Origin of the sequence: Inquilinus sp. NPDC058860 (genome assembly GCF_042743185.1) — a bacterium.
Taxonomy (GTDB): domain Bacteria; phylum Pseudomonadota; class Alphaproteobacteria; order DSM-16000; family Inquilinaceae; genus Inquilinus.
Map to the genome: position 1 here is coordinate 1 of NZ_JBHYMS010000029.1, position 81,137 is coordinate 81,137.

The 81,137-nt window shown below is 70.3% G+C and carries 62 protein-coding genes and 1 tRNA gene; 19 read left to right on the top strand and 44 right to left on the bottom strand.

Features of this window, described 5'->3' with window-relative positions; genetic code table 11:
- Positions 1 to 117: 117 nt before the first annotated feature.
- The 9 genes from ACFW16_RS20015 to ACFW16_RS20055 all read right to left on the bottom strand — a co-directional run bounded on the left by ACFW16_RS20015 (position 118) and on the right by ACFW16_RS20055 (position 9,251).
- Positions 118 to 1,431: an LLM class flavin-dependent oxidoreductase gene (locus ACFW16_RS20015; protein WP_380308201.1), complete on the bottom strand. Its 1,314-nt coding sequence runs from the start codon at positions 1,429 to 1,431 to the stop codon at positions 118 to 120.
- Between the two features lie 10 nt (positions 1,432 to 1,441).
- Positions 1,442 to 2,221, bottom strand: coding sequence for an amino acid ABC transporter ATP-binding protein (locus tag ACFW16_RS20020; RefSeq protein ID WP_380308203.1), 780 nt, complete (start codon positions 2,219 to 2,221; stop codon positions 1,442 to 1,444).
- Positions 2,208 to 2,993 carry an amino acid ABC transporter permease gene (locus tag ACFW16_RS20025; RefSeq protein WP_380308205.1) on the bottom strand — a complete coding sequence of 262 codons (786 nt, stop codon included), beginning with the start codon at positions 2,991 to 2,993 and terminating at the stop codon, positions 2,208 to 2,210. The genes ACFW16_RS20020 and ACFW16_RS20025 overlap by 14 nt, the downstream gene beginning before the upstream one ends.
- Complete coding sequence (locus ACFW16_RS20030; RefSeq protein ID WP_380308207.1) at positions 2,983 to 3,711, bottom strand: amino acid ABC transporter permease; 729 nt, start codon at positions 3,709 to 3,711, stop codon at positions 2,983 to 2,985. The genes ACFW16_RS20025 and ACFW16_RS20030 overlap by 11 nt, the downstream gene beginning before the upstream one ends.
- Positions 3,708 to 4,526, bottom strand: coding sequence for a transporter substrate-binding domain-containing protein (locus tag ACFW16_RS20035; protein ID WP_380308209.1), 819 nt, complete (start codon positions 4,524 to 4,526; stop codon positions 3,708 to 3,710). The genes ACFW16_RS20030 and ACFW16_RS20035 overlap by 4 nt, the downstream gene beginning before the upstream one ends.
- A 20-nt stretch (positions 4,527 to 4,546) precedes the next feature.
- Positions 4,547 to 5,356 (bottom strand): transporter substrate-binding domain-containing protein, encoded by an 810-nt coding sequence (locus tag ACFW16_RS20040; RefSeq protein WP_380308211.1) that lies wholly within the window; start codon positions 5,354 to 5,356, stop codon positions 4,547 to 4,549.
- Between the two features lie 12 nt (positions 5,357 to 5,368).
- Positions 5,369 to 6,697, bottom strand: coding sequence for an MmgE/PrpD family protein (locus ACFW16_RS20045; RefSeq protein WP_380308213.1), 1,329 nt, complete (start codon positions 6,695 to 6,697; stop codon positions 5,369 to 5,371).
- Between the two features lie 500 nt (positions 6,698 to 7,197).
- Positions 7,198 to 8,187, bottom strand: coding sequence for a hypothetical protein (locus tag ACFW16_RS20050; protein ID WP_380308215.1), 990 nt, complete (start codon positions 8,185 to 8,187; stop codon positions 7,198 to 7,200).
- Positions 8,188 to 8,240: 53 nt separating this feature from the next.
- The gene (locus ACFW16_RS20055) at positions 8,241 to 9,251 is read right to left on the bottom strand and encodes a LacI family DNA-binding transcriptional regulator (RefSeq protein ID WP_380308217.1); all 1,011 of its coding nucleotides are present in this window, start codon (positions 9,249 to 9,251) and stop codon (positions 8,241 to 8,243) included.
- Positions 9,252 to 9,391: 140 nt separating this feature from the next.
- Between ACFW16_RS20055 and ACFW16_RS20060 the strand changes: the two genes are divergently transcribed.
- From ACFW16_RS20060 to ACFW16_RS20075, 4 genes are all read left to right on the top strand, one after another.
- Positions 9,392 to 10,750, top strand: coding sequence for an ABC transporter substrate-binding protein (locus tag ACFW16_RS20060; RefSeq protein ID WP_380308219.1), 1,359 nt, complete (start codon positions 9,392 to 9,394; stop codon positions 10,748 to 10,750).
- Positions 10,751 to 11,003: 253 nt separating this feature from the next.
- Positions 11,004 to 11,918, top strand: coding sequence for a carbohydrate ABC transporter permease (locus tag ACFW16_RS20065; protein WP_380308221.1), 915 nt, complete (start codon positions 11,004 to 11,006; stop codon positions 11,916 to 11,918).
- A complete protein-coding gene (locus tag ACFW16_RS20070) occupies positions 11,911 to 12,750 on the top strand; it encodes a carbohydrate ABC transporter permease (RefSeq protein ID WP_380308223.1) in 840 nt (279 codons plus the stop codon). Before ACFW16_RS20065 ends, ACFW16_RS20070 begins: the two co-directional genes overlap by 8 nt.
- A 20-nt stretch (positions 12,751 to 12,770) precedes the next feature.
- The gene (locus ACFW16_RS20075) at positions 12,771 to 13,949 is read left to right on the top strand and encodes a glycoside hydrolase family 172 protein (RefSeq protein ID WP_380308224.1); all 1,179 of its coding nucleotides are present in this window, start codon (positions 12,771 to 12,773) and stop codon (positions 13,947 to 13,949) included.
- Positions 13,950 to 13,953: 4 nt separating this feature from the next.
- Here the strand turns inward: ACFW16_RS20075 and ACFW16_RS20080 are convergent, their stop codons facing one another.
- Entirely contained in the window at positions 13,954 to 14,328 is a 375-nt protein-coding gene (locus ACFW16_RS20080) for a winged helix-turn-helix transcriptional regulator (protein WP_380308225.1), read from the bottom strand.
- Positions 14,329 to 14,467: 139 nt separating this feature from the next.
- Between ACFW16_RS20080 and ACFW16_RS20085 the strand changes: the two genes are divergently transcribed.
- The 3 genes from ACFW16_RS20085 to ACFW16_RS20095 are packed head-to-tail and all read left to right on the top strand — an operon-like array spanning position 14,468 to position 18,084.
- On the top strand, positions 14,468 to 14,977 hold the full coding sequence (locus ACFW16_RS20085) for a (2Fe-2S)-binding protein (protein WP_380308227.1): 510 nt from the start codon (positions 14,468 to 14,470) through the stop codon (positions 14,975 to 14,977).
- A gap of 3 nt (positions 14,978 to 14,980) precedes the next feature.
- Positions 14,981 to 15,970, top strand: a complete 990-nt coding sequence (locus tag ACFW16_RS20090; protein ID WP_380308229.1) for an FAD binding domain-containing protein — start codon at positions 14,981 to 14,983, stop codon at positions 15,968 to 15,970.
- Positions 15,967 to 18,084: a xanthine dehydrogenase family protein molybdopterin-binding subunit gene (locus ACFW16_RS20095; RefSeq protein WP_380308231.1), complete on the top strand. Its 2,118-nt coding sequence runs from the start codon at positions 15,967 to 15,969 to the stop codon at positions 18,082 to 18,084. The genes ACFW16_RS20090 and ACFW16_RS20095 overlap by 4 nt, the downstream gene beginning before the upstream one ends.
- A gap of 34 nt (positions 18,085 to 18,118) precedes the next feature.
- Here ACFW16_RS20095 and ACFW16_RS20100 read toward each other — a convergent pair whose 3' ends face one another.
- From ACFW16_RS20100 to ACFW16_RS20125, 6 genes are all read right to left on the bottom strand, one after another.
- Positions 18,119 to 18,961: a carbohydrate ABC transporter permease gene (locus ACFW16_RS20100; protein ID WP_380308233.1), complete on the bottom strand. Its 843-nt coding sequence runs from the start codon at positions 18,959 to 18,961 to the stop codon at positions 18,119 to 18,121.
- Positions 18,951 to 19,874: a carbohydrate ABC transporter permease gene (locus ACFW16_RS20105; RefSeq protein WP_380308235.1), complete on the bottom strand. Its 924-nt coding sequence runs from the start codon at positions 19,872 to 19,874 to the stop codon at positions 18,951 to 18,953. The genes ACFW16_RS20100 and ACFW16_RS20105 overlap by 11 nt, the downstream gene beginning before the upstream one ends.
- A gap of 23 nt (positions 19,875 to 19,897) precedes the next feature.
- Entirely contained in the window at positions 19,898 to 21,166 is a 1,269-nt protein-coding gene (locus ACFW16_RS20110) for an ABC transporter substrate-binding protein (RefSeq protein ID WP_380308237.1), read from the bottom strand.
- 45 nt (positions 21,167 to 21,211) lie between these two features.
- Positions 21,212 to 22,825 (bottom strand): FAD-dependent oxidoreductase, encoded by a 1,614-nt coding sequence (locus ACFW16_RS20115; protein WP_380308239.1) that lies wholly within the window; start codon positions 22,823 to 22,825, stop codon positions 21,212 to 21,214.
- A complete protein-coding gene (locus ACFW16_RS20120) occupies positions 22,822 to 23,880 on the bottom strand; it encodes a LacI family DNA-binding transcriptional regulator (RefSeq protein WP_380308241.1) in 1,059 nt (352 codons plus the stop codon). Before ACFW16_RS20120 ends, ACFW16_RS20115 begins: the two co-directional genes overlap by 4 nt.
- A gap of 395 nt (positions 23,881 to 24,275) precedes the next feature.
- Complete coding sequence (locus ACFW16_RS20125) at positions 24,276 to 24,527, bottom strand: hypothetical protein (RefSeq protein WP_380308243.1); 252 nt, start codon at positions 24,525 to 24,527, stop codon at positions 24,276 to 24,278.
- A gap of 548 nt (positions 24,528 to 25,075) precedes the next feature.
- Here ACFW16_RS20125 and ACFW16_RS20130 point away from each other — a divergent pair.
- Positions 25,076 to 30,331 carry an SDR family NAD(P)-dependent oxidoreductase gene (locus ACFW16_RS20130; protein ID WP_380308245.1) on the top strand — a complete coding sequence of 1,752 codons (5,256 nt, stop codon included), beginning with the start codon at positions 25,076 to 25,078 and terminating at the stop codon, positions 30,329 to 30,331.
- A gap of 110 nt (positions 30,332 to 30,441) precedes the next feature.
- On the opposite strand, the gene ACFW16_RS20135 is transcribed toward ACFW16_RS20130, so the two are convergent.
- From ACFW16_RS20135 to ACFW16_RS20165, 7 genes are read right to left on the bottom strand one after another with little or no spacing between them, the layout of a single operon-like run.
- On the bottom strand, positions 30,442 to 32,547 hold the full coding sequence (locus tag ACFW16_RS20135) for a substrate-binding domain-containing protein (protein ID WP_380308247.1): 2,106 nt from the start codon (positions 32,545 to 32,547) through the stop codon (positions 30,442 to 30,444).
- A 4-nt stretch (positions 32,548 to 32,551) separates the two neighbouring features.
- Positions 32,552 to 33,826, bottom strand: a complete 1,275-nt coding sequence (locus ACFW16_RS20140; protein ID WP_380308249.1) for an amidohydrolase family protein — start codon at positions 33,824 to 33,826, stop codon at positions 32,552 to 32,554.
- Positions 33,827 to 33,876: 50 nt separating this feature from the next.
- The gene (locus ACFW16_RS20145) at positions 33,877 to 35,007 is read right to left on the bottom strand and encodes an ABC transporter substrate-binding protein (RefSeq protein ID WP_380308251.1); all 1,131 of its coding nucleotides are present in this window, start codon (positions 35,005 to 35,007) and stop codon (positions 33,877 to 33,879) included.
- Between the two features lie 39 nt (positions 35,008 to 35,046).
- Entirely contained in the window at positions 35,047 to 36,045 is a 999-nt protein-coding gene (locus ACFW16_RS20150) for an ABC transporter permease (RefSeq protein ID WP_380308253.1), read from the bottom strand.
- The gene (locus ACFW16_RS20155; RefSeq protein WP_380308255.1) at positions 36,042 to 37,022 is read right to left on the bottom strand and encodes an ABC transporter permease; all 981 of its coding nucleotides are present in this window, start codon (positions 37,020 to 37,022) and stop codon (positions 36,042 to 36,044) included. Before ACFW16_RS20155 ends, ACFW16_RS20150 begins: the two co-directional genes overlap by 4 nt.
- The gene (locus ACFW16_RS20160; protein ID WP_380308257.1) at positions 37,019 to 38,557 is read right to left on the bottom strand and encodes a sugar ABC transporter ATP-binding protein; all 1,539 of its coding nucleotides are present in this window, start codon (positions 38,555 to 38,557) and stop codon (positions 37,019 to 37,021) included. Before ACFW16_RS20160 ends, ACFW16_RS20155 begins: the two co-directional genes overlap by 4 nt.
- The gene (locus ACFW16_RS20165) at positions 38,554 to 39,405 is read right to left on the bottom strand and encodes a sugar phosphate isomerase/epimerase family protein (RefSeq protein WP_380308259.1); all 852 of its coding nucleotides are present in this window, start codon (positions 39,403 to 39,405) and stop codon (positions 38,554 to 38,556) included. Before ACFW16_RS20165 ends, ACFW16_RS20160 begins: the two co-directional genes overlap by 4 nt.
- A gap of 257 nt (positions 39,406 to 39,662) precedes the next feature.
- Here ACFW16_RS20165 and ACFW16_RS20170 point away from each other — a divergent pair, with 257 nt between their 5' ends.
- Positions 39,663 to 45,695: an AAA family ATPase gene (locus ACFW16_RS20170; RefSeq protein ID WP_380308260.1), complete on the top strand. Its 6,033-nt coding sequence runs from the start codon at positions 39,663 to 39,665 to the stop codon at positions 45,693 to 45,695.
- Positions 45,696 to 45,740: 45 nt separating this feature from the next.
- Here the strand turns inward: ACFW16_RS20170 and ACFW16_RS20175 are convergent, their stop codons facing one another.
- Positions 45,741 to 46,490, bottom strand: coding sequence for a response regulator (locus ACFW16_RS20175; protein WP_380308262.1), 750 nt, complete (start codon positions 46,488 to 46,490; stop codon positions 45,741 to 45,743).
- 252 nt (positions 46,491 to 46,742) lie between these two features.
- On the opposite strand from ACFW16_RS20175, the gene ACFW16_RS20180 reads away from it, so the two are divergent.
- The 5 genes from ACFW16_RS20180 (at position 46,743) to ACFW16_RS20200 (ending at position 53,946) form a co-directional block, all read left to right on the top strand.
- Positions 46,743 to 48,317 carry a flavin monoamine oxidase family protein gene (locus ACFW16_RS20180; RefSeq protein ID WP_380308264.1) on the top strand — a complete coding sequence of 525 codons (1,575 nt, stop codon included), beginning with the start codon at positions 46,743 to 46,745 and terminating at the stop codon, positions 48,315 to 48,317.
- A 44-nt stretch (positions 48,318 to 48,361) separates the two neighbouring features.
- Complete coding sequence (locus tag ACFW16_RS20185) at positions 48,362 to 49,975, top strand: flavin monoamine oxidase family protein (RefSeq protein WP_380308266.1); 1,614 nt, start codon at positions 48,362 to 48,364, stop codon at positions 49,973 to 49,975.
- Between the two features lie 28 nt (positions 49,976 to 50,003).
- Positions 50,004 to 51,794, top strand: coding sequence for a thiamine pyrophosphate-binding protein (locus ACFW16_RS20190; RefSeq protein ID WP_380308268.1), 1,791 nt, complete (start codon positions 50,004 to 50,006; stop codon positions 51,792 to 51,794).
- 47 nt (positions 51,795 to 51,841) lie between these two features.
- On the top strand, positions 51,842 to 52,870 hold the full coding sequence (locus tag ACFW16_RS20195) for a hypothetical protein (RefSeq protein WP_380308270.1): 1,029 nt from the start codon (positions 51,842 to 51,844) through the stop codon (positions 52,868 to 52,870).
- Positions 52,871 to 53,220: 350 nt separating this feature from the next.
- On the top strand, positions 53,221 to 53,946 hold the full coding sequence (locus ACFW16_RS20200) for a hypothetical protein (RefSeq protein ID WP_380308271.1): 726 nt from the start codon (positions 53,221 to 53,223) through the stop codon (positions 53,944 to 53,946).
- 21 nt (positions 53,947 to 53,967) lie between these two features.
- Here ACFW16_RS20200 and ACFW16_RS20205 read toward each other — a convergent pair whose 3' ends face one another.
- The 8 genes from ACFW16_RS20205 to ACFW16_RS20240 form a co-directional block, all read right to left on the bottom strand.
- Positions 53,968 to 55,464, bottom strand: a complete 1,497-nt coding sequence (locus ACFW16_RS20205; protein WP_380308273.1) for an aldehyde dehydrogenase family protein — start codon at positions 55,462 to 55,464, stop codon at positions 53,968 to 53,970.
- 2 nt (positions 55,465 to 55,466) lie between these two features.
- The gene (locus tag ACFW16_RS20210) at positions 55,467 to 56,255 is read right to left on the bottom strand and encodes a creatininase family protein (RefSeq protein ID WP_380308275.1); all 789 of its coding nucleotides are present in this window, start codon (positions 56,253 to 56,255) and stop codon (positions 55,467 to 55,469) included.
- Positions 56,252 to 57,220, bottom strand: coding sequence for an ABC transporter permease (locus tag ACFW16_RS20215; RefSeq protein WP_380308277.1), 969 nt, complete (start codon positions 57,218 to 57,220; stop codon positions 56,252 to 56,254). Before ACFW16_RS20215 ends, ACFW16_RS20210 begins: the two co-directional genes overlap by 4 nt.
- On the bottom strand, positions 57,220 to 58,239 hold the full coding sequence (locus tag ACFW16_RS20220) for a Gfo/Idh/MocA family protein (RefSeq protein ID WP_380308279.1): 1,020 nt from the start codon (positions 58,237 to 58,239) through the stop codon (positions 57,220 to 57,222). Before ACFW16_RS20220 ends, ACFW16_RS20215 begins: the two co-directional genes overlap by 1 nt.
- Entirely contained in the window at positions 58,236 to 60,806 is a 2,571-nt protein-coding gene (locus tag ACFW16_RS20225; RefSeq protein WP_380308281.1) for an ATP-binding cassette domain-containing protein, read from the bottom strand. The genes ACFW16_RS20220 and ACFW16_RS20225 overlap by 4 nt, the downstream gene beginning before the upstream one ends.
- 29 nt (positions 60,807 to 60,835) lie before the next feature.
- The gene (locus ACFW16_RS20230; RefSeq protein WP_380308283.1) at positions 60,836 to 61,858 is read right to left on the bottom strand and encodes a sugar ABC transporter substrate-binding protein; all 1,023 of its coding nucleotides are present in this window, start codon (positions 61,856 to 61,858) and stop codon (positions 60,836 to 60,838) included.
- 87 nt (positions 61,859 to 61,945) lie between these two features.
- Positions 61,946 to 62,887 carry a threonine/serine dehydratase gene (locus tag ACFW16_RS20235; protein ID WP_380308285.1) on the bottom strand — a complete coding sequence of 314 codons (942 nt, stop codon included), beginning with the start codon at positions 62,885 to 62,887 and terminating at the stop codon, positions 61,946 to 61,948.
- Positions 62,884 to 63,948, bottom strand: a complete 1,065-nt coding sequence (locus tag ACFW16_RS20240) for a succinylglutamate desuccinylase/aspartoacylase family protein (protein WP_380308286.1) — start codon at positions 63,946 to 63,948, stop codon at positions 62,884 to 62,886. The genes ACFW16_RS20235 and ACFW16_RS20240 overlap by 4 nt, the downstream gene beginning before the upstream one ends.
- A 145-nt stretch (positions 63,949 to 64,093) precedes the next feature.
- Here ACFW16_RS20240 and ACFW16_RS20245 point away from each other — a divergent pair, with 145 nt between their 5' ends.
- Positions 64,094 to 64,858 (top strand): IclR family transcriptional regulator, encoded by a 765-nt coding sequence (locus tag ACFW16_RS20245; protein ID WP_380308288.1) that lies wholly within the window; start codon positions 64,094 to 64,096, stop codon positions 64,856 to 64,858.
- A gap of 164 nt (positions 64,859 to 65,022) precedes the next feature.
- On the opposite strand, the gene paoC is transcribed toward ACFW16_RS20245, so the two are convergent.
- The 6 genes from paoC to ACFW16_RS20275 form a co-directional block, all read right to left on the bottom strand.
- Positions 65,023 to 67,230: an aldehyde oxidoreductase molybdenum-binding subunit PaoC gene (gene paoC, locus ACFW16_RS20250; RefSeq protein ID WP_380308290.1), complete on the bottom strand. Its 2,208-nt coding sequence runs from the start codon at positions 67,228 to 67,230 to the stop codon at positions 65,023 to 65,025.
- Between the two features lie 3 nt (positions 67,231 to 67,233).
- A complete protein-coding gene (locus ACFW16_RS20255; protein ID WP_380308292.1) occupies positions 67,234 to 68,184 on the bottom strand; it encodes an FAD binding domain-containing protein in 951 nt (316 codons plus the stop codon).
- Positions 68,181 to 68,690 carry an aldehyde dehydrogenase iron-sulfur subunit PaoA gene (gene paoA / locus ACFW16_RS20260; RefSeq protein WP_380308294.1) on the bottom strand — a complete coding sequence of 170 codons (510 nt, stop codon included), beginning with the start codon at positions 68,688 to 68,690 and terminating at the stop codon, positions 68,181 to 68,183. Before paoA ends, ACFW16_RS20255 begins: the two co-directional genes overlap by 4 nt.
- 554 nt (positions 68,691 to 69,244) lie before the next feature.
- Positions 69,245 to 69,320 (bottom strand) — tRNA-Glu (locus tag ACFW16_RS20265).
- 71 nt (positions 69,321 to 69,391) lie between these two features.
- The gene (locus tag ACFW16_RS20270) at positions 69,392 to 70,450 is read right to left on the bottom strand and encodes a threonine aldolase family protein (protein WP_380308296.1); all 1,059 of its coding nucleotides are present in this window, start codon (positions 70,448 to 70,450) and stop codon (positions 69,392 to 69,394) included.
- A gap of 28 nt (positions 70,451 to 70,478) precedes the next feature.
- Positions 70,479 to 70,757, bottom strand: coding sequence for a hypothetical protein (locus ACFW16_RS20275; protein ID WP_380308298.1), 279 nt, complete (start codon positions 70,755 to 70,757; stop codon positions 70,479 to 70,481).
- Between the two features lie 74 nt (positions 70,758 to 70,831).
- Here ACFW16_RS20275 and ACFW16_RS20280 point away from each other — a divergent pair, with 74 nt between their 5' ends.
- Both ACFW16_RS20280 and rpoH read left to right on the top strand, forming a co-directional pair.
- Positions 70,832 to 71,827 carry an RluA family pseudouridine synthase gene (locus tag ACFW16_RS20280; RefSeq protein ID WP_380308299.1) on the top strand — a complete coding sequence of 332 codons (996 nt, stop codon included), beginning with the start codon at positions 70,832 to 70,834 and terminating at the stop codon, positions 71,825 to 71,827.
- 89 nt (positions 71,828 to 71,916) lie between these two features.
- Positions 71,917 to 72,801, top strand: coding sequence for an RNA polymerase sigma factor RpoH (gene rpoH, locus ACFW16_RS20285; protein WP_380308301.1), 885 nt, complete (start codon positions 71,917 to 71,919; stop codon positions 72,799 to 72,801).
- Between the two features lie 136 nt (positions 72,802 to 72,937).
- Here rpoH and ACFW16_RS20290 read toward each other — a convergent pair whose 3' ends face one another.
- Positions 72,938 to 73,531: a phosphoribosyltransferase family protein gene (locus tag ACFW16_RS20290; protein ID WP_380308303.1), complete on the bottom strand. Its 594-nt coding sequence runs from the start codon at positions 73,529 to 73,531 to the stop codon at positions 72,938 to 72,940.
- A gap of 116 nt (positions 73,532 to 73,647) precedes the next feature.
- On the opposite strand from ACFW16_RS20290, the gene ACFW16_RS20295 reads away from it, so the two are divergent.
- Entirely contained in the window at positions 73,648 to 74,802 is a 1,155-nt protein-coding gene (locus tag ACFW16_RS20295; RefSeq protein WP_380308305.1) for a PQQ-dependent sugar dehydrogenase, read from the top strand.
- Here the strand turns inward: ACFW16_RS20295 and ACFW16_RS20300 are convergent.
- From ACFW16_RS20300 to ACFW16_RS20315, 4 genes are all read right to left on the bottom strand, one after another.
- On the bottom strand, positions 74,799 to 76,091 hold the full coding sequence (locus tag ACFW16_RS20300) for an adenylosuccinate synthase (RefSeq protein WP_380308307.1): 1,293 nt from the start codon (positions 76,089 to 76,091) through the stop codon (positions 74,799 to 74,801). The genes ACFW16_RS20295 and ACFW16_RS20300 overlap by 4 nt on opposite strands.
- 23 nt (positions 76,092 to 76,114) lie before the next feature.
- Entirely contained in the window at positions 76,115 to 77,284 is a 1,170-nt protein-coding gene (locus tag ACFW16_RS20305) for an ATP phosphoribosyltransferase regulatory subunit (RefSeq protein ID WP_380308309.1), read from the bottom strand.
- Between the two features lie 72 nt (positions 77,285 to 77,356).
- Positions 77,357 to 78,592, bottom strand: a complete 1,236-nt coding sequence (locus tag ACFW16_RS20310; RefSeq protein ID WP_380308311.1) for a trypsin-like serine peptidase — start codon at positions 78,590 to 78,592, stop codon at positions 77,357 to 77,359.
- Positions 78,593 to 78,595: 3 nt separating this feature from the next.
- Positions 78,596 to 79,750: a trypsin-like serine peptidase gene (locus tag ACFW16_RS20315; RefSeq protein ID WP_380308313.1), complete on the bottom strand. Its 1,155-nt coding sequence runs from the start codon at positions 79,748 to 79,750 to the stop codon at positions 78,596 to 78,598.
- A 162-nt stretch (positions 79,751 to 79,912) separates the two neighbouring features.
- Between ACFW16_RS20315 and ACFW16_RS20320 the strand changes: the two genes are divergently transcribed.
- Positions 79,913 to 80,755: a neutral zinc metallopeptidase gene (locus tag ACFW16_RS20320; protein WP_380308315.1), complete on the top strand. Its 843-nt coding sequence runs from the start codon at positions 79,913 to 79,915 to the stop codon at positions 80,753 to 80,755.
- 36 nt (positions 80,756 to 80,791) lie between these two features.
- Here the strand turns inward: ACFW16_RS20320 and ACFW16_RS20325 are convergent, their stop codons facing one another.
- Positions 80,792 to 80,992, bottom strand: coding sequence for a hypothetical protein (locus tag ACFW16_RS20325; RefSeq protein WP_380308317.1), 201 nt, complete (start codon positions 80,990 to 80,992; stop codon positions 80,792 to 80,794).
- Positions 80,993 to 81,137 lie beyond the last annotated feature (145 nt).

Consider the following 81,137-nt stretch of genomic DNA (forward strand, 5'->3'; position numbering starts at 1 on the left):
TTTCTGCGCTTCCGGTGCTCACGGACTTTAACGTCCGCTGCGCGCCGGTTCTCGAAAACCACGCCAGCCGACTCGCCACAGCGAGTTTCAAGACGGCCCCTGAGCGGCTACCGCCCGTCAGACCACCCAGCGGCTCTGCGGTACCGGCAGCCCGAGGTGGTCCCGCAGGGTCGTCCCCACATAATCCCGCCGGAACAGGCCGCGGTCCTGCAGGATCGGCACCACCTGGCCGGTGAACTCCTCGAAGGCGCCGGGGAAATAGGCCGGCATGATGTTGAAGCCGTCCGCGGCGCCGCCGGTGAACCAGTCGGTCAGCGCGTCCGCCACCTCCTCCGCCGTGCCCCAGACGATGCGGTGGCCGCGGGCGCTGGCGACCAAGTGGTACAGCTCGCGGATGGTCAGGTTCTGCTCGCGCGCCAGGCGGGTCAGCAGCTCGGCCCGGCTGCGGTTCTGGTTCGAGGGCGGCAGCTCCGGCAGCGGCCCATCGAGCGGATAGCCGGAGATGTCGTGGCCCAGCCGCTCCGACAGCAGGAACAGGGCGTTGCTGTCGTCCGACCAGCGCTGCAGCTCGGCATACTTGTCCTTCGCCTCCCGGGTGGTGCGGCCGATCACCGGCATCACCCCGGGCATGACATGGACCTGGTCCGGCCGCCGCCCCTGCGCCGCCACCCGCTCCTTCACGCCCTGGTAGAAGGCCCGCGCCTCGTCGGTGCCGAACTGGGCGGTGAACACGACCTCGGCGATCTTCGCCGCGAAATCCATGCCGACGCCGGAGGAGCCGGCCTGGATCAGCACCGGATGGCCCTGCGGTGTCCGGGCGACGTTGAGCGGCCCCTTGACCGAGAAGAACCGGCCCTTGTGGTTCAGCTCGTGGAACTTCGAGGCGTCGAAGAACACGCCCGACTGCTTGTCCTTCGGGAAGGCGTCCTCGTCCCAGCTGTCCCACAGCCCCTTGGCGACCGCGACGAACTCCTCCGCCACCTCGTAGCGCAGGTCGTGCTCGAGATGCTGCTCGCGGCTGAAATTGGTGGCCGAGCGGTCATAGGAGGTGGTGACCACGTTCCAGGCGGCGCGGCCCCGGCTGAGATGGTCGAGCGAGGCGAAGGTGCGGGCGGTGGTGAACGGGTCGCCATAGGTGGTCGAGGCGGTGGCGGCGAGGCCGATCCTGGTGGTGGTCATCGCCAGCGCGGCCAGGAGCGTCAGCGGCTCGAACCGCACCACCCAGGAGGGGTGGGCGTCGCGGCCGGTGGTCAGGCCGTCGGCCAGGAAGACCATGTCGAACTTCGCGTCCTCCGCCGTCCGGGCGATGCGCTGGATCAGGGCCAGGTCCTGCTCCACCGCCTGCGCCTCCGGGTGGCGCCAACCGGCCACGTGGTGGCCCAGCGGCTGCAGGAACAGGCCCAGCTTCATCTCGCGCTTGGTCTCGCTCATTCTCTCTCGCTCAGATCCGGTCGGAGGGGATGGCCGGCGCGCCCGGCCGGGCCCGGTTCACGAAGGCCCGGGTGCGGTCATGGCGCGGCGCATGGAACAGGGCGGCGGGCGGGCCGTGCTCGACCACCACGCCGCCCTCGGTGAAGTGGATCTCGTCGCTGATCTCCTCGGCGAAGCGCAGCTCATGCGTCACCAGGAGGCAGGTCATGCCGCCGCGCACCAGGTCGCGGATGATCGCCAGCACCTCGCCCACCGTCTCGGGGTCGAGGGCCGAGGTGACCTCGTCGAACAGGATCAGCTCCGGCTTCATCGCCAGCGACCGGGCGATCGCCACGCGCTGCTGCTGGCCGCCGGACAGCTCCGACGGATAGGCGTCGGCCTTGTCGGCCAGCCCGACCCGGTCCAGCAGGGCACGCGCCTCGCGCTCCACCTCGCCCGCATCCCGGCCGAGGGCGCGGGTCGGGGCGATGGTGAGGTTCTGCAGCGCGGTCAGGTGCGGGAACAGGTTGAACTGCTGGAACACGACGCCGACCCGGCGCCACAGCGGCCGCTTGGCCTCGTGCTTGCGCAGGGCGTGGACCGGCAGGCCGCAGACGGTGACGGTGCCGCTCTCGACCGGCTGCAGCCCGGCGATGCAGCGCAGGAGGGTCGACTTGCCCGAGCCGGACGGGCCGATCACCGACACCGCCTGGCCGCGCCGCACCGCCAGGTCGATGCCGCGCAGCACCTTGGTGCCGCCGAGCGTGACCTCGACCCCGGCGAGCTCGGCCAGCACCTCAGCGCCCGGCATGGCGCCGCTCCAGCCGGCGGGTCAGCCGGGCGATCGGGTAGCAGTACAGGAAGAACAGCAGGAACACGGTCAGATAGACCAGCAGGGTGAAGTCGGTGCGGTGCACCGAATTGGCGGCGCGCTGGGCCGTGGTCAGCACCTCGGTCACCCCCACCAGCGAGGCCAGCACCGTGCCCTTGGTGATGATGGCATAGAGGTTCATCCAGGGCGGCAGCATCCGCCGCAGGCATTGCGGCAGGATGATCAGCCGGAAGATCTGGGCCCGGCTGAAGGACAGGCAGCTGGCCGCGTCCCACTGCGCGCTGGGGATCGACATGATGGCGCCGCGGAAGATCTCCGCGACATTGGCCGAGGCCGGCAGGGCCAGGCCGACCGTGGCCTTCAGCCAGTCCGGGAACGGCAGGTAACTGCGTCCGATCACGATCTCGAACGGCAGGATGTAGGTCATGAAATAGATGAAGACCAGCCAGGGCGAGTTGCGGAAGAACAGCACGAAGGCCCGGGCCGGCCAGCGCAGCGGCCGCATCGGCGAGATCTGCAGCGCCCCGACCAGCAGGCCGGCCGCCGTCCCCGCCGCGATCGCCACCGCGCCGATCAGGATGTTCTGCAGAAAGCCCAGCAGCAGCACCGGCATCCACAGCGCCAGCAGGGCGGCGTTGTCCGCGACCTGCGGCCAGAACGTCCAGGCGGCCGCGCCCAGGATTGCGGCCGCGACCAGCCACGGCAGGGCGGCGGTGCGGCGGCGCGGCGCCGCGACGGCGTCACTGACCATAGCCGGGCATCCGCAGCCGATCCTCCAGCCACCGCCCGATGCGGTCGACGCCGAAGGTCAGGATGTTGAAGAACACCAGCAGCAGGATCATCAGCTCGGTGACGTTGTCCCGGTCCGACCAGATCATGATCGAGGCGTAGGTGATGTCGCCGACCGCAATGGCCGAGGCGATGGCCGAGGTCTTCACCAGGTCGATGGCGTTGTTCACCAGGGACGGCAAGGCGAAGCGCAGCCCGATCGGCAGCCGCACCAGCAGGAAGGCCAGCCGCGGCGTCAGGCCCAGCGCGGCCGCGGCCTCCAGCGTCACCTTCGGCACCGCCTCGAGCCCGGCGCGCAGCGCCTCGGCGTTGAAGGCGGCCTTGTAGACCGACAGCACGACCACGACCCAGGCGAAAGGCGTCACCACCGCGCCGGCCTGGCCGCTGACGGCACCGATCAGGGCGTTCAGCGCGAAGAAGGCGAAGTACAGCTGCACCAGCGGCGGCGTGTTGCGGGTCAGCTCGATCTGGGCGCGGATCAGCGCGGCCAGCCAGGGCCGCCGGGTCAGCTGCAGCGCGGTGAGAACGAGGCCGAGCACGAGGCTGCCGAGGATCGACAGCACCGCGATCTCGACCGTCGTCACCGCGCCGTCGAGGAACAGGCCGCGGTCATAGGCCGCCTGGATGAAGCTGAAGTCGAGCCCGAGCGCCGCCAGCCGGTCGATCAGGGTGTCGATCATGACCCGCCGTTCAGCAGCTTCTCGTGCATCTGCGCCAGGAACGGCGACGGCGGGGCGATCTCCCACCGCTTCTCGATCTCGATCAGGCCGCCGCTCTTGTGCAGGTCGCGGATCACGCCGTCGACCAGCGCCGCGGTGTCGTCCTGGCCCTTGCGGACCGCGGCGACCCAGGTGCCGAGCCCGATCAGCGGCAGGTCGGCCTTGTAGTCCTGCCATTCCGGCTGCTTCAGCAGGGAATAGATCAGGGTGTTGTCGTGCACCGAGACGACGCAGCCGCCCGCCCGCAGGGTCGACAGCGCCTCGGCCGAGGTCTTCAGCGCCCGCACCTCGGCGCCGTATTCGGTGGCCAGGAGGCGGGCGTAGTGGCTGCCCTGCGAGGCGCAGGCGGTCTTGCCGTGCAGATCTTCCCACGTCGTGACGCCGCTGTCCTTGCGGGTCATGGCGGCGCCGCCGACCTCGTAATAGGCGGTCGGGATGACGCTGGTCTGCTCGCGCCGCTCCGGCGTGTCGGTGAAGGAGGCGACGAGCAGGTCGACCTTGCCCTGCTGCAGGAACTGGACCCGGTTCGGCGGGTCGACGGTGACGATGTCGAGCCTGACCCCGAGCTTGTCGGCCACCGCCTGGGCGAGGTCGACATTGAAGCCCTTCACCGTGTTGCTGGCGGGGTCGAGGAAACCGAAGGCGGTGCCGTTGACCAGGATGCCGGCGGTCAGCACGCCGCGGTCCTTCACCCGGTCGAGCGTGGAATCGGCTTGGGCCGCGGTGGTACCTACGAGGAGGCCGGCGGCGGCGAGCAGGGTTGCGGCGAGGCGCATGGTCTTGTCGTCCTTCCCGGTTACGGCTGGGCCTGGGCGAGCTGGTCGTGCAGCGCCTGCAGGGCCGGCGACGGGGTGATGTCCCAGGCCTTCTCGATCTCGATCAGGCGGCCGCTCCTGTGCAGGTCGCGGATGATGGCGTCGAGCGCGGCGACGGTGTCGTCCTGGCCCTTGCGCGCCGCGACCTTCCAGTCGCTGACCTCGACCGCCGGCAGGATCAGCCGGTAGCCCTGCCAGGCCGGGTCCTTGACCAGGGCGTAGAGCAGCACGTCGTCATGGGCCGAGGCGACGCAGCCGCCGGCCTTGAACGTCTCCAGCGCCTCGGCCGAGGTCTTGAAGGCCTTGATCTCGGCGCCGTGATGCTCGGCCAGGTAACGGGCGTAGATGCTGCCCTGCGAGGCGCAGACCGGTTTGCCGCGGACGTCGTCCCACCCGGCAACGCCGCTGTCCTGCCTGGTCAGGGCGATGCCGCCGCTGGCGTAGTAGGAGGTCGGCACCATCGCCACCTGCCCGCGCCGCTCCGGCGTGTCGTTCAGCGAGGCGACCAGCAGGTCGACCTTGCCCTGCTGCAGGAACTGGATGCGGTTCGCCGGCTCGACGCTGACCAGCTCGACCTTGGCGCCGAGGCGGCGGCCGATCTCCTCCGCCAGGTCGATGTTGAAGCCCTGGTAGCTGTTGGTCCTGGGGTCGAGCGAGCCGAAGGCGGTGCTGTTGATGCGGATGCCGATCGCGACGGTGCCGCGATCCTTGATCCGGTCGAGGGCGGAATCGGCCTGCGCCAGGGCCGGGATCAGGCCGAGCAGCGCGGCGAGAGCGAGGGAGCGGATCATCGGGGTCTCTGATCAGGCGGCGCGGAAGGCGGCGAACAGGACGGCGAGGTCGTCCCGGCTGCGCATGGTCCGGACGATTTCCGGCACCGCGGCGACCGCCGGGGCGGAGCCGGCGGCGTCGCGGAACTTGGCGGCGAGATCGTCCGCCGGCAGCGGCCGGTCGACCCGGCGCGACAGCACGCGGCCATCGGCCAGGCGGATCTCGACGGTCGAGAAGCGGGTGGCGGGGTCGTTCGAGACCGGCGGGGCGTCCGGGTCGATCCGGCGCTCGACCCGCGAGGCCAGGGCCGCGAGCTCCGGCCGCACCGGCGCATCGGCGAAGAGGTCGAGCCCGAGCCGGCCGTCGGTCAGCGCCGCCGCGACCACGTATTCGACGCTGAACCGGCCTTCCAGGCCGGTGCGCGGCCGGCGCACGGTCAGGGCCGCATCGCCGCCGCGGGCGAAAGTGACGGTCGCATCGACCACCGAGGCCGGGTCGATCGCATGCTCCTGCTTCAGCGCCAGGGCGGCATCGGCGGCGAAGTGGGAAGCCGCACAGCAGGCGTAGCGCTTGAAGATCAGGCCGGGGGAGACGATCTGCCACGGCTCGCCCCAGCCCTCGACCGCGCGCTTCGGCTCCTCCCCGCCATAGACGGCGATGAAGCCGGTCGGGCCGTCGAAGGCGTCCTCGGCCGCGCCGAAGCCGGCCAGGGCCAGCCGGGTGGCGAACAACCCGGCGCGGGCGGCGAGGCCGGCATGCAGCGGCTTGGCGTCGCTGCCGAATTGCAGCCGCAGCCCGGCCGACTGGGTGGCGGCGAGGCCGAGCGCCCGGGCGGTGCCGGCGTCGTCCAGCCCGGCCAGGAAGGCGGTGGCCGCCGCGGCGCCGATGGTGCCCAGCGTCGCGGTCGGATGGAACCCGGCCTCGTAATGCTGCCGGCCGAGGGCGAGACCGATGCGCGCCATCGCCTCGACCCCGACGACATAGGCGTCGAGCAGTGCCGCGGCGGTGCGGCCCTGCTCCTCCGCCAGGGCAAACAGCGCCGGCAGGATCACCGTGCTGGGATGGCCGCCGACGCTGCGCTGGACGTCGTCATAGTCGAGGGCGTGGCCGATGGTGCCGTTGAGCAGGGCGGCGGTCAGCGGCGCCGTGCGCTCGCGCCGGCCGATGACGGAGGCCGTGGCCTCCCCGCCCTCGCCACCCAGCGCAACTTCGAGCGGCGCGATGGCCCGGTCGCCGACGCCGCCGAAGGCCGAAGCCAGGACGTCGAGCACGCCGTCCCGCGCGGCGGCAATCGCCTCCGGGCCCGGGGCCGAGGCGCGGATGAGCCTGACGAGGTCGGCGGTGATCGATGGGTCGCCCATGGCACTTTCGGCAGAACGGGAATGCGCGAGGGCACCGGCGATTTGCCGGACAAAGCCCCTCGCGGCGAGTCATACAGATCATCGCGGCGGATCACAACCCAATTCACAGCCAATCAGCCATGCCGGCAACAAATATCACATAAATAATGTATTTATGATGCCCGGCCCCGCCCTGCCTCTTGCCTCTCCCGCTTGCGGGACTTTTTCGGAACAGCAGCCGGTGTCGACGATCGAACCTCGTAGGTTGGGTTCGCGGCACGCGAACCCAACAGGCGACGGTGCAGTGGCGAGATGTGTTGGGTTCGCCAGGGCGAACCCAACCTACGCGATTGCGCCACACACCGGTTGGCGGGGAGAGGCCACGCGTGTGATTCCGGCCACGGCGACCGGTTCTCTGGTCAGCCGTGCTGGTGGATGCGGGTGAGCATCTGCAGGTGGCGCCACCGGGCGTTGCGCTCTTTGTCCTGGTGGCGGCGTTCGGCCCGTTCGCCGTCGGCCGATCATGGCGGCCCGCGGGGCGGCGCCAAATCGCGCGTGGCCGTGGCGGGCGGCCTGGTGTCGCCGAACGGCCGGTCGTCCTTGGGCCGGGTCAGGGCAGGCTCTCGGTGCTGGTTAAGAACCTCGCCGGCGGCGAGGTTGTGGATGGAGCGCTCGCCCTCGGTCCCGCCGGCATCATCGGTCCCGGCTTTCGTCGCGGCAGCGGGGCCGCCGGCCGGAGGAGCCCCGGGGGGCGGGAGGCCGAGGGCCCGGCACAGGCCGGCGATCAGGGCCTCGATCGGCAAAGCGGTGTCGGCGAGGTCGGTGTCGATGCGCTCGTCCTCGGTCAGCCGTTCCCAGAGATCGGCAGTCAGCTGTTCCTTTGCCTCGGCATCGGTATCTGGAGCCCCGGCGATGGCGGCGCCGACGCCTTGGGCGACGGCCTGGCGCCGGTCGTCCTTCTCGTCCTGCCGGGCCTTCTGCCGGGATTCGGCCTTACGCCGCGCCTCCTCCCGCTCCTGCCGCAGCCTGGCCTTGAGCGCGATGGCGCGGCGGATGCCGAGAAAGAGGCTGCCGAAGCGGGACTCCGCATCCCCGCCGCGGTCGAGATCGCCGGCCTTGAGCGCCGCGACGCCCAGGGCCTGGAAGCCGCGGGCCAGCGCCAGCGCGAGCTCCATCAGCTCGGATAGCATCGCGGCCTCGTCCGCGGCCGGCGAAGCGCCGGCTTGCGCCTCCTCCCGCCGCCGGCGCAGCTTGAGCGCCACGGCGCGGCGGATGGCGAGGAACAGGGTGCTGAAGCGGGCTTCGGCCTTGCCGGCGCCGCCGAGATCGCCGGCCGCGAGGGCGGCGAGTCCTTGGGCCTGGAAGGACCGGGCCATCTCCAGGGCGAGCTTCGTCAGCCCGGACAGCACCTCGGCCTCCCGCACAGCCTCGTCCGCGGCCGGCGAAGCGGCGGGCGGAGCCCCGGCTGTGATGGCATCGACCATTCCCGCATTAGAACAAAAGAAGAACATTTAAGCCAGCGGAATCGTGCGGCTGCACGGCCATCGCAATATCAGGAGGCCGGTCAGCCGATCACGCGGCAGGATTCCCGGACCACCAGCTGCGGCGCGAACACGTCGCGGACCGGCTCGGCCGGCGGCGGGCCGGAGAGGCGCGCCAGCAGGCATTCCACCGCCCGCCCGCCGATCGCCTGCACCGGCTGCACCACCGCGGTCAGCCGCGGCGAGAAGGCGGTGCTCCATTCGAAATCGTCGATGCCGGCGACCGAGACGTCGTCCGGGCAGCGCAGGCCCTGCTCGGCGATCGCCCGCATCACCCCGATCGTGGTCAGGTTGCTGGTCGAGAAGACCGCGGTCGGCTGCGGCCGCCGCTGCAGCAGCGCCGCCGCGGCCCGCATCGCGGTCTCGATGCGGAAATCGCCGCAGGCGGCGAGGTCGTCGTCGAGGGGGATGCCGGCCTCCGCCAGCGCCTCACGGTAGCCCTCGAAGCGGTCGGTCGAGATCGAGATCCCCGGCCGGCCGGTGACGATGCCGATGCGGCGGTGGCCGCTGCGGATCATGTGCTCGACCGCCAGCCGCGCCGCGGCCCGGTTGTCGACCGTGACGGAATCGAAATCGGCGAGGCCCCGCAGGGTGCGGTCGACCAGCACCGCCGGCATGGTGACCAAGCGCCGGATCGCCTCGGCATTGCCGGGCTCGACCCCGCTCAGCACCAGGATCAGCCCGTCGGCGCGCTGGGTGCGCATCAGCCGCAGGTGGCGCAGCTCCTTCTCCGGGTCGTCGGCGGTGGCGCACAGCACCAGGGCGTAGCCGGCGGCGTCGCAGGCCCGCTCGATCGTCGCGGCCAGCGCGGCGAAGAGCGGGTTGGTGATGTCCGGGATCACCAGGCCGATGGTGCGGGTGCGGCCGGTCTTCAGGCTGCGCGCCACCCCGTCCGGGGCGTAGCCCAGCTCGTCGATCGCCGCCAGCACCCGCAGGCGCAGCGTGGCGCTGACCGGTGCCGTCCGGTTGATCACCGCTGAGACCGAGCCGATCGACACCCCGGCCCGGTTCGCCACATCCCGCAATGTCGTCATGACGCCCCGAAGCCGTTGCCAAGCCGCGAATCGGATGATAGCGTCTCTGAAACGTTTCAAACAAGCCGGTGGCAGCTGTATTCCGAAACATCGGAGCGGCTCTGCCGGGCCGCGCCTGTCGCGACAAGGGGAGGACCGCCATGACCCGCCGCAACGGCACCGCCACGTCCGGATACCCGCTCGGCCGCCGGACCATCCTGGCCGCCGGCACCGCCCTGGTCGGCGGCAGCCTGCTGCCGATGCCCTATCTGTCCCGGGCGCGGGCGCAGGAGGGGCCGCTGAAGTTCTGGCAGTTCTATGCGCCCGGCGGCGCCGTGCCGGGACAGGTGCAGTGGTTCCAGGACACGGTGAAGGCCTGGAACGACAGCCAGGAGGCGAAGGTCGAGCTGGAGTACATCCCGACCTCGCAATACATCAACGGCACCAAGCTGCAGACCGCCTTCGCCGCCGGCGACGGCCCCGACATCTTCCTGATCAGCCCGGGCGACTTCCTGCGCTACCACAATGGCGGCGCGCTCTTGGACCTCGCCCCCTATGTCGCGGCCGAGGCCCGCGCCGACTATTACGACACCGCCATCGCCACCCGGGTGGTCGATCAGGGCCTGTACGGCCTGCCGATGGAGGTCGAGCCGATGGCGATCTACTACAGCGTCAAGGCCTTCAAGGAGGCCGGCCTGGGCGAGGCCGACATCCCGAAGACCTGGGACCAGCTTCTGGAAGTGGCGAAACGGCTGACCGACGACCGGCGCTTCGGCATCCTGTTCGAGACCAATCCCGGCTATCACCAGAACTTCACCTGGTACCCGTTCCTGTGGCAGGGCGGTGGCGAGATCGTCGGGAAGGACGGCAAGAGCGGCTTCAACTCCGACGCCGCCCGCGCCGCGCTGAAGTTCTGGCAGGACGCGATCGCCCGGGGCGTCGCACCGCGCAAGCCGCTGGGCTACGGCGCCAACGACATCGCCGCCAATCTCGGCTCCGGCTTCTGCGCCATGCAGAATGTCGGCATCTGGGGCATCAGCGCCCTGCGCAACGCCGACCCGAACTTCGAGTACGGCGTGTTCAAGCTGCCGCTGCCGCCGGGCGGGCAGGACCGCACCGTGGCCGGCGGCTGGGCCTTCGTCGCCAATGCCAACGGCCGCAACACCGAGGCGGCGGGCAAGTTCTGCGCCTGGGCGCTGGGGTCGATGGAGCCCGGCTCGGTGCAGCGCGTCGCCGCCTGGTGCACCAAGGCCAAGAGCGACATGCCGCCGCGCAAATCGGCCTTCGCCGAGGCCACCGCCGCCCAGGCCTATGGCAGCGGCGCGATGAAGACCTTCGCCGAGCAGGTGTTCCCGACCGCCCGCGGCGAACCGCGCGTGCCGCCCCAGGTGTACAAGGCGATCTCCGACGCGATCCAGGCCTGCCAGCTGAACGGCGAGGATCCGGGCAAGCGGGCCGAGATGGCGGCGCAGCAGATCGACAGCTTCCTCGCCGGCTACGACGGCGCGCCGATCTTATGAGCGTGATGATGCAGGGTGCCTCCGATCACTTCCTTAGTCCCCCCTCCCCTCGCGGGAGGGGGCTAGGGGGGGGGGGTTCCCTCGGCCAGGACCGGCATTGCTACACAGGCAGCGGTGATCACGGAGACAACCCGACTCATTCGCGCGCGGACGCGCGCAGACCCCTCCCCCTGCCCCCCTTCCGCAAGGGGAAGGGGGACTCAAAAAGATGACGGGCGGTATGCATACGGCCTCGCGAGCCGAAACCCCGCGAGTGGCAACAACCGCGAAGCGCCGCCGCCTGTCCGCCCGGCATCGCGAGTGGATCGCGGGATATCTCTTCGTGCTGCCCGACGCACTGGGCCTGCTGGTCTTCGTCGGCGGGCCGATGCTGCTGTCGCTCAGCCTCGGCTTCTTCGGCGTCACCGGCTTCGGCGGCTATCGCTTCGTCGGCCTGGCCAACTACCGGCGGATGCTGGCCGACCCGCTGTTCCTGGAGAGCCTGAAGGTCACCCTGCTGTACGTCGTGCTGCTGGTGCCCAGCCTCTACGTCACCGGGCTGGGCCTCGCCCTGCTGGTGCACCGGCGCAGCCGCTTCTCCGGCCTGTTCCGGACCCTGTTCTTCCTGCCGCACATGGTCAGCCTGGTGGTGGTCGGGCTGATCTGGCAGGTGCTGCTGATCGACAAGATCGGCGTGATCAGCCGGCTGTCGGCCGCGATCGGCCTCGGCGGGCTGTCCTGGCTCGGCGACCCGGACCTGGCGCTCTACGCCATCGTGGGCGTCAGCGTCTGGTTCCTGATGGGCTACTACATGCTGATCTTCCTGTCCGGGCTGCAGGACATCCCCCGCGAGTATCTCGACGCGGCGCGGATCGACGGCGCCGGGCCGGTCGCCGCCTTCCGCCACATCATCCTGCCGCTGCTGCGCCCGACCAGCTTCTTCGTCCTGCTGGTGTCGACCGTCGCCGCCGTGGCCGGGGCCCAGACCTTCGACCTGGTCTATGTCATGACCAAGGGCGGGCCCGCCAACTCGACCTCGCTGGCGATCTATTACATCTACGAGCAGGCCTTCCAGTTCGGCGAATACGGTTACGCGGCGGCCATGGCCTCGGTGCTGGTGATCATCCTGCTGGCCTTCACCGCCCTCCTGTTCCGGGCCACGCGCGGCGGGCGCTTCGACTATGACTGACACGGCTGCCCTCCCCGCCCGCGCCTTCCGCCCGGCCGGCACGATCTGGTTCCTGGCCTCCGCCATTCTGGCGCTGATGACCGTGGCGCCGCTGCTGTGGATGCTGTCGATCGCCTTCAAGGGGCCGGACGAGATCTTCGACCCCGGGCTGATCCCGGCACGGCCGACCTTGGAGAATTTCCTCTACGTCTTCACCGAGGTCGATTTCCTGCGCTTCCTCTTGAACACGCTGGCGGTCGCCGGGTCGGTGACGGTGATCGCGCTCCTGTTCCACTCCATGGCCGGCTACGCTCTGGCCCGGCTGCGCTTCCCGGGGCGCGAGGCGATCTTCCTCGGCATGTTCTCGACCTTCCTGATCTCGCTGCCGGTGATCATCGTGCCGCTGTTCATCCTGGTGCGGCAGCTGGGCCTGGTGAACAGCTATGGCGGGCTGATCATCCCGGCGATCTTCAACGCCTTCGGCATATTCCTGCTGCGCCAGTTCTACCTGAACGTGCCGCGCGAGCTGGAGGAGGCGGCGTTCATCGACGGCGCCGGCTACTGGCGGGTGTACTGGAGCATCGTGCTGCCGCTGTCGCGGCCGATCCTGGCGGCGCTCGCGATCTTCTTCTTCCTGGCCAACTGGAACGCCTTCCTGTGGCCGCTGACCATCACCACCGACCCCAAGCTGTGGGTGGTGCAGGTCGCGGTCGCCAGCTTCCAGGCGCAGTACTCCGCCTCCTGGAACTACATCATGGCCGCGTCGACGGTGGTGGCGCTGCCGACCCTGCTGCTGTTCGTCCTGTTCCAGCGGCAGATCATCGAATCGATCAAGACCGGCGGGCTGAAATAGCCGCCGCCACGGGAGACTTCATGATGCAGAGCAATGCCGGATTGTCGCCGCTGCGCGGCCTCGCCAAGCTGCGCCAGGCCCGCACCCGGCGCTTCTCCAGCTGGGACCGCACCGGCGGCAACGACGACCGGCTGCACATCGCCCCGGGCGAGACGGTGACGATCGCCGAGACGGCGGGCGCCGGCGTGGTCACGCATATCTGGGTGACCATCAACTGCGCCAGCCGGCACGCGCTGCGCAAGATCGTGCTGCGCGCCTGGTGGGACGGCGAGGCCGAGCCCAGCATCGAATGCCCGCTCGGCGACTTCTTCGGCATGGGCCACGGCCAGACCCGCAACTTCGCCAGCCTGCCGCTGCAGATGAGCCCGCAGGACGGCCGAGGCTTCAACTGCTATTTCCCGATGCCGTTCGGCAGCCATATGCGCTTCGCCGTGACCAACGAGGCCGAGCACGAGCTGCTGTTCTACTACTACATCGATCTCGAGCTGCACGACGCGCTGGAGGACGGCCTCGGCCGCTTCCACGCCCAATGGCGCCGGGCCGCGCCGCAGCCCTTCGACGAGGCCGGCCTGTCCAACGAGGAGGTGCTGTTCGGCGGCGTCACCACCGACGGAGCGAAGAACCACACCATCCTCGATGCCGCCGGCCACGGCCACTATGTCGGCTGCCTGCTGAGCGTCTACTCGCTGCGGCGGTCGCGGGACTGGGACTGGTACGGCGAGGGCGACGACATGATCTTCGTCGACGGCGAGCCGGGCCTGTCCGTGCCCGATGCCGGCCGCAAGCGGCAGATCGCGGCGGAGCCGGTGCTTCCGGTCATCCCCGACCGGCCGGAGAGATCAGCCGGCGCCAACGACGCCTGGCCGCCGACCCTGCACGGCACCGGCACCGAGGACTACTTCAACACCGCCTGGTGCCCGAACCAGGAATACTCCGCCCCCTATCACGGCATCATCGCCGGCGGCGGACCGAACTGGCAGGAGCCGGTGACCCTCTACCGCTTCCACATCGAGGACCCGGTGGTGTTCCGACGGTCGATCCGGGTGACGATCGAGCGCGGCCACGCCAACCGCCGCGACGACGAGGTGTCGAGCACCGCCTTCTGGTACCAGGCCGAGCCGCACAAGCCCTTCCCGCCCCTGCCCGAAGCGGCGGAGCGGCTGCCGAGCTTCCGCGCGCCGTTCGAGGAGAGGGGCTGATCCGCTAAGGCAGCCGTTCCAGCGCGGCACCGTGCGGTTGCCGACGCTGCCGGACCGTGCCGACCCGTTCCGCATGCTTCTCGCCCCAGTCGGCGAGCGGGCCGAGCGCCTGGTTGAGCGAGGCGCCGAGCTCCGTCACCGAATATTCCACGCGCGGCGGCACCTCATGGAACACCTCGCGGTGGACGAGGCCGTCCGCCTCCATCTCGCGCAGCTGCTGGATCAGCATCTTCTCGCTGATTCCCTGCACCAGCCGCTTCAGCTCCCCGAACCGGCGGGGCTCGGCCTGGATCTCCCACAGGATAAGGGCCTTCCACTTGCCGCCGATGACCTCCAGGGCGGGCCCAAGGCCGCAGCTGTAGGGCTGCTCTCCTCTCATGTTCCTGCTGCTCCGTAATTCTTACCATAGGGTAAGTACCTGACTTTTAAGTAGGTACTTGAGGAAAATCAAGGAGCTCATACCTTTCGGAGCGAACGAGCCGAACCCGGCCTCGGGCGCAGCAGGAAGGGCGAGACACATGGACGCCGACCCCACCATCATCGAACATCCCGGGCAGGCGCCGGCCGACGCGACCCTGCTGGTCAACGGCTGCACGCAGCACCTACGGATCGACCCTCGGGTCACGCTGCTCGACGCGCTCCGCGACCATCTCGGCCTGACCGGGACCAAGAAGGGCTGCGACCGCGGCGAATGCGGCGCCTGCACGGTGCATATCGATGGCCGCAGGGCATTGTCGTGCCTGACGCTCGCGGTCATGGCCGAGGGCCGCGAGATCACCACGATCGAGGGGCTGGCCGAGAGCGACCGGCTGCACCCCGTGCAGGCCGCCTTCATCGAGCATGACGCGTTCCAGTGCGGCTTCTGCACCCCGGGCCAGATCATGTCGGCGGTCGCCTGCATCCGCGAGGGGCATGCCGGCTCGGACGACGAGATCCGCGAGTCCATGAGCGGCAATCTCTGCCGCTGCGCCGCCTATCCGCAGATCGTCGCCGCGGTGCGGGCCGCGGCGGCCGCAACCGGGATCTGACCCATGCAGAGCTTCGCCTATGAGCGGGCAGAGACCCTGGCGCAAGCGATCGGGGCCGCGGCCGAGCCGGACACGGCAGTGATCGCCGGCGGCACCGAGCTTCTCAACTGGATGAAGGATGGCATCACCGCGCCGCGGCGCCTGGTCGACCTGAACGGCCTGTCAGGCCTCGACGGCGTCGTGGCCGACGATCGCGGCCTCAGGATCGGGGCGCTGGCCCGGATGGGCGACCTCGCCGAGCATCCGGCGATCCGGCGCGACTGGCCGGCCGTCTCGCAGGCGCTGCTGCAGAGCGCCTCCGCCCAGATCCGCACCATGGCCTCGATCGGCGGCAACCTGATGCAACGGACGCGCTGCCCCTATTTCCGGGCCGAGGTCGACCTGCCCTGCAACCGGCGCCGGCCGGGCAGCGGCTGCGCGGCACTGGCGGGCGAGGACCGGTCGGCCGCGATCTTCGGCTGGACCGAGCAATGCGTCGCCACCCATCCGTCGGACGTGGCGGTGGCCCTGGCCGCGCTCGACGCCGTGGTGCATGTCGATGGGCCCGGCGGGCCGCGCGCGATCCCGGTCACGGAGTTCCATCGCCTGCCCGACCACGGATCGATCCGAGAGACCGTGCTGGAGCCCGGCGAGCTGATCACCGCGATCGAGGTGCCGGCCTCCGCCGCCGCGCGGCGGTCGCATTATCTCAAGCTGCGCGAGCGGGCGTCCTACGAATTCGCGCTGGTCTCGGCGGCGGTGGGACTCGACCTCGACGGCGGTGTGATCCGCGAGGCGCGGATCGCGCTCGGCGGTGTCGCGGCGAAGCCCTGGCGCCTGGACGAGACCGAGGCGGCCCTGCGGGGCGTGACACTGACGAACGAGCCGGCGCTGCGGCGCGCTGTGGACGCCGGCTTTGCCGAGGCGCGGCCGCTGCGCCGGAACGGCTTCAAGGTGGAGCTCGCCAAACGCGCCGTCATCCGGGCGCTGCAGATCGCGGGAGGCATGGCATGAGCGGCGGAATCGGGCAGGCGGTCAGCCGGCGGGACGGTCCGGCGAAGGTCACCGGCGCGGCGCGCTACGCCGCCGATACGCCGGTCGCAGATGCCGTCCATGCCGTGATCGTGCCGGCGACACGGCCGAAGGCCCGGATCACGAAGATCGATCTCGGCCGGGCATCGGCCGCGCCCGGCGTGATCCGCATCTTCACCCATGAGACCACGCCGCGCTTCGGCCACGTCACCGTGGTGCTGGCGGAGGACAACCTGCCGCCGCTGCAGGGCGACCGCGTCCTGTACGAGGGGCAGCCGGTGGCGCTGGTGGTCGCCGGGACGCCGGAGCAGGCAACTGAGGCCGCGCGCCTCGTCCGCGTCTCCTATGACGAGGAGCCGTTCGACGTAGATTTCCTCTCCGATCCGGATCGCGCCGAGCCGGTCGCCGAGTTCTTCGGCCTGCCGCTCGACACCGCCTGGGGCGACGTGGCGGCGGCGTGGAGCGAGGCCGATGCCAGGACCGAGGCCGTCTATGTCACGGCCGACCGGCACCACAACCCGATCGAGCCGGGGGCGATCCTGGCGGTCTGGCAGGACGGGCAGCTCACCGTGCATGATGCGACGCAAGGGGTGGCGGAGGAACGCGAGGCGCTGGCCCAGGCGCTCGGGCTCGATCCGGCGCAGGTGCGGGTCCGCAACGACTTCATCGGCGGCAGCTTCGGCGCTAAGCTCTGGGGCCTGCCGCACCAACTGCTCGCGGCCATGGCGGCGCGGCAGCTGGAGCGCCCGGTGAAGCTGGTGCTGACCCGCGCCCAGACCTACACGGCCTGGGGCTACCAGTCGGCGACCCGCCAGACGGTCGCCCTGAGCGCCCGGGCCGACGGCAGCCTCACCGGCCTCCGCCACGACGTCGTCGCTGCGGGCTCCCATATCGGCCACTACATCGAGGCTGCGGGCTGGGACACACCCGCGATCTACGCCACGCCGAGCTTCAGGATCAGCCATCGCCGCAGGCGCCTGGACCGCGCCAGCCCCTCGGCCATGCGCTCGCCCTTCGGCGGCGTCGGCCTGGTCCCGGTCGAGATCGCCATGGACGAGCTCGCCGGCCGCCTCGGCATGGACCCGCTGGAACTCCGGCTCCGGAACCACGCCGAGGCCCATCCGGCCGATGGCCGCCCCTTCTCGTCCAAACGGCTCAGGGAATGCTATGCGGAAGCGGCGCGGCGCTTCGGCTGGTCCGAGCGGCCGGCGGCGGCGCGGTCGATGCGCGACGGGCGAACCCTGGTCGGCTGGGGCATGGCGACCGCCGTGCTGCGGGCGTTCCGCTTTCCGGCCACGGCGCGGACCGGCATCGGCCGCGACGGCCGGGTGCTGGTCGAGACCGCCACCCATGATGTCGGCCAGGGGCTGAGCACGATCCTCCGGCAGATCGCCGCCGATACGCTCGGCGTGGCGGTCGAGCGCGTGGATCTGGCAATCGCCGACACGGCCTTGCCCAAAACCACCTTCACCGGCGGCTCCTCGACCTCGATGAGCGTCGGTTCCGCCGTGCAGGCCGCGGCCGCGGCCCTGAGGGAGAAGCTGGTCGAGGCCGGCGCAAACGGGCCGGAAGGCTATGCCGGCGCGGTGGCGCGGCTCGGGGTCGAGCGGCTGTCGGCCGAGGGCGAGTGGTCGCCGGCCGACGGCGAGGCGACCCCGCCGATCTTCAGCTTCGGGGCGGTGTTCGCCGAGGTGCGGGTCGACCGGGACATTCCGATCCCCAGGGTCAGCCGCGTCGTCGGCGTCTACGACGCCGGCCGGATCCTCAATCCGAAGACCGCCCGCAGCCAGATGACCGGCGGCATCGTCTGGGGGATCGGCCAGGCGCTGCTGGAGCGCTCGGAGATGGATCCCCGCCTCGGGCGGTTCCTGTCGAAGAACCTGGCCGGCACCCTCGTCCCGGTGAACGCCGATGTGGGCGAGATCGACGTGGCCTTCATCGAGGCGCCCGACCCGCATGCCAGCCCGCTCGGCGCCCGCGGCATCGGCGAGCTGGGCGCCATCGGCATCGGCGCGGCGATCGCCAACGCCGTGTCCGACGCCACCGGGGTGCGCGTGCGCGAGCTGCCGATCCGGCCGGAGCATCTGATGGGATGACAGGCCGCCGTCGCCGCCCGCCGCAGCCGGAGGCTCACCCCTTCAGCCCGGTATGGGCCAGCCCCTCGATGAACTGGCGCTGGGCGATGACGAAGACGATCAGCACCGGCAGCGCCGTCAGCGTCACCGCCGCCAGCTGGACGTTCCACATCGGGCCGCCATAGGCGTCGACATACTGGGTCAGCGCCTGCGGCAGCGTGAACTTCTCGGTCGAGGACAGGAACACGATCGGCTCGAGATACAGGTTCCAGCTGTGCAGGAAGGTGAAGATGGCGACGGCGCCGAGGGCCGGCCGGGCCAGCGGCAGGGCGATGCGCCAGAACAGCCCGAAGCGGCCGAGCCCGTCGATCCGCCCCGCCTCCTCCAGCTCCGGCGGCAAAGTGATGAAGAACTGGCGCATGATGAAGGTCGCCAGCACGCAGGGCGCGCCAAGGATCGGCACCAGGATCAGGGGCCAGTGGGTGTTCACCAGGCCGAGCCCCAGGAAGAAGCGGAACAGCGGCACGATCGTCACCTCGCTGGGCACCAGGAGCGCCAGCAGCACCACCATGAACACCGCGTTCTGGCCCGGGAAGCGGATGCGGGCGAAGGCATAGCCGGCCAGCGAAGCCACCGCCATGGTGCCGAGCGTCACCACCGCGGCGATGTACAGGCTGTTCCAGTACTGCAGGGCGAAGGGCTGCAGCGCGAACACCTGGGCGTAGGCGTCGAGGTCGAGGCGGCGCGGCAGCAGCGCCGGCGGGAAGGCGAAGATCTCCTGCACCGGCTTGAAGGAGGAGGTGACCATCCACCAGGTCGGGAAGATGAAGGGGATGGCCAGCACGCACATCAGCCCGTAGATCGCCAGACGGGCGCGGGGGTTGAGGTCAGCCCTCATGGAACACCCACCGCTTGCGCAGCTGCCACTGCGCGAAGGTCAGCACCGCGACGATGGCGAACAGCAGCACCGCCAGCGCCGAGCCGTAGCCGAAGGCGTGGAACTGGAAGGCCTGCTGGTACAGGTAGTAGACCAGCACGGTGGTCGAGATGCCCGGCCCGCCCTGGGTCAGCACCGCGATCTGGGCGAAGACCTGCAGCGACCCGACGATGGTGATGATCGAGGTCAGGAGAATGGTCGGGCTGATCAGCGGCAGGGTGATGCGGCGGAACTGGGCGAAGCGGCCGGCGCCCTCGATCCGCGCCGCCTCGTACAGGTCGCGCGGCACGGTCTGCAGCGCCGCCAGGAACAGCACCATGTTCAGCCCGACATTCTTGAACACCTGGACCACGATCACCGACAGCATCGCCGTGGTCTCGCCGCGCAGCCAGTTCGGCCCGGTGACGCCGAACGCGGCCAGGATGCCGTTGATGCCGCCGTCCTTCTGCAGCAGGAAGCCCCAGACGATGGTCCAGGCCACCAGCGACACCACGACCGGCGAGAAGAACAGCGCCCGGAACACCGTCATGCCGCGCAGCCGCTGGTTCAGCAGCACCGCCAGCAGCAGCGCCAGGCTGAGGTTCAGCACCACCAGCCCGATCGAGAACAGGGCGGTGGCGCGCAGCACGCCCGGCAGCTCCGGATCCTGCAGCAGCAGCCGGTAGTTGCCGTCGCCGACATAGTCGAAGCTGCCGGCCAGCACGTTCCACTCGTGCAGGCTGTACCAGGCCACCAGCGCCAGCGGCATCAGCACGAACAGCGCGACGCCGGCCAGCTGCGGCGCGACGAAGAGGTAGCCGGCCAGGGCGTCGCGGCGCCGCAGCGTCCAGAACGGCGCCCGGGGGGCGGCCGCGGCCATGGCAGGGGCCGGCATCGTGGACGTCCGCCCTGTCATCGTCACCGCGCCAGCAGCGGCCGGATGCGGCCGCACACCGCCTTCAGCGCCGCGTCGACATCGGCGTCGGGCTGCCACAGCGCGTCCAGCCCGGCCCGCACCACCTGGGCGATCTGGGCGTTGCCGGTGTGGCTGGGCTTCACCGACCCGATCTCGATGCCGCGCACCACCACCGCCTCGATCTGCCCGGGCTTCAGCATCGGGTTGGCCTTGGCCAGCAGGTCGACGCCGAGCTGGCTCTTGCGCGGCGGCGGGAAGAACTGCGCCAGCTTCGCCGAGTTCTCCGGATTGGTCAGGAAGGCCAGGAAGGACGCCGCGGCTTCCGCGTTCGGCCGGGCCTTGAACACGCCGATGCCGGCCTGGCCGATCACCGCGTATTCGCCGGCCGGCCCCTTCGGCAGCGGCACCAGGTCCCAGGCGAAGGCGCCGTCCTTCAGCAGGGCCGCCCGGCTGATCTGGGTGATGGTCATGGCGGCGTCGCCGGCGAAGAAATCGGCCGGTGCGCCGGGGCCCGGCATCGCCTGGTCGGTGAACACCGCCTTGTGCAGGAAGCGCATCGCCTCGGCCATCGGCGGCTGGTCGAAGCCGCAGGCCTTGCCGTCGGCGCTCCAGGGCGCGGCACCCCAGCCGTTCCAGATGGTGGCGAGGTTGTCCCACAGCTTGTAGTCGAAATCGCGCACCACCAGCCCGGCCTTGCCGGTCTTGGCATGGACCGCGGCGGCGTCGGCGACGGCGGTGTCCCAGATCCACTCCCCGGCCGCGATCCGCTCCGCCGGCGCCTTCACCCCCGCCTGCTTCAGCAGGTCGAGATTGACGAAGACGCCGAAGGGCGAGGTCGACAACGGATAGGCGTAGAGCACGTCGTCGCGGCGCCACAGCGCGGTGGCGCTGGGCAGGAGGTCGTCATAGCCGTAGCCCGGCGTCGCCCGCAGCACGTCCTGCAGCGGCAGCAGCACGCCGGAAGAGACGAAATCCGGCGCCGAGTTCTCGAAGATCCAGGCCAGGTCCGGCGCGTTGCCGCCGGCGATCTGGGTGGTCAGCGCCGTGGTGTAGCCGTCGAAGGGCAGCGTCTCGAAGGTGATCGACGCCACCTCCGGATGATCCTTGCGATATGCGGCGGCGATGTCGTCCAGCAGCTGCAGATGCGCCTTGTTGCCGGTCCAGACGGTCATCCGGAGCGCTGTGCCTTCCGCCCGGGCCGGAGCCCCAAGGGCCGTCGCGGCCAGCAGGCCGGCCGCGGCGATGGCGAAGATACGCTGTCCGAGCGTCATGGCGTCCTCCCTTTCCTGTTTATCCTTGGCTGGTTGCGGTGCCGGTCAATAGCCGACGACATCCGGCCAGCGCAGTTCGACACCCTGCCCTTCCAGCCTAGCCTGGAACGCGGCCAGCCGGTCCGGCCGCGCCCGCACCGCGCGCGGCGGCAGGTCGTGCTGCAGGCACCAGGCGGCGAGATGGCCCGCCACCTCGCCGATATTCCACTCCACCGGATGCAGCCGGTAGCAGCCATTGGTGATGTGGGTGGTGCCGATCGCCTTGCCGGCCGGCAGCAGGTTCTCCATCCGCCGCGGCAGCAGGGCGCCGAGCGGGATCTCGAACGGGCAGGAGCCGACATCGATGTAGTTGTCGCCGCCGGTCGAGGGATGCAGGTCGATCCGGTACATGCCGACGCCGACGGAATCGCGGTAGCGCACGGCCCCGCGGGCGCCGCGAACCGCCAGCGACAAATCCTGCTCCACCACCGTGTATTCGGCGCGGATGCGGCGGGATTCGCGGATGTAGGGCGCCTGGGCCAGTCCGTCGAGCGTGCCGGTGACGTCGCTGCGCAGCCTGAGGCCCGGGAATCCCGCGCCGCCGTCCAGCCGCGGCGCCTCGGTCTGCAGCCAGTACAGCACGCAGCGCGACAGCTCCTCGGCGCCGGCCAGGTGGCGTCGCGCCTCGTCCTCGGGCACCTCGAACACCGGCCCCTCGAAATAGTCGATCATCGGCCAGTTCACGAGGGTGATGTCGCTGCCATAGGTGCCGCCGGTGAAGTTGCGGCGGGCGGCGATGCGCCGGAAGGTCCAGAGGTTGCCGTCGCCCGGGTTCAGCCGCTGGTCGGCGTTCACCGCCAACGGGTCGTCGTCCGGGTTCGGGGTGAAGCTGCGCTCGACGATCTCCAGCGTGCGCGGATGCGGCGACCGCCAGCCGAGCAGCGGCCCGCCCCAGAACTCCGGCCGGTAGTCGCGCCAGAAGGCGTAGTTCGCCGGCCGGTCGATGACGTGGCTGCCGTCGACATGGTCGATGGCGAAGCAGATCGACACCGCCTGCATGTTCAGGGGCTGGGCGGCCCAGGGTGCGCTCGGCTCCCCGGTCTCGGTGCGGGATTCGAAGCCGGTGACGTATTCGGTGCCGGTCAGCGGCAGCAGCGCGCCGGTCTCGGTCGCGTCCAGCACGTAGCGGCCGGATGCGACGATGTCCGGCCCGCCGTCGCGATGGGCCAGGCGGACGGCCCGCACCCGGTCGCCGTCGACATCCGCGGCCACCGGCCGGTAGGGCTGCAGCACGCGGAGGCGGCCGGAGCCGCGCCACGGCGCCAGCATCGCCTCGATCACCGCCAGGCCGACCCGCGGCTCGTGGCACAGCCGGCTGACCCAGCCGGCGCCGGGGTTCAGGTCGCGCCAGGCCCGCGCGCCCTCGGTCAGCGGGTAGTGGCGGCGGTAGTGGTCGCGGATGCCGTCGCGCAGGGCCCGGTAGCTGGCGGTGACGCCGAAGCGCTCGACCCAGGAATGCTCGTCCGGGGGCACCGCCTGGCTGGTCAGCTGGCCGCCGAGCCAGTCGTATTCCTCGGTCAGGATCACCGAGCGGCCGGACCTGAGCGCCGCCAGCGCCGCCGCGACGCCGCCCAGGCCGCCGCCCACCACCAGCACATCCGCATCGAATTCCCGGGTCAATTCCGTCGTCCCTTCCGCTTGTCCGGCACCGGGCCGAGGGTCTGCCCCTCGGCCAGCTCGCAGGGCAGCAGCCGCTGCCGCCCCTTCTCCTCCCCGCCCATCACCAGGGTCAGGATCTCGACCGCCTGCCGGCCCATCTCCTCCCGCGGGATGCGGAAGCAGGTGAAGGCGATGTCGGTCGCGACCGGCCGCGTCGGGTTGCCCAGCGCGATCAGCGACAGGTCGTCCGGCACCGCCACGCCCCGGTCGCGCGCCGCCCGCTCCACCACCACCGCGTCGGCCTGGTCCTCGACCAGCGCCGCGGTCGCGCCTTCGCGCAGCAGCCCGTCGACCAGCTCGCCGGGATCGCGGTCCTGGGCGGGCTCGTGGATCCAGTCCACCCCCGTCTCCTCGACCGCGGCACGGAAGCCGGCCCAGCGGTCGTCGGAGGATTCGGCGCCGCAGCCGGGGCCGATGAAGGCGAGACGGCGGTGGCCCAGCGCCACGGCCTGCCGCACCAGCGCCGCGGTGGCGGCGGCGTAGTCGGCGCCGACATAGGGCACCGGGCCGCCGGCATCGTCGCGGCGGCCGACGGCCACGAAGGGGTATCGGCCGGCGACCAGCCGGGCCAGTTCGTCCCGGTCCAGCGTCCGGCCCAGCAGGATGCAGCCATCGGCCAGGCGCAGCCGGTTGTTCTCGTGGAAGATCCGGCGGCGCCCGTCCGTCACCGGCGCGCTGGTGAACAGCAGCAGGTCGTAGCCGAACCGCTCCGCCGCCCCCTCGATGCCCAGCAGGAAGGGCGTGTAGAAATCGGCCTGCAGCGTCGGGAACACCGGCTCGTAGGTGAAGACCCCGAGCAGCTGGTTGCGCCGCCCGACCAGCTTCTGTGCCGCCGGATCGGCGACATAGCCGGTGGCGCGGATCACCTCCAGCACCCGCTCGCGCGTCTCCTGCGGGATCCGGGCCGAGCCATCGCCGCGCCGGTTGAGCACGAGCGACACGGTTGCCTGGCTGACCCCTGCCAGCCGGGCGATGTCCCGCTGCGTCAGCCGCGCGCCTCCTCCCGCTCCCGGCATGGCCTCTTCTCTTGATAATACGTATTATCAGGGATAATAATGGGATCCTGTCGGGTGGTCAATCCCTCGCCGGGGGAAGTGTCTGCTCGGCGGAAAAGGCCCGACCCGGGGCGTGGTGGGGGATCGGCCCCGGGTCGGGCTGGGCGCTCGGAGGGGGTGAGCGCCGATGATGAGACGAATGCGGGAGGCGGTTTATTCCCGATGGTGCGGAGAAACCTGGCGGCTACCGCGAGGCCGCGATCGTCCGCCCAAGCCGCTCCGCCAAAGCCGAGCCGGGGGTGCCCGGCGGCGCGGCGATGCTCATGCGGTTCTCGCCCGGCAGAGGGGTGACGACACGAACGTGATCAGATTGTCCGGTTCGTGAGAACATACGCAGAGTCTTTCGGATCGGGCAATCAGAGGCATTCACTGCCTCTGCGCCGAGCGCCGCATACACGGTTTTCCCCACCTCGATCCGCGCCGACCTCGCGGACCGTGAGGCCCTCCCCGAACGCGGCGAGCATGGCCCGCCGGCGGGCCACGGCCTTGCGGATTTTCCACGAGACGAAGTCCAGGCTGCGCCGCAGCAGACGGACGATGCAGGTTTGGACCGTCGCTTCGGGGGCCTGTTTTGCCGCCTCGCACACAACAGAATAGAGCGAAAGCATGGGGATCTGAACGATAGGCAAACGACTAAATTTTCGCCAAATCCGGATCTCTCTCGCACATTCTTACAAAATCCGTCCTGGCTATCGAAATATGTTGACATAATGTGTATTTTGAAAGGAATTTATTCACGAGAAGGTGACAGGAGATATCTATGACAAATCTGATTATATCCATGAAATATTATAATTTTGTCAGAAATATCGTTGACTTCAATTCGGATCCTAGAAAGAGGACTCAAAATGGATTCCAGGAGCGGCAATGTCCCAACATGCGGCCATCCGCATGAGAGTCCGCTCCTAAAGTTTGTCAATACACCGAAATGAGAACGACGTCTTTCTTGAGACTTTATTGAAATCAATATAATTTACCGGAATTGTATTGTCGTATCTCACCATTTCATTTCTATTTAATGTAAACGATAAAATATAATTACTAATTCAGTTAACAAACATAGCAGAAAAAGAATATTTTTGATGCGATAAAAATAGAAATAAAACTCATGAGTTAATGATGAGAAACGGTTTCTTCACATGAGGGCAAGCTGACCATGAACGAAGTTGCTGAACGCGAACCATTGGCAATCGTCGGGATGAGCTGCCGATTCGCTCCGAACTTGGATGGGCTGGATCCCTACTGGAATTTTCTTTGCAATGGTCAATCCGCTGTTCGAGAGGTCCCTCCCGAACGATGGGCGCCTTATGAGCAAGCAAATCCGGAAGCATCGGCAGTGCTTCGTCGCGCGACGAGGCGCGGCTGCTTTATGGACGGCATTGAAGATTTTGACGCGGAATTCTTTGGGATATCGGCGCGCGAGGCTGAATCCATTGACCCGCAGCAGAGGATTGTCCTTGAACTGGTGTGGGAGGCGCTGGAGCATGCCGGGATACGCCCAAGCCAACTCAAAGGAAGTAAAGCTGGCGTATTTGCTGCAGCTGGATCAAATGATTACGGGCACCAGATGTATGCGGACTTTGCACGCATTGAGCCATGGGCCCTTAATGGCGGAATGCTCTTTGGTATTGCGAATCGGGTCTCCTACGTGCTCGATCTCCATGGCCCCAGCCTGGTTGTAGATACAGCATGTGCCGGTTCGCTCACGGCGTTGCACCTGGGTTGCCAGAGCCTCTGGGACGGCACCGTTCCGATTGCCGTGATTGCCGGCGTGAACATCATGACCTTCCCCGGAGTGCTGCTGGCATTGGATGCGGCAGGAGCGACGTCGAAGGATGGGTGGTGCAAGTCGTTCGACGCCGGCGCCGACGGATACGGGCGCGGAGAAGGGGCTGGCGTCCTTATCCTGAAGCGCCTGTCCGATGCCGAACGTGATCACGACCGCGTCTTGGCCGTCATTCGGACCTCCGGCATTTTCCAGGACGGGCGAACGGCTGGAATGATGGCGCCAAATGGCGATGCCCAGGAGCTGATGCTGCGGCAGCTCTACGAACAGGCCCGCATTCCCACTGAATCCGTTCAGCATATCGAGGCGCATGGGACAGGAACCCGGCTTGGCGACAAGGCGGAGTTAACCGCCCTCTCGCGCGTCTTCGGTCCAGGCCGGAGCAACGGCGCCGAATGCCTGGTCAGTTCGGTCAAACCCAATGTAGGCCACTTGGAGGCCGCTGCCGGCATGGCCGGTCTGATCAAGGCCGTTATTTCACTTAATCGGGGTCTTTTGCCAAAGAACCTCCATCGGACGCTTAGCGGTGAGATTGACTGGGACACAGCGGGGATCAGGATCGTCTCGGAACTAACGAAATGGCCTTCTGCAGCGACGCCCAGGCGGGCGGGGGTCTCGAACTATGGTGTCGGCGGTTCGCTTGCACATGTTGCCCTCGAAGAGAGCCCTGAGGCCAGGCAGACATCAGCGGGCCGAAAAGCCCTCCCCACCGCGAGACTTTTCCCATTCTCGAGCCGCTCGCAAGAAGGCTTGACCCGATATGCCCGCAAGTTCGCGCATTGGATGGAGACGAATCCTCAGGCGGATCTGGACGATATTGGATACACGCTGAGCAGGCGGCGCGATCACCTGAGCGTAAGGTCCGGCGTCATAGCCTCGACAAGGGAAGAGTTGCTGGCCGCGTTGCAAAGCATACCGAGCGGAACCTTGTCTGAACACTACGCAACAGGGCCGATCCTGAACAACAAGAGCCGCGGCGTCGTCTTTGTTTTCTCGGGTCACGGCGCCCAGTGGGATGGAATGTGCCGCGAGTTGCTGCAGAATGAGCCGATCTTCGCTTTGGAATTGGATTCTCTTGAGCAAGTGTACCGGGAAGAATTGGGCTATTCTCCGCGCGAAGCGTTGGAGCTTGGGGGTTTCTCTTCTGTCGAGCGAACCCAAGCGATGGTTTTTGCTGTGCAGATCGCGCTGACCGCCTTGTGGGCCGACAAGGGCCTGACACCGGCCGCGGTGATCGGGTATTCCGTTGGTGAGATTGCGGCTGCCGTCGCGGCTGGGGCACTGGAAAAGATGTCGGCGGCCCGTTTCGTGTGCCGGCGGGCAGCCATCTTGCAGCGGCTTTCCGGACAAGGCGGAATGTTGATGGTCAATCTTCCGTTCGACGACGTGAAAGCGCGTCTCGGCCAAGACGTCCGCGCCGTCGCGGCCATTGCCGCAAGCCCGGCCTCCACGATCATTTCGGGCGACACCGGTGCAATCTCACAAATAGGCGATGATTGGGCGAAGGAGGGCCTCGTCACGCGACGTGTCGCGACGGACGTCGCATTTCACAGCCCGCATATCGACCGAGTTCGAGAAGATATCCGTGCTGCATGCGCCGGGCTGGTTCACCTGACGCCGACGATCGAGATGTACAACACGACATTGAATGATCCGAGAGCCCAAGTCAGCCGCGATGCGGAGTTCTGGGTCAGGAACGCCAGGGATCCCGTTCTCTTTGAGCAGGCAGTGACGGCTGCTATGGAGGACGATTTCAATCTGTATTTGGAAGTATCGACAAGGCCGACGGTCTCGCATTCGCTCCGGGAAACGGCTATTGCGAATGGTAGAGAAGACGTCGTTGTTTATCCGACAATCAAGAAGGATTGTCCGGAGCGGAGCGGCATGATGGTCAGCTTGGCCAACCTCTATTGCCATGGCGCTGACTTGGCGTGGCACGAGTCCTTCCCGCAGGCTCGCTTGGCCGATCTCCCTCCGATAAGCTGGAACCACCGTAAGTACTGGACGAAGGCATCGCCAATCACCTCCGCCGGCGGGCCAGGGCACATTCCGGAAAGTCACACCCTCCTCGGCTCTCGTACGACCGTTCGCAGTACCCCGCCGAGCTATGTGTGGAGATCGCAGCTCGACTTCGAGTCCCGCCCGTATCCGGGAAAGCACCCAGTGTTCGGAGTGGAAATCGTTCCCGCTGCGGTATTGCTGCATTCGTTCATGCAGGCAGGGGCAAGCCATGCGCGGCTGCCTTGCCTCAAGGATATTTTGTTGCATACGCCGGTGGCTGTCGAGCAGGTGCGCGATATTCAATTGGTCAGGCAGGGCAACAAGATCGAGCTCGCAAGCCGACTCGTCGAAGAAGGTGGTCGAGAAAAGGCAGAGGACGATCACTCGTGGACAACCCATACCACCGCGACCTTTACATGGGATATTGATCGGGCTTGGCAGCCAAGCGTCGAGGAGTATAGGGCACGATGCACGGAGCATGTGACACGGGCATCCATTGAAGAACTCTTCCAACGGAAGGGAATCGGCGGATATGGCTTTGAATGGTTGCTGGGCGAGCTTTATCGAGGCAGTAACGAAATAATCGCGACGATGGAAGTGTCGCCGGCTATGGCCGGAGGGAACAGCTGGGCGGCGGTTTTAGACGGTGCGTTGACGATAACCCCTTTGCTGCTGCCTGATGACAGCGCGATGCGGATGCCCGCTCGTGTCGCCAAGGTGGCGGTAGGGACGTGCTTGCCGACGAAATTCACGGTTCTTGCACGCGCCAGAGATGCTGGAGACGGCTCGGAAAGCGCGATCATAGATCTCGTCATATTTGATGATGAAAAAGGAGACATTGCGGCTTGGATAGAAGGCCTCGTGTTTGGCCTTTTGGATAAGAGGAGTGACTTCGGAGTCCTCACCGGTGAGCCTGTCTTCGTCGAGCACTGGGAAGAGCTTGTCGTCAACGGGGAGAAATCGCGCCCATTCCCGCACCTGGTCTTGCTGGGAGAGAAAAACGATACTGCTCTTCGGCTGGCGGGTGGCTTGAAGCAGGCAGGTATCGAACCCGAGCTGTGTCCGTTCGTCGATGCGGTCCCGTTGGAAAAGCATGACATTCTGGTGATCGTGCTCAGCTCCGATTTGATCGCCGGCGAAACTCCGGAAGAAAATGCCGAGCGGAATGCATGGCATCTCATGTCAACGATACGCTGGGCAATTCAGGCCAAAGTCGCCTGTCCCGGCCTCCGAGTGGGTTGTCTGACCATTGGGGTAAGAGGCATGGAAACTCAGGAGAGCCTCGGACAATCAGTGCTTTGGGGTATTTCGCGCATTATCGCGGGTGAGCGGCCGGACCTCTGGGGCGGGCTCTACGACATGGAACCGAAAGATTTGGCGAGCGCCGAAGCGGCGTCTCGCTTGCAGTCCGTTCTTCTGAATACCGAAGAAGACGTCATTGCCGTCACCGCACGTGCCGCGGAGGGCCTGCGTCTGATCCCGGCCCCGGCGGAAAAGGAAGACCACGCGATCGGGTCGTTTTGTACCGCAGAGGCGACCTATCTTGTCACCGGGGGTTTAGGAGCGCTGGGCGTACGCGCCGCGCAATATCTGGTTAACAACGGAGCGCGGCGTCTTGTTCTGACAAGCCGCAGGGGCTTGCCGCCTCGGAGCGAATGGGCGTCGATCGCCGCTCCTGAAACGCGCGCAACGATTGATTGCATCCGTGATATCGAGAGCCAAGGTGTTACGGTCCTGCCCCTCGCGCTCGATGTGTCGGATGAAGGTGCTGTCGCTGCAGCCCTCTCCGAATCCACGCTCGGCATGCCGCCCATAAAGGGCATCGTGCACGCGGCGGGGGTCTTCAAAGGCGGAATGCTGGACCAGGTTGAGCGCAAGGACCTTCGCGATGTGTTAAGGCCCAAAGTGAATGGCACGCTGGCTCTTCATAAGGCCTTTCCTCCTGGTTCGATCGATTTCTTCGTCCTTTTCTCATCTTCCGGACAGATCGGTCGACTGACAGGACAGGGGAGCTACGCTGCCGCAAACTCATTCATGGATGGATTCGCCAAGTATCGGGCGCGAAATGCGTCGGACAAGACCCTGAGCATTGGTTGGATGGCGTGGGAACGCCTGGGGATGTCGAAGACCATCGGCGTGTCGTTGCTAGAGGCAAAAGCGGTCGGTGTCGATGCAATTGACGTGTCGACGGCGTTCAGGTCCTGGGATATCGCGCAAAAAGGATCGGCGGCCTATGTTGCAGTTTTCCGCCCGAACATTTCGGATCCGGCTGCTCGGCCACTGCCGGTTTTGAGCCGTTTGACGAACGAAGTCGCCTCCGATGAAGCCCCATCTGAAACGGACCCGTGGGCATTCGTGCCTCAGGAAGCACTATTGGACTGGCTTGTAAACGATATTCAGGGATTGGTAGCCGTGGAGCTTCGTGGCTCTCCGACAGATGTTCTTCCCAAAAGATCACTGATCGATATGGGAGCGGACTCCTTGATAATGGTCGTATTGCGGATCAGATTGGCGCAGCGATATAAAATTGAAGTACCTCCGACACTTATATGGAACCATCCAACGGTTGAGGCAATCGCCCAGTATGTTCGAGGGTCGCTATGTACTGGTGCAGAAAACGAGTGACCGATGCTTGGCCCGCCATGCGGCAGGCGCTCATGTTGATCCGCCGGGAGCGAACTCGTCGCCCGTGAAGCAATCCAGCTGAATGAGGTTGGCGTGGCCGAGGGGCTGGGTCATGGCAGAGCGGCCTCGGTGACAGGATCGGTCGGAAGAGGGGGCGCGGCGGTGTCCGGCAGATCGAGGGCATCGAGCGCCGACCGGGCCGTCGGCAGGTCGGCGGCCGGCACGCGCAGCAGCAGCACGGCGCGAACCTGGCCGTCGGCGCCGCGGATCGGCCGCGCCGCCTCGCCGAGATCGGGGCCGGCCTCGCCGGCGAGCGCGGCGACGTGCTGGCCGCCTTCGGCCCGGATCGCCGCCACCAGCTCCGGCAGCGTCAGCGGCCTGCACGCGTCGCGCCGCGGCCGGGCATGGGCGGCCAAGAGCCAGCGCAGCCGGCGCTCCGGCAGCTCGGCCACCAGCAGGCGCCCGGCCAGGGTCCAGTTCACCGGCGTGCGGCCGCCGACCGCGATCGGCGGCACCCCGGGTGCCGCCCCGGACGCGGCGCGGGCGAGGGCGATGGTGCAGCGCTCGCCATGCAGCACCGCCAGCGCCGCGGTGCCGCCGGCCGAGCGCGCCAGCCGGTCCAGCACCGGCTCGGCCGCGGCGGCGAGGTCGGCGATGCCGATCGCGGCGAAGCCGGCGGCCCGCGCCCGCGGCCCGGCGCGGATCCGGCCGCGGCCGCCGCGCTGCAGCAGCCCATGCCCGGCCAGGGGACCCAGCAGATCGTGCAGCGAGGAGCGCGGCATCGCCACCGCCTGCAGGAGGTCGGCGATGCCGGCTTCGCCGCCATGGGCCTTGAGCCAGACCAGGATGTCGAGGGTGCGCAGGACCGAGCGGGCGCCGCCGTCCGCCGCCGCGCCCTTCCCGACCGCAAAGGTCGTCGGGTCGTAGTCCTCGCCCATGCCGTGGCCGAGCACCAGGCTGGGCGGCCGGTCCCAGCGCACATGGTCCTCGACGAAGACATCGGCGCGGACTGACGCGGTCTCGCAGCCCCGGCTGATCACCAAGGGCGTGTGCACCTCGATCCGCCGCGGCAGGGTGCGGCCGGCCAGGATGTCGAGCCCGGCCTCGACCGCGCGGATGCCCATGGCCGGCGGGAAGTCCATCGCCGCCAGCTTCACGCCGTGCAGGATCGCCAGCTGGTAGACCGCGTTCTGGTCGCCGCCGGTGTGCGGCGGCACGCGGCCGTCGCGGCCGGCATCGACCCAGGCCTGGATCGACCCGGCGCCGTGCAGGCCGCTGTCGCACCAGACACCGTCGATGGCGTCGCCCCAGCGCTCGATCAGCCCGGCCATGGCGCGGCGGCCGGAAGCGACCGTCATCTCGGTGTGCACGGTGTCGAGGATGCGGATGCCGGGGGAGAGCGCGAACACCTCGCGCGCCGCCCGGGCCCGGCGCAGCAGCGGCCCGATCTCCGGGTCGCCGACCATCATCACGACGCTGCCGCGGCCGCCCAGCGTCTCGACCAGCCACTGCGCCGGCAAGCGGCCGATCACGGTGTCGGGGCCGACGACCTGGACCAGCGAATGCGACGTGTCGCCCAGCAGCCGGTCGACCATGATCACGGGCAGCCCGGCGGCGCCGGCCCGGGCCAGGGCGGGCAGCAGCGCCTCGGTCTCCAGCGGGCTGACGATCAGCGCGTCGACGCCCATGGCCCGGAAGGCGTCGATGTCGCGGGCCTGGGCCGCCGCATCGTCGTCGGCATGGGCGATGCGCAGCGCGGCGATGCGGCCGGCATGCTCGGAAGCGGCGAACTGGACGCCATGGATCAGCCCCTGGCGCCAGAGATTGGCGCGGGAGCCGTTGGAGAAGCCGAAGACATGGGGCGGCGGCCGGGCGAAGGGGCCGGCGTCGACCAGCTCGGTGAAGCCCGGATTCCACAGGAAGGACCGGGCCGGACCGGTCATGCCCTGCAGCCGCGGCCGGTACGGCGCGGCCGCCGGCTCGGCCTCCAGCGCCACCGCCAGGTCGAACCAGGCGGAGCCGAGCCGGACCATGCCGCGCCGCGGCGCCTCGAGCCAGCCGGCGGCCAGCATCGGCCGCAGCACGGCGTAGAGGCTGGAGCGCGGCACGGCAAGGCCCTCGGCCAGGGCGGCGACGGCGGCTCCGCCGGGCGCCTCGATCAGCCGGTCGACGACCCCGAGCAGGATCTCGATGCCCGACTGGCGGCGTCCCCTCACAACGTCACTCGGCCGCCGCCGCCCGCATCGCCCGGCGCGGCGACAGGCGGTGCATCGCGCCGTCCTTCATCACCATGCGGATGGCGCCGTGGTCGTGGATCAGGGTGATGTCCTTCAGCGGGTCGCCGTCGACCAGGATCAGATCGGCCAGGAAGCCCTCGCGCACCTGGCCCAGCCGGTCACCCATGCCCATCAGCTCGCCGCCGATCCTTGTGGCGCATTGCAGCGCCTCGGACGGGGTGTAGCCGAACAGCTTGACGAAATGCTCGACGTCACGGGCGTTGGTGCCCTGCGGCGTCCAGGCGAAGCCGTAGTCGCCGCCGATGACGACGCGGATGCCGCGGCGGCGCATCTCGGCATAGGTGCGCTGGCTGGCCTCCAGGCACAGATGCATGCCCAGCTTGCGCGCCTTCTCCTCGTCGATGCCCCAGGGCCCGGCCTCGTGGATGGTGTTGTAGATCAGGCCGATGGCGGGGCCGACGAACACCCGGTCCTTCACCGCCTCGAGCATGTCCAGCGCCTCGCTGTCGGCCTGCTCGCAATGGTAGATCACGTCGACCCCGGCGCGGATCGCCCGCTTCACCGCCTCGCTGGCCCGGGCGTGGCAGTTCACCCGCCGGCCGAAATCATGCGCCGCCTCGACCGCCGCGGTGACCTCGGCCTGGGACATCACCGACATGCCGCCCTTGGCCGGGTCGACGAAATCGTCGCCGGAGATGTTGATCTTGATGTTGTCGACATCCTCGCGGATGCAGAGACGGACGGCGCGGCGGATCTCCTCCGGCCCGTCGCAGACCATGCCGAAGCTGGCGCGGGCCAGGTGCAGCCGGGTCTCGTCGCCGAGGCCGCCGGTCACCGTGATCTCCGGGCTGGCTGCCTTGATCCGCGGGCCTTTCAGCCGGCCCTGATCGACCTTGTCGCGGATCACCACGTCCAGCCGCGTCTTGGCGCTGGCCGCCGAGTAGCAGCTGGTGAAGCCGTGGTCCAGCAGCAGCTCGGCGTTCCACATCGTCTCCAGCACATGCTCCTCGGTCGGGATGTCGCCGAGATCGGTGTTGCGGGCCGCGCCGCAGAAGGACAGGTGGGCGTGGCCCTCGACCAGCCCCGGCATCAGCGTGGCGCCGCCGCCGTCGACCGCCTCGCAGCCGCCGGCATCCAGCCGCTCCGCCGCCGGGGCCACGGCGTGGATGCGGTCGCCGCGGACCACGACCTGGCCGGGATAAGGCTCCCGGCCGCTGCCATCCCAGATCATCGCGCCGGTGATGTGATAGTCGCCCATGGGATCCTCCGGTCTGGGCGGGGCGGGCATGAGGCCCGCCCCACGTCATCTCACCTGCCGATCCACCGCTGCGGGTAGTCCGGCATCCCTTCGCAGCCGCACATCGCGTAGTGCAGCGGCGGCATCTTCTCGTTGACGTACTTGTCCAGGTTTTCGGCCGTGATCGTCGGCTGCGGCAGCGACCAGGCCGGGCCCGGCACCTTCTCGCCCTTCAGGATGCGCAGCGCGGCGATCACCGGCGTGCGCCACTGATAGGTCGGATAGGTCGGCGCCAGCGCCTTCATGCCCGACTGCTTCCACTTCTGCAGGAAGTCCTGCTGGTCCTCGCCGGTGACGATCGGCACGTCCATGCCCTGGTCCTCGAACGCCTCGATGGCGGCGACGCTGGTGGCGCCGGCGTCCATCCACACGGCGTCGAGCTTGCCGACCCGGGTCAGGGTGTCCTCGACGATCGACTTGGTCTTGGCCCGGTCGCCATCGGTGAACTCGGCGCCGACCACCTCGATGCCCGTCTCGTCGAAGATCCGCTTGGCCGCGGCCCAGCGGTTCTCCAGCACGTCGACGCCGGGCAGGATGCGCAGCGCCAGCACCTTGCCGCCCTTCGGCACGTTGGCGGCGATGTACTCCGCCGCGGCGATGCCGAAGGCGTAGCCGCCGATCGGCTTGATCACGGTGACCGGGCAGTCGGTCAGCACGCCGCGGTCGAAGACGATCACCGGCACCTGCTTGCACGCCTCCTCCACCGCCGGGGTCAGCGCCGCGGTGGTGTTGGGCGACACGATCAGCGCGTCGCAATTGCCGCTGGCCAGCATCGCCTTGATGTCGGAGATCTGCTTGTCGTCCTTGCCCTCGGCATCGGCCACGGTGAAGGACGCGATGTCCGCCTTGTGCAGGTCGACCTCGGCCTGCATGGTGGTCCAGCCGACCACGCGCCAGGGGTTGCCGACGCCGGCGTTGGAGAAGCACAGCTTGTACGGCCCGGCCTTCTTGTACTTGGCGGTGTCGACCATCTGGCTGCCGTAGTGCTGCTCCCACGGCTTGTCGGCCGGGCCTTCCGCCTTGGCCGACATCAGAGCGCGCTGGACCTCGAATTCCTTCGGGTCGTCGAAGCTCTGCGCCTGAGCCGCGCCGGCCGCCACGGCCAGCACGGCGGCGGTGCCGATCATCATCCCGATACGCATTGGCGTTCCTCCCCTTGGTTCTGATTATGGTCGACGGAGCTAGGCCCCTCCCCTGCGGCGCCGCCAGACGCTCCAGCCGACGGCGCCGATCAGGATCAGCCCCTGGGCCGCGTCGCGCAGCGGCTTGGGCAGGCCGATCAGGTTGAGCAGGGTGAACAAGGCGGACAGGCTGAGCGCCCCGGCCACGGCGCCGGGCACGGTGCCGCGGCCGCCCAGCAGCTGGGCGCCGCCGATGACGATGGCGGCGATCGCCTGCAGCTCGTAGCCGTCACCGACATTGGTCGAGACCCCGGCGAAGCCGCCGAGCAGGATGCCGGCGGTGACGGCGGAGAGGGCGGAGACGACGAAGGCGATGGTGCGCACCAGCCGCACCCGCGTCCCCGCCAGCTCCGCCGCCCGTGGATTGTCGCCGACGGCGAGCAGCAGGCGGCCCAGCACGGTGCCGTGCATCAGCCACCACAGCAGCGCGACCGCCACCACGGCGACCACCACCGCCAGCGGCAGCAGGTCGATCCCCGGCAGGCCGCGCCAGGTCAGCCGGCCGAAATCGCGGAAATTGTCGGGCAGGTAGCCCTGCGGCGACCCGCCGGACCAAGCCAGGGCGATACCCTTCAGCGCCAGCAGCATGCCCAGCGTGGTGATGATCGACGGCACCTTGAGCCAGGACACGACGAGCCCGTTGAACAGGCCGACGGCGAGGCCGATGCCGTAAACCAGCGCGATCACCCACCAGCTCTGCGCCGGGTCGCCCTGGATCAGCAGCGCCGACGCCATCACCACCAGCGTGATCAGCGACCCGACCGAAAGATCGAAGCCGCCGGTGACGATGACGAAGAGCTGCCCGGCGGCCAGGATCACCAGCGGCGCGGCCCGGCGCAGGAAGTTCATGTAGCCCTGCGGCTCCAGGAAGGCCGGGCTGGCGACGGCGATCGCGACCACGAGCACGATCAGCACCCACCAGGCCGGGCGGATCGCGGCCAGGCGGCGCAGCGGCGGCATGGTCTTGGTCATCGGGCGCGGCTCGGTGGTCTCGATCATGCCACGTGCCCCCGCGTCCGATAGGCGTAGACCGCGACCGCGGCGATGACGATGCCGCCGCGCAGCACCTGCTTCACGAAGGCGTCGATGCCGACCATGGTGAAGATGGCGTCGAGCGTGCCGAACAGGATCACCCCGGCCAGCGTGCCCCAGACGCCGCCGCGGCCGCCGGCCAGGATGGTGCCGCCGATCACCACCACGGCGATGGATTCGAGGTCGTAGAGGCCGTCGCGCCCGACCCAGGGGGCGCCGGAGCGCAGGCGGCTGGCGAGGTAGAGGCCGGTCAGCACGGCCGCGAGGCTGCAGACGACATGGGCCGCCAGCGTCACCCGGTGGGTGTGGATGCCGGCCAGCCGCGCCCCGTCCGGGTTGCCGCCGGTGGCGTAGAGATGGGCGCCGAAGCGGGTCGAGCGCAGCACGAAGGCGGCGCAGCCGGTCAGCACGATCAGGCCGATCACCGGATAGGGCACCGGCCCGACCTGGCCATAGGCGAGGATTTGGAAGCTCTCCGGCACCGCACCCGCAAAATTCTGGAACGAGGCGCTGAGCAGCCCCTGCAGCACCAGCCCGACGCCGAGCGTGGCGATCAGCGGGTTGATCTCCAGCCGCGTCACCAGCAGGCCGTTCACCATCCCGACCAGGGCCGAGATGGCCAGCACCGCGGCCACCGCCGGCAGCATCATCGCCGGGTCGCCCTGCATCATCCAGGACGCCATGACGGCGGCGACGCTGACCAGGTTGGCGACCGACAGGTCGATCGACCGCGCCAGGATGACGAAGGTCTGGCCCAGCGCCACCAGGCCGAGCGCCACCACCCGCTCCAAGACCGCGATCACGCCGTCGACCGACAGCTGCGCCGACTGGCCGGTGGCCAGCGCGGTTACGGCGAAGCCCACGCCCGAGGCCGCGATCAGGATCAGCGGCACCGGCGGCTCGGCACGGCGGCGCGGCCGCCCGGCGGCGGCGATCACGCTCATGCCGCCCCCAACGCCGCGACGGCGTCGAAGCGGTGGCCGGTGGCCAGCGCCATGACCTCCTCCTCGGTCGCACCGCCCGGCCGTTCGCCGACGATCCGGCCGGCCCGCATCACCAGGATGCGGTCGGCCAGGCCCAGCGCCTCCGGCAGGTCGGAGGTGGCGACCAGGATGCCCCGGCCGCGGCCGGCGAAGTCGCGCATCAGCCGGTAGATCGCGGCCTTGGCGGCGACGTCGACGCCGCGGGTCGGCTCGGCGAAGACCAGCAGCTGCGGGTCGCAGGCCAGCCAGCGCGCCAGGATCGCCTTCTGCTGGTTGCCGCCGGACAAGAGCCGGATCTCCTGCTCCCAGCTCACCGCCCGGACATCGACGGCGGAGAGGATGCCGTCGATCTCGTCTGCCCCGACCGCCCGTCCCTGCGGCCAAGCCAGCAGCGAGGCCAGGCCGCGGCGGGCCAGCAGGCCGTTGTCGCGCACCGACTGCATCAGCGCCAGGCCGTCGCGCTTGCGGTCCTCCGGCACCAGGCCGAGGCCGTGCGAGAGCGCCGCCCGCACCGAGCCGGGCCGCGCCTCCTTCGCCCCGATCCACATCCGGCCGCTGAGGAACGGTTCGGCCCCGACCACGGCGCGTGCCAAGGCCGTCTTGCCGGAGCCTTCCAGCCCGGCAACGGCGACGATCTCGCCCCGGCGCACCACGAGATCGATCTCGGCCAGCAGCGCATTGCCACCGCCCTCGACCCGCAGCACCGGGTCGCCCGACGGCTCCGCCGGCCGCGGCGGGTAGTAGTCGCTAAGCGGCCGGCCGACCATCAGCCGCACCACCTCGTCCGCCCCCGTCTCCTCCCGCTTCCGGGTGGCGACATGGCGGCCGTCCTTCAGCACGGTGACGGTGTCGGCGATGGCGAACACCTCCGGCATCCGGTGCGAGATGTAGACCACGGCGACGCCGGCCGCCTTGAGGCCGCGCACCAGCTGCAGCAGCCGCGCCGCCTCGACGTCGTCCAGCGCCGCGGTCGGCTCGTCCATCACCAGGATGCGGGCATCGGGGATGCGGGCGTCGACCGCCAGCGCCTTGGCGATCTCCACCGTCTGCTGCTCGGCGATGGTCAGGTCGCGCGCCGGGGTGTCGGGATCGATGTCGGAGGACAGGCGCGACAGCAGCGACCGGGCGCCGGCGCGCATGGCCGCGCGGTCGAGCCGGAAGCGGCGCACCGGCTCGATGCCGAGATGGATGTTCTCCGCCACGCTGCGGTCGGGCAGCAGGCTCAGCTCCTGATGGATGATGCTGATGCCGGCGGCGCGGGCGGCTGCCGGGTGGGCGAAGCGCACCGGCGCGCCGTCGACCAGGATCTCGCCGGCATCGGGGGCGTAGACGCCGCCCAGCACCTTCATCAAAGTCGACTTGCCGGCGCCGTTCTCGCCGTACAGCGCATGGATCTCGCCGGCCCGGCAGGCGAAGGAGACGCCGTCCAGCGCGACCACGCCCGGAAAGGCCTTGCGGATGCCGCGCATCTCGAAGCGTGGCGCGGCGCCGCTCATGCAGCCGCCTCCCACTCCCGCCGGATCAGGGCGATGGACTCCGCGAACAGGGTGTCGAGGTCGGGGAACAGGTCGCGCCACACCCGCGTGGCGGCGGCGAGGTCCGGCAGCGCCCGGCCGAAGGCCTCGACCGTCAGCCAGCCGTCATAGCCGATGCCGCGCAGGGCCCGCAGGGTCGCCGGGAACGGGACATGGCCGCGGCCGGGGATGCCGCGGTCGTTCTCCGACAGATGGACATGGGTGATGCCGGCAGCATGGGCGGCGATGACGGCGACCGGGTCGCGTTCCTCGATGTTGGCGTGGAAGGTGTCGTACATGAAGCCGAAATTCGGGTGCCCCACCCGCGCACGCAGCGCTTCCGCCTGCTCCATCGTGTTCAGGGCGTAGCATTCGAAGCGGTTCACCGCCTCGATCGACAGGTGGATCCCGGCCTCCTGCGCCCGGCCGGCCGCCCAGTGCAGCGCCTCCGCCAGGTTGGCCAGTTCGCCCTCGGTCGGCCCGGAGCCGGAGAACACGCCGAGCGGCGAATGATACGGCCCGCCCATCACCGTCGCGCCGAGGGCATGGCCGCAATCGATCGCCCAGGCCAGCCTGTCGCGGGCGCGGCGGCGGATCGCCGGATCCGCGCTCATCGGGCTGTGGTCGGGGTCGGGGATGATCGTGGTGTAGGTGCGGGCCAGGCCCAGCTCGTCCAGCACGCGGCCCAGCGCGGCGCAATCGGCCGCGGTCCCGCCCATGACCGGCACCTCGACGCCGTCATAGCCGTGCCGCTTCAGGGATTCGAGCACCGGGCGGTCGGCGGACGTGATCGCCCCTCCCACCACCAGCAGGTTGAAGCCGATTTGCAAGCGTTCCTCCCAGCTCCGGGCCCGTGATTGCAGTCCGCGCCCTGGATCTGTTTTTTGGAGAGCATGAGGTTCGCCCGCTGTCGGCGTCAACGCAGCGGCGCGGCCCGATGTCCGATATTCTGGACAATCGGCGCCCTGCCCGACCGCCCGGTCGGCCGTCCGCGCCGTCTCCACGGACCCCGCGACGGCGGCCGGGGCAACTGGTATAGGGTTGCGTGATCGAGGGCAGCGCCACGCCTGCCGGGAAGGTGCCAGCCGTGCCGGACGACCCCTATCAGCCCCGCCGCCGCGAGGTGATCCACCGCACCCCCACCACCACGGTGACCCGGGCGGTGCTCGAGGACGGCCGGTCGGTGATCCTGAAGGAAGGCCTGGGCGAGCCGGCGGTGGGCCTGCTGGACCGGCTGCGGCGCGAGCACGAGATCCTGTCACGCTTCGAGTCCGACCTCGTCGTCCGCCCGGTCGGGCTGCAGCCCGACGGCGCGGAGGGACCGTCCCTGGTGCTGGAGGATGTCGGCGGGATCGCGCTGTCGGAGTGGATCGCCGGCGCGCCGCCGGATCTCGCCGGCCGGATCGCGATCGCGGAGGCCCTGGCGCTCGGCCTGGCCCATGTGCATGAGCGCGGCGTGCTGCATGGCGACCTGTCCGCCCACAACATCGTGATCGATCCGGCGACGCGGCGGATCAACTACATCGATTTCGGCGGGGCCGTGGTGCTGGACCGCGGCGCCTCCATCCCGGCCGAGGCCCTGCCGGCGGTGGAGGACCTGACCGCCGTCGCCCCCGAGCGCACCGGCCGGATGAACCGGCCGGTCGACCACCGCGCCGATCTCTATTCGCTCGGCGCCGTCCTGTACCAGCTGTTCGCCGGCCGCCCGCCCTTCGCCGGCGAGGAGCGGCTGGAGCTGCTGCACGCCCATCTGGCCCAGCGCCCGGTGCCGCTGGACGCGCTGCTGCCGGGATTTCCGCCGGTGCTGGCGGAGATCGTGGCGGCGCTGCTGATGAAGGATGCCGCGGCACGGTACGGCAGCGCCGCCGACCTCGTGGCCGATCTGGGGCGCTGCCGCACCGGCTTCGCGCCGGTGGGGGCTGCGGGCGGGCGCATCGCCCCCTTCGCGATCACGGCCGGCAGCGATGGCGACCGCTTCGGCGACGTCCTGTACGGCCGCACCGCTGCCCTGGCCGCCCTGCAGGAGGCGTTCGAGACGGCCCGCGGCGACCGCGGCGGCGCCGTCCTGATCACCGGCGCCCCCGGCATCGGCAAGAGCGCGCTGGCCGCCGGGCTGCGCGACCGCGTGGCCGAGGTCGGCGGGCACTTCGCCGCCGGCAAGTTCGAGCAGCAGCGCGACGAGCCCTATTCCGGCCTGGTCCAGGCCTTCGCCGGGCTGGTCCGCGCCGTGCTGACCGAGCCCGACGCCGTGGTCGCGGCCTGGCGCACCGCGCTGCTGGACCGGCTGGGCCGCAGCGCCGGCGTGCTGGCGGAGCTGGTGCCCGGGCTCGACCGGCTGATCGGGCCGCAGCCGCCGGCCGCGATCCTGGCCCCGGCCGAGGCCGGGCGCCGGCTGGCGCAGGCGGTGCACGAGCTGGTGGCCGTCTTCGCCACGCCGGACCATCCGCTGGTGCTGCTGCTGGACGACCTGCAATGGGCGGATGCCGCGAGCCTGGAGCTGCTGGGCCCGATCTGCGCCGCCGCGCCCGGCGGCGGGCTGCTGCTGATCGGCACCTGCCGCGACGGCGATCCCGGCCCGGCGCTGCCGGACGCGGTCGAGGCGCTCGACGCACAACCCGGCGGGCTGCGCCGTATCGCCCTGCAGCCGCTGGCGCCGGAGGATATCGAGGCCATGCTGGCCGCCGCCTATCCCGGCAGGCCGGATCGGGCGAGGGCCGCAGCCGCCCTGGTGCACGCCAAGACCCTGGGCAACCCGCTGTTCGCACGCCAGCTGCTGGGCCATCTGCGCGAGACCGGTGCGATCGGCCCTTCCGGACGCTGGGACCTGGACCGCATCGCCGCGGTGGATGCGACCGACAACGTGGTCGGCTTCCTGGCCGATCGCATCGGCCATCTGCCGGCGGAGTTGCAGCGCGTGGTGACCACCAGCGCCTGCCTCGGCATGCAGGTCGACGCGCAGGTGCTCGGCGCCGTGCTCGGCCTCGACGACGCACATTTGCGGCGGATCCTCGCCGACGCGGTGGCGGAAGGGCTGATGATCGCCCGCGACGGCGGCGCCGGCTTCGCCCATGACCGGATCCGCGAGGCCGCCTACCGGCTCGCCGCCGAACCTGCGGTCCTGCATCGCCGGATCGCCCTGCTGCTGCTGGAGCGGACCGGCGAGGCCCAGCTGCCCGCCGCTGCCTTCGCCATCGCCCGCCACCTGAACGCCGCGGGCGACCTGAACCACGATCCGGCGCTGCGGGCGCGCTGCGCCGAGATCAACCTGATCGCGGCCCGGCAGGCGCGGGCGGCCGCGGCCTTCGCCCCGGCCCGCGACTACGCCGAGACCGGGCTGCGCCTGACCGATCCCGGTTTCTGGGAGACCCGCTACGCCGACATCGCCGAGGCGGCGCTGCTGCTGGCCGAGTGCCGGATGCTGACCCAGGATCATGCCACCTTCGACCGTGAGGCGGAGGAGCTGGCGACCCGGCTCAGGACCGACGAGCATCGGCTGCAGCTGGCCATGCTGCGGCTTCTGTCCTTCGACGCACGGTCGATGGGGCACGAGGCGATCGAGGCCGGCCGCCGGGCGCTGCGCCTGGTCGGCATCGAGCTGCCGGCGACGGTCGACCAGCAGCGCGAGGCCGTCGGCGCCGAGTTCGCCGAGTTCCAGCGGCTGATGGCCGGCCGGCCGGCCGAGGCGCTGCTGGACCTGCCGCCCCTGCGCGACCGGCGCCTGGCGGCGGCGATGCAGATCCTGTTCCGCCTGGCCCCCGACGCCCACGACACGCTGCAGCCGGAGCTGTTCGCGCTGTTGGCGCTGCGCAACGCCAACCTGATGCTGCAGCACGGCAGCGACGCGCTGGCGCCGGGGATCATCGTCACCCTGGCCCTGACCCTGCGGGGGCTGACCGGCGACAGCGTGACGGCCGACGCGTTGGGGCGGACGGCGATCGCCCTCGACACGCGGCTGGGCCATCCGCTGACCGCCAGCGTCACCTTCGTCTACACCTATTTCCTCCAGCACTGGCTGCACCCGCTGGAGAACGCGCTGCAGCTCAACCTCGACGGCATCCGCGCCGGCTTCGAGATGGGCGACATCCAGTTCGCCGCCTATCACGCCGCCACCTATGTGATCCACCTGGCCTGCAATGGCGGGGCGCTGGCCGAGGTGGTCCGCGCCGGCGAGGACCACCTGCGCCTGATCGGCGACCAGAACCGGACGGCGGCCGTGCATTGCCGGCTCGAGGTGGATTTCGCCGCGGCCCTGATGGGCCGGACCGCGGCGCCGACCAGCCTGGCGCGCGACCGGGTCCGCAGCGAGGCGGAGGAGGAGGACCATCTGCGGGCGCTGGGCTTCGCCGAGCGCAGCCGATATCTGATCCGCCGGCAGCAGCTGGCCCTGCTGTTCCGGGACCTCGACGCCGCCCGGCGGCTGATCGCGCCCACCAGGGCCAACCTGCCCGGCGTCGACGCCAATGTGATCGAGGCGGACGGCGTCACAGCCCTGCTTCTGGCCGCGCTGGCGGACGGTGGCGACCGGGGCGAGGATTTCGCGGCGCAGCGCGACCGGCTGCGCGGCTGGAGCACGCTGAACCCCCGCAATTTCGGCGCCATGGACAGCCTGGTCGAGGCGGAGCTGGCGCGGGCCGACGGGCGGGCCGGCGATGCGCTCCGCCTCTACGGCGACGCCATCCGCCGGGCCGAGGCCGGCAAGCTGACCCATTACGCCGCCCTGGCCAACGAATATGCCGGCCGCTGCTGCCTGGGCCTCGGGAACGAGGTCGCCGGCATGGCCCATCTGCGCGAGGCGGCGACGCTGTACGGCTATTGGGGGGCATCCGCCAAGGTGACGGCCCTGGAGCAGGAGTTCCCGCGGCTGGCCGCACGGTCGCGCACGGGGCGTGCCTCGCTTCGCGAGCCCGGCAGCTCCGCCGGCGAGGACGATATCGATTTCCGGGCCGTGCTTCGCGCCGCGCATTCGATCTCGCGCGAGATCGACCTGCCCCAGCTGGTGCAGCGGGTCCTCGGCGCGATCCAGGAGAGCGCCGGCGCCTCCTACGGCGTCCTGGTCCTGCGGCGCGAGGACGGCCTGCATGTCGAGGCTGTCGGGCGCGACCGGGAGGTCTCGGTTCTCGCCGGCGACGGGTCCGCGCGCCTGGAGGCCAGCGATGCCCTGCCCCAGTCGGTGCTGTCCTACGTGCTGCGCACACGCGAGGCCCTGGTGCTCGACAACGCGCAGCATTCGCCCGAGTTCTTGCGGGATCCTTACATCTGCGTCCATCGCGTCGCCTCGGTGCTGTGCGCGCCGCTGGACGAACGGGGACAGGTCGACGGCCTGATCTATCTCGAGAACAACCTCGCCGCGGGGGTCTTCAGCCCCCGGCGGCTGGAGGTCGTGCAGGTCCTGGCGGCGCAGGCGGCGATCGCCCTGGCGAATGCCCGGCTGTTCACCGCCCTGGACGGCGCCCGCACCGAGCTGCTGCGGGCCAATGAAGGACTCGAGCAGAAGGTCGGCGAGCGCACCGCGGAGCTCGACGCCGCCCGCAACCGCGCCGTCGCCAAGGAGCGCGAGGCGCGCCGGGCCCGGCGCGCCGCCGAGATCGCCAACCAGGCGAAGTCGCGCTTCCTGGCGGTGGTCAGCCACGAGATCCGGACGCCGATGAACGGCGTGCTCGGGATGCTGCAGATCCTCGATCGCGATCCCTTGCCCGAGGAACAGCGCCGCTATCTGGAGATCGCCGAGGAATCGGGCCGGTCCCTGCTCGACCTGATCGATGGAATCCTGGATTACGCCCGGCTGGAGAACAGCCGGGAGGCGCTGGACCTGCACGATTTCGACCTGCACCGGATGGTGGCCGACGCGGTCGAGCTGATCCGCCCCCAGGTCGCCGCCAAGGGGCTGACGCTGACCCTGTCGATCGACGCGCCGTCCGAGGCGGTCCTGCGCAGCGATCCGCGCCGTCTCGGCCGGGTGCTGATCAACCTGCTCAGCAACGCCGTCAAATTCACCTCGGAGGGCGGCATCGCCGTGACCGTCGGCCTCGACCCGATGTCGGGCGCGATGCCGCGGTCGACGCTGCATATGGCGGTGAAGGATACCGGGATCGGCATCGCCCCCGACATGCACGAACGGATCTTCGGCGACTTCATCCAGGCCGATTCATCGATCGCGCGGCGCTACGGCGGCACCGGGCTGGGCCTGGCGATCTGCCGGCGGATCGCCGACCTTCTGGGCGGCACGCTGACGGTCGACAGCGCGCCGGGCGCCGGCAGCACCTTCCGCCTGGCCGTGCCGGTGACGCCGGGCACGGCCAGGCCGGAGGCCCCGGCGCCGGTCGCAGCCGGCCCGGCCCTGTCGGTCCTGGTGGTCGACGACGATCCGATCAACCGGGCCGTGGCGGCGGGGCTGCTCGGCCGGCTGGGGCACCGGGTCACCCTCGCCGATGGCGGCCAGGCCGCGATCGAGGCCGCGGCGGCCGGGTCCTTCGATGTCGTGATGATGGACCTGCACATGCCCGGCATGGACGGGCTGGAGGCCACGCGGCGGATCCGGGCCCTGCCGGGCGACCGCGAGCCGCCGCACATCCTGGCACTGACCGCGGACCTGACCGACGGCAGCCGGCAGCGCTGCGCCCTGGCGGGCATCGAACGCATCCTGGGCAAGCCGCTGCAGCTGGCCACGCTGCAGCGCATGCTGGCCGCCGTCTCCGACTCCCGCTCGCCGGTCGAGCAGCCGGTGGTGCCGGCCGATCCGACGGCCCTGGTCGATCGCGAGTTCTATGACGAGCGCCATGAGATCCTGGGCACCCGGGAGCTGGCGCGGCTGGCGCTGATGTTTCACCGGGTGTCCCGGCCGATGATCCGGGAGATCGGCGCCGCGGCCGGATCCGGCGACCGCCGCGGCCTGGCCCGCCTGGCCCATCGCCTGAGCAGCTCGGCCGGCGCGCTGGGCCTGGTCCGGCTGGCCCGGCACGCCGCCACGATCGAGGTTTGCGCCGGCAACGACGCGCCGATCGACGGACTGATGGACATGGCGGCGGCGCTGGGGCCGCTCCGCCGCCTGTCGGTCGACGCCCTGATGGCGGAGATGCGGCGGTCGGACTCTCAGAGACCGTTTGGAAATGCGCTGGCGTGAGTCGGCTGGCGGTGGTTTCGAGAACCGGAGCGCAGCGCACGTCTCTCAGCCGCGCGCGTCGGTGCGGACGCCCAGCTTGTAGCCGACCCCGGTCACGGTGACGATCACCGGCGGTCCGCCGTCCTGCGTCTGCAGCTTGCGCCGCAGCCGGGCGACCAGCGCGTCGACGGTGCGGTCGCCGACCTCGGTGTCGCGGTTGCTGACCACCTCGACCAGATAATCGCGGCTGAGCGGCCGGCCGTTGGCCTGCACCAGCGCCGCCAGCAGGTCGAACTCGCCGCGGGTCACCCGCACCGGGGTGCCGTCCCGGGTCGTCAGCTCGCGTCGCGTCTGGTCCAGGAGCCAGGAGTCGAAGGTGACCACGGAATTGTGCCGCGCGGCGTCGCGCTCCAGCCCGCGGCGGCGCAGCAGCGCCCGGGATCGGGCCAGCAGCTCGCGCAGCTTCACCGGCTTGGTCACGTAGTCGTCGCCCGCCAGCTCCAGCCCGACGATGCGGTCGACCTCGCTGTCCTTCTGGGTGACGAAGATGATGCCGACCGCGCTGGTCGACCGGATCTCGCGGGCCAGATCGAAGCCGTCGCCGTCCGGCAGCTGGATGTCGATGAACAGCAGGTCGGCCGGGCCGCGCTTCAGGGCCCGCCGGCATTCCGCGCCGGTCGCCGCCTCCTCCACCTCGAAGCCCTCCTCGGCGAAATAGCGCGCGATCATGGTGCGCGTGACCGGGTCGTCCTCCACCACGATCAGGCGATCGCGCCGTCCGGCGCCGCCTGTCCCGTCCGTCGTCCTGATGCTCATCAAAAATCCTGCCCTGCCCCGCAGCCGTTCCTTGTCGAGGCGCGTAGCGGATGAATGCGAACGGCCGTTCAAATCTGGTTTACATCCCGCCCCGCCCGGCATGCTACCAGAGTCGGTAGGATTCGGCATCCGAACGTGTCGCGGCGGCAGGAAAGCCGTCGGGCGGAGTAGGATTCGAAAGCTTTTTCCTAAAATTATATTGCGAACGGGGTGGACCGGTCGGCCCCCTCGCTCGAATCGGCGGAGGCGAGCATGTCCGAGCAGCAGAGCACCTATCCGCATGTCCCGATCGCCGAGATGCTGCAGCGGATCCGGAAGGACAACGCCGGACACGGCACCAAGCACGTGGTGATCCTGGGCGCCGGCATCGCCGGGCTGGTGGCGGCCTACGAGCTGCAGCAGCTCGGCCACATCGCCACGATCCTCGAGGGCAGCGAGCGCGTCGGCGGCCGCATCCTGACCCATCATTTCAAGGACGGCAGCTACAACGAGCTGGGGGCGATGCGCGTCCCGGGCTCGCACGACTACACCCACCACTACATCGATCAGGCCGGCCTGTCGGGGAAGCTGATCCCCTTCGTCAACAGCGTCGACCAGAACTTCCTCGACATCCACGACGTGGTGTGCCGGCTGGGCGAGGACCGTAGCCGGATCTATCCGCGCTACGGCCTGCCGGAGACCCCGCCCTCGCCCGACGGCGCCTATCCGCAGGATCCGGGCGGCGCCATCTTCGGCTGGGTGCTGGCCAATGCCATCGCGCCCTTGACCCCGTACGAGCAGGACAGCCTGTTCAAGGGCGAAGTCACGACCGACCGGCTGCGCTATCTCGACAGCCTGTCGCTCGGCGCCTTCCTCGACACCGTGCTGCCGCAGCCGGTGAAGCAGCTGGTCGGGGCCTATACCAGCCTCGCCGTCTGGTTCGACAAGGCGGTGACGATGTTCATCCGCGACACCATCGTCGGCACCGGCAACAACCTGACCACGCTGCACGGCGGCATGAGCCAGATGCCAGATACCCTGGCGGCGATGCTGCGGCCGGGCACGGTGATGCTGCAGCACGAGGTCACCCGCATCAGCCTGACCTCCGAGACCGGCGTCGAGATCGGCTATGTCGGGCCGGAGGGGCCGCAGCTTCTGGCCGCGGACTATGTGCTGTGCACCCTGCCCTTCGGCGTCATGCGCCGGCTGCAGCTGGACGGCTTCAGCTACGCCAAGCGCCTGTCGATCAGCCAGATGGCCTATGCCGCCTCGACCAAGGTCATCCTCGACTGCCGCGAGCGGTTCTGGCAGTCGCGCTACGGCATCTATGGCGGCGCCTCGATCTCCGACGGGCTGCAGCGCCAGACCTACTATCCGATGGATCACCTGCAGGTCGAGCGCGGCCCGCTGCCGCCGCGGCCCTGGTCGAACCCGCACACCGGCCCGGCGCATGACGAGCGCACCGGCCCCGCGCCGAACGCCGACTCCTCGATGCCGGGGGCGCTGCTCGGCGCCTATTGCTGGGGGTCGGACGCGCTGCGCCTCGGGCTGATGGAGCCGGGGGCGCAGGTCGAGGCCGTGCGCCGCGGCGTCGCCCGCTACCATCCCGAGATCCTGGACGACAAGCTGGTGGTCGATTCCGCGTCGATCTGCTGGCAGTCGCACAAATGGTCGGCCGGCGCCTTCGCCTTTCTGCTGCCCGGCCAGCTCGGCTCGATCTTCCTCGACGGCAAGAAGCCCGAGGGCCGGGTGTTCTTCGCCGGCGAGCACTGCTCGCTCGACCAGGCCTGGATCCAGGGCGCGCTGATCGCCTCGCTCGAGGCGGTCGACCAGATCGTGAGCCTCTGACGGCCCGCAGCCGGGCCCCCTTTCTTGCAGACGGAGTGATGATCATGGGCGCGGACATCGACGGCGTGATCGACTGTGCGATCATCGGCGGCGGCATGGGCGGCGTGTACAGCGCCTGGCGGCTGGCCACCGCGCCGGACTCCAGGATTCCGGCGGCGGACATCCACCTGTTCGAGATGAGCGACCGGATCGGCGGCCGGCTCGACACCGTCCGCCTGCCCGGCATGCCGCACGTGCCGGCCGAGCTGGGCGGCATGCGGATCATGACCTCGCAGCTGCTGGTCATGGGCCTGGTCCAGCGGCTGGGCTTCAAGACCGAGCCGTTCCCGATGGGCGGCAAGCAGAACCTGGCCTATCTGCGCAGCCACCGCTTCCAGGTCGGCCAGTATTCCGATGCTTCGACAGTGCCCTACTGGCTGACCGGGGAGGAGCGCGGCAAGTCGCCGTCGCAGCTGGTGGTGCGGGCGATCGAGACGGTCATCCCCGGCGCCAGCACGATGAGCAGCGAGCAGCTGCGCGCCGCCTGCGCCGCCGCCACCCTGAACGGCTTCCCGCTGCGCCAGCACGGCTTCTGGCAGGTGCTGCTGAACGCGCTGAGCGTCGAGGCCTACAACCTCGCCCTGGCCGGCGGCGGCTTCAACACGGTGCTGACCAACTGGAACGCCGCCGAGGCCATCCCCTGGTACATGGAGGACTGGTCGATCCCCCCGAACCAGACCCCCTATGTCCATCTGCCCGAGGGCTACGAGGCCCTGCCCCGGCGCCTGTGCGACGAGTTCGAGGCGGCCGGAGGCCGCGTCCATCTGCGGCGCGAGCTGATCGCCTTCAGCCGCCGGGGGGACGGGCTGTATGCCCTGACCCTCCACGATCACATCGCCGGGCACGACCGCGTCGTGCTGGCCCGCCGCCTGATCCTGGCGATGCCGCGCCGGTCGCTGGACCGCATCGCCGAGCACCCGCTGGACCAGGCCGGCCCGAGCGAGTTCTTCGCCAGGCCGGGCGTGGCCGAGCTGCTGGCCACCGTCACCGGCCAGGCGCTGTACAAGTTCGCCCTGGCCTATCCGCAGCCCTGGTGGCACCAGCTGGGCCTGACCTCGGGCGATTCCGTCACCGACCTGCCGCTGCGCCAGATCTACTATTTCGAGACCGAGGGCGACATGCCCGGCGGCGACCCGCGGAACCACAACTCGCTGCTGGTCGCGGCCTATACCGACGGCATCTCGGTCGACTACTGGGAGGGCGTCCGCCACAGCGGCCCCCGCTTCGAAGGCCGGACCAACCCCTTCGTCGCGGACGCGGAGGCGCGGCTGCCCGACATCTACGACGTCAGCGCGCTGATGGTGGCCGAGGCGCATCGCCAGCTGAAGGAGGTGCACGGGGTGGCCGACGCGCCGGAACCCTATGCCGCCGCCTTCCGCGATTGGGGCGACGACCCCTATGGCGGCGGCTGGCATTCCTGGAACATCGGCGTCGACACCGCGGCGGTGATGCCCCGCATCGTCAAGCCGGTGGCCGACGAGGAGGTCTATGTCTGCGGCGAATCCTACTCGACCTATCAGGGCTGGGTCGAAGGCGCGCTGCAGACCGCCGAGATGATGCTGACCGGGCATTTCGGCCTGGCCGCCGTCCCGACCGGCAGCTTCGCCTCCGCCGCCTGACGTCCCCCCGCCCCGGAAAGATCCCGCGATGCTGCAGCAGAGCACGACCTACTACCGCACAGTGACCGACCGGACGGTGTCGCAGCTGTTGCTCGACTACCTGAGGCTCGAGAATGTCCGATACCTGTTCGGCATTCCCGGCGGCGGCATCATGTATCTGCTGAACGAGCTGCGGCTGCGCGAGGACGAGTTCACCTACATCGTCTGCCGGCACGAGACCGGCGCCGCCTACATGGCGGACGGGTACCATCGCGTCACCGGGGGGCTGGGCGTGGTCCTGGCCACCACCGGCCCCGGCGCGGTCAATGCGCTGACCGGGGCGATGAACGCCCAGGCCGACCACTCCGCCGTCCTGACCATCACCGGCGAGGTGGCCGAGAGCTATTTCGGCAAGGGCTATCTGCAGCAGGGCATCGACGGCACGCTGAACGTCGACGCGGTCTACCAGGCCTCGGTGCAGTACAGCGCCATGATCGCCAGCCCCGACGATTTCGGCACCCTGTTCACCCAGGCGCTGCGCGACGCGCTGTCGATCCCGTTCCGCGCCACCCATATCAGCCTGCCGGTCGACGTCTCGAACGAGGCGCCCAGCCAGCCGGTCGCCTTCCCGGCGAGCTGGGAGAACTACCGCACCGTGCCGAAGGCCAGCGACCGCGCCCGCACCGGCCGCGCGCTGGACCTGCTGCTGGCGGCGAAGCGGCCGCTGATCATGCTCGGCAACGGCAACCGCTTCGCCCTGCAGGGCGAGCGGCGGGACAGGTTCATCGCCTTCGTCGAGCGCTTCGGCATCCCGGTGATGACCTCGCCCGACGGCAAGGCGCTGTTCCCGGAGACCCATCCGCTGTCGCTGCGCAACACCGGCCTGGCCGGCTGCATCTGGCCCAGCCTCTACATCTCCGCCGCCGGCGGCGGCCCGGCCTATGACGCGCTGATGGTGATGGGGTCGGTGCTGGGCAACCTCGCCACCGGCAACTGGAACCCGGCCCTGCTGCCGCAGGGGCCGTTCATCCAGGTCGATGCCGACCAGTCGGTGATCGGCCGCGTGTTCCCGATCGAGCTCGGCATCGTCAGCGAGCTGGGCCAGTTCATCGACGACCTGTGCGAGCTGGCGGCACAGCGCCGGCCGGACGAGGCCGCGGTGGCGGAGCGGAAGGGCTACATCCGCTGGATCCGGGACAACCACGACCCCTGGTACGACCCGGAGAAGCGCGACTCCCTGGCCAGCCCGATCCTGCCGCAATCGGCGATGCGGGTGATCAACGAGGTGGCCCCGGCCGGCAGCCACATCTTCATCGACTGCGCCAACTGCGTCGGCTGGTCGCTGAACGACCTGGCGATCGACCCGCCGACCCAGATCCATCTGTCGCTCGACACCGGGCCGCTCGGCTTCGGCGTCTGCGCGGTGGTCGGCGGCAAGCTCGGCGCGCCCGACCGGACCTGCATCGCGATCACCGGCGACGGCGCCTTCCTGATGCATGGCAGCGAGGTGTCGACCGCCGTGCGCTATGGCATCGGCGCGATCTGGATCGTCATGGACAACAACGACCTGGCCATGGTCAGCCAGGGCAACGCGCATTTCTTCCCGACGCCGCCCCAGCCCTCCTGGACCGACTACTACAAGCTGGGCGCACCCGACCTGGTCGCCTTCGCCACGGGGCTGGGCGCCATGACCTACACGGTGCACGACCCGCAGCAACTGCGCGCCGCCCTGACCAAGGCAATCGGCCAGGCCGAGCTGCTGCGGCGGCCGCAGGTGATCGTGCTGGAGATCGACCGGGCCGAGGTGCCGCCCTATTACCGCACCCCGCCGCAGGCCTGAGAATGCCGATTGCAGCCCGGGCCAAAATTCCGCGGAAGGACGCTTGAATGGTTGACAACACCGCCCGCATCACGGGCGTCGGTTTCGCGGTGCCGGAGCAGGTCCGGACCAACGATGCGCCGATCTTCGACTGGATCAAGGCGCACAACCCGCCCCATTCCGACCTGTTCAAGGGCTTCGAGCAGCGCCGGGTGCTGGCGTCGGGCGAGACCCTGGTCGCGCTGATGGCCGAGGCCGCCGCCGGCGCCCTGGCCGATGCCGGGCTGGCCGCCGGCGAGATCGACCTGCTGATCGGCGTCGCCTCGGTCTCCGACTACATCACCCCGAATTCGCTGGTGGCGCTGCATCGGACTCTGAGCCTGCCGTCGCGCTGCCAGGTGCTGCCGCTGGGCACCGAATACACCATCTTCAACGATGGCCTGGTGCTGGCCGAGGCCCTGATCCGCACCGGCCGCGGCCTGCGCAACGCCCTGGTGGTGTGCGGCTGCAACTGGAGCCGGCATGTCAGCTACCACGAGGCGACCTGCATCGGCGCCGGCGACGCCGCCGGCGCCGCGGTGATGGCGGTGACCGAGGCCCAGGACCGCTTCGCCCTGGTCGACGTGGTGACCGACACGGACACCGGCTTCTACGGGGCCATGCATCTGAGCGCCCGGCCGGTCGGCACGATCGATCCGCCGCCGCCCTATCTGGCGGAAAGCTTCACAACCCCGCTGATGTATTTCGGCGACGCGGCGGCCAAGGCCTTCCAGGAGTTCGGCGCCAAGGTTCCGCCGCGGATCGTCGACCGGCTGCTGCGACGCAACGGCTTGGCGGCCGACGAGATCACGCTGATCGCGCATCAGGGCTCCTCGGTGCTGAGCGAGACCTGGGGCAAGGCGATCCGGCCCGGCCAGTATCTGACGACGCTGCCCGAATATGCCAACATGACCTCGGCCTCGGTGCCGGTGACGCTGGCGGCCCGCTATCCCGAGATCGCCCGCGACAACCTGGTGCTGCTGACCGTCGGGATGCAGCAGCAGGCCTCGGCGGTGCTGCTGCGGCGGCGCTGCGCCCGGGGACAGGTCGCGGTCTGACCCGGTTTCGGGCACTCTTTCGGATCTCCATGGACGCGGGCTTCGATCGATGCGGTCGAAGCCGTCGTCGTTTCCGGCGGCCGCCGAGGCTTTGCCGCCGCACCAGTCATTCGCCGCCTCATCTTTGCGAATGGTGGTTCATATTCCAGTCACAGCACTGAACGTTGCTGCGACTATACAGGAACATAAGCTGATCCGCGCAATATTGCGTCAGATTCCCCGGATGATCGGCGGAATATTGTCGCATGACTGGACTGCCGGGCAGCAACGGGCCGATCGACGGCCGACAAAAGCTGGAGGCCTCCATGCATGACAGGATAACCCTTGGGGGAGAATCCCCCGCGGACCGGTTGGCGGAACTGTTCGATGCCATCGAGACCCGCGGCGTCGTCCCCGGCGCGTCGAGCCGGGCGATCGGCCCGGACGAGGCCGTCTTCCGCGCCATGTATCTGGACCTGGGCGCGGTCCGGGAGGCGCTTCGGGCGGCCGATCTCGCCCCCCGACTGGTGACCGTCTGCGCCGATGTGCTGCACATCCCCGACCGGTTCGACTGGCCTCTCCGCCGGACCGAGCTGGTGATCGTGGCCCGCCGGATCCAGTCGGACGGCTACGCCACCATCGCTCTCGACTATCGCGACGACACCACGGCGAGCCTGACGGTGTTCACCGACGCGGTGGACGGCCGGTTCCAGGCGATCGCCGCGACCGCCCCCGACGGGCCGCAGCCGGCGGCCTTCATCTTCGACGCCCCGCCCGCGACGGGCGGCGTGCGGATCCATGTCCCGGGCCGCGAGCCCGTCGAGACCGCGCTGGACTGCGCCCAGGACCTGCCGGCGCGCGCCGCGGCGGTCGTCGAGCAGGCGCTGCGGACCGAGCTCTCCTTCGCCTCGCTGCTCCGCGACCAGCACCCCGCCCTGGCCCAGGCGATGCTCGGTTGGATCAGGACCTGTTCCGGCGGTCTTCCCGGCATGGGCTGGGTGGCGGCGGAGCTCGGCAGCCTCGTGGCGTCGCAGGCCGGAACGGCAAGCCCGCCGCGCCTCGCCTGGACGAAGAACGCATGGGCCGCGGCCGGCTGACAGCGGCCGGCCGCATCCGCCTCACCGGCTACCGGCCGTGTCGATGGTCACGGTCTTCAGGTCCGACATCTCCAGCAGCGTGTGGCGGCCGCCGGTGCGTCCGATGCCGCTGCTGGTCCCGGCCGCGCCGCCGGCCGGGATGTGCATCTCCCAATACGGGCTCATCTCGTTGACGTTGACGATGCCGACCTTCAGCGCCTCGGCCCAGCGGAAGGCGTGGCGGATGGTCTGGGTGAACACTGCGGCGGACAGGCCGAGCCGGCTCCTGGCGACGATGCCGTGCGCCTCCTCCTCGTCGCGGAAGCGCAGCACCGGCACCACCGGGCCGAAGGTCTCGTCGACATTCAGCAGGCTGTCGGGCGACAGGTCGGCGATCACCGTCGGCTGGTAGTGCAGCCGCGTCGCCAGGCCCTCGGCGCGGCCGCCGCCGAACAGGATCGAGGCGCCGCGCTGCCGGGCATCGGCCAGGTGGGCGTCGACCTTCTGCGCGTTTGGCTCGTTGTTCAGCGGGCCCATGGTGGTGGCGGGGTCGAACGGGTCGCCCATCCGCACCGCCCGGGCGGCCGCGACCAGCTTCTCGACGAAGGCGTCGTGCACCGCGTCGGCCACCAGGATGCGCTCGGTCGAGGTGCAGATCTGGCCGGCGTTGGCGAAGCAGCCGGCAGCCGCCCGCGCCGCCGCAGTCTCAAGATCGGCATCGGCCAGGACGATGGTCGGGCCGTTGCCGCCCAGCTCCATCATGAGCGGCTTGCCGGCGCCGCGGGTGGCGATGATCCGCCCGGTCTCCGAGCTGCCGGTGAAGGCGACGGCATCGGTGCCGGGGTTGGACACGACCTCGTCGCCGACCTCCGGCCCGTCGCCGATCACCAGGTTGACGACGCCGTCCGGCACGCCGGCCTCGATCAGGCATTCCATCAGCTTCTCGGCGATGATCGAGGTGGTCGGCGCCGGCACCCAGACCATGGCGTTGCCGGTGGCGAGACCGGGGGCGAGGTAATAGATCGACGGCAGCGCCAGCGGGAAGTTCCAGGGCGTGACGATGCCGAACACGCCCTTGGGCTGCAGGAAGCTGAAGACGCGCTTGTTGCGGTCCTCGACCGGGAAGCACGCCGTCTCCAGCCACTTGATCTGCTCGCCGGCGCTGCGGAAGGCGGCGACCGCGGCGCCGACCTCGCCCAGCGCCTCGGCGTGGTAGGGCTTGCCCTGCTCCAAGCACAGGATTCGGGCCAGCGCCTCCCTGCGGCCCTCGATCACATCGGCGACGGCGAAGCACAGCTTCGCCCGGTCCCACACTGACAGACCGGCGATCTTCGGTTTCGCCGCATTCGCCGCGGCGATCGCCCGCTGCGCGTCGGCGCGGGTGCCGAGCGGCACGAAGCCGACCACCGCCCCGGTGGCCGGGCTGGTGACCTCCAGGAACTCGCCGGAACCCTCCTCCCAGCGCCCGCCGATGCGCATGCGGCTGACCGGGGCGCCGGAGGGCGCGGTGGTGACCTTCAGGCCCTTGATCGTCTTCATCGTCATCGTCTCGGCTGGAGAGTGGCGAAACCGTCGCGGAGGCGCAGCACCGCCGCCAGCGACCGGGTGACGGCGGCCTCGTAGAGCTTGGCCCCGGCCTCGGCGGTGGCGTCGGCGGGGCGGCCGATCACCCCGGTCGGGTTGATCTCCTCGAAGCCGCGCCAGACCGTGATCGGGCTGGGGGAATAGAGATGCGGGTCGGGCCAGCAGGAGGGCGTGCCGCCGGCCGGGATCGCCCCTTCCCGGGCCGAGCCCGGGAACAGGTGCAGCATCAGCGAGGTCTCCAGCGCACAGGCATGGCCGCAGCCCTGGTCGGCATCGGGCAGGATCGCCGCCGCGTCCTCGCGGATCAGGTCGAAATAGGAGAAGGCGGCGCTGCGCACGCCGTCGGCGCCGAGCTCCGACACCGCCACCTGCAGCGCGCCGCGGTTGCCGCCATGGCCGTTCAGCACGATCGGGAAGAAGCCGTCGCGGGCGAGCGACCGGCAGACGTCGACGACGACGGCGATGAAGGTCGACGGCCGCAGGCTGATCGTGCCCGGAAACGCCAGGTGATGCGCCGAGGAGCCGTAGGAGATCGGCTCCGCCACCCGGATCGACGAGTCGCGGCCGGCGACGCCGAGCGCCACAGCGGTGGCCAGCCAGATGTCGACGCCGGTGGCGAGATGCGGCCCGTGCTGCTCGACCGCGCCGGTCGGCACCAGCACGGCGCCGCGGGCCTTGCCGAGTTCGCCGAGCTCCGGCGACGGGCTCCAGGCCAGGCGGCCGGGTCCGGGGGTGAGGGGAATCATCCGATACGTCCTTCATCGAGGCGCAGGCGCAGCATCCGGATCCCGGCATCGGCGATCAGCGCCAGGACGATGATCGCGCCCTTGAACAGATCGATGCTGGACGGGTCCACGCCGAAGACGCGGAGGGCATTGGTCAGGAGGCTGACGATGACGGCGCCGACCACCACGCCGAACACCGTGCCGCGGCCGCCGAAGATGCTGGTGCCGCCCAGCACCGCCGCGGCGATGGCGTCGAGCAGCAGCGGCGTGCCGCCGAGATTGGGGGTGACGACCGGCACACGGCTGATCATCAGCACCGCGGTCAGGAAGGTGAAGATCGCGGCGACGACATAGGTCAGCAGCTGCTGCCGCGGCAGCGGCACGCCGGCCAGCTGCGCCGCGGCGGGGTCGGAGCCGATGGCGTAGGTGCGCAGGCCGAAGCGGGTCCAGCGCATCAGCCCCCAGGCGCCGACGGCGATCAGCCCGACCAGCAGCACGGAGTTCGGCACGCCGGCCGTCTGCCCGATGCCGATGTCCTTCAGCGTCGGGCTCTTCAGGATCAGCACACCCTTCTGCGCCGCCCACAGCGTCGCCCCCTGCACCGCCACCATGGTGGCCAGGGTGACGACGAAGGGCGGCACGCGCAGAGTGCCGACCAGGAGGCCGTTCAGCAGCCCGAGCAGCGCCATGGTGGCGAGGCCGGCCAGGAGGGCCAGGGCCAACGGGTCGCCCGCATCCAGCCGCCCCGCCATCACCACGCTGCAGAAGGCCACCGCCACCCCGGCCGAGAGGTCGATGCCCCCGGTCAGCAGCACCACGAAGGCGCCGAGCCCGAGCAACGCCACCGGCGTGGCCTGGGCCAGCACGTTGCGCAGGCTGCCGGGCGTCACCACCCGCGCATCGATCAGGCCGAACGCCGCCACCAGCAGGATCAGCAGCAAGAGCGGCGCGAGGTCGAGGGCGCGGCGGAGCCAGGGGGAGTCCATCAGCCGCGCCAGTCGGCGACCGCCTCGGGCTGGCCGCTGGCGACGCTGCGCCGGATCGCGTCGTTGACCGCGACGGCGCGCAGCGCCTCGGGCAGCGAGATGACGAAGGGTTTGTCCTCGCGCACCGCCTGCACGAAGTGGCGCAGCTCCTCATACAGGTCGCCCATGATCCGGCCGTTGACGGTCGGCCAGTGCAGCCCGTCCGGCAGGCTCCAGGCGCCGCTCGACAACACCCGCAGGCCGTGGTCGCGGACGTCGAGGTCGACCACACCCCTGGTGCCGATCACCTCGGTCCGGGCCCAGATGCCGGTCGGGATGTCGCTGGGCAGCGACCAGCCGAAATAGAGCTGGCCGACCATGCCGTTCGACATCTCGCAGGTGGTGAAGATCGCGTCCTCGGAGCGGACACCGAGGCTGGGCATCAGCTTCGAGACGGCGCGGGAATAGACCCGGGTGACGTCGGCGCCGCTGATCCATTGCAGCGCGTCGACATCGTGCACGCCGAGATAGAAGCAGACGCTGGAGGAGCCGTTCATGCGGGTGCCGATGTCGCGCACCGTGAACCGGCCGGAGCTGGCATGGATCGGGTCGCCGATCCTGCCGGCCCGCACCGCCTCCGCCGCCTGCACATAGCGCGGGTCGAAGCGCAGGATATGGGCCACCAGCAGGCGGCCGCCGCCCTTCTTCTCCGCCGCCGCCATGGCCAGCGCCGCCTCCAGCGTGTGCGCCATCGGCTTCTCGACCAGCACCGGCTTGCCGGCCTCCAAGAGGGCGCAGGTGACGTCCTGGTGCAGCGTGTCCGGCAGCGCCACGACATAGGCGTCGGCGGCATCGGCGGCCAGCGCCGCATCGATGTCGGCGAAATGCCGGGCGCCGTACTGATCGGCGGTCTTCCGGCCGAGCTCCGCCGACAGGTCGACGATCGCCGACAGGGTCGCCGTCTCCAGCCCGGCGATCGCCTGGGCGTGGAACTGCCCCATGAAGCCGGCGCCGACGATGGCCAATCTCATCCTGCTCATCCCGCTACCCTCTCCTGTGTCGTCGGGCGAGGCACCCCGGCGCCGCGGCCGAAGGCCAGCGCCATCACCTCGGTCTCGGTCGCCCCGCGCGGCAGCTCGCCGGCGGTGCGGCCCTCATGCATCACCACGATGCGGTCGGCGACGCCCAGCACCTCGGGCAGCTCGCTCGACACCATCAGGATCCCGGCGCCCTGCGCCTTCAGCTCGGCGATCAGGGCGTGCAGCTCCGACTTCGCGCCGACATCGACGCCGCGTGTCGGCTCGTCCAGCAGCAGCACCCGCGGGCGGGTGGCCAGCCACTTGCCGATCACCACCTTCTGCTGGTTGCCGCCGGAGAGATCGCCGACGCGCTTGCGCGGGTCGGGCGGGCGGACGCCGAGCTGCCGGATCAGCCGCCCGGCCTCGGCCGCCAGGGCCGAAGGCCGCACCAGGCCCAGCGCGGATCTGGCCCGGATCCAGGCCAAAGTGACGTTGTCCTGGACCGACATCGGCCCGACGAAGCCTTCGAGATGCCGGTCCTCCGGCACATAGGCGACGCCCAGCGCATTGGCCCGGCGGGCGTCGCCGGCCGGCAGCGCGGCGCCGCCGATCCGGATCGTCCCGGCGCGGTGGGCGGACAGGCCGGCGATGCAGCGCATCACCTCGGACCGGCCGCTGCCCATCAGCCCGGCCAGCGCCACCACCTCGCCGGCATGCACCGTCAGGCTGGCCGAGCGCAGCAGCCCGCCATCGGCGATGTCCTCGACCGCCACCAGCAGCGCGCCGCGCGGCACCGGCCGGTGCGGGAAGACGTTGCCGATGTCGCGGCCGACCATCATCCCGATCAGCGCCGGCTCGTCGAGGTCACGGATCGCGCGGTCGCCGACGAAGCGGCCGTCGCGCAGCACCACGGCCCGGTCGGCCAGGGTGAAGATCTCCTCCATCTTGTGCGAGATGTAGAGGATGGCGCAGCCGATCCCCTTCATCCGGCCGATCAGCTCGTACAGGCGGTCACGCTCGCGGGTGGAGAGCGCGCTGGTCGGCTCGTCCATGATCACCAGCCAGGCCTCGGACAGCATCGACTTGGCGATCTCGACCATCTGGCGCTGGCCGACGGTCAGGGTGCCGACCCGGGCGTCGGGCCGCAGGCCGAGGCCGAACTGGTCGATCACCTCCTGCGCCTTGCGCCGCATCTCGGCCCGGCGCAGGGCGATGCCGCCGGGCTCGCGGCCCAGGAACAGATTCTCGGCCACGGTCAGGTCCGGCACCAGGCTGAAATGCTGGTGGATCACGGCGATGCCGGCGGCCGCGGCCTCGGCCGGGGTGCGCAGCCGCACCGGGCGGCCGTCCAGGATCAGCCCGCCCTCGTCCGGCTGGTGCACGCCGGACAGGCACTTCACCAGGGTCGACTTGCCGGCGCCGTTCTCGCCCGCCAGCGCCACCACCTCGCCGGCGCGGATGTCGAAGGCCACGCCCTCCAGCGCCTTGACGCCGGGGAACAGCTTGCCGAGGCCGACGATGCGCAGCTCGTGCCGATCCAGCCGGCGCGGCACGGCCTGGGCCGCCTCCTCCGCCGTGTGGGCGGCGCGGCTGCGGCGGCGCCACTTCGCCACGGTCGCAGCCAGCCGGTCGCGCTGGCTCAGCAGCACCGCGAACAGCACCAGCCCGCCGGTGACGATGTAGATCGCCTGCTGCGGCACCTGCAGGAAGGACAGGCCGGTGTTGATGGCGCCGAGCAGCAGCGCGCCCAAGGCCGTGCCGGTGACGCTGCCCTCGCCGCCCGACAGCTTGGTGCCGCCGACGATGGCGGCGGTGATCGCCGCGAACTCCAGCCCGGCGCCGGCCAGCGGCTGGGCCGAGCCGAGCCGGCCGATGATCACGATGGCGCCGAGCCCGGCCGACGCGCCGGCCAGGACATAGGTCAGGGTCTGAACCGTGCGGACCGGGATCAGCGAGGCCCGGGCCGCGTCGGCGTTGCCGCCGACCGCGAAGATCCAGCGGCCGAGCACGGTGCGGTGCAGCAGCCCCCACCAGCCGGCGAGCAGCAGGGCCGCCAGCAGCAGCGAGGCGGGGACGCCGAGGATGTCGGCGCTGCCGGCCCACAGCAGGACCGGGCTGTCGACCGGGATGCTGGAGGCGCCGGACAGGCTGAGCGCCGCCCCCTTTCCCGCCGCCAGCGTCGCCAGGGTGGCGATGAAGGGGCTGATGCCGACGGCGCTGATCAGCAGGCCGTTGACCAGCCCGACGGCGCCGCCGGCGGCCAGCGCCGCCAGGATGCCGAGCAGCGGCGACCCGGTGGCGCCATAGGCCTGGGCGGCGACGATGCCGGCGATCGCGAGCGTGCTGCCGACCGAGATGTCGATGCCGCGGGCGATGATCACCGCGGTCATGGCGAAGCCGACGATGGCGATCACCGCGGTCTGCTGGCCGATCGAGACGAGGTTGGCGAAGGACAGGAAGCCGGGTCCGGCCAGGCCGAAGCCGACCAGCACCAGCAGGATCAGCCCGGCCAGCACCAGGTCGTTGCCGAAGCCCGCGCCGGCCAGCGACAGGCGCCGCGCCGCGGCGGCATCCGTCTTCGGTGCCATGGCCCGCTTCCTGTCCTTCGCCTCTCCGGTCACTGGCCGACGGTCATGGCGGAGACCGGCTGCTTCGGCCCCAGCTGCTCGGTATAGGCCTTGGCCGCCGTGGTCGCGGCCTCGGGGGTGATGTGCTCGACCTTCAGCCCCTTGCCGGCCAGCGCCTGGGCGGTGGCGTCGGAGGTGACGAAATAGGTCGGCATGTACAGGTCCTTGGGCAGGCTCTCGCCCTTGGCCAGCCGCGCCGCCACGGCGATGTTCCAGTAGCCGACGCGATAGGCGCCGGTCAGGACGTCCATCACCATCGACCCGTCCTCGAGCAGCGGGTGCATCTCCTCGTCGCCATCATAGCCGGCGTAGAGCAGCTTGCGGTCCATCGCCTGGGCGACGGCGCTGGCGGCGAGGCACATCGAATCCGAGATGCAGCCGATCGCCTTCAGCTCGGGATAGGTCGTCAGCCAGGTCTGGGCCGCGTCGGTGGCCTTGGCCGAATCCCAGCCGGTGGGCTGGATGCCGACCAGCTTGATGTTCGGGAACTCCTTGGCCAGGGTCTCGGTGAAGGCCTTCTCGCGGGTGTCGGAGACGAAGTTGCCGCGGGTGCCGACCAAGAGGCCGACCTCGCCCTCGCCGCCCAGCGTCTGACCCAGCGCCCGGGCCACCATCGACATGTTCTCCTGGTCCGGATACAGGGTCGAGGTGTTCCAGCCGCCCTCGACCTTGTTGCCCATGGTGATGACCGGGATCTTGGCCGCCTCGGCCTTCTTGATCACCGGCAGCAGGGCGTTCTTGTCCAGCGGGTCGACCAGGATCGCGTCGACCTTCTGGTTGATGAAGTTCTCGATAATGGCGACCTGCTTCTCCAGGCTGCCCTCGGCGCTCTGCCAGGTCGCCTTGACGCCGTAATCCTGGGCCGCGGTGTCGCCCGCCTCCTTCATCCGCACGAAGAAGGAATTCTGCAGGTCGATGGCGGCGAGGCCGAGCACCGGCTCGGCGGCGGATGCGAGGCCCGACAGGGCCAGGACCGCGGTGAACGCCACGCCCGACAGCACATGTTTCATCATGGTCTCGTCCTCTCCTGTGAAGCCTCGATTGCACTGTTCTTGTTGGGAGGGCGTCGCCCTCCGGGCTTTGCCCCCCGGGCCCCGCGCTCAGGCGCCGAGGCCGTCCGTTCCCGCGCCGCAGACCAGGCCGCAGACGACATCGTCGTCGCGCGGCACCACCCGGCCGGATTGCAGCGCCGCGACCGAGGCGGCGCCGCTGAGATCGGCGGCGAGGCCGAGCTCGAACCACAGCCAGCGGGCCGCCCGCTCCATGTCCCGGTCCTCGATCAGCACCACCTCGTCGACGGTGCGGCGGATGATGTCGAAGATGCGCGGATCGGTGCGGCCGCAGGCCATCGTCGGCACCGCGGTGGTGACGGCGTCGAGCGTCACCACCCGCCCTGCGTCCAGGCTCGCGTGCAGGGTCGGGGAGCCGACCGGCTCGATGCCGATGATCCGCGCCTTCGGCTGCAGCGCGCGGATCGCCGTGGCCATGCCGGCGGTCAGGCCGCCGCCGCCGATCGCGATCAGGAACAGGCTGGCTTGCGGCAGGTCTTCGGCGATCTCCAGCGCCACCGTCCCCTGGCCCGCGACCACATCGGGATCGGCGAAGGGATGGAAATAGACGGCGCCGGTCGCCTCGGCGAAGGCGCGGGCGGCGCGGTCGGATTCGTCCCAGACCGAGCCCTCGATCCGCACCTCGGCGCCCCAGCCGGCCAGCTTGGCGCGCTTGGCCGGCGAGGCGTTGCCGGGCAGGAACACGGTGGTCGGCACCCGGGCGAGATGCCCGGCCCGCGCCACGGCAAGGCCGTGATTGCCGCCCGAGGCGGTGACGATGCCGCGGGCCAGCGTCGCCGGATCGGCGGCCAACAGCCGGTTGGTCGCCCCGCGCGCCTTGAACGAGCCGGTGACCTGCAGGCATTCCAGCTTGAGCCAGAGCGGCGCCGCGGCCGGCGCCTCGAGCAGTTGGTCGGCCCGGACCAGCGGCGTCCGTCGGACATGGCCACGGATCCGGTCGGCCGCAGCCTCGATGTCGCCGAAGCCGATCATCCGAGGCTCCCGCGATAGGGCGAGGCGACGACCAGGCAGCAATTGCCGGGCCGCACCCGACCGGGCTGGCGGCGGGCATAGACGATGCCGTCGGCGCCGGTGCGCAGCTCGGCCGGCGCGCGGCCCGGATCGTGCAGGAAATGGATGCGCCCGGCCGGCTGCCCGGCCCGCACCTCGGCGCCGTTGCGGTGATAGGGCTCGAACACCCCGTCATCGCCGGCGAGGACGTAGGAGGCGGCGCCCGCCACCTCGTAGACCTTGGGATCCGGCCGGCGCGGGGCGGCGAAGGACGCGTCCAGCACGCCGAGATGCGCCAGCACGCTGCGCACGCCGCGGCGGCAGATGTCGAGCGCGTCGAGCGACACGGTGCCCGCCCCCGCCATCTCGGTGCCGACCACGGTCAGCCCGGCGGCGACGGCGGCGGCGGTCGCGGTGCGCGGCTCGCCCAGATTGTCGACCACCACGGTGATCGGCGCGTCGAAAGCCAGCACCGCATCGATGTTGCGGCGCAGATGGGCGGGATCGGCCGCCGGCTCGACGATCGCGCTGGGCAGGATGTCGAGCGAGGAGCCGCCGGAATGCAGGTCGAGAAAGGCGTCGCCGCGCGGCAGCAGCACATCCTGGACGTAGGCCGAGATCTGCCGGGTGATGGTGCCCGCGGGATCGCCCGGAAAGGTGCGGTTGAAGTTCAGCCCGTCGACAGGCGAGGTGCGCTTGCCGGCCACCACCGCCGGCAGGTTGATCGCCGGGATCAGGATCAGCCGGCCCTGGATCGTGCCGGGGTCGAGGTCGCGGATGATCTCGCCGAGGGCGATCGGCCCCTCATACTCGTCGCCGTGGTTGCCGCCTTCGAGGATCACGGTCGGGCCGGTGCCGTTGGCGATCACCGCGAGCGGGATGCGCACCGTGCCCCAGGCGTCGTCGTCCGGCGATTGCGGGATGTGGAAGAAGCCGACCTGCCGACCCGGCTTGTCGAAGTCGATATCGGTGAACGCCGTGCTGCGACGCTCGGCCGGCCCGACCCTGCCCGATCCCACCGCCACGGTCTCGATGCTTTCCACGCTGCGCCTCCTGCGGGCGGTCTCGGCCGCCGTTGCAAGAACGCTAGGGTTGTTTCATTGGTGATGTCAACATCATATATAAAACACTCATCGGAACGCCGGCGGCGGCGATACAGTCCGGCCCGGAATCGCTTGGGGGTTGAATGTGACGGAGAAGAAGGCGGGCTATTCGGCGCCGGCGCTGGAGAAGGGCCTCGATATCCTCGAATTGCTGGCGAGCCGCGACGAGCCGCTGTCGCTGACCCGGATCGCCGACGAGCTGGGCCGGTCGAAGAGCGAGATCTTCCGCATGGTCATGGTGCTGCTGGAGCGGGACTACCTGGCGCGAGATCCGGCCAGCGACGACCTGACCCTGACCAACCGGCTGTTCTCGCTGGGGCTGCGCACGCCGCGGGTGCGCAACCTGGTGACCGAGGCGGTGCCGGTGATGAACGCGCTGGCGGCCGAGACCGGCCACTCCGCCCATCTGGTGGTGCTGTATCGCGGCCGGACGGTCGTGCTGGCCTCGGTCTCGGGCGAGCCGGACATCAGCTTCACCCTCAATCTCGGCTTCAACCGGCCGGCGGTGGACGCCACGTCCGGCCAGGTGATCGTCGCCTTCCAGCCGCCGGAGGTGCAGCAGCGGCTGATCCGCGAGAGCCTGCCCCAGGCCCAGGGCCGGGTGAACGAGGACGAGCTGCGGGCGTCGCTGGACGGCATCCGCGGCCGCGGCTTCGAGCTGCATGAGAGCCGCGATTTCGTCGGCCTGACCGACATCTGCTGCCCGATCCTGGACCGCAGCGGCCATGCCGTGGCCAGCATGATCATCACCTGCATCAAGCGGCACGGGCAGGAGGTCCGGCTGATGGACACGCTCGACGCCCTGAAGCGCGCCTGCGCCGTGATCAGCCAGGCGGCCGCCCGGGTGTAACGCCGCCCGTCGCAGCGCTATGGCTGAGCGCGCAGAGAATCGAGATCGCCGCAATCGGCCCTCACTTCTGCGAGGAACCGCTCTTCAGCATCGGCTCTGGCTGGCCTGCGGCGATGCTCAGGCCTCTGCCCCCAGGAGCGGAGGCCTCCTTCGCCTTCACGCGCTCATGCCACTTGCGGCAGCCGGTCGAGCAGCTTGTCGAGCGTGATCGGATAGTCCCGCACCCGCACGCCGGTGGCGTTGGTGACCGCGTTGGCGACCGCCGCGGCCACCCCGCAGATGCCGAGCTCCGCCACGCCCTTGGCCTTCATCGGCGACGAATACGGATCCGCCTCGTCCAGGAAGATCATGTCCTGATGCGGAATGTCGGCATGGACCGGCACCTCGTAGCCGGCGAGATCGTGGTTGACGAAGAAGCCGTGGCGCTTGTCGACCGCGAGCTCCTCCATCAGCGCCGCGCCGACGCCCATGGTCATGGCGCCGATCACCTGGCTGCGCGCCGCCTTGGGGTTGAGGATGCGGCCGGCGGCGCAGACCGAGAGCATACGCCGCACCCGGATCTCGCCGGTGGCGGCGTCCACCGCCGCCTCGACGAAATGCGCCCCGAAGGTCGATTGCTGATGCGTCTTGTCGAGATCGCCGTATTCGATGGCGTCCTCGGCGACCAGGCCGCCCTCCCCCGCCGCCTGGGCCAGCAGCGCGCTGCGGTTGCCGGCACGGACCCGGCCGTCGGCGAAGACCGCCTCGGCGGAGTTGAAGCCGAGCCTCTGCGCCACCGCCTCGCGCAGCTTGACGCAGGCGGCATAGACGCCGGAGGTCGAGTTGCTGGCACCGAACTGCCCGCCCGAGCCGCAGGAGACCGGGAAGGTGGAATCGCCGAGCCGCACCACCACCTTGTCGAGCGGCACGCCCATCATCTCGGCCGCGGTCTGGGCGATGATGGTGTAGCTGCCGGTGCCGATATCGGTCATGTCGGTCTCGACCGTCACGTCGCCGCGATGATCGAGCCGGACGCGGGCGCCGGACTTCATCACCAGGTTGTTGCGGAACGCGGCGGCGACCCCCATGCCGACCAGCCAGCGCCCGTCCCGGATCTGGCCGGGCTGCGGGTTGCGCCGGTTCCAGCCGAAGCGGTCGGCGCCGGTGCGCAGGCATTCGACCAGATGGCGCTGCGAGAACGGCCGCTCGGGCTTTTCCGGATCGACCTGGGTGTCGTTGATGATCCGGAACTCGACCGGGTCGAGACCCAGCTTCTCGGCCATCTCGTCGATCGCAATCTCCAGCGCCATCATGCCCGGCGCCTCGCCCGGCGCACGCATCGCATTGCCTTCGGGCAGGTCGAGGACCGCGAGCCGCGTCGTGGTCATGCGATCGGCGCCGGCATAGAGCAGACGGGTCTGGTTGGCCGCCAATTCGGGTCCGCCGCCCGGCAGGTCGCCGGACCAGCTCTCATGGCCGATCGCGGTGATCCTGCCGTCCCGAGCGGCACCGATGCGGATGCGCTGGATCGTCGCCGGGCGATGCGTCGTGTTGTTGAACATCAGAGGCCGCGGCAGCGTCACCTTCACCGGCCGCCGGGCGGCGCGGGCACCGACGGCGGCGAGCACGGCATCGGCTCGCACCCACAGCTTGCCGCCGAAGCCGCCGCCGATGAAGGGCGAGACCAGACGCACATTCTCCTTCGGGATGCCGAGCGTCTTCGCCACGTCCCCCGTGCTCCAGTCGATCATCTGGTTCGAGGTCCAGAGCGTCAGCTTGTCCCCGTTCCAAGCGGCGATGGAGGCGTGCGGCTCCATCATCGCGTGCCCTTGATCAGGCGTGGTGTAGGTCTCGTCGAGCCGCACCGGCGCTGCGGCGAAGGCCGTGTCGAAGTCGCCGACGGCGGTGTCGGGCGGACCGCCGATGCCGGGTTTGGGGATGATGGCGGAGTCTCTCGCCGCCGCGAGGTCGAAGGCGCCCTCGGTCCGGACATAGTCGACGCGGACCAGCTGCGCCGCGGCGCGGGCCTGCTCGAAGGTCTCGGCGACGACGACCGCGATCGCCTGGTGATAATGGTCGATCTCCGGGCCGCCGAGCAGCTTGGCGGTGTTGTAGTCGCCCTTGCCGAGCGTGCCGGCGTTCTCCGCCGTGACGATGGCGAGCACGCCGGGCGCGGCCTCGGCCGGCCTCACATCGATCGCGGTGATCCGGCCCTTGGCGATGGCCGAGCCGACGATGTAGCCATAGGCCGGGTTCGGCACGGCGTCGTGCCGCTCATAGGCATAGGGCGCGGTACCCGTGGTCTTCAGCGGGCCGTCGATGCGGTCGGTCGGCCGGCCGATGACCTTCAGCCGGTCGATCGGGTTGGTGGTGGCGGGGGTGTCGAACTTCATGGCTCAGGCTCTCGCTTCGGCCAGCACCGCGGCGAGCGTGCGCTCGACCAGCGGCAGCTTGAACGCGTTCTCTGGGGTCGGCTTGGCGCCGGCGAGCAGTAGCTCCGCGACCGGCTTGGCGCCGCGCGGCAGCTCCGCCTCGGCGGCCTCGACGCGCCACGGCTTGTGCGCCACCCCGCCAAGGGCGACGCGCCCGGTGCCGTCGCGCTGCACGATCGCGCCGACCGAGACCAGCGCGAAGGCGTAGGAGGCCCGGTCGCGCACCTTGTGATAGATCTGCGTGCCGCCGATCGGCCTGGGCAGCGTCACCGCGGTGATCAGCTCGCCGGGCTTCAGCATCGTCTCGATATGCGGCGTGTCGCCGGGCAGGCGATGGAGTTCGGCGATCGGGATGGTCCGCGTCGTGCCGTCCGGCTGCACCGTCTCCACCGTCGCGTCGAGGGCGCGCATCGCCACCGCCATGTCGCTGGGATGGGTCGCGATGCAGGCATCGCTCGTGCCCACCACCGCGAGCTGCCGGCTGAGGCCCTCGATCGCGGCGCAGCCGCTGCCGGGCCGGCGTTTGTTGCAGGGCTGGTTGGTGTCGTAGAAATACGGGCAGCGCGTGCGCTGCAGCAGGTTGCCCGCGGTGGTCGCCCGGTTGCGCAGCTGGCCGGAGGCGCCGGCGAGCAGCGCGCGGGAGAGCAGGCCGTAATCACGCCGCACGCGCCGGTCGGCGGCGAGGTCGGTGTTGCGCACCAGCGCGCCGATGCGCAGGCCGCCCTCCGGGGTCGCCTCGATGCGGTCGAGGCCGAGGCCGTTGACGTCGATCAGATGCGTCGGCGTCTCGATCTCCAGCTTCATCAGATCCAGCAGGTTGGTGCCGCCGGCGATGAACCTAGCGCCCTCGGTGCGGGACGCGGCCGCGGCGGCATCGGCGGGCGAGCGCGCCCGTTCGTAGGTGAAGGATCTCATGCCTCCCTCCCCGCGACCTCGGTGATCGCCTCGACGATGTTGGAATAGGCGCCGCAGCGGCAGATGTTGCCGCTCATCCGCTCGCGCAGCTCGGCCTCGGTCAGGCGCGGCCGGGCGGTGAGATCGGCGGTGACGTGGCTCGGGATGCCGGCCGCGATCTCGTCCAGCACCGCCACGGCCGAGCAGATCTGCCCGGGCGTGCAGTAGCCGCACTGATAGCCGTCATGCTTGACGAAGGCGGCCTGCATCCGGTGCAGGCGGCCGGGCCGGCCCAGCCCCTCGATGGTGGTGATGCTGTCGCCGTCATGCATCACGGCGAGGGTCAGGCAGGAATTGACCCGCCGCCCCTCGACGATGACCGTGCAGGCGCCGCACTGGCCGTGATCGCAGCCCTTCTTGGTGCCGGTGAGATGCAGGTGCTCGCGCAGCGCGTCGAGCAGCGTCGTTCGGGTATCAAGCTCGAGGTCGCGGGCCTCGCCGTTCACGGTGAAGGTCAGCTTGGACATGACGGGTGCTCTGGCAGTGGCGGCTTCGGCATCGGTGACCGAGGGCGCCGTCTCATCGCCACGGACGCGGCGGTCCCGATCATCAGGCCACGCCGGCTGATTGCGAGTTCGCCGAGGTTCTGCATGGTGTCCCAATCCCACTTCGCTGGCGGTTGCTGGCACATGGGCGATTCAGCCGTCGGGGGCGCCTCTTGCGGCCGAGGCGTTTTGGGCATGTCAGGGTGCGACAGGCCCTCGCGATGGGGATCGCCGCCACCCTGTTACCGGAGCCAATGCCTCGTTGCCGGCACGGGTTCCGCTCCCGCCGGCCCGGCCCTTGCGGCGGCGACCTGTCCTCGATCTAGGGAGATCGACGGCGGCGACCAGACGTCCGGCCGCGCATGAACCTATGAACGGCGATCATGAATTCCCACTGGACGTCGCCGAGGCCTGCGGGACTGTCAGGAGGTGCGTCATGGCTCGACCTCGCCAACCCGGGGGTAGACCGGGCAGGCCGATCCGGCGCCGAAAACGACAAAGCCCCGCACGGGCGGGGCTTTGTCGTTGAAATCGCTTGGCGTCCCCTAGGGGATTCGAACCCCTGTTACCGCCGTGAGAGGGCGGTGTCCTAGGCCTCTAGACGAAGGGGACTGAGGCGCGGGCCCGGATATAGGGGAGCCCACGCGCCGACGCAAGACATTTCCGTCGGTTTTTTGACAGCCCTACCCGGCCGCCGCAGCAGCGCCGGGCACGAGGCAGCGCCGCGCCCGCTCCAGCACCGTCTCGATCGTCGCCGCATCGGTGTCGAAGGCGCCGACGAAGCGCCAGATCTCGCCCTCCCAATGCGCCGCGGCCACGCCCTGGCGCTTCAGCCCCTCGGCCAGCGCCGCCGGCAGGCGGACGAACACCTCGTTGGCCTCGACCGGGTGCTCCAGCGCCACGCCGGGCAGCGCCTGCAGCCCCTCGGCCAGCTGCCGCGCCCGCGCGTTGGCGTTGCGCGCCAGGCGCAGCCACAGCCCGTCGGCCAGATAGGCCTCGAGCTGGGCCGAGACGAATCGCATCTTCGACAGCAGGTGCCCGGCGCGCTTGCGGCGGAAGGCGAAATCCGCCGCCTTGTCCGGATCGAAGAACACCACCGCCTCGGCCATCACGCAGCCGTTCTTGGTGCCGCCGAAGGACAGCACGTCGATCCCTGACTTCCAGGTCAGCTCGGCCGGCGAGCAGTTCTGCGACGCAAGCGCATTGGCGAAGCGCGAGCCGTCCATGTGCACGGCCAGGCCGTGGCCCCGCGCCGTCTCGGCCAGGGCGCCGACCTCGGCCGGGCTGTAGACGGTGCCGGATTCGGTCGCCTGCGACAGGCTCAGCATCGCCGGCTGGCTGCGATGGACGTCGCCGCGCCACTCCGGGACGGCGGCCGCCAGCGTCGCCGGGGTCAGCTTGCCGTGCGCGCCGTCGGCCAGCAGCAGCTTGGCCCCATGGGTGTAGAACTCCGGTGCTCCGCATTCGTCGACCGCGACATGCGCCTCGCGATGGCACAGCACCGCGCCATAGGGCGGGGTGAAGGTGGCCAGGGCCAGGGCGTTGGCCGCCGTGCCGGTCGGCACCGGGAAGGCGGCGACGCGGCGCTCGAACAGCTCGGACAGGCGGTCCTGCAGCCGGGCGGTGATCTCGTCACCGCCATAGGAGGGCACGCGCCCCCCGGCGGCGCGGGCGATCGCCGCCAGGATCTCGGGCGCGGCGCCGGCGACATTATCGCTGGCGAGGTTGATCACGTCGGTCATGCCGAAATCCTCGGGCGGATGGGGTCTGTTACGGAGCGGTGGTCAGAAGAGTCGTGGCGGCGCCGGTGCGCGGGTCGATGCTGCGCACCTCCTGCCGGCCGCCGGGCAGTGTGATCAGGATCACTGCGCGATCACCCGCGGCGGTGATGCTAAGGATGGTGCTGCCGGCAGGCAGCGCGGACGGCGCGGCGGCGGTCGCCGGCGTCGTGGCGGGAACGACGGCGGCCGGTGCCGGGGCGGACCCCGGGGCCAAGAACCGGCGGCCCAATTCCCCGACGACGACGGCAGCGATCAGGATGATGACCACAAGCATCGCCCAAACGGTTATCTTCACCGCCCGCAATGACCCAGCTTCCAGACGCACCCGCCACACCCCTATCCATGGACGGGACCATTCCCGTCGTTCCCCTGGTCGTCACGATCGGCCCGGATTCCACCGGCCAGCGGCTGGACCGCGCCCTGGCCGCCGCGGTGCCGGACCTGTCTCGGTCGCGGCTGCAGGCGCTGATCGCCGCGGGCTGCGTGCGGGAGGGCGAGCGGACAGTAGAAGACGCCTCGGTCAAGGTCAAACCCGGCCAGCGCTTCGAAATCCGGGTGCCGCCGCCGGTCCCGGCGGAGCCGGAACCCCAGGCGATCGGACTTGATATCGTGTACGAGGATTCCCATCTCATCGTCATCGACAAGCCGGCCGGACTGGTGGTCCACCCCGCGGCCGGCAATCCCGATGGCACCCTGGTCAACGCCCTGCTCGCCCATTGCGGCGCGCAGCTGTCCGGCATCGGCGGCGTCGCCCGCCCGGGCATCGTCCACCGCCTGGACAAGGACACCAGCGGGCTGATGGTGGTGGCCAAGACCGATGCCGCCCACAAGGCGCTGTCGGCGCAGTTCGCGGACCGCACCCTGTCGCGCACCTATCTCGCCCTGGTCTGGGGTCGGCCGAGCCCCTCGGCCGGGACGATCGAGGGCGCGATCGGCCGCGACCCGCGGAACCGGCAGCGCATGGCCCTCGTCAAGGCTGGAGGCAAGCCGGCGCGGACGCACTACCGGGTGCTGCGCCCGGCGGGCACCGAGGCCAGCCTGGTGGCCTGCAAGCTGGACACCGGGCGGACCCACCAGATCCGGGTCCACCTGACCTCGATCGGCCATCCGCTGATCGGCGATCCGGTCTATGGCCGACGCCCGCGCTCGGCTATCGGGCCCAAGGCCGGCGGCAACGAGGCGGCGCGGGGCTTTCCGCGGCAGGCTCTGCACGCGGCGAAGCTGCGCTTCCGCCATCCGGCGGATCAAAATGAACTCGAATTCACGAGGCCCCTTCCGGGAGACATGCGAGATTTGCTCGTCTCCCTCGCGGGGGAAGACCGTATACCCGAGTGCTGAAGTCGGGTATTATGACTGGGTCCGGATGAGTCATCCGGAAGGGCGCCCGCCTCCCGAGAGGCCCGGGCGCCGGAGAGGGAGCAAGATTTATGGCACAAGCTGCACGCCTGCCCGTCCTGGGGGCCGAATCCAACCTGAGCCGCTACCTGCAGGAAATCCGGCAGTTTCCGATGCTGGAACCGCAGGAGGAGTTCATGCTCGCCAAGGCGTGGCGGGAGCATGGCGACACCGAAGCGGCACACCGGCTGGTGACCAGCCATCTGCGGCTGGTGGCGAAGATCGCGATGGGCTACCGCGGCTACGGCCTGCCGATCTCGGAGCTGATCTCCGAGGGCAATGTCGGCATGATGCAGGCGGTGAAGCGCTTCGACCCGGACCGCGGCTTCCGCCTGGCGACTTACGCCATGTGGTGGATCCGTGCCGCCATCCAGGAGTACATCCTGCACAGCTGGTCGCTGGTGAAGATGGGCACCACGGCGGCGCAGAAGAAGCTGTTCTTCAACCTGCGCAAGCTGAAGGGCCAGCTGCAGGCCATCGAGGACGGCGACCTGAAGCCGGAGACGGTGACCAAGATCGCCACCGAGCTGTCGGTGCCGGAGCAGGACGTGATCTCGATGAACCGCCGCCTGGCCGCGCCGGACCATTCGCTGAACGCGCCGTTGCGCGTCGACGGCGAGGGCGAGTGGCAGGACTGGCTGGTCGACGAGCGCGACAGCCAGGAGGTGCTGCTGGCCGACAAGCAGGAGCTCGGCAAGCGCCGGCAGCTGCTGAAGGATGCGATGGCGCATCTGAACGACCGCGAGCGCCGCATCCTGAGCGAGCGCCGGCTGCGCGACGAGCCGACCACGCTGGAGGATCTGAGCCAGGAATACGGCATCAGCCGCGAGCGGGTGCGCCAGATCGAGGTGCGCGCCTTCGAGAAGCTGCAGAAGGCGATCCGCAACGCCGCGGTCGAGGCCAAGCTGGCCCACTGACCGCAGCCCCACTGAGACCGACGGCCGGAGCCTTGCTCCGGCCGTTTCCATTTGTGGAATCGTAGGTTGGGTTTGCGGAACGCGAACCCAACATCGTGCAGCCCGAGACAGTGTTGGGTTCGCAAGCGAACCCAACCTACGGACCAGGCACCCGGTCGACGAGTGGCACGCCGGCGGCGCAGAGCGGGCAGTCCTCCGGCCGCCACATCCCGCGCTCCAGAGCCGCCAGGGCCAGCAGCGGCACGCCCTGCACCGCGGCGATCCGGCCCGCCGCCTCGCCGAGGGTCAGCAGGCAGGCGACCCCGGCCGGCACCGCGCCGTGGCGCAGCAGCTCCGTCAGGGTCAGGCCCAGCGCCGAGCCGGCATTGATCGCGTCGTCCGCCACCAGCACCCGCCGCCCGGCCACGGCGGCCGCCAGCGGCGCCGGGAGCCGGTACCGCACCGCGCCGTCCTCGACCCGGCGCTCGGCATGGACGAAGCCGAGGCCGAGCTCGGCCGCGATCGACTGGGCCAGGAAGGCGCCGCCGGCCAGCGGGCCGCAGACGATCTCCGCCGCCAGCCCCGCCGCCCGCCCGGCCAGCGCCGCGGCCCAGCCGCGCATCCGGGCGGCGTCGAGGAACAGCAGGTCGAGGTCGAGCCAGAGATCGCCGTGATGGCCCGATTCGTAGCGGAAATGCCCGCGCTCGGCGGCGACCGCCTGTCGCAGCGCCCGTTCGATCCGATCCGTCATCCGCCTGCCCTCCCCGGCCGCGTCATCATGTCCGCGAACCGTCTCGCCGCGAAGTGTTGCCTGCGATGCCCCGCCCCCCATGTCAGACGGGTCGAGACCGAGACGAGGAGAGCCTGATGCGCGTGCCCATCCCCGCCTTCGCCGCCCCCGCCATCGCCGCCGCAGCCCTGCTGACCCCCGTTCCGGAGGCCGCCGCGATCGATACCGCCTACGACACCCAGAAGGGCCGGATCCGCGTCCAGACCGTGGTCGAAGGGCTGAGCCACCCCTGGGGCCTCGCCTTCCTGCCGGACGGGCGGATGCTGGTGACCGAGCGCGGCGGCGATCTCCGCCTGATCGGCGGCGGCAAGGTCTCCGAGCCCCTGGCGGGAGTGCCGGAGGTGGACACCGGCGGCCAGGGCGGGCTGCTCGACGTCGCGGTCGACCCCGCCTTCATCCAGAGCCGCATGGTCTATCTCAGCTATTCCGAGGCCGGCGACGGCGGCAACTCCACCGCCGTGGCGCGCGGCCGGCTGAGCGAGGACGGCACCCGGCTGACCGGGGTGGAGGTGATCTTCTCGCAGAAGCCGAAGCTGGACAGCGCGATGCATTTCGGCTCCCGCCTCGTCTTCGACCGGCAGGGCCATCTCTTCATCACCCTCGGCGAACGCTCCAAGGCCCAGTTCCGCGACCAGGCGCAGCAGCTCAATTCGCATCTCGGCAAGCTGATCCGGATCTGGCCGGACGGCTCGGTGCCCGAGGACAACCCCTTCGCCGGCCGCAAGGACGCGCTGCCGGAGATCTGGTCGTACGGCCATCGCAACATCCAGGGCGCGGCGCTGAACCCCGAGACCGGCGTGCTCTGGATCAACGAGCACGGGCCGCGCGGCGGCGACGAGATCAACATCCCCGAGGCCGGGAAGAACTACGGCTGGCCGGTCGTGTCCCACGGCGTCAACTACGACGGCAGCCCGGTCGGCGGCGGCCGGCAGGAGGCGCCGGGCATGACCGGGCCGATCTACCAGTGGACGCCGTCGATCGGCGTCTCCGGCATGGCCTTCTACACCGCCGATGCGATGCCGGGCTGGCGCGGCGACGTCTTCGTCGGCGGCCTCGCCATCCCCAAGCTGGTGCGGCTGGATCGCGACGGCGACCGGATCACCGGGTCGGAGGACCTGCTGGAGGATCTGGCCTTGCGCATCCGTCAGGTGGTCCAGGGGCCGGATGGCGCGCTGTACCTGCTCACCGACGAAAGCGACGGCGGGATCCTCCGCGTCGGGCCGGCGTCCTAGTCGGCGAACGGATCCCGCACCAGGATGGTGTCGTCGCGTTCCGGGCTGGTCGACAGCAGCGCCACCGGCGCCTCGATCAGCTCCTCGATCCGGCGGATGTACTTGATCGCGGTCGGCGGCAGGTCGGCCCAGGAGCGGGCGCCCTTGGTGCTCTCCTCCCAGCCGTCCCACTCCTCGTACACCGCCTTGGCGCCAGCCTGCGCCGACTGGCCGGCCGGGAAGTGATGCAGCACCTGGCCGTCCAGCTCGTAGCCGATGCAGATCTTCAGCGACTTGAAGCCGTCCAGCACGTCCAGCTTGGTCAGCGCGATGCCGTCGATGCCGCCGGTCTTCACCGCCTGCCGCACCATCACCGCGTCGAACCAGCCGCAGCGCCGCGGCCGGCCGGTGACCGTGCCGAATTCGTGGCCGCGCTCGCCCAGGCGGCGGCCGATCTCGTTCTCCTGCTCGGTCGGGAACGGGCCGGAGCCGACGCGGGTGGTGTAGGCCTTGGTGATGCCGAGCACATAGCCGATGCCTCTCGGCCCCATGCCGGAGCCCGCCGCCGCCTGCCCGGCGACGGTGTTGGAGGAGGTGACGAACGGATAGGTGCCGTGGTCGATGTCCAGCATCGCGCCCTGGGCGCCTTCGAACAGGATGCGCTTGCCGTCGCGTTTCAGCGCGTCCAGCCGCTCCCACACGACGCCGACATAGGGCAGGATCTTCGGCGCCACCTCGCGCAGCTGGGCCAGCAGCTCGGCCGGGTCGACCTCGTCGGCGCCCAGCGCGCGCAAGAGCGCATTGTGATGCGCCAGCAGGGCCTCGACCTTGCCCGGCAGCGCCGCCTCGTCGGCCAGGTCGCAGGCGCGGATGGCGCGGCGGCCGGTCTTGTCCTCATAGGCCGGGCCGATGCCGCGGCCGGTGGTGCCGATCTTGGCCTCGCCGCGCGCCGCCTCGCGGGCCCGGTCCAGCGCGCCGTGCACCGGCAGGATCAGCGCCGCGTTCTCGGCCAGCAGCAGGTTCTCCGGCCCGACCTCGACATCCTGGTCGCGGATGCGCTCGATCTCGGCCAGCAGGGCCCAGGGGTCCACCACCACGCCGTTGCCGATGATGCCCAGCTTGCCCGGCCGCACGATGCCCGAGGGCAGCAGCGAGAGCTTGAGCACCTTGTTGCCGATGACCAGCGTGTGGCCGGCATTGTGGCCGCCCTGGAACCGCACCACCACGTCGGCCCGGCTGGACAGCCAGTCGACGATCTTGCCCTTGCCCTCGTCGCCCCACTGGGCGCCGACCACGGCCACATTCGCCATCGGAATACCTCGTGCCTTCTAACTCAGACCTCGTCGAGCCGGCCGTCCCTGAGGACCCAGCCGCAACCGAGGCGGCGCGCCTCGACGAGAGGATCGGCGCCGGGCTCCAGCCCGGCGATGGTGACATGGCCTTCGGCCCTGAGCGCTGCGCCCTCGCCCGGCGCGGTGCCACGGGGCAGGAACACCCGGCGCGGCGGCTGCGGCGGCGGGGCCGCCCGCAGCACTGTGTCCATGAACAGGGTGAAGCCGGTCGCTTCCTCGCCCTCGGCGCCATTGGCGCGGTAGCGGCCGCCGCGGCCGACCTCGCCGCGGGCCCCACGGGCGAACAGGGTGAAGGCGACGCCGGTGTGGTACTCGAAGCCGCGATGCTCGACGAAGTCGACCGTCACCATGAGCTCCGGCGCCGAGACGCGGATCAGCCGCACCACCTCGGCCAGCCGGTCCAGGATCGGCCGGGTCACGGCCGGAAGGTCGATGCCGGCCAGCGCGGCCAGCGCCGCATCGGCCGGGCCGGAGGCGGCGAGCAGCCCGCCGAGGGCCGCCGCGGCCGCGCCGCCATGCTGGGCGACGGCGGCGGCGTCCTTGCGGTCGAGCGCGTGGCGCAGCGCGGTGCCGGCCTCGCCCCCGACGCCGGAGGCGTCAACGCCACGGGCCACGCCTAAGGCGCCGAGCAGCGCCGGCACCAGGGTCGGCTCGGTCAGGTCCAGCGCCAGCCGGTCGACCCCGACCGCCTGCAGCGCCTCGACCGCCAGGAGGGCCGCCTCGGCATCCGCCGCCGGCTGGGCGCCGCCGATCAGCTCGGCGCCGACCTGGGCGAACTGCCGCTCGGGACGAAGCTGGGTGCCGCGCACCTGCAGCACCTGGCCGGCATAGGCCAGGCGCAGCGGCCGCGGCGCCCCGGCCAGGCGGGAGCGGGCGATGCGGGCGACCTGCACCGTCATGTCGGCGCGCAGGCCCAGCATGCGGCTGCCCATCGGGTCCATCAGCCGGAAGGTGTGCCGCGCCATGCTGGCGCCGACGCCGGACAAAAGCGTGTCCTCGAACTCGACCAAGGGGGGCTTGACCCGGTCGAAGCCGTGGCCGCCGAGGACGGCCATCATGCGTTCGATCACCGCCGCTTCCTGCGCCGCGTCGGGCGGCAGGACGTCGTAGAATCCTTCGGGGAGAAGCGCGGGGTTGAGAGCGTCGGTCATGACGTGCCGCACGCTAGGGCCTTCGTGCCCCCGGCGCAACGACGAAGGCGGCCCGATCCCCCCGCCTTGCGCTCACCCCCCATGCGCGGCGAGATACTTCGCCAGCGCATCGGCGAAGGCCCGGCTGTCGACGGCGAGATAGGCGTTGTCGGCCCCGCCGTCGCGGAAAAAGCGGGTGACCACGGCGACCAGGGCGTAGCCGCCCCTCTCCTTCATGAAGATCGGGCCGCCGCTGTCGCCCTTGGTCATGTCGCAATCATGCTTCAGCGTGTGGTCGCGGCGCAGCGCCAGGGCGCGGCAGCCGCTGTGCGCCGTCATCCGGTCCGGCGCGTCCCAGGCGTAGCCGGCCTGGACCAGCGGCACCCAGTCGCCGGCCTCGATCCGCGCCTCGTCCGCGGCGGTCAGCCGGTGCACCGCCATGGTGCTGGCCCGGTCGCCGATATCGGCGTCGAGCAGCAGGATGGCCCAGTCCGAGCCGTAGTCGGCGCGCTCGTCCTCCTCCCGGTCGGTGTCGGGGCGGTAGCCCGGCGCCAGCTGGATCGAGACGATGCCGGCCTCGGCCACCGCGTCGTCGCCGTCGCGGCCGGCGCGGAAGCCGTTCGGCTCGTCACGCTCGCCATCGTCGCGGAAGAAGCAGTGGGCCGCGGTCAGCACCACCCGCCGGCCGACCAGCGTGCCGGTGCAACTGCCGCCGCTGTCGAAGGCGATCTCGCCGATCGCGGTCCAGGGCATGCGGTCGGGCCGGACCATGCGGCGGTCGTCACGGCCGAAGAAGTGGTCGCGGATGCCGGGGACGGTGTCGCGGCCCAGGCAGTCGGCGGTGTCGCTGCGGGCGGCGCAGCGGCCGGTGCCGGTACCGGGCTCGTCGCAGACATCGTCGAAGGCGGTGGCGCAGCTGTTGATGTGGTTGCGCCGGGCGTAGAGCGGCCGGCAGTCGCCGATGTCGGTGCCGTCCGGGCAGACGCCGGTGCCGATCCCCGGCTCGTCGCAGGCGCCGTCGTTCGACCAGTAGCAGCCGTCGCCGCCGCCGGTGCGCAGCGGCCGGCAATCGGTGCTGTCGCGGCCGGCATCGCATTCGCCGGTGCCGATCCCCGGCTCGTCGCACTGGCCGTCGAAGGCCCAGCGGCAGCTGTTGTCGCCGGTCTTGAGGGCGGCGCAGTCGGCGTCGTCGGTGTCCGCGGCGCATTCGCCGGAGCCGCCGAAGCGCTGCTCGTCGCAGGCGCCGTCCCGGGCCCAGCGGCAGCTGTCGTCGGCCCGAGCGGGCCCGGCCAGGGCGAGGACCGCGAGCGCCGCGAGGACGGCCCTCACGGCTCAGCCGCCATGGGCGGCGACGTATTTCGCCACCGCCTTCTCGAAGGCCCGGCTGTCGACCGCGAGATAGGCCGAGCGGCTGCCGTCGTCGCCGCCGTAGAAGCGGCTGACCACGGCGACCACGGCGTAGCCGCCGGGCCGCTTGATGAAGATCGGCGAGCCGCTGTCGCCCTTGGTCATGTCGCAGTCGTGCAGCAGCGTGCCGTCGTCGCGCAGCGAGACGATGCGGCAGCCGACATGCTCGGTCATCCGGTCCGGCGCGTCCCAGGCGTAGCCGCCCTGCATCACCCGGACCCAGCGCCCGGCCTCGATGTCGGCCTTGTCCTCGGGCTTCAGGCGGTGCACCGCCATGATGCCGGTGACGTCGCCGATATCGGCGTCGAGCTCGACCAGCGCCCAGTCGAGCCTGTACCAGGACTCGCCGCCATGGCTGCGGCCCTGGCGGAAGCCGGGCGGCAGGAGGAAGCCGGCCACGCCCGCCTGGGCCACCTGGCTGGTCCCGTCGCGGCCGGCGCGGAAGCGGCGCGGCCGGTCCAGCGAATCGTCGTCGCGCATGAAGCAATGCGCGGCGGTCAGCACCACCCGCCGCCCGACCAGGGTGCCGGAGCAGGCGCCGTGGTCGAAGGTCAGCTCGCCGATCGCGCTCCACGGCATGCGGTCGACCCGGGCCAGGCGGCGCTGGTCGCGGCCGAAGAAGTGGTCGCGGATGCCGGCCGGGGTGTCGCGGCCGAGGCAGTCGGCGGTGTCGCTGCGCACGGCGCAGCGGCCGGTGCCGGTGCCCGGCTCGTCGCAGATGTCGTCGAAGGCGCTGGCGCAGCTGTTGTCGCGGTTGCGCCGGGCGTAGAGCGGCCGGCAGTCGGCGGCGTCGGTGCCGTCGGCGCAGACCCCGGTGCCGATGTCCGGCTCGTCGCAGCTGTGGTCCTCGGCCCAGCGGCAGCTGTCGTTGCCGCCGGCGCGGACCGGCCGGCAATCCGACGTGTCGGTGCCGGAGGCGCAGTCGCCGGTGCCGATCCCCGGCTCGTCGCAGCGGTCGTCGAAGGCCCAGCGGCAGCTGTTCGGGCCGGATTTGATGCCGGCCGCCTCCGCCGGGGCGGCCGCTGCGCAGAGGCAGAGCACCGTCCAGGCAGCCAGCAGGCGAAACGTCAGAACGGGCATGCCTGGACCAAGGCGGAGCATCCGAAGCGAAGCGATCCCGCATCCTAGACGCGATCCCGCGGCGAAACGATGGCGGATCGCGCTATCGCCCGACCTCCCTTAGTATGGAACCGGAAGGGTCGCGGCGGGTTTCCGGCTGCGCGATCAGGGGAGAGAGCATCCATGCGGTGGCAGGATCTGAGGCGCAGCAGCAATGTCGAGGACCGGCGCGGCATGCGCCCGGCCGCGGTCGGCGGCGTGGGCGGCATCGGCGCGATCGTGATCGTGCTGGTGGCGCTGTTCTTCGGCGTCGATCCCTCGGCCCTGCTGCAGCAGGTCGACCCCGGGCCGTCCCAGACGGAGACGGCCTCCGGCCCCGCACCCCAGGACGAGATGTCCCAGTTCCTCGCCGCCGTGCTCGGCAGCACCGAGGACACCTGGGGCGCGGTGTTCCAGGAGGCCGGCAGCCGCTACGCGCCGCCGACGCTGGTCCGGTTCAGTGGCGCCGTGGGCTCCGCCTGCGGCTCGGCCAGCGCCGCGATGGGGCCGTTCTACTGCCCGGCCGATCGGAAGGTCTATATCGACACCGCTTTCTTCGACGAGCTGAGCCGCCGCTTCGGCGCGCCCGGCAAATTCGCCGAGGCCTATGTCGTGGCGCATGAGGTCGGCCACCACGTGCAGAACCTGCTCGGCATCATGGACAAGGTCAGCCAGCTGCGCGCCCGCGGCGGCGTCGACGGCAACGAGCTGTCGGTGCGGGTCGAGCTGCAGGCCGACTGCTTCGCCGGGGTCTGGGCCAAGCGCGGCGACCAGCAGAGCCGGTTCATCGAGCCGGGCGATGTCGAGAGCGCGATGAAGGCCGCCGCTGCGGTCGGCGACGACGCGCTGCAGAAGCAGTCCCAGGGCTATGTCGTGCCCGACAGCTTCACCCATGGCAGCTCGGAGCAGCGGGTGCGCTGGTTCCGCCGCGGCTTCGACAGCGGCAGCCCGACCACCTGCGACACCTTCTCGGCGCAGACGCTGTAGCCACCGACCATCGATGGGCGGGCGCACGGCGATCCGTCACCCGGTGTCGGGTTTTCCTGGCTCCTGGCAGGCGTCGTCGAAGTCGACGCCGAGGGAGGCGCAGAGGCGTTTGGCCGCCCGGACCGGGGGCTCGGCGTCGATCAGCGCCTCGACGTCGGACTCCTTGAGCCGAGCCTCCAGCCCGGCCTGGAGGGCGGGGACCCGGTCGGCGGCGATGCCGTCGAGCGTGTGCTGCATCAGCTCGTTCACCCGGGCCCGGCGCCGCTGGCGGGTCCCGGCCGGGTGCCGGCCGGCGGCGGCGGATAGGACAGGTCCGACCAGTCGGTGGCCCGCCGGCGCCATTGCTCGGACAGGCCGAGGCCGCAGGCCAGGCCGGCGATGA

What these genes read in the sequence shown, in the direction of transcription:
- ACFW16_RS20015 (WP_380308201.1), bottom strand. Translation starts at nt 1,431, where the DNA reads ATGAGCGAGACCAAGCGCGAGATGAAGCTGGGCCTGTTCCTGCAGCCG.
- ACFW16_RS20020 (WP_380308203.1), bottom strand. Translation starts at nt 2,221, where the DNA reads ATGCCGGGCGCTGAGGTGCTGGCCGAGCTCGCCGGGGTCGAGGTCACG.
- ACFW16_RS20025 (WP_380308205.1), bottom strand. Translation starts at nt 2,993, where the DNA reads ATGGTCAGTGACGCCGTCGCGGCGCCGCGCCGCCGCACCGCCGCCCTG.
- ACFW16_RS20030 (WP_380308207.1), bottom strand. Translation starts at nt 3,711, where the DNA reads ATGATCGACACCCTGATCGACCGGCTGGCGGCGCTCGGGCTCGACTTC.
- ACFW16_RS20035 (WP_380308209.1), bottom strand. Translation starts at nt 4,526, where the DNA reads ATGCGCCTCGCCGCAACCCTGCTCGCCGCCGCCGGCCTCCTCGTAGGT.
- ACFW16_RS20040 (WP_380308211.1), bottom strand. Translation starts at nt 5,356, where the DNA reads ATGATCCGCTCCCTCGCTCTCGCCGCGCTGCTCGGCCTGATCCCGGCC.
- ACFW16_RS20045 (WP_380308213.1), bottom strand. Translation starts at nt 6,697, where the DNA reads ATGGGCGACCCATCGATCACCGCCGACCTCGTCAGGCTCATCCGCGCC.
- ACFW16_RS20050 (WP_380308215.1), bottom strand. Translation starts at nt 8,187, where the DNA reads ATGTTCTTCTTTTGTTCTAATGCGGGAATGGTCGATGCCATCACAGCC.
- ACFW16_RS20055 (WP_380308217.1), bottom strand. Translation starts at nt 9,251, where the DNA reads ATGACGACATTGCGGGATGTGGCGAACCGGGCCGGGGTGTCGATCGGC.
- ACFW16_RS20060 (WP_380308219.1), top strand. Translation starts at nt 9,392, where the DNA reads ATGACCCGCCGCAACGGCACCGCCACGTCCGGATACCCGCTCGGCCGC.
- ACFW16_RS20070 (WP_380308223.1), top strand. Translation starts at nt 11,911, where the DNA reads ATGACTGACACGGCTGCCCTCCCCGCCCGCGCCTTCCGCCCGGCCGGC.
- ACFW16_RS20075 (WP_380308224.1), top strand. Translation starts at nt 12,771, where the DNA reads ATGATGCAGAGCAATGCCGGATTGTCGCCGCTGCGCGGCCTCGCCAAG.
- ACFW16_RS20080 (WP_380308225.1), bottom strand. Translation starts at nt 14,328, where the DNA reads ATGAGAGGAGAGCAGCCCTACAGCTGCGGCCTTGGGCCCGCCCTGGAG.
- ACFW16_RS20085 (WP_380308227.1), top strand. Translation starts at nt 14,468, where the DNA reads ATGGACGCCGACCCCACCATCATCGAACATCCCGGGCAGGCGCCGGCC.
- ACFW16_RS20090 (WP_380308229.1), top strand. Translation starts at nt 14,981, where the DNA reads ATGCAGAGCTTCGCCTATGAGCGGGCAGAGACCCTGGCGCAAGCGATC.
- ACFW16_RS20095 (WP_380308231.1), top strand. Translation starts at nt 15,967, where the DNA reads ATGAGCGGCGGAATCGGGCAGGCGGTCAGCCGGCGGGACGGTCCGGCG.
- ACFW16_RS20100 (WP_380308233.1), bottom strand. Translation starts at nt 18,961, where the DNA reads ATGAGGGCTGACCTCAACCCCCGCGCCCGTCTGGCGATCTACGGGCTG.
- ACFW16_RS20105 (WP_380308235.1), bottom strand. Translation starts at nt 19,874, where the DNA reads ATGCCGGCCCCTGCCATGGCCGCGGCCGCCCCCCGGGCGCCGTTCTGG.
- ACFW16_RS20110 (WP_380308237.1), bottom strand. Translation starts at nt 21,166, where the DNA reads ATGACGCTCGGACAGCGTATCTTCGCCATCGCCGCGGCCGGCCTGCTG.
- ACFW16_RS20120 (WP_380308241.1), bottom strand. Translation starts at nt 23,880, where the DNA reads ATGCCGGGAGCGGGAGGAGGCGCGCGGCTGACGCAGCGGGACATCGCC.
- ACFW16_RS20125 (WP_380308243.1), bottom strand. Translation starts at nt 24,527, where the DNA reads ATGCTTTCGCTCTATTCTGTTGTGTGCGAGGCGGCAAAACAGGCCCCC.
- ACFW16_RS20130 (WP_380308245.1), top strand. Translation starts at nt 25,076, where the DNA reads ATGAACGAAGTTGCTGAACGCGAACCATTGGCAATCGTCGGGATGAGC.
- ACFW16_RS20140 (WP_380308249.1), bottom strand. Translation starts at nt 33,826, where the DNA reads ATGGGCGACTATCACATCACCGGCGCGATGATCTGGGATGGCAGCGGC.
- ACFW16_RS20145 (WP_380308251.1), bottom strand. Translation starts at nt 35,007, where the DNA reads ATGCGTATCGGGATGATGATCGGCACCGCCGCCGTGCTGGCCGTGGCG.
- ACFW16_RS20150 (WP_380308253.1), bottom strand. Translation starts at nt 36,045, where the DNA reads ATGATCGAGACCACCGAGCCGCGCCCGATGACCAAGACCATGCCGCCG.
- ACFW16_RS20155 (WP_380308255.1), bottom strand. Translation starts at nt 37,022, where the DNA reads ATGAGCGTGATCGCCGCCGCCGGGCGGCCGCGCCGCCGTGCCGAGCCG.
- ACFW16_RS20160 (WP_380308257.1), bottom strand. Translation starts at nt 38,557, where the DNA reads ATGAGCGGCGCCGCGCCACGCTTCGAGATGCGCGGCATCCGCAAGGCC.
- ACFW16_RS20175 (WP_380308262.1), bottom strand. Translation starts at nt 46,490, where the DNA reads ATGAGCATCAGGACGACGGACGGGACAGGCGGCGCCGGACGGCGCGAT.
- ACFW16_RS20180 (WP_380308264.1), top strand. Translation starts at nt 46,743, where the DNA reads ATGTCCGAGCAGCAGAGCACCTATCCGCATGTCCCGATCGCCGAGATG.
- ACFW16_RS20185 (WP_380308266.1), top strand. Translation starts at nt 48,362, where the DNA reads ATGGGCGCGGACATCGACGGCGTGATCGACTGTGCGATCATCGGCGGC.
- ACFW16_RS20190 (WP_380308268.1), top strand. Translation starts at nt 50,004, where the DNA reads ATGCTGCAGCAGAGCACGACCTACTACCGCACAGTGACCGACCGGACG.
- ACFW16_RS20195 (WP_380308270.1), top strand. Translation starts at nt 51,842, where the DNA reads ATGGTTGACAACACCGCCCGCATCACGGGCGTCGGTTTCGCGGTGCCG.
- ACFW16_RS20205 (WP_380308273.1), bottom strand. Translation starts at nt 55,464, where the DNA reads ATGAAGACGATCAAGGGCCTGAAGGTCACCACCGCGCCCTCCGGCGCC.
- ACFW16_RS20210 (WP_380308275.1), bottom strand. Translation starts at nt 56,255, where the DNA reads ATGATTCCCCTCACCCCCGGACCCGGCCGCCTGGCCTGGAGCCCGTCG.
- ACFW16_RS20215 (WP_380308277.1), bottom strand. Translation starts at nt 57,220, where the DNA reads ATGGACTCCCCCTGGCTCCGCCGCGCCCTCGACCTCGCGCCGCTCTTG.
- ACFW16_RS20220 (WP_380308279.1), bottom strand. Translation starts at nt 58,239, where the DNA reads ATGAGCAGGATGAGATTGGCCATCGTCGGCGCCGGCTTCATGGGGCAG.
- ACFW16_RS20225 (WP_380308281.1), bottom strand. Translation starts at nt 60,806, where the DNA reads ATGGCACCGAAGACGGATGCCGCCGCGGCGCGGCGCCTGTCGCTGGCC.
- ACFW16_RS20230 (WP_380308283.1), bottom strand. Translation starts at nt 61,858, where the DNA reads ATGATGAAACATGTGCTGTCGGGCGTGGCGTTCACCGCGGTCCTGGCC.
- ACFW16_RS20235 (WP_380308285.1), bottom strand. Translation starts at nt 62,887, where the DNA reads ATGATCGGCTTCGGCGACATCGAGGCTGCGGCCGACCGGATCCGTGGC.
- paoC (WP_380308290.1), bottom strand. Translation starts at nt 67,230, where the DNA reads ATGAAGTTCGACACCCCCGCCACCACCAACCCGATCGACCGGCTGAAG.
- ACFW16_RS20255 (WP_380308292.1), bottom strand. Translation starts at nt 68,184, where the DNA reads ATGAGATCCTTCACCTACGAACGGGCGCGCTCGCCCGCCGATGCCGCC.
- paoA (WP_380308294.1), bottom strand. Translation starts at nt 68,690, where the DNA reads ATGTCCAAGCTGACCTTCACCGTGAACGGCGAGGCCCGCGACCTCGAG.
- ACFW16_RS20270 (WP_380308296.1), bottom strand. Translation starts at nt 70,450, where the DNA reads ATGACCGACGTGATCAACCTCGCCAGCGATAATGTCGCCGGCGCCGCG.
- ACFW16_RS20280 (WP_380308299.1), top strand. Translation starts at nt 70,832, where the DNA reads ATGGACGGGACCATTCCCGTCGTTCCCCTGGTCGTCACGATCGGCCCG.
- rpoH (WP_380308301.1), top strand. Translation starts at nt 71,917, where the DNA reads ATGGCACAAGCTGCACGCCTGCCCGTCCTGGGGGCCGAATCCAACCTG.
- ACFW16_RS20290 (WP_380308303.1), bottom strand. Translation starts at nt 73,531, where the DNA reads ATGACGGATCGGATCGAACGGGCGCTGCGACAGGCGGTCGCCGCCGAG.
- ACFW16_RS20295 (WP_380308305.1), top strand. Translation starts at nt 73,648, where the DNA reads ATGCGCGTGCCCATCCCCGCCTTCGCCGCCCCCGCCATCGCCGCCGCA.
- ACFW16_RS20300 (WP_380308307.1), bottom strand. Translation starts at nt 76,091, where the DNA reads ATGGCGAATGTGGCCGTGGTCGGCGCCCAGTGGGGCGACGAGGGCAAG.
- ACFW16_RS20305 (WP_380308309.1), bottom strand. Translation starts at nt 77,284, where the DNA reads ATGACCGACGCTCTCAACCCCGCGCTTCTCCCCGAAGGATTCTACGAC.
- ACFW16_RS20315 (WP_380308313.1), bottom strand. Translation starts at nt 79,750, where the DNA reads ATGCCCGTTCTGACGTTTCGCCTGCTGGCTGCCTGGACGGTGCTCTGC.
- ACFW16_RS20320 (WP_380308315.1), top strand. Translation starts at nt 79,913, where the DNA reads ATGCGGTGGCAGGATCTGAGGCGCAGCAGCAATGTCGAGGACCGGCGC.
- ACFW16_RS20325 (WP_380308317.1), bottom strand. Translation starts at nt 80,992, where the DNA reads ATGCAGCACACGCTCGACGGCATCGCCGCCGACCGGGTCCCCGCCCTC.